This is a genomic window from Hoeflea sp. 108 (assembly GCF_000372965.1).
Classification (GTDB): domain Bacteria; phylum Pseudomonadota; class Alphaproteobacteria; order Rhizobiales; family Rhizobiaceae; genus Aminobacter.
In genome coordinates this window covers 4,793,269-4,903,170 of record NZ_KB890024.1, presented here as the reverse complement: position 1 = coordinate 4,903,170, position 109,902 = coordinate 4,793,269, and the positions used below count along the sequence as shown (strand labels likewise).

116 protein-coding genes (2 of these 116 cut by a window edge) are annotated in these 109,902 nt (G+C 64.4%); 65 read left to right on the top strand and 51 right to left on the bottom strand.

Annotated elements, in window-relative coordinates:
* Window positions 1-526 carry the 3' portion of a GNAT family N-acetyltransferase gene (locus tag B015_RS0124395; protein WP_018430376.1) on the top strand. 50 nt of this gene lie to the left of the window's left edge, so 526 of the gene's 576 nt are visible here — the last part of the coding sequence; its start codon lies beyond the left edge, outside the window; it ends in the stop codon at window positions 524-526.
* 46 nt (window positions 527-572) lie between these two features.
* On the opposite strand, the gene B015_RS31545 is transcribed toward B015_RS0124395, so the two are convergent.
* Entirely contained in the window at window positions 573-1,211 is a 639-nt protein-coding gene (locus B015_RS31545; RefSeq protein ID WP_018430375.1) for a protein-L-isoaspartate(D-aspartate) O-methyltransferase, read from the bottom strand.
* 555 nt (window positions 1,212-1,766) lie between these two features.
* Between B015_RS31545 and B015_RS0124380 the strand changes: the two genes are divergently transcribed.
* Window positions 1,767-3,281, top strand: coding sequence for an aldehyde dehydrogenase family protein (locus B015_RS0124380; protein WP_018430374.1), 1,515 nt, complete (start codon window positions 1,767-1,769; stop codon window positions 3,279-3,281).
* Window positions 3,282-3,348: 67 nt separating this feature from the next.
* Here B015_RS0124380 and B015_RS0124375 read toward each other — a convergent pair whose 3' ends face one another.
* On the bottom strand, window positions 3,349-4,293 hold the full coding sequence (locus B015_RS0124375) for an acyl-ACP thioesterase (RefSeq protein WP_018430373.1): 945 nt from the start codon (window positions 4,291-4,293) through the stop codon (window positions 3,349-3,351).
* A gap of 244 nt (window positions 4,294-4,537) precedes the next feature.
* Between B015_RS0124375 and B015_RS32785 the strand changes: the two genes are divergently transcribed.
* The 6 genes from B015_RS32785 to B015_RS0124345 all read left to right on the top strand — a co-directional run bounded on the left by B015_RS32785 (window position 4,538) and on the right by B015_RS0124345 (window position 9,617).
* On the top strand, window positions 4,538-4,858 hold the full coding sequence (locus tag B015_RS32785) for a hypothetical protein (RefSeq protein ID WP_040457115.1): 321 nt from the start codon (window positions 4,538-4,540) through the stop codon (window positions 4,856-4,858).
* A gap of 148 nt (window positions 4,859-5,006) precedes the next feature.
* Window positions 5,007-5,537 carry a copper chaperone PCu(A)C gene (locus B015_RS0124365; RefSeq protein ID WP_026227673.1) on the top strand — a complete coding sequence of 177 codons (531 nt, stop codon included), beginning with the start codon at window positions 5,007-5,009 and terminating at the stop codon, window positions 5,535-5,537.
* 4 nt (window positions 5,538-5,541) lie between these two features.
* A complete protein-coding gene (locus tag B015_RS0124360) occupies window positions 5,542-7,188 on the top strand; it encodes a CopD family protein (protein WP_018430370.1) in 1,647 nt (548 codons plus the stop codon).
* 75 nt (window positions 7,189-7,263) lie between these two features.
* The gene (locus B015_RS0124355; RefSeq protein ID WP_018430369.1) at window positions 7,264-8,169 is read left to right on the top strand and encodes an NAD-dependent epimerase/dehydratase family protein; all 906 of its coding nucleotides are present in this window, start codon (window positions 7,264-7,266) and stop codon (window positions 8,167-8,169) included.
* Window positions 8,170-8,196: 27 nt separating this feature from the next.
* Window positions 8,197-8,640, top strand: a complete 444-nt coding sequence (locus B015_RS31540; protein WP_018430368.1) for a nuclear transport factor 2 family protein — start codon at window positions 8,197-8,199, stop codon at window positions 8,638-8,640.
* A gap of 110 nt (window positions 8,641-8,750) precedes the next feature.
* Window positions 8,751-9,617: an SDR family NAD(P)-dependent oxidoreductase gene (locus B015_RS0124345; RefSeq protein ID WP_081623573.1), complete on the top strand. Its 867-nt coding sequence runs from the start codon at window positions 8,751-8,753 to the stop codon at window positions 9,615-9,617.
* Between the two features lie 10 nt (window positions 9,618-9,627).
* Here B015_RS0124345 and B015_RS31535 read toward each other — a convergent pair whose 3' ends face one another.
* Window positions 9,628-11,736: a bifunctional diguanylate cyclase/phosphodiesterase gene (locus B015_RS31535; protein ID WP_018430366.1), complete on the bottom strand. Its 2,109-nt coding sequence runs from the start codon at window positions 11,734-11,736 to the stop codon at window positions 9,628-9,630.
* Window positions 11,737-11,993: 257 nt separating this feature from the next.
* Here B015_RS31535 and B015_RS0124330 point away from each other — a divergent pair, with 257 nt between their 5' ends.
* Window positions 11,994-12,548, top strand: coding sequence for a DUF308 domain-containing protein (locus B015_RS0124330; RefSeq protein WP_018430364.1), 555 nt, complete (start codon window positions 11,994-11,996; stop codon window positions 12,546-12,548).
* A 50-nt stretch (window positions 12,549-12,598) separates the two neighbouring features.
* On the opposite strand, the gene B015_RS0124325 is transcribed toward B015_RS0124330, so the two are convergent.
* From B015_RS0124325 to B015_RS0124305, 5 genes are all read right to left on the bottom strand, one after another.
* Window positions 12,599-12,850 carry a GlsB/YeaQ/YmgE family stress response membrane protein gene (locus tag B015_RS0124325; protein ID WP_018430363.1) on the bottom strand — a complete coding sequence of 84 codons (252 nt, stop codon included), beginning with the start codon at window positions 12,848-12,850 and terminating at the stop codon, window positions 12,599-12,601.
* Between the two features lie 102 nt (window positions 12,851-12,952).
* Entirely contained in the window at window positions 12,953-13,987 is a 1,035-nt protein-coding gene (locus tag B015_RS0124320; protein WP_018430362.1) for a histone deacetylase family protein, read from the bottom strand.
* 12 nt (window positions 13,988-13,999) lie between these two features.
* Window positions 14,000-14,491, bottom strand: coding sequence for a GNAT family N-acetyltransferase (locus tag B015_RS31530; RefSeq protein ID WP_018430361.1), 492 nt, complete (start codon window positions 14,489-14,491; stop codon window positions 14,000-14,002).
* Between the two features lie 157 nt (window positions 14,492-14,648).
* Window positions 14,649-15,035, bottom strand: coding sequence for a DUF2794 domain-containing protein (locus B015_RS0124310; RefSeq protein WP_026227671.1), 387 nt, complete (start codon window positions 15,033-15,035; stop codon window positions 14,649-14,651).
* Between the two features lie 379 nt (window positions 15,036-15,414).
* The gene (locus tag B015_RS0124305) at window positions 15,415-16,185 is read right to left on the bottom strand and encodes a DUF1223 domain-containing protein (RefSeq protein WP_018430359.1); all 771 of its coding nucleotides are present in this window, start codon (window positions 16,183-16,185) and stop codon (window positions 15,415-15,417) included.
* 201 nt (window positions 16,186-16,386) lie between these two features.
* On the opposite strand from B015_RS0124305, the gene B015_RS0124300 reads away from it, so the two are divergent.
* Complete coding sequence (locus B015_RS0124300; protein WP_018430358.1) at window positions 16,387-17,085, top strand: ceramidase domain-containing protein; 699 nt, start codon at window positions 16,387-16,389, stop codon at window positions 17,083-17,085.
* 109 nt (window positions 17,086-17,194) lie between these two features.
* Here the strand turns inward: B015_RS0124300 and zapE are convergent, their stop codons facing one another.
* Window positions 17,195-18,391 carry a cell division protein ZapE gene (gene zapE / locus B015_RS0124295; protein WP_018430357.1) on the bottom strand — a complete coding sequence of 399 codons (1,197 nt, stop codon included), beginning with the start codon at window positions 18,389-18,391 and terminating at the stop codon, window positions 17,195-17,197.
* Between the two features lie 29 nt (window positions 18,392-18,420).
* Complete coding sequence (locus tag B015_RS0124290) at window positions 18,421-18,957, bottom strand: AprI/Inh family metalloprotease inhibitor (protein WP_018430356.1); 537 nt, start codon at window positions 18,955-18,957, stop codon at window positions 18,421-18,423.
* A gap of 221 nt (window positions 18,958-19,178) precedes the next feature.
* Between B015_RS0124290 and dapF the strand changes: the two genes are divergently transcribed.
* The 5 genes from dapF to B015_RS33115 all read left to right on the top strand — a co-directional run bounded on the left by dapF (window position 19,179) and on the right by B015_RS33115 (window position 24,162).
* A complete protein-coding gene (dapF, locus tag B015_RS0124285) occupies window positions 19,179-20,063 on the top strand; it encodes a diaminopimelate epimerase (protein ID WP_018430355.1) in 885 nt (294 codons plus the stop codon).
* Entirely contained in the window at window positions 20,063-21,346 is a 1,284-nt protein-coding gene (mtaB, locus tag B015_RS0124280) for a tRNA (N(6)-L-threonylcarbamoyladenosine(37)-C(2))-methylthiotransferase MtaB (RefSeq protein ID WP_018430354.1), read from the top strand. Before dapF ends, mtaB begins: the two co-directional genes overlap by 1 nt.
* A 13-nt stretch (window positions 21,347-21,359) precedes the next feature.
* On the top strand, window positions 21,360-23,138 hold the full coding sequence (ftsY, locus tag B015_RS0124275) for a signal recognition particle-docking protein FtsY (protein ID WP_018430353.1): 1,779 nt from the start codon (window positions 21,360-21,362) through the stop codon (window positions 23,136-23,138).
* Window positions 23,139-23,174: 36 nt separating this feature from the next.
* On the top strand, window positions 23,175-23,828 hold the full coding sequence (locus B015_RS0124270) for a septation protein A (RefSeq protein ID WP_018430352.1): 654 nt from the start codon (window positions 23,175-23,177) through the stop codon (window positions 23,826-23,828).
* 166 nt (window positions 23,829-23,994) lie between these two features.
* Entirely contained in the window at window positions 23,995-24,162 is a 168-nt protein-coding gene (locus B015_RS33115; RefSeq protein ID WP_018430351.1) for a hypothetical protein, read from the top strand.
* Between the two features lie 110 nt (window positions 24,163-24,272).
* On the opposite strand, the gene B015_RS0124260 is transcribed toward B015_RS33115, so the two are convergent.
* The 5 genes from B015_RS0124260 to ccmA all read right to left on the bottom strand — a co-directional run bounded on the left by B015_RS0124260 (window position 24,273) and on the right by ccmA (window position 27,489).
* On the bottom strand, window positions 24,273-25,163 hold the full coding sequence (locus B015_RS0124260) for a bile acid:sodium symporter family protein (RefSeq protein WP_018430350.1): 891 nt from the start codon (window positions 25,161-25,163) through the stop codon (window positions 24,273-24,275).
* A gap of 122 nt (window positions 25,164-25,285) precedes the next feature.
* Complete coding sequence (locus B015_RS0124255) at window positions 25,286-25,864, bottom strand: DsbE family thiol:disulfide interchange protein (RefSeq protein ID WP_018430349.1); 579 nt, start codon at window positions 25,862-25,864, stop codon at window positions 25,286-25,288.
* Complete coding sequence (ccmD, locus tag B015_RS0124250) at window positions 25,861-26,031, bottom strand: heme exporter protein CcmD (RefSeq protein WP_018430348.1); 171 nt, start codon at window positions 26,029-26,031, stop codon at window positions 25,861-25,863. The genes B015_RS0124255 and ccmD overlap by 4 nt, the downstream gene beginning before the upstream one ends.
* 126 nt (window positions 26,032-26,157) lie before the next feature.
* Window positions 26,158-26,823: a heme exporter protein CcmB gene (ccmB, locus tag B015_RS0124245; protein ID WP_026227669.1), complete on the bottom strand. Its 666-nt coding sequence runs from the start codon at window positions 26,821-26,823 to the stop codon at window positions 26,158-26,160.
* A 54-nt stretch (window positions 26,824-26,877) separates the two neighbouring features.
* On the bottom strand, window positions 26,878-27,489 hold the full coding sequence (gene ccmA / locus B015_RS0124240; RefSeq protein WP_018430346.1) for a heme ABC exporter ATP-binding protein CcmA: 612 nt from the start codon (window positions 27,487-27,489) through the stop codon (window positions 26,878-26,880).
* Between the two features lie 283 nt (window positions 27,490-27,772).
* On the opposite strand from ccmA, the gene acnA reads away from it, so the two are divergent.
* Both acnA and B015_RS0124230 read left to right on the top strand, forming a co-directional pair.
* Window positions 27,773-30,463 carry an aconitate hydratase AcnA gene (gene acnA, locus B015_RS0124235; RefSeq protein WP_026227668.1) on the top strand — a complete coding sequence of 897 codons (2,691 nt, stop codon included), beginning with the start codon at window positions 27,773-27,775 and terminating at the stop codon, window positions 30,461-30,463.
* A 156-nt stretch (window positions 30,464-30,619) separates the two neighbouring features.
* On the top strand, window positions 30,620-31,375 hold the full coding sequence (locus tag B015_RS0124230; protein WP_026227667.1) for a sulfite exporter TauE/SafE family protein: 756 nt from the start codon (window positions 30,620-30,622) through the stop codon (window positions 31,373-31,375).
* Window positions 31,376-31,444: 69 nt separating this feature from the next.
* Here B015_RS0124230 and trmD read toward each other — a convergent pair whose 3' ends face one another.
* Both trmD and rimM read right to left on the bottom strand, forming a co-directional pair.
* Window positions 31,445-32,146: a tRNA (guanosine(37)-N1)-methyltransferase TrmD gene (gene trmD / locus B015_RS0124225; protein ID WP_026227666.1), complete on the bottom strand. Its 702-nt coding sequence runs from the start codon at window positions 32,144-32,146 to the stop codon at window positions 31,445-31,447.
* Complete coding sequence (gene rimM / locus B015_RS0124220) at window positions 32,143-32,751, bottom strand: ribosome maturation factor RimM (RefSeq protein ID WP_018430342.1); 609 nt, start codon at window positions 32,749-32,751, stop codon at window positions 32,143-32,145. The genes trmD and rimM overlap by 4 nt, the downstream gene beginning before the upstream one ends.
* A gap of 67 nt (window positions 32,752-32,818) precedes the next feature.
* Between rimM and B015_RS0124215 the strand changes: the two genes are divergently transcribed.
* Both B015_RS0124215 and B015_RS0124210 read left to right on the top strand, forming a co-directional pair.
* Window positions 32,819-33,757 carry a tyrosine recombinase XerC gene (locus B015_RS0124215; RefSeq protein ID WP_018430341.1) on the top strand — a complete coding sequence of 313 codons (939 nt, stop codon included), beginning with the start codon at window positions 32,819-32,821 and terminating at the stop codon, window positions 33,755-33,757.
* Between the two features lie 71 nt (window positions 33,758-33,828).
* Window positions 33,829-34,902, top strand: a complete 1,074-nt coding sequence (locus tag B015_RS0124210; protein WP_018430340.1) for a TraB/GumN family protein — start codon at window positions 33,829-33,831, stop codon at window positions 34,900-34,902.
* Window position 34,903: 1 nt separating this feature from the next.
* Here the strand turns inward: B015_RS0124210 and B015_RS33945 are convergent, their stop codons facing one another.
* The 12 genes from B015_RS33945 to mdh form a co-directional block, all read right to left on the bottom strand.
* A complete protein-coding gene (locus B015_RS33945) occupies window positions 34,904-35,632 on the bottom strand; it encodes a DUF2867 domain-containing protein (RefSeq protein WP_245262268.1) in 729 nt (242 codons plus the stop codon).
* Window positions 35,633-36,000: 368 nt separating this feature from the next.
* Window positions 36,001-37,437: a dihydrolipoyl dehydrogenase gene (gene lpdA / locus B015_RS0124195; protein ID WP_343123005.1), complete on the bottom strand. Its 1,437-nt coding sequence runs from the start codon at window positions 37,435-37,437 to the stop codon at window positions 36,001-36,003.
* Window positions 37,434-38,189 carry an SDR family oxidoreductase gene (locus B015_RS0124190; RefSeq protein WP_018430336.1) on the bottom strand — a complete coding sequence of 252 codons (756 nt, stop codon included), beginning with the start codon at window positions 38,187-38,189 and terminating at the stop codon, window positions 37,434-37,436. The genes lpdA and B015_RS0124190 overlap by 4 nt, the downstream gene beginning before the upstream one ends.
* Window positions 38,186-38,680: a hypothetical protein gene (locus tag B015_RS0124185; RefSeq protein WP_018430335.1), complete on the bottom strand. Its 495-nt coding sequence runs from the start codon at window positions 38,678-38,680 to the stop codon at window positions 38,186-38,188. The genes B015_RS0124190 and B015_RS0124185 overlap by 4 nt, the downstream gene beginning before the upstream one ends.
* A complete protein-coding gene (locus B015_RS0124180; protein ID WP_018430334.1) occupies window positions 38,680-39,324 on the bottom strand; it encodes a LysE family transporter in 645 nt (214 codons plus the stop codon). The genes B015_RS0124185 and B015_RS0124180 overlap by 1 nt, the downstream gene beginning before the upstream one ends.
* A complete protein-coding gene (locus B015_RS31525) occupies window positions 39,321-39,779 on the bottom strand; it encodes a VOC family protein (protein WP_018430333.1) in 459 nt (152 codons plus the stop codon). The genes B015_RS0124180 and B015_RS31525 overlap by 4 nt, the downstream gene beginning before the upstream one ends.
* 115 nt (window positions 39,780-39,894) lie before the next feature.
* On the bottom strand, window positions 39,895-40,299 hold the full coding sequence (locus B015_RS0124170) for an MAPEG family protein (RefSeq protein ID WP_018430332.1): 405 nt from the start codon (window positions 40,297-40,299) through the stop codon (window positions 39,895-39,897).
* 126 nt (window positions 40,300-40,425) lie between these two features.
* Window positions 40,426-41,691: a 2-oxoglutarate dehydrogenase complex dihydrolipoyllysine-residue succinyltransferase gene (gene odhB / locus B015_RS0124165; RefSeq protein ID WP_018430331.1), complete on the bottom strand. Its 1,266-nt coding sequence runs from the start codon at window positions 41,689-41,691 to the stop codon at window positions 40,426-40,428.
* A gap of 23 nt (window positions 41,692-41,714) precedes the next feature.
* Window positions 41,715-44,702, bottom strand: a complete 2,988-nt coding sequence (locus B015_RS0124160; protein WP_018430330.1) for a 2-oxoglutarate dehydrogenase E1 component — start codon at window positions 44,700-44,702, stop codon at window positions 41,715-41,717.
* Window positions 44,703-44,896: 194 nt separating this feature from the next.
* Window positions 44,897-45,799, bottom strand: coding sequence for a succinate--CoA ligase subunit alpha (gene sucD, locus B015_RS0124155; protein ID WP_018430329.1), 903 nt, complete (start codon window positions 45,797-45,799; stop codon window positions 44,897-44,899).
* A 3-nt stretch (window positions 45,800-45,802) separates the two neighbouring features.
* On the bottom strand, window positions 45,803-46,999 hold the full coding sequence (sucC, locus tag B015_RS0124150; RefSeq protein ID WP_018430328.1) for an ADP-forming succinate--CoA ligase subunit beta: 1,197 nt from the start codon (window positions 46,997-46,999) through the stop codon (window positions 45,803-45,805).
* Window positions 47,000-47,009: 10 nt separating this feature from the next.
* Entirely contained in the window at window positions 47,010-47,978 is a 969-nt protein-coding gene (gene mdh / locus B015_RS0124145; protein WP_018430327.1) for a malate dehydrogenase, read from the bottom strand.
* A 994-nt stretch (window positions 47,979-48,972) separates the two neighbouring features.
* Here mdh and rplS point away from each other — a divergent pair.
* The 3 genes from rplS (at window position 48,973) to B015_RS0124120 (ending at window position 51,042) form a co-directional block, all read left to right on the top strand.
* Window positions 48,973-49,509 (top strand): 50S ribosomal protein L19, encoded by a 537-nt coding sequence (rplS, locus tag B015_RS0124130; protein ID WP_018430324.1) that lies wholly within the window; start codon window positions 48,973-48,975, stop codon window positions 49,507-49,509.
* A 68-nt stretch (window positions 49,510-49,577) separates the two neighbouring features.
* The gene (locus tag B015_RS0124125; RefSeq protein WP_026227665.1) at window positions 49,578-50,090 is read left to right on the top strand and encodes a GNAT family N-acetyltransferase; all 513 of its coding nucleotides are present in this window, start codon (window positions 49,578-49,580) and stop codon (window positions 50,088-50,090) included.
* A 196-nt stretch (window positions 50,091-50,286) separates the two neighbouring features.
* Window positions 50,287-51,042 (top strand): basic amino acid ABC transporter substrate-binding protein, encoded by a 756-nt coding sequence (locus tag B015_RS0124120; protein ID WP_085941133.1) that lies wholly within the window; start codon window positions 50,287-50,289, stop codon window positions 51,040-51,042.
* Window positions 51,043-51,087: 45 nt separating this feature from the next.
* On the opposite strand, the gene B015_RS0124115 is transcribed toward B015_RS0124120, so the two are convergent.
* A complete protein-coding gene (locus B015_RS0124115) occupies window positions 51,088-51,477 on the bottom strand; it encodes a nuclear transport factor 2 family protein (RefSeq protein ID WP_026227664.1) in 390 nt (129 codons plus the stop codon).
* Window positions 51,478-51,553: 76 nt separating this feature from the next.
* On the opposite strand from B015_RS0124115, the gene B015_RS0124110 reads away from it, so the two are divergent.
* The 6 genes from B015_RS0124110 to B015_RS0124085 all read left to right on the top strand — a co-directional run bounded on the left by B015_RS0124110 (window position 51,554) and on the right by B015_RS0124085 (window position 54,774).
* Window positions 51,554-51,913 carry a helix-turn-helix domain-containing protein gene (locus B015_RS0124110; RefSeq protein WP_157632822.1) on the top strand — a complete coding sequence of 120 codons (360 nt, stop codon included), beginning with the start codon at window positions 51,554-51,556 and terminating at the stop codon, window positions 51,911-51,913.
* Window positions 51,910-52,719 (top strand): amino acid ABC transporter permease, encoded by an 810-nt coding sequence (locus B015_RS0124105; RefSeq protein WP_018430319.1) that lies wholly within the window; start codon window positions 51,910-51,912, stop codon window positions 52,717-52,719. Before B015_RS0124110 ends, B015_RS0124105 begins: the two co-directional genes overlap by 4 nt.
* Window positions 52,716-53,351: a class I SAM-dependent methyltransferase gene (locus tag B015_RS0124100; RefSeq protein ID WP_018430318.1), complete on the top strand. Its 636-nt coding sequence runs from the start codon at window positions 52,716-52,718 to the stop codon at window positions 53,349-53,351. Before B015_RS0124105 ends, B015_RS0124100 begins: the two co-directional genes overlap by 4 nt.
* Window positions 53,352-53,442: 91 nt before the next feature.
* Window positions 53,443-53,763 (top strand): DUF3817 domain-containing protein, encoded by a 321-nt coding sequence (locus B015_RS0124095; protein ID WP_018430317.1) that lies wholly within the window; start codon window positions 53,443-53,445, stop codon window positions 53,761-53,763.
* A complete protein-coding gene (locus tag B015_RS0124090; RefSeq protein ID WP_018430316.1) occupies window positions 53,760-54,176 on the top strand; it encodes a CopD family protein in 417 nt (138 codons plus the stop codon). The genes B015_RS0124095 and B015_RS0124090 overlap by 4 nt, the downstream gene beginning before the upstream one ends.
* 52 nt (window positions 54,177-54,228) lie before the next feature.
* Window positions 54,229-54,774: an MgtC/SapB family protein gene (locus B015_RS0124085; RefSeq protein WP_040457108.1), complete on the top strand. Its 546-nt coding sequence runs from the start codon at window positions 54,229-54,231 to the stop codon at window positions 54,772-54,774.
* Here B015_RS0124085 and B015_RS0124080 read toward each other — a convergent pair whose 3' ends face one another.
* Entirely contained in the window at window positions 54,775-55,239 is a 465-nt protein-coding gene (locus tag B015_RS0124080; protein WP_051091996.1) for a MarR family transcriptional regulator, read from the bottom strand.
* A gap of 82 nt (window positions 55,240-55,321) precedes the next feature.
* Here B015_RS0124080 and B015_RS0124075 point away from each other — a divergent pair, with 82 nt between their 5' ends.
* From B015_RS0124075 to B015_RS0124060, 3 genes are all read left to right on the top strand, one after another.
* Complete coding sequence (locus B015_RS0124075) at window positions 55,322-56,215, top strand: haloalkane dehalogenase (RefSeq protein ID WP_018430313.1); 894 nt, start codon at window positions 55,322-55,324, stop codon at window positions 56,213-56,215.
* Between the two features lie 287 nt (window positions 56,216-56,502).
* Window positions 56,503-57,912, top strand: coding sequence for a 3-isopropylmalate dehydratase large subunit (gene leuC / locus B015_RS0124065; RefSeq protein ID WP_018430311.1), 1,410 nt, complete (start codon window positions 56,503-56,505; stop codon window positions 57,910-57,912).
* A 167-nt stretch (window positions 57,913-58,079) separates the two neighbouring features.
* The gene (locus B015_RS0124060; protein ID WP_018430310.1) at window positions 58,080-59,300 is read left to right on the top strand and encodes a GGDEF domain-containing protein; all 1,221 of its coding nucleotides are present in this window, start codon (window positions 58,080-58,082) and stop codon (window positions 59,298-59,300) included.
* 13 nt (window positions 59,301-59,313) lie between these two features.
* Here B015_RS0124060 and B015_RS0124055 read toward each other — a convergent pair whose 3' ends face one another.
* Window positions 59,314-59,673: a hypothetical protein gene (locus B015_RS0124055; RefSeq protein WP_026227662.1), complete on the bottom strand. Its 360-nt coding sequence runs from the start codon at window positions 59,671-59,673 to the stop codon at window positions 59,314-59,316.
* Window positions 59,674-60,074: 401 nt separating this feature from the next.
* Here B015_RS0124055 and sdhC point away from each other — a divergent pair, with 401 nt between their 5' ends.
* The 7 genes from sdhC to B015_RS31520 all read left to right on the top strand — a co-directional run bounded on the left by sdhC (window position 60,075) and on the right by B015_RS31520 (window position 65,629).
* A complete protein-coding gene (gene sdhC / locus B015_RS0124050) occupies window positions 60,075-60,485 on the top strand; it encodes a succinate dehydrogenase, cytochrome b556 subunit (RefSeq protein WP_026227661.1) in 411 nt (136 codons plus the stop codon).
* Window position 60,486: 1 nt separating this feature from the next.
* A complete protein-coding gene (gene sdhD / locus B015_RS0124045) occupies window positions 60,487-60,882 on the top strand; it encodes a succinate dehydrogenase, hydrophobic membrane anchor protein (RefSeq protein WP_018430307.1) in 396 nt (131 codons plus the stop codon).
* A 4-nt stretch (window positions 60,883-60,886) separates the two neighbouring features.
* Window positions 60,887-62,716 carry a succinate dehydrogenase flavoprotein subunit gene (gene sdhA / locus B015_RS0124040; RefSeq protein WP_018430306.1) on the top strand — a complete coding sequence of 610 codons (1,830 nt, stop codon included), beginning with the start codon at window positions 60,887-60,889 and terminating at the stop codon, window positions 62,714-62,716.
* Between the two features lie 3 nt (window positions 62,717-62,719).
* Window positions 62,720-63,163, top strand: a complete 444-nt coding sequence (locus tag B015_RS0124035) for a DUF3052 family protein (RefSeq protein WP_018430305.1) — start codon at window positions 62,720-62,722, stop codon at window positions 63,161-63,163.
* A gap of 10 nt (window positions 63,164-63,173) precedes the next feature.
* On the top strand, window positions 63,174-63,953 hold the full coding sequence (locus B015_RS0124030) for a succinate dehydrogenase iron-sulfur subunit (protein WP_018430304.1): 780 nt from the start codon (window positions 63,174-63,176) through the stop codon (window positions 63,951-63,953).
* Between the two features lie 98 nt (window positions 63,954-64,051).
* The gene (locus tag B015_RS0124025; protein ID WP_018430303.1) at window positions 64,052-64,696 is read left to right on the top strand and encodes a DUF480 domain-containing protein; all 645 of its coding nucleotides are present in this window, start codon (window positions 64,052-64,054) and stop codon (window positions 64,694-64,696) included.
* A 237-nt stretch (window positions 64,697-64,933) separates the two neighbouring features.
* Window positions 64,934-65,629, top strand: a complete 696-nt coding sequence (locus tag B015_RS31520; protein ID WP_280657810.1) for a nucleotidyltransferase domain-containing protein — start codon at window positions 64,934-64,936, stop codon at window positions 65,627-65,629.
* A gap of 102 nt (window positions 65,630-65,731) precedes the next feature.
* Here the strand turns inward: B015_RS31520 and B015_RS0124015 are convergent, their stop codons facing one another.
* Window positions 65,732-66,850: a Glu/Leu/Phe/Val dehydrogenase dimerization domain-containing protein gene (locus B015_RS0124015; protein WP_018430301.1), complete on the bottom strand. Its 1,119-nt coding sequence runs from the start codon at window positions 66,848-66,850 to the stop codon at window positions 65,732-65,734.
* 309 nt (window positions 66,851-67,159) lie between these two features.
* Window positions 67,160-67,324 (bottom strand): hypothetical protein, encoded by a 165-nt coding sequence (locus B015_RS33105; protein ID WP_018430300.1) that lies wholly within the window; start codon window positions 67,322-67,324, stop codon window positions 67,160-67,162.
* Between the two features lie 265 nt (window positions 67,325-67,589).
* Between B015_RS33105 and B015_RS0124005 the strand changes: the two genes are divergently transcribed.
* Window positions 67,590-68,489: an AraC family transcriptional regulator gene (locus B015_RS0124005; protein WP_245262261.1), complete on the top strand. Its 900-nt coding sequence runs from the start codon at window positions 67,590-67,592 to the stop codon at window positions 68,487-68,489.
* Window positions 68,490-68,538: 49 nt separating this feature from the next.
* Here B015_RS0124005 and B015_RS0124000 read toward each other — a convergent pair whose 3' ends face one another.
* Complete coding sequence (locus tag B015_RS0124000; protein ID WP_026227660.1) at window positions 68,539-68,964, bottom strand: OsmC family protein; 426 nt, start codon at window positions 68,962-68,964, stop codon at window positions 68,539-68,541.
* A 172-nt stretch (window positions 68,965-69,136) separates the two neighbouring features.
* Between B015_RS0124000 and B015_RS0123995 the strand changes: the two genes are divergently transcribed.
* The 3 genes from B015_RS0123995 (at window position 69,137) to B015_RS0123985 (ending at window position 70,568) form a co-directional block, all read left to right on the top strand.
* A complete protein-coding gene (locus B015_RS0123995; RefSeq protein WP_018430297.1) occupies window positions 69,137-69,382 on the top strand; it encodes a hypothetical protein in 246 nt (81 codons plus the stop codon).
* Window positions 69,379-69,735 (top strand): YciI family protein, encoded by a 357-nt coding sequence (locus B015_RS0123990; protein ID WP_018430296.1) that lies wholly within the window; start codon window positions 69,379-69,381, stop codon window positions 69,733-69,735. Before B015_RS0123995 ends, B015_RS0123990 begins: the two co-directional genes overlap by 4 nt.
* 305 nt (window positions 69,736-70,040) lie before the next feature.
* Window positions 70,041-70,568 (top strand): hypothetical protein, encoded by a 528-nt coding sequence (locus B015_RS0123985; RefSeq protein ID WP_018430295.1) that lies wholly within the window; start codon window positions 70,041-70,043, stop codon window positions 70,566-70,568.
* Between the two features lie 111 nt (window positions 70,569-70,679).
* Here the strand turns inward: B015_RS0123985 and B015_RS0123980 are convergent, their stop codons facing one another.
* Window positions 70,680-71,930 (bottom strand): ubiquinone biosynthesis hydroxylase, encoded by a 1,251-nt coding sequence (locus B015_RS0123980; RefSeq protein WP_018430294.1) that lies wholly within the window; start codon window positions 71,928-71,930, stop codon window positions 70,680-70,682.
* 89 nt (window positions 71,931-72,019) lie between these two features.
* Here B015_RS0123980 and B015_RS0123975 point away from each other — a divergent pair, with 89 nt between their 5' ends.
* The 3 genes from B015_RS0123975 (at window position 72,020) to B015_RS0123965 (ending at window position 74,865) form a co-directional block, all read left to right on the top strand.
* On the top strand, window positions 72,020-72,892 hold the full coding sequence (locus B015_RS0123975) for an acyl-CoA thioesterase II (protein ID WP_018430293.1): 873 nt from the start codon (window positions 72,020-72,022) through the stop codon (window positions 72,890-72,892).
* 222 nt (window positions 72,893-73,114) lie between these two features.
* Window positions 73,115-73,453, top strand: coding sequence for a P-II family nitrogen regulator (locus B015_RS0123970; RefSeq protein WP_018430292.1), 339 nt, complete (start codon window positions 73,115-73,117; stop codon window positions 73,451-73,453).
* A gap of 29 nt (window positions 73,454-73,482) precedes the next feature.
* Window positions 73,483-74,865, top strand: coding sequence for an ammonium transporter (locus B015_RS0123965; protein ID WP_026227659.1), 1,383 nt, complete (start codon window positions 73,483-73,485; stop codon window positions 74,863-74,865).
* Between the two features lie 124 nt (window positions 74,866-74,989).
* Here the strand turns inward: B015_RS0123965 and B015_RS0123960 are convergent, their stop codons facing one another.
* On the bottom strand, window positions 74,990-75,409 hold the full coding sequence (locus tag B015_RS0123960) for a hypothetical protein (RefSeq protein WP_026227658.1): 420 nt from the start codon (window positions 75,407-75,409) through the stop codon (window positions 74,990-74,992).
* 276 nt (window positions 75,410-75,685) lie between these two features.
* Between B015_RS0123960 and B015_RS0123955 the strand changes: the two genes are divergently transcribed.
* From B015_RS0123955 to xth, 3 genes are all read left to right on the top strand, one after another.
* Window positions 75,686-78,325, top strand: coding sequence for a DNA translocase FtsK (locus B015_RS0123955; protein ID WP_018430289.1), 2,640 nt, complete (start codon window positions 75,686-75,688; stop codon window positions 78,323-78,325).
* A 118-nt stretch (window positions 78,326-78,443) separates the two neighbouring features.
* Window positions 78,444-79,103 carry an outer membrane lipoprotein carrier protein LolA gene (locus B015_RS0123950; protein ID WP_018430288.1) on the top strand — a complete coding sequence of 220 codons (660 nt, stop codon included), beginning with the start codon at window positions 78,444-78,446 and terminating at the stop codon, window positions 79,101-79,103.
* 178 nt (window positions 79,104-79,281) lie between these two features.
* Window positions 79,282-80,088: an exodeoxyribonuclease III gene (gene xth, locus B015_RS0123945; RefSeq protein ID WP_018430287.1), complete on the top strand. Its 807-nt coding sequence runs from the start codon at window positions 79,282-79,284 to the stop codon at window positions 80,086-80,088.
* Between the two features lie 127 nt (window positions 80,089-80,215).
* Here xth and B015_RS0123940 read toward each other — a convergent pair whose 3' ends face one another.
* Both B015_RS0123940 and B015_RS0123935 read right to left on the bottom strand, forming a co-directional pair.
* Entirely contained in the window at window positions 80,216-80,671 is a 456-nt protein-coding gene (locus B015_RS0123940; RefSeq protein ID WP_018430286.1) for a Crp/Fnr family transcriptional regulator, read from the bottom strand.
* Window positions 80,672-80,747: 76 nt separating this feature from the next.
* Window positions 80,748-81,431: a response regulator transcription factor gene (locus B015_RS0123935; protein WP_018430285.1), complete on the bottom strand. Its 684-nt coding sequence runs from the start codon at window positions 81,429-81,431 to the stop codon at window positions 80,748-80,750.
* 171 nt (window positions 81,432-81,602) lie between these two features.
* Here B015_RS0123935 and B015_RS0123930 point away from each other — a divergent pair, with 171 nt between their 5' ends.
* Entirely contained in the window at window positions 81,603-82,106 is a 504-nt protein-coding gene (locus B015_RS0123930) for a L,D-transpeptidase (RefSeq protein WP_026227657.1), read from the top strand.
* Between the two features lie 105 nt (window positions 82,107-82,211).
* On the opposite strand, the gene B015_RS0123925 is transcribed toward B015_RS0123930, so the two are convergent.
* Window positions 82,212-82,460 (bottom strand): hypothetical protein, encoded by a 249-nt coding sequence (locus B015_RS0123925; protein ID WP_040457101.1) that lies wholly within the window; start codon window positions 82,458-82,460, stop codon window positions 82,212-82,214.
* Window positions 82,461-82,593: 133 nt separating this feature from the next.
* Between B015_RS0123925 and gcvA the strand changes: the two genes are divergently transcribed.
* Entirely contained in the window at window positions 82,594-83,511 is a 918-nt protein-coding gene (gcvA, locus tag B015_RS0123920) for a transcriptional regulator GcvA (RefSeq protein ID WP_018430282.1), read from the top strand.
* A 121-nt stretch (window positions 83,512-83,632) separates the two neighbouring features.
* On the opposite strand, the gene B015_RS0123915 is transcribed toward gcvA, so the two are convergent.
* The 5 genes from B015_RS0123915 to tsaD all read right to left on the bottom strand — a co-directional run bounded on the left by B015_RS0123915 (window position 83,633) and on the right by tsaD (window position 87,142).
* Complete coding sequence (locus B015_RS0123915) at window positions 83,633-84,232, bottom strand: methyltransferase (protein WP_051091995.1); 600 nt, start codon at window positions 84,230-84,232, stop codon at window positions 83,633-83,635.
* 68 nt (window positions 84,233-84,300) lie between these two features.
* The gene (locus B015_RS0123910) at window positions 84,301-84,735 is read right to left on the bottom strand and encodes an EVE domain-containing protein (RefSeq protein WP_018430280.1); all 435 of its coding nucleotides are present in this window, start codon (window positions 84,733-84,735) and stop codon (window positions 84,301-84,303) included.
* Between the two features lie 21 nt (window positions 84,736-84,756).
* On the bottom strand, window positions 84,757-85,053 hold the full coding sequence (locus B015_RS0123905) for a YciI-like protein (protein ID WP_018430279.1): 297 nt from the start codon (window positions 85,051-85,053) through the stop codon (window positions 84,757-84,759).
* 23 nt (window positions 85,054-85,076) lie between these two features.
* The gene (locus B015_RS0123900) at window positions 85,077-86,060 is read right to left on the bottom strand and encodes an NAD(P)H-dependent glycerol-3-phosphate dehydrogenase (protein ID WP_018430278.1); all 984 of its coding nucleotides are present in this window, start codon (window positions 86,058-86,060) and stop codon (window positions 85,077-85,079) included.
* Window positions 86,057-87,142, bottom strand: coding sequence for a tRNA (adenosine(37)-N6)-threonylcarbamoyltransferase complex transferase subunit TsaD (gene tsaD, locus B015_RS0123895; RefSeq protein ID WP_198292914.1), 1,086 nt, complete (start codon window positions 87,140-87,142; stop codon window positions 86,057-86,059). The genes B015_RS0123900 and tsaD overlap by 4 nt, the downstream gene beginning before the upstream one ends.
* 98 nt (window positions 87,143-87,240) lie before the next feature.
* Between tsaD and hemC the strand changes: the two genes are divergently transcribed.
* From hemC to B015_RS0123865, 6 genes are all read left to right on the top strand, one after another.
* A complete protein-coding gene (gene hemC / locus B015_RS0123890) occupies window positions 87,241-88,170 on the top strand; it encodes a hydroxymethylbilane synthase (RefSeq protein ID WP_026227654.1) in 930 nt (309 codons plus the stop codon).
* The gene (locus tag B015_RS0123885; protein WP_018430275.1) at window positions 88,171-88,887 is read left to right on the top strand and encodes a uroporphyrinogen-III synthase; all 717 of its coding nucleotides are present in this window, start codon (window positions 88,171-88,173) and stop codon (window positions 88,885-88,887) included. It abuts the gene before it with no gap.
* A gap of 110 nt (window positions 88,888-88,997) precedes the next feature.
* Window positions 88,998-90,365, top strand: coding sequence for a hypothetical protein (locus tag B015_RS0123880; protein ID WP_018430274.1), 1,368 nt, complete (start codon window positions 88,998-89,000; stop codon window positions 90,363-90,365).
* A gap of 10 nt (window positions 90,366-90,375) precedes the next feature.
* On the top strand, window positions 90,376-91,959 hold the full coding sequence (locus B015_RS0123875; RefSeq protein ID WP_018430273.1) for a heme biosynthesis protein HemY: 1,584 nt from the start codon (window positions 90,376-90,378) through the stop codon (window positions 91,957-91,959).
* A gap of 44 nt (window positions 91,960-92,003) precedes the next feature.
* Window positions 92,004-92,477: a TerB family tellurite resistance protein gene (locus B015_RS0123870; RefSeq protein ID WP_018430272.1), complete on the top strand. Its 474-nt coding sequence runs from the start codon at window positions 92,004-92,006 to the stop codon at window positions 92,475-92,477.
* 7 nt (window positions 92,478-92,484) lie between these two features.
* Window positions 92,485-93,201, top strand: a complete 717-nt coding sequence (locus B015_RS0123865; protein WP_026227653.1) for a glutamine amidotransferase — start codon at window positions 92,485-92,487, stop codon at window positions 93,199-93,201.
* A 38-nt stretch (window positions 93,202-93,239) separates the two neighbouring features.
* Here B015_RS0123865 and B015_RS31515 read toward each other — a convergent pair whose 3' ends face one another.
* From B015_RS31515 to B015_RS33440, 5 genes are all read right to left on the bottom strand, one after another.
* Window positions 93,240-93,695 (bottom strand): SgcJ/EcaC family oxidoreductase, encoded by a 456-nt coding sequence (locus tag B015_RS31515; RefSeq protein WP_018430270.1) that lies wholly within the window; start codon window positions 93,693-93,695, stop codon window positions 93,240-93,242.
* A gap of 142 nt (window positions 93,696-93,837) precedes the next feature.
* A complete protein-coding gene (locus B015_RS0123855; RefSeq protein WP_018430269.1) occupies window positions 93,838-95,079 on the bottom strand; it encodes an MFS transporter in 1,242 nt (413 codons plus the stop codon).
* Window positions 95,080-95,189: 110 nt separating this feature from the next.
* The gene (locus tag B015_RS0123850) at window positions 95,190-96,455 is read right to left on the bottom strand and encodes an AGE family epimerase/isomerase (protein WP_040457096.1); all 1,266 of its coding nucleotides are present in this window, start codon (window positions 96,453-96,455) and stop codon (window positions 95,190-95,192) included.
* Window positions 96,456-96,582: 127 nt separating this feature from the next.
* Window positions 96,583-97,497, bottom strand: coding sequence for a LysR family transcriptional regulator (locus tag B015_RS0123845; protein WP_018430267.1), 915 nt, complete (start codon window positions 97,495-97,497; stop codon window positions 96,583-96,585).
* Entirely contained in the window at window positions 97,494-97,727 is a 234-nt protein-coding gene (locus tag B015_RS33440; RefSeq protein ID WP_157632821.1) for a hypothetical protein, read from the bottom strand. Before B015_RS33440 ends, B015_RS0123845 begins: the two co-directional genes overlap by 4 nt.
* Here B015_RS33440 and B015_RS0123840 point away from each other — a divergent pair.
* The 8 genes from B015_RS0123840 to B015_RS0123800 all read left to right on the top strand — a co-directional run bounded on the left by B015_RS0123840 (window position 97,711) and on the right by B015_RS0123800 (window position 107,399).
* Entirely contained in the window at window positions 97,711-98,685 is a 975-nt protein-coding gene (locus B015_RS0123840) for an ABC transporter permease (protein ID WP_018430266.1), read from the top strand. The two genes, B015_RS33440 and B015_RS0123840, sit on opposite strands and share 17 nt — an antisense overlap.
* A complete protein-coding gene (locus B015_RS0123835) occupies window positions 98,682-99,587 on the top strand; it encodes an ABC transporter permease (RefSeq protein WP_018430265.1) in 906 nt (301 codons plus the stop codon). Before B015_RS0123840 ends, B015_RS0123835 begins: the two co-directional genes overlap by 4 nt.
* 1 nt (window position 99,588) lies before the next feature.
* Window positions 99,589-100,554, top strand: a complete 966-nt coding sequence (locus B015_RS0123830; RefSeq protein WP_018430264.1) for an ABC transporter ATP-binding protein — start codon at window positions 99,589-99,591, stop codon at window positions 100,552-100,554.
* The gene (locus tag B015_RS0123825) at window positions 100,551-101,582 is read left to right on the top strand and encodes an oligopeptide/dipeptide ABC transporter ATP-binding protein (RefSeq protein WP_018430263.1); all 1,032 of its coding nucleotides are present in this window, start codon (window positions 100,551-100,553) and stop codon (window positions 101,580-101,582) included. Before B015_RS0123830 ends, B015_RS0123825 begins: the two co-directional genes overlap by 4 nt.
* Before the next feature lie 23 nt (window positions 101,583-101,605).
* Window positions 101,606-103,180: an ABC transporter substrate-binding protein gene (locus B015_RS0123820; RefSeq protein ID WP_018430262.1), complete on the top strand. Its 1,575-nt coding sequence runs from the start codon at window positions 101,606-101,608 to the stop codon at window positions 103,178-103,180.
* A gap of 7 nt (window positions 103,181-103,187) precedes the next feature.
* Window positions 103,188-105,125, top strand: coding sequence for a CocE/NonD family hydrolase (locus B015_RS0123815; protein ID WP_018430261.1), 1,938 nt, complete (start codon window positions 103,188-103,190; stop codon window positions 105,123-105,125).
* 484 nt (window positions 105,126-105,609) lie between these two features.
* On the top strand, window positions 105,610-106,314 hold the full coding sequence (locus tag B015_RS0123805; RefSeq protein ID WP_018430259.1) for a GntR family transcriptional regulator: 705 nt from the start codon (window positions 105,610-105,612) through the stop codon (window positions 106,312-106,314).
* Between the two features lie 122 nt (window positions 106,315-106,436).
* On the top strand, window positions 106,437-107,399 hold the full coding sequence (locus B015_RS0123800; RefSeq protein WP_018430258.1) for a dihydrodipicolinate synthase family protein: 963 nt from the start codon (window positions 106,437-106,439) through the stop codon (window positions 107,397-107,399).
* Window positions 107,400-107,617: 218 nt separating this feature from the next.
* Here B015_RS0123800 and B015_RS0123795 read toward each other — a convergent pair whose 3' ends face one another.
* The gene (locus B015_RS0123795; protein ID WP_026227652.1) at window positions 107,618-108,655 is read right to left on the bottom strand and encodes an Ldh family oxidoreductase; all 1,038 of its coding nucleotides are present in this window, start codon (window positions 108,653-108,655) and stop codon (window positions 107,618-107,620) included.
* 151 nt (window positions 108,656-108,806) lie between these two features.
* On the opposite strand from B015_RS0123795, the gene B015_RS0123790 reads away from it, so the two are divergent.
* Window positions 108,807-109,902 carry the 5' portion of an aldehyde dehydrogenase (NADP(+)) gene (locus B015_RS0123790; RefSeq protein ID WP_018430256.1) on the top strand. The gene runs 422 nt beyond the window's last position, so only the first 1,096 of its 1,518 coding nucleotides appear in the window; the start codon lies at window positions 108,807-108,809; its stop codon lies off the right edge, out of view.

Here is a 109,902-nt window from a genome sequence, read left to right as displayed (position 1 = left end):
CGAGATCTATTCGGACGCCGTCGTCAACGGCACCGCCACCTACGAATTGGAGCCGCCGACAAAAGCGGAGATGCACAGCCGCTACGACGCGCTGACTGATGACGGCTACCCCTATCTGGTCGCCGAGCGCGACGGTGCGATCGTCGGCTATGCCTATGCCGGGCCATTCCGGGCGCGGCCGGCCTATCGCTTCATCGTCGAGGATTCGATCTACATCGCGCCCGAGGCCAAAGGTGCGGGCATCGGCAAGGCGCTGATGCAGGCGCTGATCGACGAATGCACTGTCTTGGGCTTCCGGCAGATCGTCGCCGTCATCGGCGACGGCCATGCGGCGAGCGCTTCGGTGAAGCTGCATGAGAGGCTGGGCTTCCATCATACCGGTCGCATGGAAGGCTCGGGCTACAAGCACGGGCGCTGGCTCGACACAGTGTTCATGCAGTTGTCGATGAATGGCGGCGCCACCACGCAGCCGGATCCGAACTCGACGCCGGAGCGCCGCTTTCGCGCCAAGGGCGGCAAGGGCTGAGGCCCGGAGCAGACGGAATACCGCTCGGCACTTTCCTGGAATTGCGCTATGCCGATCCGGAGATCAGCGGCACGAAGCGCACGTCGGCCAGCGCCTCCTCGGGGAAATCGTCGTCGGCCTGCCTGACGATGCGCACCAGCCGCTGATAGCCGAGCGGGCCAAGCGGCATGAGAAGCCGCCCGTCAATCGCCAGTTGCTGTTTCCAGGCCGGCGGCACCGTGCGTGAACCGGCTGCAGAAAGGATCGCATCGAACGGCGCCCCGGCTTCATGGCCACGGGTGCCGTCTCCAAGGATCACCGATACGTTGGCATAGCCGAGCCTCTGCAGGCGCTTTCGTGCCGCATCGGCAAGCACAGGCAGGCGCTCGATGCTGACGACACGCCCGGTGATCTCGGCCAGCACCGCCGCCGCATAGCCGGAGCCGGTGCCGATCTCGAGCACTTTGTGGCCCGGCAGCAGCTTGGCGGCCGAGATCATCAAGGCAACGATGTAGGGCTGGGAGATGGTCTGCCCCTGGGCGATGGGGATTGCCGTATCCTCGTAGGCGTAGTCGCGCAGGTGCTGCGGCACGAAGGCCTCCCGCGGCACGGCCGACATCGCCTCCAGAACGGCAACGTCGCTGATGCCGCGCCGGGCAATCTGGGTTTCGACCATTCTGAGGCGCGCCTGCCGGTAGTCGATCATGGCCTGCCTGCCGATCTCAATTAATCGAGTTCAGGCCTTGAAGTTCCCTTCGCGAGACCTTCCGTAGCGTCCGAAGGATGTTGCGGTGCGACATTCTTGCTGCATTGCACAAAATGCAAGGCACCTATGCAATATCAACACTTTAAAAGCGGGCGCTGCGGAGCTAAATATCAGTCATCGAATTTGTCGGGCCTACCTCCTCCCAGGTTCCGACGAATAGGTCAGTGTCTACCTCCTCCCAGGCGCTGGCCACAAATACGACACCCGCCGGACCTCCTCCCCCGGCGGGTGTTGTTTTTTCAGCCCCTCCCCAAATGCCCAAAAAGACCGACCTGGCCTCCTGCTGCTGGGCCACGGCGATGCAATGCGCCGGACAGCGCGCGTGCTGCAATCAGCACAGTGGCGTTCGGGTGGTCTTACAGGCTATAGGCAGTGCCAAGCGTCTCCCGGCCCAAGCGTCCAGGAGAAACGAAACGATAGCGCTCCGGCCAGCGACGAATGAGAACAACACGCTGACGCCTTGGGGTGGGTGAGGAACGAGGAAAGGAATTCAGCATGAACGTGACCAGCGAAACCGCTGCGCTTCTCGAGCGCCTCGGCGTTGCCAAGGCCGATTTCACCGGTGGCGACCTGATCGTGCGCAGCCCAGTGACGGGCGAACAGATCGGCGCGCTGACGTCGATCTCGACCGACGAAGCCGGCAAGGCCATCGAGCGCGCCGACAAGGCCTTCAAGGCCTGGCGCAACGTGCCGGCGCCGAAGCGCGGCGAACTCGTCCGCCTTCTGGGCGAGGAGCTGCGCGCCGCCAAGACCGATCTCGGCCGCCTGGTGTCGATCGAAGTCGGCAAGATCCCGTCGGAAGGCCTGGGGGAAGTCCAGGAAATGATCGACATCTGCGACTTCGCCGTCGGCCTGTCGCGCCAGCTCTACGGTCTGACCATCGCCACCGAGCGTGCAGGCCATCGCATGATGGAAACCTGGCATCCGCTTGGTGTCGTCGGCGTCATCTCGGCCTTCAACTTCCCCGTGGCCGTGTGGTCGTGGAACGCAGCGCTTGCCTTTGTCTGCGGCAACTCGGTGGTGTGGAAGCCGTCGGAAAAGACGCCGCTGACCGCGCTGGCCTGCGAGGCGATCTTCAAGCGTGCGGCAGCCCGCTTCGGCACCGACGCGCCCGAGGGCCTGTCGCAGGTGCTGATCGGCGACCGCGCGGTCGGCGAAGTTCTGGTCGACAACCCCAAGGTGCCGCTGGTTTCGGCCACCGGCTCGACCCGCATGGGCCGCGACGTCGGCCCGCGCCTGGCCAAGCGTTTTGCCCGCGCCATCCTCGAGCTCGGCGGAAACAATGCCGGCATCGTCTGCCCGTCGGCCAATCTCGACATGGCGCTGCGCGCCATCGCCTTCGGCGCCATGGGCACTGCCGGCCAGCGCTGCACCACCATGCGCCGCCTGTTCGTGCATGACAGCGTCTATGACACGCTCGTTCCGCGCCTGAAGAAGGCCTATGAGAGCGTCTCGGTCGGCAGCCCGCTGGAGAGCTCGGCGCTTGTCGGTCCGCTGATAGACAAGGCCGCCTTCGACGGCATGCAGAAGGCGCTGAAGGAAGCCGGCGAACACGGCGGCAAGATCACCGGCGGCGCCCGCGTCGACCAAGGTCATGACGGCGCCTACTACGTCAAGCCGGCGTTGGTGGAGATGCCCGGCCAGGTCGGTCCGGTTCTCGAAGAGACCTTTGCGCCGATCCTCTACGTCATGAAGTACTCCGATTTCGACGCCGTGCTCGACGCGCATAACGCTGTCGGCGCCGGACTGTCGTCGTCGATCTTCACGCTCGATCTGCAGGAGGCCGAACGCTTCCTGTCGGTCGAGGGTTCCGACTGCGGTATTGCCAACGTCAATATCGGCACCTCGGGCGCCGAAATCGGCGGCGCCTTCGGCGGCGAGAAGGAAACCGGCGGCGGTCGTGAGTCCGGCTCGGACGCCTGGCGTGCTTACATGCGCCGCGCCACCAACACGGTGAACTATTCCAAGGCACTGCCGCTGGCCCAGGGCGTGTCGTTCGACATCGACTAAGCCGCAGCCAAGCCTGCCAAACATCAAGCGCCGTCCGCCAACGCGGGCGGCGCTTTTGTTTGTCGGGTCAGATCGCAAGGTCGGGGACTGTCCAGCCGGCCAGTTCGGCCTGTGCCGACGAGGCGATGGGCAGCAGCCGGCGCGTCTCCAGGTCGAAGCAGATGGCAACCACCTCCATGGTGCCGAAAGCGCGGCCGGAGAACGGATCGAGCATCCAGTTGACGATGTTCATGGTGCGGCCGTCGGCGCGGGCAAGGCCGGAGCGCACCTCCCAGCAGTCACCGCTTTCGGGGAGATCCTGCAGCCGGATCAGGAATTCGAGTGCTGCGGCGCCGAAATGCGGGCCGCTGCGGTCGCTGTGGCGGGCGCAGAGTTCGCGCAGCGGCGTGATGATGTTGCGGACGCTGTCGGCGACGGCCGCGACGAAGGCTTGCGGCTGCATCCTTCCATGGGGATCGCAGGATTGCTGGAACACCGCGCCTTGGCCGAGAAGGCTCAGCCCGAGGTGTTCGGCTCGGGCGCCCGAGGCCGTCGTCATAGCGGGCAACTCACCCACGCTGCGCGCCATGGCCAGCCTCGGTGTTTCCACCAGTTCGGTCGCAATGCGCGCGGCAAAGGCTTCCGGCCATGGCCGTGCGATACCGTCCACAGCGGCGGCATGGCTGAGCCCGACGCGAAAGGTTGCGGCGCAGTCGCCGGTGGCGCTGTCGAACATCATGGCGACGACCTCGGCCGAAGTGTCACCGAGGGCAGTGAAGCCGGCTGAGATATGCATCGACGTTGCGGCGCGGGCCTCACGCAGGAAGCGAATATGCATGCTTTGGACGGCGAGTGTCGTCGCGGATACGGGGGCGAACAGGTGCGGCAGGCCGGCGAGGCCGAACAGCATGGCGATGGCCTCCATGCAGCGCGCCACATAGAAGCGCGTGTTCATATGGCCCATCTCGTCGCATTCCCAGGTGGCGACGCCGCCGCGCCAAACATCGCGCAGCCCTGACATGCCCGCCGTCATGGACTTCCTCCCCGTGCTTCCCGATCAGGCGTAGCGGCAACTGTCTGCCGGTTCATCGTCGCATCGGACGATGTCCAGGCGGAGCGGCTTCGATGCGGCAGATCAAAGAATTTGTCGCAGCGTGGTCTATTTTCGCTGCGGGGCCATCGATGCTATCAGTGGCCTCCGAAGAATAGGGTCGCGACGCTTGGTCGGATTTCGCCGCAGAGGAACAAGGTTCGGGGTCGCGCTCGCCGCGGCGCTGATGCTTGTCCTGCAGACGGCGGCGGCAGCACTCGCGCTTGGCCAGGGCACGCCGCCGCTCGACATCTTCGGCAATCCGCTCTGCATCACCTCCGCCAGCGGCCACACAGCACCCGCCAAGAGCGAGCATCCGAGCCTGCCCGAATGCTGTACGCTCGGCTGCAATATGTTCTCGATGGCCACCGGCTCGCCGCCGGATGGTGCGGGGTTCCGGGTCGAGCGCCCGCTCGAAGCCAGGATCGTTTTCCAGTCGCCCAGGCTCGATCCATCGATTGCGCCGGAGCATGACCCCGGCAATCCGCGCGCCCCGCCTGTGGCCTGACATGGACTGCCGGATAGAGCTTCTGGCGCAATTCACGACGCATCGCTTTTTTCGTGGAATTGCTCTGGCAGCGGCCGGACGACAACCCCCAATTCAGCCTATCCTGCGCCGCATGCATCGGCGCAACATCACGACACAGGAGTCTTCCATGACCCGTTCCGCTCGCGCCTCTTCGCGCCCGCTTTTCCGCAGCTTCGAAGAGCGCTTCGGCATCGCCGTCTTTGCGCTGCTGATGCTGTTCGCCTCGACCCACCAGCTGCTCGCCCATGGCTTCAAGCTTGGCGATCTCGAGATCGGCCATCCGTGGTCGCGCGCTACCCCTGCCGGCGCCAAGGTCGCGGCCGGTTATTTGACGGTCAAGAACAGCGGCAGCCAGCCGGACCGGCTGGTGTCGATCCAGTCGGACATTTCCGAGAAGGCTGAGATCCACGAGATGGCCGTCGACGCCAAGGGCGTGATGAAGATGCGCCAGATCACCGAAGGTGTCGAAATTCCCGCCGGCGGCGAAGTCGCGCTCAAGCCGGGCGCCTATCACATCATGTTCATCGGCCTGAAGGCGCCGGTCAAAGAAGGCGACAAGTTCTCGGGCACGCTGACCTTCGAGAAGGCCGGCACCGTTACGGTCGAGTTCCAGGCCGACAAGCTGGGCGGCCAGAGCCAGGATCATTCGGGTCACTGACATTATGGGCGCGCGCTTTCCTTCCCTGACCGGGGGCGGCTTTGCCGGCGACGGCGCGCGCCTGCTTGGCCTGATTTTCGGCCTTTTCGTAGCGGCCGCCACCCTTTTCGGTGCGACTGGGACAGCGAGCGCCCACGCTTCGCTGTTGCGTTCGACGCCGGTCGAAGGTGCGGTGGTGCAGACGGCACCTGCCGAGATCGTGCTCGGGTTCAGCGAGACAGTGACGCCGCTCGTCGTCAACCTGCAGTCTCCCGATGGCAGCTCGACACGGCTGACGGCAAGGCTTGCCGGCGCAGACCTGGCGATTGCCTGGCCGGCGTCGAAGGCTGAAGGCACCTATCTCCTGTCCTGGCGCGTCGTGTCCGCCGATGGACACCCTGTTGCCGGTGTTTTGTCCTTTTCGCTCGGCAGCCCGAGTGTCACGCCGCCTCTGGCGCTGGAGCTGAACGACAATTCGCTCCGCCTCGCTATCTGGTGCGCCAGGCTGGTGCTTTATCTCGGCCTGTTCTTTGGCGTCGGCGGCGCTTTCGCGCTCGCCTGGCTCGCGCCGGGCAAACATTTCGGTGTCGGGCCCATTGGTGCGTTTCTGGTGCTCGGCCTCGCTGCGGCTCCTGTCTCCTTCGGCCTGCAGGGGCTCGACGCGCTGGGCGCGCCGCTGTCGATGTTCGGCAGCGCCCTGGCTTGGGAAACGGCTGGGGCGACCAGCTACAGCTTCACGGTGGCCATTGCCTTCATGGCGTTGGCCCTGGCGCTGCTGGCGCTTGCGGTGGAGGCCAAGCTGGCGCGCTTGATATCGCTTGCCGGCCTTGTCGGCGTTGGCGTCGCCCTGGCCGCCAGTGGCCATGCCAGTGCTGCCGCACCACAATGGCTGACCCGGCCGATGGTGTTTGTCCATGGTACCAGCATCGCCTTCTGGGCCGGGGCGCTGTTGCCGCTGGCCTTCGCCTGGCGCGAAGGTGGTGAAAGCGCAAAGGCCGCCTTGCGGCGGTTCTCTGTATCAGTTCCCTATGTCGTGGTGGCGCTGCTGGCAGCCGGCCTCGTGCTGTCGGTCATCCAGGTCGAAGCGCCCGCCGCGCTCTGGCGCACCAGCTACGGGCTGCTTCTGTTGGCAAAGCTCGCGCTGGCCGCAGCCTTGCTTGCGCTCGCCGGCATCAATCGCTGGCGCCTGACCAAACCCGTACTGGCCGAACAGGCCGCAGCGCAGCGCTGGCTGGTGCGCAGCATCGTCCTGGAGACGCTGCTGATGGTGGCGATCCTCGGCGTTGTCGCCGGCTTCCGCTTTACGCCGCCGCCACGCGTGCTGGCCATCGAGGCGGCCGAACCGGCCGCGATCCACATTCATACTGCGGAAGCCATGGCCGATCTCGCCATCAGCCCCGGCCATGCAGGCAGCACGAGCGCTTCCATCGTCATCATGACCGGTGACTTCGGTCCGCTCGATGCGCGGAACGTGGAGTTGCGGCTGAGCCAGCCCGGCTCCGCCGAGATCAAGGCGAAGGGCTACAAACCCGGCGACGGCACCTGGCGGATCGACAGGCTCGACCTGCCGGCAGCGGGCACCTGGGCTGTTGCCATCGATGTCGACATTGCGGAAGGGCAAGCGGTGACGCTGGAGGGGGAGGTTGCCATTCGGCCTGGTACCGGCTGGTAGTCGATACGGACGATGTCGCACCTGTAGCGCCGCCTATCGTCCGGGCATCTTTTGCAAATGCCCGGGAGTGCGCGCATGAAAATCCTTATCATTGGCGGAACGGGCATGATCGGCGGCCACACCGCCAACTATCTCAAGGCCCAGGGCAACGAGGTAGTTCTGGCGGCGCGTAAGCCGGCGCCCGAATCGACGCCGATGGCCGCCTATCCGACGATCTATGGCGACTACACCAAGGGTGACTTCTCGGCCGCCGACCTCGCGCCCTTCGACGGTATCCTGTTTGCCGCCGGCAACGACATCCGCCACCTGCCCAAGGGCGTCGACGAGAACGAATTCTGGACCAAGATGCAGATCGAGGGCGTGCCGACCTTCGTCGAGCTGGCGCGCAAGGCCGGCGTGCGCCGCGTCGTCCATATCGGCAGCTATTACCACCAGGTCATGCCCGACCTCGTTCAAACCAATGCCTATGTGCGCGGCCGCAGCCTGGCCGACGAGGGCGTGCGGTCGCTTGCGACCGACGAGTTCAACGTCTCGACGCTCAACCCGCCGTCGATCGTGGGCTACGTGAAGGGCTTGCCGACCAAGCGCTACGAGACACTGATGGCCTATGCGCGCGGCGAGACGCAGATGCCGATCTTTGCGCCGCCTGGCGGCACCAACTACATGTCGGTGCAGTCGCTGGCCGAAGCCATCTGGGGCGCGTTCCAGCGCGCCGAGAGCGGCAAGGCCTATCTGGTCGGCGACGAGAACCTGACCTTCCAGCAGTATTTCCAGTCGCTGTTCGACGCGGTGGGCAATCCGCACCGTGTCGAGGAGCGCAACGAAGAACATCCGCTGCTGCCTGATATGTTCATCGTGCCAGGCCGTGGCAATATCCTCGCCTACGAGCCGGATCCCGAGGAGACCAAGCTGCTCGGCTATCGCCGCAACGACGTGCAGCGGGCGCTGCGTGAGGTCTTCACCCAGGTGTCCGGCCAGTAGGTCGGCGCAGTGTAAGGAGAGGAAAACATGGCAGACGACCAGGCGGCATTGCTGATGTCGGTCGCGCTTCGGAGCGTGTCCGAACGTTACGCCTTTGCAGTGGACAGCGGCGACGGCGACCTGCTCGCCGCGCAGTTCGTGCCTGGAGGCGTGATCGTGTCGCCGCGCGGTACGTTCGAGGGGCTGGAGCAGATCCGCGGCATCCCCGGGATGCTCAAGCAGCGGTATCTCAAGACCTTCCATGCCGTGCTCAACCAGATGCTGAGCCCGGTCGAGGGCGGCGCGGAGGGCGAAACCTACTGCATCGCCCGCCACTACTTCCGCGATCCGGCCGGCCGCTATCTCTGCTACGAGATGACCATCCGCTACCTGGACCGTTTCGCCCGTACCTCCAATGGCTGGCGCCTGGCGCGCCGCGAACTGGTGGTCCTGGGCACCCATACCTGCGAGGCGCAGGAAACGCCGAACTAGCGCGGATTCAGGTGAGGCCGGCCTGCAAATGGCGGCCTTCTGCGTTTCCGGTGCTCACGGACCTGAATCCGGATCGCGCCGGGGAAAAAATACAGACTGCGGAGGACAGCATGTCGGAGGAACTCTCCATTCTCGGGCTAACCGGCAAGGTGGCGCTGATTTCAGGTGGCGGCGCCGGCATCGGCCTCGCCACGGCCGAGCTTTACGCGCGCGCCGGGATGAAGGTCGTGGTTGCCGAGGTCGATCCGGCGCGGGTGGAAACCGCGCGCGTCGCCTTGGGCGACGCCCATCTCGTCGTCGAGGCCGACGTGCGCAAGGCCGCTGACGTGGCTGATGTGATCGAGGCGGTGAAGATCCGTTTCGGCAAGCTCGACGTGCTGGTCAACAATGTCGGCGACTATCTCGGCTTCAAGAAGCCGTTCGAGCAGTCGACCGAAGACGAGTGGAACGCGCTCTACGGCATCAACCTCCTGCATATGTTCCACATGAGCAAGGCGGCGATTCCGCTGATGCGGGCCGGCGGTGCCGGCGGCAGCATCATCAATGTCTCGACCATCGAAGCCTTCCGCGGCATTCCGCTGACTGTCGTCTATTCGGCCTTCAAGGCAGCGATAACAGGCTTTACCCAGAGCCTTGCCGTCGAGCTCGGCCAGCATGGCATCCGTGTCAACGCCATTGCGCCCGAGACCACCAATTCGGCGCAGATCGTGGCGACGCCGCGCGTGCCGGCTGAGAACCGCGACTATCTCAAGCGCTGGTTCCCCATCGGCCGCTTCGGCGAAGGGGCGGATTCTGCCGGTGCGGCCCTGTTCCTGGCGTCGGATACGCTTTCAGGCTGGGTGTCGGGCACGACCATCCATGTCGACGGTGGTGTGCTCGCGGCGGGTGCCTGGTCGCGCCTGCCTGATGAGGCAGGCTGGACCCATCTGCCCATCATCGAGAGCGACGGCTACACGCCACGACCGCACGCCAGATAGCTGATTGGCCTCAGGCCACGCCCTGGCGTCCGAGCTTCAGGCCGGCAGGCTCCACGCTGCGCGGACCCTGCACCGGCCGTGAAGCCTCTGCGGGGCGGATTTCGCTGCGGCCGACGAGGTTTGCTATCTCCGACAGCGGCTGCGGCCGGCCGAAGAGGAAGCCCTGGACCTCGGCGCAGCCTTCGTTGCGCAGGAACTCGAAATTCTCCTGCTTTTCCACGCCCTCGGCCAGCACTGGGATGTTGAGGTCGTTGGCGAGCAGGATGGTGGCGCGGACGATGGCGGCCGACGCCGTGTCGTTGGCCACGTCCTCGACGAAGGAGCGGTCGATCTTGACCCTGCCGAAGGGGAATATTTGCAGCGTCGACAGTGACGAATAGCCGACGCCGTAGTCATCCATGGCGATCGAGACGCCAAGCGACTTCAGCTGACGCACGACATGCAGCGCACGGTCGCGGTCGTCGATGATGCTGGCTTCGGTGATCTCGAGCTCCAGCCGCGACGGGGCGAGGCCGGTGGACAGAAGTGTCTCGTGGACGAGCCGCGGCAGGTCGGATTGCGTCAGCTGGGCCGAGGCGATGTTGACGCAGATCTTGTAGGGCTTGCGCCAGCGGGACACCTCGGCGCAGGCGGTCTTGAGCACCCATTCGCCTATCGGGATGATCAACCCGTTCTCCTCGGCGATTGGAATGAACACTTCCGGCTCGACGATGCCGCGCTCGCGGTGATGCCAGCGCAGCAGCGCCTCATAGGCGCTGATCTCGCCCGACATCACGTCATGCTGGGGCTGGTAATAGAGCTCGAATTCGTCGCGCTCCAGCGCGTGGCGGAGCTCGATGGCAAGCGCGCTGCGCTCGCGCCGGCCTTCGTCCATCGAGCGGTCGTAATAGCAGACCTTGTCGGTTATCGAGCGCTTGGCGCGGTACATGGCAAGGTCGGCAGCGCCGATGAGATCGTCGCTGTCGGCGGCGTGGTCAGGATAGACGCTGACGCCGACGCTGGCGCCGACCGACAGCGTCTTGGCCTTGTTCTGGATCGGATCGAGCACGCTGTCGATCAGCTTGCGCACGAAGCTGTCGATCTCCTCGGTCGAGGTGATGTCCTGCTTGACGGCGACGAACTCGTCGCCACCGACGCGGGCAACCAGCTCACCTGCGCCGGTCAGGCTTTTCAGCCGGCTGGAGACCGTCTGGAGCAGCAGGTCGCCGGCGTTGTGGCCGTGGACGTCGTTGATTTCCTTGAAGCGGTCGAGATCGACGACGATTACGGCGGCCTTGTTACCGCGCGCCTCGCTGCGCTTGAGCATGGCCGGCAGCTTGTCGGAGAGGAAGGCGCGGTTGGGCAGACCGGTCAGCGGATCATGCTGGGCGGCGTGGCGGAAGCTGTCGACCAGTTCGCGCTGCGACCGTGCGTCCATGACGTAGAGCGTCAAGCCGGTGATGACTGCCATGGTGGCGAGTACCAGCACGGCGAGGAATTCGCTGGAGAAGACCTTCGTCGGAACCGGAATGGACGGATCGGGCACGACGGTTGCCGCACCCATGGCGGTGAAGTGCATGGCGCAGATGGCCAGCACCAGTGCCAGCACGGAGAGCGGCTTGTAGTGGCGCACGCTGCGGCGGGAGGCCAGATGCATGGCCAGGGCCCCGAAGGCCAAGGCGAAGAGAATCGACGCCTCGACCAGCGCCATGTCCCATTCGATCCTGCCGGCGATCTCGAAGCCCCGCATGCCGGTGAAATGCATGGCGACGATGCCGGCGCCAATGACGGCGCCGCCGACTTCGGCCGCCAGCCCGCGCGGCCGGGTCGCGGCCAGATGCAATCCGGCGGCGGTGAAGAAGATGGCGATCAGCAGGGACGCGATGGTCAGGGCCGGATTGAAGGCATGGTCGAACGGCAGCCTGTAGCCGAGCATGGCGACGAAATGAGTGGTCCAGATGGCCGCGCCGCAGGCAATGCCCGAGAGTACGATCCAGCCGGGACGAGACTGTGCCGAGATCCTGACTGCGCGCTCGAAGAGCCGCATGGTCATGGCCGCCCCCGCGACACAGACGATCGCTGCTATGACCACGAACGAATAGTCGTGATCGTAAGCAAGACAGGAAATGACCTTAAACATTGCCACGCCCCCACCGCCGGACAATGCTTGCCGGCCAGCCTTGAGGCGAGTGTCTGCTGTAAAAGTGAAAGAAATCCCTAATGTAGAACTGCTTCCGGCAAGTTATCGCAAAGCTGGCCTGTCGGTTTCACCAGGCTGCACCATCCGGCGGAGCTTGCCGCCACCGGCTGCCGATGCGTCTTCGACCTGATCGCAGCGGTTGCGCTGCCTGCGCTTTTCATCGACAAATGCGTGTCGCATGGTCAAGGGAGCTGGGCATGGCCGAGACTAAGAGCAAGCGTTTCGAAGCGACGCTGACGGCGTTGCGTGGGGTCTTGATCGCAGCCGCGGCATTGGTCGCGTTCTTCTATCCGACGCAGGCGGTGCAATTGCTGGTGCTGGTCGGCGGCGGCCTGCTTCTGGTCGACGGCGTGCTCGGACTGGTGACCATCGACCGTTCGGCCGCCCGGACGACCGGCCATTGGGTGGCGCTCATCCGCAATCTCCTGTCGATCCTCGCCGGCGTGATCGTGCTCGCCAGCGGCCTGCTCGTCAGCGTGTTCACGCTGTCGTTCCTGATCGGCATGGTCGGTCTTCTGGCGCTGCTTGTCGGGCTGTTCGAGATGGCTTCGAGCTTTCTCGATGGGGAACGTCAGACGCGGCTGTGGCCGACGCTGGTCGGTGGCGCCGTCTATGCCGTGTTCGGGCTGGCGCTGATGTTCGTGCCGCTGACGAGCGCTGCAACGCTGATGCGCATCGCCATGGTGCTGATGCTCGCCTATGCGCTTCTGCTGTTCTACCGCGCCTGGCGCACGCGGGCAGGCTCTGTTTGAGCCTGCCAGGGTATTGCGGGAGGACGAGCAGCCGGACCGGGCGATCGGGGCTAGCGCCTGATGGCGCGTCCGACTGCGATGAGGATGCATGCGCCGACGAAGCCGGCGGCCAGGTATCCGATCCAGCCTGTGAGCGCGATGCCCACGAGGCCGAGCAGGGCGTTGGCGACAACAGCACCCACGATGCCAAGAATAATGTTCATGAGGAGGCCGGTGTTGCTCTTCATGAACATCTCGGCGAGCCAGCCAGCCAGGCCGCCAATGATGATAGCTGCTATCCAGCCGACTTGTGCGTTATGCATGTAAGTAACTCCAGTAGCGGCGTTCATTCGCCACTAAAGAAATGCTGGCCTCGCGCGGTTGGTTCCATTTCGGTCACAACTTCCATTTGGGGCTGAAAGTGTTCAGCGCAGCCGATGCGCGCCGCCGAAACCGGTCAGGAAGGCGGTCAAATTGTCTCCCAGCGCGTCGCAGAGGTAGCCGCCCTCCTGAACGATGACGGTGGGCAGGCCAAGACGGGCAATGGCTTCGGCAATCCGCGCAAATCCTGGTGTCGATACCTCGAGCCCGCCGAACGGGTCGCCTTCGAAGGCATCCAGGCCCAGAGCCACCACCAGCGCTTCGGGCGCGAAGGCCTCGATGCGGGCGAGGCCATGGCCAAGGGCGTCGATGAACTCGGCGTCTCCCGACTTCCGCGCAAGCGGCAGGTTAAAGTTGTAGCCGAGGCCGGGACCTTGACCGCGCTCGTCGGCATGGCCCCAGAAGAACGGATAGAAGCTGATCGGATCGACATGTACCGAGACGGTCATGACGTCGGGCCGGGCATAGAAGATGCCTTGCGTGCCGTTGCCGTGGTGCAAGTCGACGTCGAGGATGGCGACGCGTGCCGCTGTGGCGCGGAGCCTCTGCGCGGCGATGGCCGAATTGTTGAAGAAGCAGAATCCGCCGGCGACGTCGGTATACGCGTGATGGCCCGGAGGACGGCACAGCGCATAAGCGGCCGGTTCGCCCGACAGAACCGCTTCTGCCGCGGCCGCGGCGCTCCAAGCACTCCAGCAGGCGCTGTCGAATGTCTTGGCCGAGATCGGGCAGGCGGTGTCGGCCATGTGAAAGCCGGCCTGGCCGACCGGGGAGGCGGGGTAGGTGCCGTTGCGGGCGAAGGGGTGGATGTTGGGGATCACCTCCGGAGAGGCTCCGTCCAGGTGCTGCCAGCGCTCGTATATGTGGGCCAGGAAGTGGATGTATTCGGGAGTGTGGACAGCGGCGATGGGTCCCAGGCCGTAATTGCCGGGCCTTGCCACTGCCGAGCCCGCGGCGCGTGCGCCCGACAGCAGGCGTTCGACGCGCTCGGGCTTTTCCGGATTGGGCTTCAGCGCGCCCGCCGACAGGAAATTCCTGGGGTCGTGGCGCTTCTGTTCCTCGGCGTAGAAGGTCTTCATACTCGCTCCCGATCAGTCCTTTGCTGGCTCGCCCAGGGCGACGAAAGCCGGCCCCTGGGCGATGTAAGATCGCTGGTCGTGCGAATGGACAAGGCCGAGGCCGAGATAGAAGCCATGGGCGCGGACATTGTCTTCATCCACCGCCAGTCGCATGTAGACGCCGCCGCGCTCGCGCGACAGCCGGGCGACATGGCGCAGCAGGCTTTCGCCGATGCCCAAGCTGCGGAAGCCCATGTCGACGAACAGATCCTGGACGAAGACGCCCGGGCGGCCGTACCAGGTCGAGAAGATCGGGAAGAACAGGCACATGCCGGCAAAGGCGCCGTCGGCTTCAGCGATAACGGCCTCGAAGGCCCTGGTGTCGCCGAAGCCGAAACGCCTGAGGTCGTCTTCGGTGCAGGACATCTGTCCGGTTTCGCCGAGATGTTCGGCAATGCCCTCTATGCCCGCCATCAGCAGGGGTGCATCGTCGACGGTGGCTGGTCGGATGAGAATGTTGGTCAAGCGTGCTCCAGTCGCCAGCAGCAGAGCCCATGGCCCGCACTGCGAAGATGTCGAGCGCCATTGATAGCATCGGCGCCTGACAGGGCGATGGAAATTGCTGGTCTGGCCGCAGGGATCGGGCCGCCATGGCCCGATGCGCCCCAAAAGGCAGGTTTGTTCAGGCTTCGACCAGCTTGAGACGCTTGTCGAATACGCCGAGAACACGAGCCAGCTCGTGACCGCGCTTGAGGATCAGGCCACCGGCGGCAATCACGCTGAAAGCACCCTGCTTGCGCGCCAGCTTGGGATCCTTGACGATCTGGTAGAGTGGCGTTTCGCTGGTTCGGCGAAAAACGGAGAAGACGGCGCGGTCGCTCATGTGGTCGATTGCGTAGTCACGCCACTCGTTGGCGGCGACCATGCGGCCGTAAAGCCTGAGAATCTGATCCAGTTCCCGTCTTTCGAAAGCCACCGGAAGGTCGAGCCGCTCCCGGCGGGCCTCATGAAGCGGGATCAATACTCCGGATGTCTCTGCATCCTCCGCTCCGGCACCGCGATCGGTCATCAATCGTTCCTTTTGCAGATTCTGACCTAAGGAGAAGGTCGCGCTTTCGGGCCAAAATTGCAACCCCCGGCTAAGAATCGCGGGCCGGAAAGGCCTTTCGACAAGGTTACCGCGACGGTAACGATTGCGAGACAAACTGTTGGAATTGGTGATGATGTGCCACATTCCTGCCGTTTTTTATCCGCGCTGACGCCCCAATGTCCGACGAATTTACACCCGTTGCCTGAGACGGTTCGGTCCGGCACTGGCTCGTAAACCCCAAGCCCCCCGCCCACGGGCCCGAGTCGGATCGAACCAACCTCGGTTCTCCTTTTGGATAGACCAGGTGCGACGATCCCAAGATTCACGGCCGATGCCAGTCCAGCTGGTGTCGGCCTTTTTACATCCGCTGCTGTAAGACGGTGGGACGGCGCACGATCGCCGCGCCGAGAATGGGCCCTGGCAGCCCGTCCTTGCCGACGGCCTGAAGCAGTACGGCACAGCCGCCCTTCTTTTCCACCTCGCTCTTGGGCAGCTCGAAGCGCTGGGCTTTGCCGTGCCACATGCCGGCGGTGTGGAAGTCGGTCACGGCGTTCCAGTAGGTGACGCGGCGGCCCTTGTTCTCGCCGCGCTGCAGGTCGACGGCCATCGGCGGTTGGAAATGCACCACGATCACATGTGCGGGCCCGCCCGCTCCGGCAGCCTCGCCGACATCGATGGTGAAGGTGTCGCTGTTCTGCGTGACCTTGAGGTCGACGCTCATGCCCTGGCCGGTCTGGTTCAGATTGTCGAGGGCCGCGGTCACGTCCTCGCGCTTGGCGCCGCTGACATGGGTGCGGCCGTTGATGACGGCTTGCGGCGTGTAGACCGAGCGCGACCCGAAGGCGCGCATGTAGCCATATTGCCGGTCGGTGTTGTCCTTGCTGCCCAACTGGTCCTGCCAGCCGAGATAGTCCCAATAGGTTACGTGATAGGCGAGCGCCACCATGTCATTCTTGGCGGCGAATTCGGCGAACAATTCGTCGGCCGGCGGGCAGGAATTGCACCCCTGGCTGGTGAAGAGTTCGATCACGCCGCGGGGGCGATCGTTGGGGTCGGCCTTGGCCATGCCGGCAAATCCGGCCACGGCCAGCGCCAGCGCTGCCAGCCGAAAATATCTGCGAGACTCCATGACCAATCCAAATCCTCGGCCGGCGGCACCGGCTTTTTCTTGTCGTTGGCGGAATATGTGGCAGATGCGCCATTCAACGGGAAGTCACGTTGAGGTGAAACTTTTTGCTTTTCGAATATTCCGTAACGTCATGTCTGCGGAACGAAATTTGTTATCGAAACGCTCGACGCGGGCGTAAAGTTGGGGTGGGGGGAACTTGCGATGCTGGAACAGCTCGGCCAACATATCGACCTCTATTGCGAGCGCCTGGGGCCGGGCCTGTGGGCCGAGCCATTGAACGCGCTGAGCAACCTTGCCTTCTTCGCCGCCGGGTTCTGGGGCGTCCGTGAGGCGCGCCGGCTCAAGGCCGGCCTGTTTGCAGAGGTGCTCGGCTGGTGGGTGGTGGCCGTCGGCGTCGGCTCGACGCTGTTCCACACCTTCGCCACCGAAGGTACCAAATGGGCCGACATCCTGCCCATTGCCGGTTTTACGCTCGCTTACACCCTGTTCAACCTGCGCCGCTTCGCCGGCATGAAATGGCCGGCGGCGCTCGCCATTTTTTTCGCCTTCTATCTGGTCGTCGGCACGGCGACCGCCATGGTGCCCGACTGGCTGCGTCAGGCCTCCAACGGCACGACAGGCTATTTGCCTCCATTCCTGGCACTGGTGTTCTTCGGTGGCGTGGTGATCGCCCGCGGCAGCCCGGCCGGCTGGTACAACATCGTTGCAGCCATCATCTTCCTGGGGGCGGTCACCTTCCGGGTCATGGACCCGCTGGTGTGCGACGTGTTGCCTGTTGGCACACACTTCATGTGGCATGTGCTGAACGGGCTGATGCTCGGCGTGCTGATGGCCGCGACCACGCGCTACGCGAAGCCACGTATGAGCCAAGCGCCGGCGATGCAGGTGATGCGGGCCTAGAGCGTTTCCGCTTTTCTTCGAATCGCGAAAACACTCTATCTTTTTTGTTTTGACGCAATTCCGGGCGGAAAACCGCTACGCACTTTTCCTGGAATTACTCCAGGCCGACTCAGGCGCTTGACGCAGCCGCTGCCTGCGGCGCGACCGCGTGACGCTCGGCCCATGCGTCGAGCCACTCGGCGCCCTGCATTTCGATCAGCCGCGACGAGGTGCGGTCGAACTCGAAGGCCTCATGGCCACGCTTGCCGACATAGAGCTTGTCGGGTGTCGCAGCGGCGCTGACCACCAGCCTGATGTGCTGGTCGTAGAGCGTGTCGACCAGAAGGATGAAGCGTTTGGCCTCGTTGCGGTTGGCTTCTGCCATCACCGGCACGTGGTCGACGAAGATCGTCTTGTAGTGCGCTGTTATCGCCAGGTAGTCGCGCGCCGCCAGCGGCTTTTCGCACAGATCGGAGAAGGCAAAGCGGGCGCAGCCGTCGACAGCTGCGGGGACCGCTACCTTGCGGCCCTTGACGGTGACTGTTGCAGGCTCGGCGGGCGCGCCATGGGTGACCTTGGTCCAGGCCTTGTCCATGTCGCGGTCGGCCGTCTCGCCGAGGGGGCTGAGATAAACAGGCACGCGGTCGAGTTTTTCGAGCCGGTAGTCGGTGTCGGCGTCTAGGTTCAGCACATTGGCGTTCTGCTCGATCAGGCCGATGAAGGGCAGGAAGAGCTGGCGGTTGAGGCCATCGCGGTAGAGATCGACAGGGGCGACGTTGGAGGTCGCGACCAGGACCACGCCGCGGGCAAACAGCGCCGCAAACAGGCGCGACAGGATCATCGCATCGGCAATGTCTGTGACCGAGAATTCGTCGAAGCACAGAACCCAGGCGTCTTCGGCGAGTTCGGCCGCGACAGGGGGGATCGGGTCGTCGTCGCGAGAGGTGCCGTTCTTCCGCGCCGCCCGCTGTTTCTGGATGCGGTCGTGCACGTCGGCCATGAAGTCGTTGAAATGGACGCGGCGTTTGTGCTTGACCGGCACGAGCTCGAAAAACATGTCCATCAGCATGGTCTTGCCGCGGCCGACGCCGCCATAGACATAGAGCCCCTTCACCGGGACATGCTGGGGCTTGCGCTTGGCAAAGAGCCAGCCGAGCGCGCTCGACTTGCGCGCCAGCCTTTTGTCGGAAATTTCGTCGATCAGCCGGTCGAGGGCGGCGACAATCGCGAGTTGGGCAGGGTCGCGGCGGACACTGCCCAGTTCGACGAGGTGATCGTAGCGCTGCCTGACGGTCACATGGGTCTGCAGGCCGTCACGCAGGTGCATGGTTCACTCTGACTGCTACGAAGGCCGCGTCAGCGGTTCAGCGAAATCGGCAGGCCGTTCGAGGTCTGCCCGTCGAAGCGACCGGCGCCCGACGAATAGAGCTTGGCCAGCGGCGAGCCGCCTTCATCGTAGAGCGTCAGCTGCTTGCCGGCGACGTTCCACGACTTCACACCGTCGATGGGGGCCGGGCAGCGCAACGGGCCAGCGCGGAAGCCCTGGCCGAACTTGGTCTGCGGTGTCGCCACCTTGCAGCTCTGGCCCGAAACCGAAGCGCTCCACACGCCAGCGACGCTGGATGCGGTGAGGTCGGGCGCGTTGGCGGCAGCGGCACCGCCGTCAGCCGGAAGGGCTGCGACCTGCGTCTGCTGCTGGGGAGCTGCCGGGAACTGCGAGGCGCCGGGGGCAACCGGCGGCGGCAACTGGCCGCTGGTCACGGTGCCTGCCGGTGCAGCCGGCAGCGGGGCCGGCTGGGAATCCATCGACGAAAGGCGCGTACTGGTGCAGCCGGCGGCCGTCATCAACGCCACCAGCGATGCGGCCAGCAGGCCGGTTTTCGAAAAAGCCATTGCAGTCCCTCCGTGGGGCAGTTCTGGGGGCGCCCCCGCGCAATCGATAGCTCGCCTCTAAAGCGGCGAAGTTGGCAGAATTTCAACCGGATATGGTTAAAATAGGGTTTGCGTCGGAACTTGTTGCAAAATTGTCGCAGCGATGTGTTCGGCCGGCAAGACTGGTAATTCGACGATGTTTCCGCCATATAGGCGCCGAACAGCCAAGAGAATTCTGCGCCATGGCCAATGAGGCCCCTTTCGCCAAGATGAACGGGCTCGGCAACGACATCATCGTCGCCGACATGCGTGGTCGTGCGGACCGTGTTACGCCTGCTGCGGCGATTGCGCTGGCGGCCGATCCGGCGACCAAGTTCGACCAGATCATGGCGATCCACGATCCGCGCACGCCGGGTACCGTAAACTACATCGAGATCATCAATTCCGACGGCACCCACGCCCAGGCCTGCGGCAACGGCACGCGCTGCGTCGTGCAGGCGCTGGCTGCCGAGACCGGGCAGAAGGTGTTCACCTTCGAGACGGTCGCCGGCATTCTCAACGCCGAGGAGCATGAGGACGGTTCGATCTCGGTCGACATGGGCATTCCGCGCTTCGGCTGGCAGGACATTCCGCTGGCCGAGGAATTCCGCGACACGCGCGCCATCGAGCTGCAGATCGGGCCGATCGACGAGCCCGTGCTGCATTCGCCCTCGGTCGCTTCGATGGGCAATCCGCACGCCATCTTCTGGGTCGACAAGGACGTCTGGTCCTATGACCTCGACCGGTTCGGCCCCCTGCTCGAAAATCACCCGATTTTCCCTGAGCGCGCCAACATCTCGATCGCCCAGGTGACCTCGCGCGAGACGCTGAACCTGCGCACATGGGAACGTGGCGCCGGCCTGACGCTGGCCTGCGGCTCGGCCACCTGCGCTGCTGCTGTGTCGGCCGCGCGCACCGGACGCACCGGCCGCACTGTGACGGTGACCGTGCCGAGCGGCGGTACGCTCAGGATCGACTGGCGCGCCGACGACCATGTGGTCATGACCGGCCCGGCCGAGTGGGAGTTCTCCGGCAGCTTCGACCCGGCCACCGGCGCCTGGCGCCGCGACCAGCAGGACGTCGCCTGATGGCGGTCGACGTCGTTACCTTCGGCTGCCGCCTCAACACCTATGAGTCAGAGGTGATGAAGCGCGAGGCCAAGGCCGCGGGGCTTGAAGAGCTCAAGGGCGGCGCTGTGATCTTCAACACCTGCGCGGTGACGAGCGAGGCTGTGCGCCAGGCCAAGCAGTCGATCCGCAAGGCGCGGCGCGAAAATCCGGACGCACGCATCATTGTCACCGGCTGCGCGGCGCAGACCGATCCGGCGGCCTTTGCCGACATGGCCGAGGTGGATCTCGTGCTCGGCAACGAAGAGAAGCTCAAGGCGCACAACTACCGGGCGCTGCCTGATTTCGGCGTCAACGACTTCGAGAAGGCGCGGGTCAACGACATTTTCTCCGTGCGCGAGACGGCGGGCCACATGGTCGATGCCATCGAGGGCCGGGCGCGTGCCTTCGTGCAGGTCCAGAACGGCTGCGACCACCGCTGCACCTTCTGCATCATCCCCTATGGGCGCGGCAATTCGCGTTCGGTGCCGATGGGGGCGGTGGTCGAGCAGATCAAGCGCCTTGCCGGCAATGGTTATGCCGAGGTTGTGCTGTCGGGCGTCGACATGACCAGCTACGGCGCCGACCTGCCGGGCGCTCCGCGTCTCGGCAAGCTGGTCAAGACGATCCTGCGCCAGGTGCCCGATGTGCAGCGCCTGCGCCTCTCGTCCATCGATTCGATCGAGGCCGACGAGGACCTGCTTGAGGCCGTCGCAACTGAGATGCGCCTGATGCCGCATCTGCACCTGTCGCTGCAGTCGGGCGACGACATGATCCTCAAGCGCATGAAGCGCCGCCATCTGCGCGATCAGTCGATCCAGTTCTGCGCCGATGTTCGCAGACTGCGCCCCGACATCGTCTTTGGCGCCGACATCATCGCCGGCTTCCCGACCGAAACCGACGAGATGTTCGAGAATTCGATCCGTATCGTCGAGGAGTGCGGGCTGACCCATCTCCACGTCTTCCCGTTCAGTCCGCGCGAGGGCACGCCCGCCGCGCGCATGCCGCAGGTCCGCCGCGACATCGTCAAGCAGCGCGCCGCACGCCTGCGCGCCGCCGGCGACGTTGCATATACGCGTCATCTCGAAAGCCTCAAGGGTTCGCGCCAGAAGGTGCTGGTCGAGCGCGAAGGGCTCGGGCGCACGGAAGGCTTCACCCTCGTTGGGCTCGACCGGGGCACGGCAGGCGAAATTCTGGAAGTCGACATCGCCGGGCATGACGGCGAGCGGCTGACCGCGGCACCGGCCGCCGCGCGCGCGGCCTGACGAAAGCGACCGCATGGCATTCGGGTTCATCAAGAAAGTTTTCTCCTTCGGCAAGAAGGACGCTGTGCAGCAGCCGGCCGAGGACGAGATCCTGCCGCCGCTGAATTTTGAGGCGCTCGATGCGCTGAAGCCGGCGGAGGACGCGCTTGCCGCTGCGGAAACGCCAATGGCCGAGACGCAGGCCGCTCCGGTCGAGGAACCGAAGCCGGAGCTGGTTCCAGTCGTCGCGCCTGAACCGGCGGAGCTGCCGACGCCGGTCGAGCCTGCGCCGCAGCCCGTTCTGCCTGACGAGCCGCAGCCTGAGCCGGACGTGCCCGCCATCGAGCCCGAGAAGCCGTCCGAACAGCCCGTGCCTGCGCCGATACCGGTCGAGCCGGAGCCCGCGCCGGTCGAAGTTCCGGTTCCGCCGGTTGAGCCGTCCGAACCTGACCTGCCCGAGGAAGTTCCGGCGCAACCAGAGCCCCAGGCGCCCGAGCCAACGATGCGTGCTCCCGAGCCGGGGCCGGTCGTTGAAGCGGCCGCGCCGAGCACCGCCGAGGCGTCCCCCTCTGGTCCTTCGGGCCATCTCCCACGCAAGGGGGAGCCGACCGCCACTCCGGTCGCCGACGAAGTGTCGAAACCCGCGGAAACTGTTGCGGCACGCCCTGTCGAGGCGCCCGAGCCGGTCGTTGTAGCGCCTGAGCCTGCTCGGACAGCGGTCGAGGATGAGCAGCCGATTGCCGCGTTGCGCGAAACTGTTGCAAAGCCTGCGCCTGCGGAGCCGGAGCTGGCAGCGCCTGTGTCGGAGCTAAAGCCTGCCGCCGGCAAGGTCACCGTCCAGAAGAAAGTCGAGCAGAAGGCCGAAATCGCCGAAGCGGTCGCCGCGCCTGCGCCGCGCCAAAGCTGGTTCCAGCGCCTGCGCCAGGGGCTGTCGCGCTCGTCCAAGGAATTGTCGGGCAACATCGCCGGCATCTTCACCAAGCGAAAGCTCGATGAAGACACGCTGCAGGACCTGGAGGACGTGCTGATCCGCGCCGATCTCGGCGTCGAGACGGCCCTTCGCGTCACCGATGCGCTGGCGTCGAGCCGCTATGGCAAGGATGTTTCGGACCACGAGGTCCGCTCGATCATGGCAGTCGAGGTCGAGAAGGTGCTGAAGCCGGTGGCGCTGCCGCTGGAGCTCGACCTGTCGCACAAGCCGCATGTCATCCTGGTCGTCGGCGTCAACGGCACCGGCAAGACCACCACCATCGGCAAGCTCGCCGCCAAACTCACCGACGGCGGGCTGTCGGTCATGCTCGCCGCCGGCGACACCTTCCGTGCCGCTGCCATCGAACAGCTGAAGATCTGGGGCGAGCGCACCAAGTCGCCCGTCATCGCCACCAAGCTCGGCGCGGACGCCGCCGGCCTTGCCTATGACGCCTTCGAAAAGGCCAAGGAGGCCGGATCGGACGTGCTGATCATCGACACGGCCGGGCGCCTGCAGAACAAGGCTGAGCTGATGGCCGAGCTCGAGAAGATCGTTCGCGTGCTGGGCAAGCTCGATCCCGATGCGCCACATACGGTGCTGCAGACGGTCGACGCCACCACCGGCCAGAACGCGCTCAACCAGGTCGAGATCTTCCGCAATGTCGCAGGTGTGAACGGCCTGGTGATGACCAAGCTCGACGGCACGGCGCGCGGCGGTATTTTGGTCGCAATCGCCGCCAAACATAAGCTGCCGGTCTATTTCATCGGCGTCGGCGAACAGGTCGACGATCTCGAACCTTTCTCGGCAAGCGATTTCGCCAAGGCGATCGCCGGCGTTGCCTGATCGGGCAAGCCCAGCGACGCGGTAGCAAGGAAGCCAATGAACGCCCCTATTCTCGAACGCGACCCCGCCGACCCGCAACGCAAGAAGCAGGAGGTCAGCCCGATGCTCAAGCTGGTGCTCGAGCTCGGGCCGCTGGTGGTGTTCTTCTTCGCCAATGCGCGCGGCGAGTGGCTGGCGTCGCATTTTCCGACGCTTGCCGAGCTGGGCGGTCCGATTTTCATCGCCACCGGCCTGTTCATGGCAGCGACCGCGATCGCGCTTGCGGCTTCATGGATGCTGACCCGCTCGCTGCCGATCATGCCGATGATCTCGGGCGTGGTGGTATTCGTGTTCGGGGCGCTTACGCTCTATCTGCAGGACGACATTTTCATCAAGATGAAGCCAACCATCGTGAACACGCTGTTCGGCACGATCCTGCTCGGCGGCCTGTTCTTCGGCAAGTCGCTGCTCGGCTACGTCTTCGATTCTGCCTTCAAGCTGGATGCCGAGGGCTGGCGCAAGCTGACTTTCCGCTGGGGGCTGTTTTTCCTCTTCCTCGCCGTGGTCAACGAGGTGGTGTGGCGGTCATTCTCGACCGACACCTGGGTGGCGTTCAAGGTTTGGGGCATCATGCCGATCACGGTGCTGTTCACCTTCAGCCAGATGCCGCTTATCATGCGCCACTCGATCGAGGAACCGGCGCGCAAATAGCGCGCGAGCCAAGCGATCGTTTAACACCTCATTAAGGTGGCATGCGCCCAGTGCATTGCTGCATTGCAGCATCTTATTTTGCGGCGCAGCAGTTCCTATGTCATGTTCGGATCGATCAGGGAGGTCGGTTCAAGCCGCATTGGGCGGCAGACGAAAGGAACGCAAGATGTTGTTCGACAACCTTCTGACCCGCGCGCGCCAGAGCGCCGCCAAGCGCAAGCAGTACAAGCGTCTCGTTGCCGAGATCGACAGCTTCTCGGGCCGCGATCTGGCCGACATGCGCGCCGACCGCAGCGAGATGCTGTATCAGGCCTACAAGCACGTCTACGGCTAAGGCCGAGGCAAGAATGTCCGGCCGGCGTCTGACCGGCCGTTGCGACAAGGCGCAAGGGCACCCTAGGGGATGCCGCAAGCGCCTTTTCTGTTTCAGGCGTGCCGTCCGGCTCAGTGCGCCGGCTTTGTTGCCGTCACGCGTGCATGGGCCCGCTTTAGCCAATAACCGAAGATCGCCGCGGTGATGAAGGCGATCAACCCGTAGATCGCTGCCGGAATCGCCATGGTCGCGTTGTTCAGCAACAGCGGGCTCAGCGCGATGGCAATCGCTAGCGTGCCGTTGTGGATGCCGATCTCCATGCCGATTGCCGTTGCCTGGCGCTTTTCGATGCCGGCGGCGCGCGGGACGAAGTAGCCGACGCCGAGGCTGACCAGGTTGAAGGCAAGTGCCGCTGTGCCGACGATCGGCCCCCAGATGTTCAGCGTCTCCCACTCCTGGATCAGCGCCACGGCAACCACGGCAAACAGGAACAGCATCGAGAAGATCTTGACCGGCCGTGCCATGCGCTCGGCAAAGGCAGGCCAGCGGCTGCGCAGCCACATACCGATCAGCACCGGGCCGAGCACGATGACGAACACCTGCACCACCTTGGCAAACTGCAGCGGGATCGCCTGCTCGCCCGACATGAAGTGCGCCAGCGACCAGTTGACGATCAGCGGCAGGGTGAGGATCGACAGCGCCGAATTGATCGCCGTCAGCGTGATGTTGAGCGCCACGTCGCCATCGGCCAGGTGGCTGTAGAGATTGGCCGAGGTGCCGCCCGGGCTTGCCGCCAGCAACATCATGCCGACCGCCAGTGCCGGTTCGAGGCCGAAGGCATAGACGATGCCCAGGCAGGCGAGCGGCAGGATGACGGTCTGGCAGAGAAGCGCGACGATCACCGCCTTGGGTTTTTGCAGGACGTTGCGAAAATCATCTGATGTCAGCGACAGGCCGAGGCCGAGCATGATGACACCGAGTGCCAGCGGCAGAAAGATGACGAGCGCGGAACTGTCTTGCATTGACGTCTCCCCCGACAGCCGCTTGCCGCGCCATGGCGGCGCGCCTCTCCCCTACGGCTGTATGAGAACGTAGTGCAAATCCTGGCGATTCGCACGTGTCGCAAAAATGCGGATGCTTCCGGCTATTGCTGCGCCGCGAGCGCCTTTTCGATGGCCGGCATCAGGGTCGTGGTGACAGCCTCGGGCGACAGCGGGCCGACATGCTTGAAGGCGACCTTGCCGTCCTTGCCGACGAGGAAGGTTTCCGGCACGCCATAGACGCCCCAGTCGATTGCCGTGCGGCCATCGGGATCGACGCCGATCGCCTTGTAGGGGCTGCCGAGATCGCCGAGGAAACGGCGGGCATTCTCCGGCTTGTCCTTGTAGTTCAGGCCGGCGATGGAAAAGCGCTGGTCCTTGGACAGTTCAAGCAGAACAGGGTGCTCCTCCCGGCAGGGCGCGCACCACGACGCCCAGACATTGACCAGCGTTACCTTGCCGGTGAAGTCGGCGGAGTTCAGCCCGGGCACCTGCATGCCCTCGAGCGGAGGCAGTTCGGTCTTCGGCGCCATCTGACCGATCAACGCCGACGGCACGACCGAGAGGTCGCGGCCGGAGAGCAGCTGCATCAGGAAGACGCCTGCCAGCAGCAGAAAGATCAGCAGCGGCAGCAGCACGAAGATCCTGCGTGGCCGTGCCGGTTTCTGGCTTTCGATGCTCATGCCTTGGCCCCGCTCTTGTCGGACCGGCGGCGGTGGCCGGCGGCCTCCAGCTCGGCCATCTCGCGCTTGCGGGCACGCTGGTCGGCGAGTATCCACAGGACCAGGCCGGCAATCGCCACTGATGAAACCGCATAGGCGGCGGTGACATAGAGGGCGTGGACGCTCATCGGGCTGTCATCCCAGGGCAAATCTTGATCATGTCGATGTTTCCGACCATGCGCCTCGTTTAGCCGGGGCAGGGCGTGGGTGCAATCGGACGCCGCGCCGCAGCAAGCCAATTGAAGCGAACGTGATCAGTCGGTGCCCGAGCGCAGCGCCACCGCCGCCGCGAATGGCCCGATGACGGCAAGGAACATGGTCAGCGCACAGAGGATGAGGAACGGCGGCGTAAACGGGTCGGGATCGTTGACCGCGCCATAGGCTGCCGTAACGCCGAAGATCAGCACCGGGATGACCAGCGGCAGGATCAGCACCGAGATCAGCAGCCCCCCGCGCGGCAAGACGACGGTGACGGCGGCCCCTGTCGCGCCGATGAAGACGATGGCCGGCGTGCCGACAAGCAGGGTAAGTGCGGCAGCACCGATGCCCACCGGCTCCATGTTCATGAACAGGCCGAGCAGGGGCGCGGCGATGACCAGCGGCAATACGCTCGCCGTCCAGTGCGCCAGGCATTTGACGAACACGGTGAGTGCCAGCATGTGGCGGTCGGCATTGAGCACCAGCAGATCAAGCGAGCCATCCTCGCGGTCGGCCTGGAACAGGCGGTCGAGGCCGAGCAGGCTGGCAAGCAGGGCGCCGATCCAAAGGATCGCCGGGCCAATGCGAGCGAGCAGGTTGAGGTCGGGGCCGACGCCGAAGGGGATGGTGACGACGACGGCGAGAAAGAACAGCACACCCGTCAGCGCCCCACCGCCGGCGCGGACGCCCATTCGGAGATCGCGGAGGTAGAGGGCTAGCATGGGGGAGCTCCGGCGATCTGCGCGGAGAGAGGAGTGCGAAGAAGCGCTAAGCCCTCAGACATGCACCCGCCCCATCTCCAGGGTCTTCACGCCCTCCAGCCCGAGCGGCAAATGCGTCGCGGCGACGACGATCCCGCCAGCCGCGCAATGATCCCGCATCAACCCTGCGAAACGCGCGTCCGAGGCCTTGTCCAACCCTGCCGTGGGCTCGTCGAGCAGCCAGACCGGGCGGTGGCTGATGAGCAGCTTGGCGATTGCGGCGCGGCGCTTCTGGCCGGTGGAGAGATAGCCGAAGGGCAGGTGGCCGAGGTCGTCGAGGCCGACATGCTCCAGCGCCTGGCCAATGCCGAGCTGTCCGTTGCCGGCAAAGCTTTGCCAGAACTCCAGGTTCTCGTTCACGGTCAGCGCCGCCTTCATTGCGTTCTGGTGGCCGAGATAATGGCAGGCCGCGGCAACCGTGGAAAAATCCTCGCCGCCGCCCTCCACGGTGATTCGCCCCGAAGCATGCGGCAGGAGCCCGGCGATCACGCGCAGCAAGGTCGACTTGCCCGAACCGTTGGGGCCGGTGACGACAAGCGCCTCGCCATCGGCGAGCGCAAAGCCGATATCGGCAAAAACCGCCTCGCCGCCGCGTTCACCGCTGAGATTTTCGGCGATAAGCCGCATACTTCCCCCGTCGCCGAGACTATTTCGCTGTCGCTTCGCGTCGCAGCAAAATAGGCGAATCTCCGTCTAGAACTATTCTAGGAAATTCTCTATATGCCACTCGACCATGCCAGCGGTCGGCATGGAAACAGAATTTGCGCCGAACCAGCGCACGCGCCGCCTTGAACGGCTCGGGTTGCTTGGGACCGGACAGCGGAAATGGCCGTACCCGCACCTTTGCGCGTGATTGCATGCCCATCGGAGTCCGTTCCCTTTCAGGCTGAACAGACAAGGATGGATGCTCGTGTCCAAATCTCTAGATAGTTTCAATTGCCGTCGCACGCTGACCGCAGGCGGCGCGGATTACGTTTATTACAGCCTCATCGAGGCTGAGAAGAACGGCCTTACCGGCGTTTCGCAGCTGCCCTATTCGATGAAGGTGCTGCTCGAGAACCTGCTGCGCAACGAAGACGGTCGCACCGTCACCAAGGAAGCCATCCAGGCCGTTGCCGGCTGGCTGGTCGACAAGGGCACCGCCGGCGTCGAGATCGCCTACCGCCCGGCCCGCGTGCTGATGCAGGACTTCACCGGCGTTCCGGCCGTGGTCGACCTCGCCGCCATGCGTGACGGCATCAAGACCCTCGGTGGCGACCCCGAGAAGATCAATCCGCTGGTTCCTGTCGACCTCGTCATCGACCACTCGGTCATCGTCGACGAATTCGGCACCCCGCTGGCCTTTGCCCGCAACGTCGAGCTCGAATACGAGCGCAATGAAGAGCGCTACAAGTTCCTGAAGTGGGGCCAGCAGGCGTTCCGCAACTTCCGCGTCGTGCCGCCCGGCACCGGCATCTGCCACCAGGTCAACCTCGAATACCTCGCCCAGACCGTCTGGACGAACACCGAGGATGGCGAAACGACCGCCTATCCCGACACCTGCGTCGGCACCGACTCGCACACCACCATGATCAACGGCCTGGGCGTGCTGGGCTGGGGCGTGGGCGGCATCGAGGCCGAGGCCGCGATGCTCGGCCAGCCCGTCTCCATGCTGCTGCCCGAGGTCATCGGCTTCCGCCTGACCGGCAAGCTCAAGGAAGGCGTCACCGCCACCGATCTGGTGCTGACCGTCACCCAGATGCTGCGCAAGAAGGGCGTCGTCGGCAAGTTCGTCGAGTTCTTCGGCCCCGGCCTCAGCAACATGACGCTGGCCGACCGCGCCACCATCGGCAACATGGCGCCTGAGTATGGAGCGACCTGCGGCTTCTTCCCGGTTGATGCCGAGACCATCCGCTACCTCAACATGTCGGGCCGCGCCGAAAACCGCATCGCACTCGTCGAGGAATATTCCAAGGCGCAGGGCATGTGGCGCGACGCCTCTTCGGCCGATCCTGTCTTCACCGACCTGCTCGAACTCGACATGGCGTCAGTCGTTCCCTCGATGGCCGGCCCGAAGCGTCCCGAAGGCCGCATCCCGCTCGACGGCATTGCCTCGGGTTTCGCGAGCGCACTGGAAGCCGAGTACAAGAAGACCGTCGACACTGCCAAGCGCTACGCCGTCGAGGGCGAAAACTTCGACCTCGGCCATGGCGACGTGGTGATCGCGGCGATCACGTCCTGCACCAACACCTCGAACCCGAGCGTGCTCATCGGTGCAGGCCTGCTCGCCCGCAACGCCAACCGCGTCGGCCTGAAGCAGAAGCCGTGGGTCAAGACCTCGCTGGCGCCCGGCTCGCAGGTCGTTGCCGAGTATCTCGAGAAGGCCGGCCTTCAGAAGGAGCTCGACCAGATCGGCTTCAACCTCGTCGGTTTCGGCTGCACGACCTGCATCGGCAACTCCGGCCCGCTGCCGGCGCCGATCTCCAAGACCATCAACGACAAGGGCCTGATCGGTGCGGCCGTGCTCTCGGGCAACCGCAACTTCGAAGGCCGCGTGTCGCCCGACGTGCAGGCCAACTACCTGGCCTCGCCGCCGCTGGTGGTCGCCTATGCGCTTGCCGGTTCGGTGACCAAGGACCTTACGACCGAGCCGCTGGGCGAGGATCGCGACGGCAACCCGGTCTTCCTGAGGGACATCTGGCCGACCAGCGCCGAGATCGACCAGTTCATCGCCGAAAACGTCACCCGCGAGCTGTTCGCCCGCAAATATGCAGACGTCTTCAAGGGCGACGAGAACTGGCAGAACGTCAAGGCGCCTGAAGGCCAGACCTACGCATGGGACGACAAGTCGACCTATGTGCAGAACCCGCCTTACTTCGTCGGCATGGGTTCGAAGCCGGGCCAGATCGGCAAGATCGAGGGCGCGCGCGTGCTCGGCCTGTTCGGCGACAAGATCACCACCGATCACATCTCGCCGGCCGGTTCGATCAAGGCGGCGTCGCCTGCCGGCAAGTACCTGACCGACAACGGCGTCGGTGTTGCCGACTTCAACCAGTACGGCACGCGTCGTGGCAACCACGAGGTGATGATGCGCGGCACGTTCGCCAACATCCGCATCCGCAACCACATGCTGGGCGAGAACGGTCGCGAGGGTGGCTACACCTTCCACTATCCGTCGAAGGAAGAAATGCCGATCTACGATGCTGCCATGCAGTACCGCAGCGAAGGCGTGCCGCTGGTGATCTTCGCCGGCGTCGAGTACGGCAACGGCTCGTCGCGCGACTGGGCTGCCAAGGGCACCAACCTGTTGGGCGTGCGCGCGGTCATCGCTCAGTCCTTCGAGCGCATCCATCGCTCGAACCTTGTCGGCATGGGCGTGATCCCCTTCACCTTCGAAGAGGGCACGACCTGGAAGACGCTCGGCCTGAAGGGCGACGAGCAGGTGACGATCGACGGCCTCGAGACGATCAAGCCACGCCAGAAGATGGTCGCCAAGATCACCTTCGCCGATGGTTCGACGAAGGATGTGCCGATCCTCTGCCGCATCGATACGCTCGATGAGCTCGACTACTTCAAGAACGGCGGCATCCTGCAGTACGTTCTGCGCGACCTCGCCGCGTAAGCGGCACTCGCGATTCATGTGAAACAGCCGCCGGAGCTTGCGCCCCGGCGGCTTTTTTTGTCCAGGGCAAGCTGACCGCCGTTGCCGGTGCGCGCTTGCCTTGCGGCCCGTGCCTTCCTACAGACGATGAAGCGCAACCACGGGCAGGCGGGCAAGATGTCGCTGATTTCTGTCGCCATTCTCTTTCTTGCCGGCTTGCTGTCCGGCATCGTCAACGCCATCGCCGGTGGCGGCACCTTCCTCACCTTCGGTGCCATGACCATGCTTGGCATCCCGCCGATTTCCGCCAATGCCACCTCGTCGATTGCCCAGTTCCCCGGCTACATCACCTCGACCTGGGCCTATATCGACGACATCAGGCTGATGTGGCGCGGCGCCATCGCTTTCGCCGTCATCTCGGCAGTGGGCGCGCTGGCTGGCGCGCTGATCCTGCTCTCGCTCGACAATGTCGCCTTCGGAGCGTTGGTGCCATGGCTGTTGCTTGCGGCAACCGCCCTCTTCGCCGCCGGGCCCTGGCTGTGCCCGTCGAAGCTCGCCGAGCGTCCCGAAGGCGCGCCGGCATCGCTTGCCGGGCGCATTGTCCAGTTCTTCACCTCGATCTATGGCGGCTTCTTTGGCGCTGGTATGGGCGTGATGATGCTGGCAACCCTGGGCCTCACCGAGGGCGGCGACTACCACCGGCTCAACGCGCTGAAGAACATGCTGTCCATCGTCATCGCTGCGGTCGCCATCGTCATCTTCGCCTCGGGCGGGGTTGTGGCCTGGACGGCAGCGGCGGCCATGGTGCCCGGCGTGGCGCTAGGTGGCTATGCCGGCGTCTGGGTCGCGCGCCGCGTGCCACAGGTTTTCGTCCGCGCTTTCGTTGTCGCGGTCGGGCTGTTCCTGGCTTTTCATTATTTCATGAAGGGCTGAAGCGCCGCCGCCACTTCCTTCTCCCAGTTCACGGAAGAAGGTGCCGGCAGGCAGATTCGGACTGAGCGCCTAGCGCTTCTTCTCCACCCGTCCAGCCCAGAGGTCCGGGCGTCGTGCTTGCGTCAGCTTCTCCGCCTCGGAGCGCCGCCATTTGGCGATCTTGCCGTGATTGCCCGAAGTCAGCACCTCGGGGATCGCATGTCCTTCGAACGCCTGCGGCCTTGTGTAGTGCGGGTGCTCCAGGAGACCGCCTTCGAAGCTTTCTTCCTCACCTGATACTTCGTTGCCCATCACGCCGGGCAGGAGCCGCACAACCGCGTCGAGCAGCACAAGCGCCGCCGGCTCGCCGCCGGAGAGGATGAAATCGCCAATCGAGATTTCTTCAAGCTCGCGCGCGTCGATGACGCGCTGATCGACGCCTTCGAAGCGGCCGCACAGGATCACCGCGCCGGGCCCGGCGGCCAGCTCGCGCACGCGCTCCTGGGTCAGCGGCTTGCCGCGTGGGCTCATCAGGATACGCGGGCGCTGATCGCCGTCCGGCGAGGCATGGTCGATAGCCCTAGCGATGATGTCGGCGCGCATCACCATGCCGGCGCCTCCGCCGGCGGGGCTGTCGTCCACGGTCCGGTGTTTGTCTGTGGCGAAGTCGCGGATCTGAACTGCCTCCAGCGCCCAGTCGCCGCGCTCCATTGCACGGCCGGCCAGCGACACCCCCAACGCCCCCGGAAACATCTCCGGATAGAGCGTGAGCACCGTTGCGCGAAACATCAGCGATTGCCCCCCGCATCCCTTGGGCCGCGCGGGCGAGGGCGGGTATCGAACTCGCCCTCTTCAGGCGGGGGGCCGAGCTCGTCGTCTTCGCTCTCTACCAGCCCGGCCGCGGCTGTGTCGATGCCGACAAAGCCACCCTTGATGTCGACCACGGGAACGGCCGCCTCGGTGAACGGAATCAGCACGCCCTTGCGGCCCTGATATTGGATGTCGAGGATGTCGCCGCCGCCGAAATTCTGCACCGCGATCACCTTGCCGACCTTGGCGCCGGTCTCGTCACGAACTTCGAGGCCCATCAGGTCGGTGTGGTAGAATTCGCCGTCGTCGGCATCGTCTGGCAGCGCCGAACGGTCGATGAACAGCTCGAGATTGGTCAGCGCTTCCGCCGCATTGCGGTCGTTGACGCCCTTGAAGCGCACCACCACCACTTCGCTGGCCGGGCGGATCGAAGCGATCTCCAGGCTGCGGCCGTCCTTGGTGTAAAGCAGCCCGTAATCGGCCAGCGCCAGTGGATCGCCGGTGAAGGTCTTCACCCTGAGTTCGCCCTTGATGCCGTGGGCGGCGCCGATCACGGCCATCTGTACTGGATTTTCGAGCTTGGCCATGGCCGCTTCACCGCTTGCTAACTTGGTCTGGTTCACACTGACTTATTCAATCGGACCCCCGCTGCCAATGCAGGAATTCCTCGTCGTCGCAAAACCCGACCTGCAGGCGGCCCGCCAGCGCTGGCTGAAGGGGCTTGCCGGCGAGCGCCGGTTGTCGGCGTTGACTGTCGATGCCTATGAGCGCGATACGCGCCAGTTTCTGCAATTCCTGACCGGTCACAACAGCGGGCCACCAGGCATATCGGACATCAGCGACCTGCGCCCGGCTGACCTGCGCGGCTTTCTTGCCGCTCGCCGAAGCGACGGCGCCGGCGCGCGCACGCTTGGCCGCGGCCTTGCGGGGGTGCGCTCGCTTTTGCGCTTTCTGGAGCGAGAAGGGCTGGTCAACGCCGCCGGCTCCGCTGCATTGCGCGCGCCAAAACAGCCGAAGTCGTTACCCAAGCCGCTGACGGCGGTCGATGCCAAGCGGGTCGTCTCGGCAGGCGAACAATTGGCCGAGGAGCCGTGGATTGCCGCCCGCAACGCGGCCGTGTTGACGCTGCTCTATGGCTCGGGCCTGCGTATTTCCGAGGCGCTCGGGCTTTCCGGCGCCGAGCTTGTCTCGCCTTCCGACACGGTGCTGCGCATCTCGGGCAAGGGCGGCAAGACCCGGCTGGTGCCTGTCCTGCCGGTGGCGCTTGCGGCCGTCGCCGAATACCGCAAGCTTTGCCCCTATCACCTAAGCGCTGAAGCTGCATTGTTCCGCGGCGCTCGCGGCGGGCAGCTCGATCCTGCCATCATCCAGCGCGAGATGCGCAAGCTGCGCTCGGCGCTCAACCTGCCGGATACGGCGACGCCACACGCGCTGCGCCATTCCTTCGCCACCCATCTGCTCGGCCGTGGCGGCGATCTCAGGACCATCCAGGAACTGCTCGGCCATGCCAGCCTTTCGACCACCCAGGTCTATACCGGCGTCGACACGGCAAGGCTGCTTGAGATCTACGATGCGGCCCACCCGCGCGCCTGACCGAGTTCGAGCCGGACAATTGTCACCGCGGCATTAACCGTTTTGCCGCTTTTGACGGCTACACAGGCACAATGAAACGCTTCGTCGCCATCGCCGACCGTGCCTCGCTGCCTGCGCTGAAGCTGCTCGCAGCTGTCAACGTGCTGTTCTTCATCCTGTTCTTCGCCATTGCCTTTCTGGTATCGGGCAAGGCCCATGCCGAGGCACCTGCCTGCAAGGGCAAGGACATGCTGGCCGAGCTTCAGACGAGCGATCCGGCGCTGCTCGCAAAGATCGAAGCGGAGGCCAGGGCGACCATCAACGGCGAAGGACTTTTGTGGAAGCTGGAGAAGCCGGGCCAGAAGCCGTCCTGGCTCTATGGCACCATGCATGTGACCGATCCGCGCGTGACCGAGCTGGAGCCGGCGGCACAGACAGCCTTCGACGCCGCGCACACGCTGGTCATCGAGACGACCGACGTGCTCGACCAGCAGGCCATGCTCGCCTCGCTGATGAAGCAGCCCGAACTGATGATGTTCACCGACAACACAACGCTGACGTCGCTGATGACGCCTGATGAGGTGGCGACGGTGAACGCGGCGCTTGAGGCACGCGGCATCCCACCCGGTAGCGTCACCAAGATGAAGCCATGGATGCTCTCGGCGATGGTGGCACTGCCCGCCTGCGAACTCAGTCGCAAGGCCGCCGGCGCGCCTGTACTCGACATCCTGCTTGCCCAGAAGGCCAAGGCCGCCGGCAAGGACGTCAAGGGGCTGGAAAGCGCTGCCGACCAACTTTCGGCCATGGCCTCGCTGCCGATCGAGTTCCACATCAAGGGTCTGGTCGAGACGCTCAAGCTCGGCGACCGCATGGACGATGTCATCGAAACGATGGTCGTGCTCTACCAGCGCGGTGACATCGGCATGTTCTGGCCGTTGTTCCGCAACGCTCTGCCGTCGGGCGGCAAGGATGATGAGTCCAGCTATGCCGCCTTCGAGGAAGCAATGGTCACCAGCCGCAACAAGACCATGGTCGAGCGCGCCGGGCCGCTGGTCGGCGCTGGCGATGCCTTCATGGCGGTCGGTGCGCTGCATCTGCCCGGCCCAGACGGCCTGGTCGACCTGTTCCGCAAGGCCGGTTACACGGTTACGGTCGCCGACCGCTGATCTAGCCTTTCGCCACCTGCGCCAGCATCGCCGGCACGATGATGTTGTGGAACGGCATGACGATGGCGAGATAGACGCGCCCGAACAGATTGTGCGGTCTGACCAGCGTCGAGGCGCTGATTTCCTGTCGGCCTTCGCCGAGTTCCTTGATCTCGACCACAATCCGGAAATCGAGATGGCTGTCATCCAGCCCGAGAACCATGCGCGACTGCGATTGGCTCAGCACCGGAAACATTCCTTTGCGCCCGAGCTGCGGCGACAGCTCCGCCTCGCGCGTCTTCAGCCCGAACGGCCAGACCAGCAGGTTGCGCAGTGCCATCAGCGCCCTGATCCAGGCTGGCCGTTTGCCAAATGCACGCCCGGCTGCGGCATCCGCATCTAGAGATTGTCCTGATACCACGATGACAAAACGGTCGGCGAAGCTGGCGCCGGGCAGGACGTCTGTGGAGGTCGGGCTCGGCACGGCAGGCATGTCGTCTATCCCCGATTGCTGGACTGGTTGCAGCCTAATCCTGTTCCTGGGGCTTGGCGGCGTGGCGAAACGCCGCCTGGGCAGGTTCACTTCCAAATTTTCACAGCAATGTGAAACCGAACGCCATTTCGCGCGTTGATTGCGATGTTCACGCAATGATTGCGGAGCGCATCTGAGGGAGATCTCAATGGTGAACAATCCAGACTCGGGCCCCGGCCAGTCCAGTAGGGGCAGCACATGGCTGATCGCCGTCATCATCGTGTTGCTCGCTGCAGTGGCCTACTACGTCTTCGCGCCGCGGCACGCGGCAACGCCCCCGGCCGCCGAGCCCCCAGCCAGCAGCGCACCTGCGCCTAAGCCGGCTGAACCGGCTCCGGCACCGTCGACCTCGGCGCCGGCACCTGCTCCGGCTGTGCCCGCACCAGCACCGGCAACCCCGGCCCCAGCCACGCCGGCTCCGTCTGGCGGCACCACCACGACGCCTGCACCTTCGGGTGGCGCCATGGCTCCGGCTCCCGCCCCGGCAGCACCCGCAAACTGAGCTTACCCTCAAATACAAACGGCCCGCTCATCGAGCGGGCCGTTCCTGTTTCAGGCGCGTGGCGCAATCTTACATATGTCCAGACTTACATGTGAATCGGCTTGAAGAAGGTGGCCAGGGCAGCCTCCTTGACCGCTTCCGACATGGTCGGATGGGCATGGCAGGTGCGGCCGAGGTCTTCGGACGAGCCGCCGAATTCCATCAGCACCGCCGCCTCGTGGATCATCTCGCCGGCACCGAAGCCGACGATGTGCACGCCCAGCACCTTGTCGCTGTCCTTGTCGGCCAGCACCTTCACGAAGCCATCGGTGTGCAGCATGGCCCGCGCCCGGCCGTTGGCGGTGAACGGGAATTTTCCGACCTTGTAGGCGACGCCGGCTTTCTTGAGCTCTTCCTCGGTCTTGCCGACCGAGGCGACCTCGGGGCTGGTATAGACCACGCCCGGGATGACGTCGTAGTTCACGTGGCCGGCCTGGCCGGCGATGATCTCGGCGACCGCGACGCCCTCGTCCTCGGCCTTGTGCGCCAGCATCGGGCCGACAACGACGTCGCCGATGGCATAGATGCCGGCAACATTGGTGCGCAGGTGACCGTCGGTCTTGACCCGGCCGCGCTCGTCCATCTCGACGCCGGCTTCCTTGAGGCCGAGGCCGTCGGTGTAGGGCTTGCGGCCGGTGGCGACCAGCACGACGTCTGCCTCAATGGTTTCCGCCGCGCCGCCCTTCACCGGCTCGAAGGTCACTGTCGCGCCCTTCTTGGCCTTGGCGGCACCAGTCACCTTGGAGCCGAGCTTGAACTCGAAGCCCTGCTTGGCCAGCATGCGCTGGAACTGCTTGGCGACGTCGCCGTCCATGCCGCCCAAGATGGTGTCGAGATACTCAACCACGGTCACCTTGGCGCCGAGGCGGGCCCATACCGAGCCGAGCTCGAGGCCGATGACGCCGCCGCCTACCACCACCAGGTGCCCGGGCACCTTTTCCAGCGACAGCGCGCCGGTCGAGGACACGATCACCTTCTCGTCAAAGGCGACATCGACGCCGGGAATGCCGGCGACGTCGGAACCAGTGGCGATGACGATGTTTTTGGTCTCGAGTTCCTGGGTCTTGCCATCAGCGCCGGTGACGCCGACCTTGCCGGCGCCCAACACCTTGCCTGTGCCCTGGAAGCTGTCGATCTTGTTCTTCTTGAACAGGAACGACACGCCGTTGACGTTGGAGGCGACGGTGGCGTCCTTGTGCGCCATCATCTTGGTCAGGTTCACCTTGGGCGCGCCGATCTCGATGCCGAGCGTGTCGAACGAATGCTGTGCCTCGGCCAGCATCTCCGACGCGTGCAGAAGCGCCTTGGAGGGAATGCAGCCGATGTTCAGGCAGGTGCCGCCGAGGGTCGCGTTCTTCTCGACCACGGCGACCTTCAAGCCGAGCTGCGCTGCCTTGATAGCGCACACATAACCGCCTGGGCCCGATCCGATCACGACGACGTCATATGCCATTTTCTTGTCCTTCTCCTGGGGGGCGGTCAGCGGCCGCCGCTCACGTTCAAAATCGAGCCCGTCGTATATGAGGCTGCATCCGACAAAAGCCAAATGACAGCCTGGGCAACTTCTTCTGCCTTGCCTTCGCGTTTCATCGGAACGAGGCCGCGAATGGCGGCGATCCGGTCCGGCTGTCCGCCCGAGGCATGGATTTCGGTATCGATGATGCCGGGGCGCACCGCATTGACGCGCACGCCCTCGGTGGCGACCTCCTTGGCCAGCCCGATGGTGAAAGTGTCGATGGCACCCTTGGAGGCGGCATAGTCGACATATTCGCCGGGCGAGCCGAGCGAGGCCGCAGCCGATGAGATGTTGACGATCGAGCCGCCCGCGCCGCCATGCTGGCTCGACATGCGCTTCACCGCCTCACGGGCGCACAGGATCGAGCCGACAACGTTGATGCGCATCATGCGCTCGAGCCTTTCGGCGCTCATCTCGTCGACGCGCGCCTTCATGTCGACCACGCCGGCATTGTTGACGAAGGCATCGAGCCTGCCGAAGGTCTTGTCCACCTTGGCGAACATGGCGAGTACGTCGGCTTCGTTGCCGACATCGCCCTTGATGGCGATGGCCTCGCCGCCTGATGCCTCCAGCTCGGCCACCAGGGTCTGCGCTGCAGCCGCGTTGGAGGCATAATTGAGGGCCACGCGATAGCCGGCAGCAACAGCCAGCCTGCAGATGGCAGCACCTATGCCGCGGCTGCCGCCCGTGACCAGCAGGACTTTGCCAGCAGTGCTCATTCCTGGCACCCGGCTATCTCGAACACGTCCCACGGCACTTTCGAGAACCCGTCGGGCCCATAGGCCGCCGACATGCGCAGCGAATGGCCGAGATCCGAGAAGATCAGCCTTTTCGGCGCCGGAGCCCCGATGCGCTCGCGCGGCAACAGTCCGACATTACCCTCGGCGTCGACGCTGTAGATGACGCCCTGCCACACCGTGCAGGCGTCCAGTTCCTCGCCGGTCACGTCGCCTTCGGGGCAACGGTGCATCAGCATGCCGTTCGGCCGCGCCACCCCGTCCGACCACATCACCACGCCATCGAGCACGGTGTCGTTGTCGAGCACCATCTTGAAGCTGTTGGTGACGGTGGCCGATTGCAGCGTCGGCCGAAAATCGATCGATGCCGCCTTGTCACGGTCTTCATAGACGGCGAGCTCGATCGGGCATGCGGCATTGGCCGTCGTCGCCGACAGCATCGCCACAGCCGAGATGAGCGCTGCAATACGCATCAGCCGGCCTGCACGGTGGCGAGCTTCACGCCAAGCCCGATGAAGATCATGCCGGTTGCCTTGTTGAACCAGCGGCCCCAGGAAACGAAACGCTCGCGCACCGAAGCCATGGTGAAGAACATCGACACGCCGACGAACCAGGCAATCAACACCACGGCCATCAGCAGGCCATAGACGCCCTTCACCGCTGCAGGGGTCTCGTGACTGACCATGGCCGTGAACAAGGGCACGAAGAACAGCACCGCCTTGGGGTTCAGCGCGTTGGTCACGAAGCCCATCAGGAAGCAGCGCATTGCCGAAACGGTTTTGACGTCATCACTGCCTTGCGGCATGTCGACGGCAGCGAGTTCCATCGGCCCGGCGCGCAGCGCCTTGATGCCGAGATAGACGAGATAGGCGGCGCCCGCCCATTTCAGCATGGAAAACAACAGCAGCGACTTCGACACGATCAGCCCGATGCCGAGGATGGTGTAGCTGACGTGGAACAGCAGCGATGTGCCAATGCCGAAGCTGGTGATGATTGCCGCGCGCCGGCCATGCACCACGCTCTGGCGCACGACCATGACGAAGTCGGCGCCGGGCACCACCAAAAGCACCGAGAACACGGCCAGCAGGCCGGCAAATTCGAATGCGTATTGGGTCACTGCTTCACCCCGTCCGTATTGGCGGCCAGCAGCGCGTTGCCCAGGGGCGCGTTGAACGCCCAGACATGGCCGAACGGATCCTGGATTTTGGCGTAGCGAGCGCCCCAGAACATGTCGTCGGGCTGCATGATAACCTTGGCGCCGGCAGCGACAGCACGCTCGACTGCGGCATCGACTTCGCCTGCTAGTTTCAGGTTGATGTTGACGGTCATGCCGGCACCGCCCCTGGTCAGCGGCGACAGGACGTCTGCGCCGAATTCGGGAAACTCGTCGTGCAGCATCACTTCGCTGCCGAACATGGCGAGGTTGGCATGCAGCACGCGCATGCCGTCGTCGGCCAGCTGCTCGAAGGTCTCGACCGCGTCGAACGCCCTCTCATAGAAGGCGATCGCGGCCTTGCCGCCCTTGACGCAGAGATGCACCTGGATCGGGGGAATGTCGGGTTCGAAGGCCATATACGGTTCCTGTTGGCGCTAGGAATTTGAGCACAGGGCAAAAGCACGCTCCTGCCCATGTGCACAAGTGCCAGCACCGCTTTGCGCCGCAGCCACGTCGTTCCCCGTCCCGGTCTCAGCTCATCAGCCGGATCAGCATCATCGCCAGCCCGACGATCGAGGCGAGCCAGACGACCGTGCGCAGAACTGGCACGCCCGCGGCGTATAGGACGACGTAGACCACGCGCGCTACGATCCACAGCATCGCACCCGTTGCCGCGATGCCGCCGGTCTTGCCGGTCAGCGCCAGTGCCAGCACCAGGGCGATGAAGGCCGGATAGGTTTCGAGCAGGTTGTGCAGCGCGCGCAGCAGCCTTCCGGCGACAACGCTTTTCGAGACGCGATTTTCGTCGCGGGCACTGAACAGATATTTCGGGCCGAGATCGCCGGTGGCAGAGGCCTGGGCGATCACCTGTGCAAGCAACAGTGCCGTGCTCCAGCCAAGCACCCAGATTTCAGTCGATGCTGCAACAGCTTCCATATGCGTTGTCCCCTCGAAGCGAGGCGATTTGCGCCTCGCCATGATCAGTTACAAGCGAAAGTCGTTTATCGGCCGGTCATTTCGACCGGCCACGAAGAATAATCTTCCCTGTGCAGCAGCCGCAACTCAGAGATCGAGAACCAGGCGCTCCGGATCTTCCAGGCTGTCCTTGACGCGGACCAGGAAGGTCACGGCTTCCTTGCCGTCGACGATACGGTGATCGTAGGACAGCGCGAGATACATCATCGGGCGGATGACGATCTGGCCACCGACCACGACCGGACGATCCTGGATCTTGTGCATGCCGAGGATGCCCGACTGCGGCGCGTTCAGGATCGGGGTCGACATCAGCGAGCCGTAGACGCCGCCGTTCGAGATGGTGAAGGTGCCGCCCTGCATGTCGGCGACCGACAGTTTGCCGTCGCGCGCGGCGAGGCCGAGGCGGCCGATTTCCTTCTCGATCTCGGCGATCGACATCTGGTCGGCATCACGCACGACAGGAACCACCAGGCCCTTTTCGGTGCCGACGGCAACGCCGACATGGGCGAAGTTCTTGTAGATGATGTCGGTGCCGTCGATCTCGGCGTTGACGGCCGGGATTTCCTTCAGCGCGTGCGTCACGGCTTTGGTGAAGAAGCCCATGAAGCCGAGCTTCACGCCGTGCTTCTTCTCGAAGATGTCCTTGTACTTCGAACGCAGCGACATCACCGCGCTCATGTCGACCTCGTTGAAGGTGGTCAGCATGGCGGCCGTCGACTGCGCCTCCTTGAGGCGGCGGGCGATCGTCTGGCGCAGCTTGGTCATGCGCACGCGCTCTTCGCGCGGGGCATCTTCAGTGCTCGACGGGGCGCGTGCAACGACAGGGGCGGCAACCGGAGCTGCGGCAGGCGCCGAAACGCCCTTGGCGATGGCTTCGAGCACGTCGCCCTTGAGCACCTGGCCACGCTTGCCCGAACCGGCGACCTGGTCGACCGACAGGTTGGTCTCGGCGAGCAGCTTGGCTGCGGCCGGTGCCGGCGGCATCTTGCGCTCTTCGATGGGGGGAGCGCCGGCGACCGATGCGGTCTGGGCGATGGCTTCCTTGACGGTCGAGGGAGCATTCGGTGCGGAGGCCTGGGCGACTGCGGCGGGCTTCGGAGCGGCCACAGCACCGTCGGCAGCGCCGATGGTGCCGAGCAGCGCGCCGACGCCGACGGTCTCGCCTTCCTTGACGGCCAGTTCGACCAGAACGCCGGCGGAAGGCGCCGGCACTTCGATGGTGACCTTGTCGGTTTCGAGTTCGACCAAGGGTTCATCGACGACGATCACGTCGCCGGCTTTCTTGAACCACTTGCCGATGGTTGCCTCGGAAACGGATTCGCCGAGGGTAGGGACACGGATTTCGGTAGCCATTTTTTTGCCTGTCCGTTCTTTGTTTATTCGCCGAGGGCGTCGTCGAGGAATGCCTGGAGCTGCGCCAGGTGCTTGGACATCAGGCCCGTCGCCGGGGAGGCGGCGGCCGGACGGCCGGTGTAGCGCACGCGCTGGTGCTTGGCGTCGATATGGGCGAGCACCCATTCCAGATACGGGTCGATGAACGACCACGCGCCCATGTTCTTGGGCTCTTCCTGGCACCACACCATCTCCGCGTTGCGGAAACGGCTGAGTTCGGTGATCAGCGCCTTGGCCGGGAACGGATAGAGCTGCTCGACGCGCAACAGGTAGATGTCGTCGATGCCGCGCTTCTCGCGCTCCTCGTAGAGATCGTAATAGACCTTGCCGGTGCAGAGCACGACGCGGCGGATCTTCGAATCCTTGACCAGCTTGATCGGCTCGTTGCCGAGATACTGGGCGTCGTCCCACAGCAGGCGGTGGAACGAGCTCTCGCCCGAGATCTCCGACAGCGAAGACACGGCGCGCTTGTGGCGCAACAGCGACTTCGGCGTCATCAGGATCAGCGGCTTGCGGAAGTCGCGCTTCAGCTGCCGGCGCAGGATGTGGAAGTAGTTGGCCGGCGTGGTGACGTTGGCCACCTGCATGTTGTCTTCGGCGCAAAGCTGCAGGAAGCGCTCGAGGCGCGCCGAGGAGTGCTCGGGGCCCTGGCCTTCATAGCCATGCGGCAATAGACAAACGAGGCCCGACATGCGCAGCCACTTGCGTTCACCAGACGAGATGAACTGGTCGAACACCACCTGGGCGCCGTTGGCGAAGTCGCCGAACTGGGCTTCCCAGAGCGTCAGCGCCTTGGGCTCGGCGAGCGAATAGCCATATTCGAAGCCGAGCACGGCCTCTTCCGAGAGCATCGAGTTGATGACCTCGTAGCCGGCCTGTGCCGCCGACAGGTTGTTGAGCGGGATGTAGCGGTTTTCGTCGCGCTGATCGTAGAGCACGGTGTGGCGCTGCGAGAACGTGCCACGCTCGGAATCCTGACCCGACAGGCGGATCGGATTGCCGTCCAGCAGGATCGAGCCGAACGCCAGCGATTCCGCCGTTGCCCAGTCGAGGCCTTCGCCCGTCTCGATTGCCTGGCGGCGGTTTTCGAGGAAGCGCGCGATGGTGCGGTGGACTTCGAAGTCCTTCGGCACTTCGGTCAGCTTCTTGCCGATTTCCTTCAAAGTCTTCACCGGTACCGCGGTCTTGCCACGGCGCAGTTCGTCCTGGTTGTCGGCGGCGCGCAGGCCAGACCACTGGCCATCGAGCCAGTCGGCCTTGTTCGGCTTGTAGGCCTGGCCTGCCTCGAACTCGGTCTCGAGGTTGGCGCGCCAGTCGGCACGCATCTGGTCGACGTCGGCCTGGCCCAGCAGGCCTTCGTTGATCAGCTTGTCCGCATAGACCTGCACCACCGTCTTATGGGTGCGGATGTTGCGGTACATGATCGGCTGGGTGAAGCCCGGCTCGTCGCCTTCATTGTGGCCGAAGCGGCGGTAGCAGAACATGTCCACGACGACAGGCTTGTGGAACTTCATGCGGAATTCGGTCGCGACCTTGGCCGCGAAAACGACAGCTTCCGGATCGTCGCCGTTGACGTGGAAGATCGGCGCCTCAATCATCTTGGCCACGTCGGACGGATAGGGCGACGAGCGCGAGAAACGCGGGTTCGTCGTGAAGCCGATCTGGTTGTTGATGATGACGTGCAGCGTGCCGGCGACGCGGTGGCCGCGCAGGCCCGACAGGCCGAGGATTTCGGCGATCACGCCCTGGCCGGCGAACGCAGCATCGCCATGCAGCAAGAGCGGCATGACCTTGGCGCGCTCTTCCTGCGGCACGATCTCGCCACGGGCGCGGCCGAACAGCTGGTCCTGCTTGGCGCGGGCCTTGCCCATCACCACGGGATCGACGATCTCGAGATGCGAGGGGTTGGCTGTCAGCGACAGGTGCACCTTGTTGCCGTCAAACTCGCGGTCCGACGAAGCGCCGAGATGGTACTTCACGTCACCAGAGCCTTCGACGTCGTCAGGCGCATAGGAGCCGCCCTTGAACTCGTGGAACACGGCGCGGTGCGGCTTGGCCATGACGTTGGTCAGGACGTTGAGGCGGCCGCGGTGAGCCATGCCGAGCACGACCTCCTGCAGGCCGAGCGAACCTCCGCGCTTGATGATCTGCTCGAGCGCCGGGATCAGCGACTCGCCGCCGTCAAGGCCGAAGCGCTTGGTGCCCTTGTACTTGACGTCGATGAACTGCTCGAAGCCCTCGGCTTCGATCAGCTTCTGCAGGATCGCCTTCTTGCCTTCGGCGGTGAAGCTGATTTCCTTGTCCGGACCCTCGATGCGAGCCTGGATCCACGCCTTCTCCTCGGGATCGGAGATGTGCATGAACTCGACGCCGAGCGTCGAGCAATAGGTGCGCTTCAGGATCTCGAGCATCTCGCGGATGGTCGCGTATTCGAGCCCGAGCACATGGTCGATGAAGATCGGCCGGTCGTAGTCGGCGGCGGTGAAGCCATAGGCCTCCGGCGACAGCTCGTTATAGTCCTCGAGCGGCTTGGCGATGCCGAGCGGATCGAGATTGGCGTGCAGGTGGCCGCGCATGCGGTAAGCGCGGATCATCATGATGGCGCGCACGGAATCGCGCGTCGCCTGCATCACGTCGATCGGCGAGACCTTGACGCCATCGGCGGCCGCCTTGTCCTTGACCTTCTTCTCGACGACCTTCTCGACCAGGCCCCAGTTGCCGTCGAGCGCCGACACCAGTTCGCCATTGGCCTGCAGCGGCCAGCTCGGCCGCGACCAGGACGCGCCCTTGGCGTTCTTGCGGATGTCGCCGGCGTCGTCCTTCAGCGCGCCGAAGAAGTCGCGCCATTCCTGATCGACCGATTCAGGGTCGTCGAGATAGGCGGCGTGCAGCGCCTCGATGTAGTCGGCGTTGCCGCCATAGAGGAAGGAAGTGAGGGAAAATTGGTCGTTGGCCTGATCTGATCGTGCCATCTGATTTCGGAGCTCTGCTCCGTCTCCTTGTTTTGGTCCTTCGCGCCGTGCCGCCCTGCCGCCGCGTCGCCCCTTGAGGGGGAAGCGCCGACGCCCTCCCCCCGCGCTGTGCAGGGAGAGGGCATTTCAGGTGAGATGTCTGGCGGGCTTGCGCCGCGAAAGACTCCTTCTCAATTCGAGCCGTCAGGCCCTTTTCAGCCCTTGATCGCCTCGACCAGCGTGGTGCCGAGACGTGCCGGCGATGGCGACACGCGGATGCCCGCTGCCTCCATGGCCGCGATCTTGTCCTCGGCGCCGCCCTTGCCGCCCGAGATCACTGCGCCGGCGTGGCCCATGGTGCGGCCTTCCGGTGCGGTGCGTCCGGCGATGAAGCCGGCCATCGGCTTCTTGCGGCCGCGCTTGGCTTCGTCGATGAGGAACTGCGCTGCGTCCTCCTCGGCCGAGCCGCCGATCTCGCCGATCATGATGATCGACTTGGTCTCGTCGTCGGCCAGGAACATCTCGAGCATGTCGATGAATTCCGTGCCCTTGACCGGGTCGCCGCCGATGCCGACGGCGGTCGACTGGCCGAGACCGGCGTTCGTCGTCTGGAACACCGCCTCATAGGTAAGCGTGCCGGAGCGCGAAACAACGCCGACCGAGCCCTTGCGGAAGATGTTGCCCGGCATGATGCCGATCTTGCACTGGTCGGGGGTGACGATGCCAGGGCAGTTCGGGCCGATCAGGCGCGAGGTCGAGCGGTCGAGGCGCGCCTTGACCTTGATCATGTCGGTGACCGGAATGCCCTCGGTGATGCAGACGATCAGCGGGATCTCGGCTTCGATCGCCTCGATAATCGCTTCCGCTGCACCTGCCGGCGGGACATAGACCACGGACGCATTGGCGCCGGTCTTTTCCTTGCCTTCGGCAACCGAAGCGAAGATCGGCAGGGTCTCGCCCTTGGCGCCGGTCCAGTTTTCGCCGCCCTTCTTGGGGTGGATGCCGCCGACCATCTTGGTGCCGTGATAGGCCAGCGCCTGTTCGGTGTGGAACGTTCCGGTCTTGCCGGTCAGGCCCTGCACCAGGATCTTGGTGTTCTTGTCGATGAGAATGGACATGGATCAGTTCCCCTTCACCGCAGCGACGATCTTCTTCGCCGCGTCGTCGAGGTCGTCGGCCGACGTGACGTTCAGCCCGCTCTCGTTGATGATCTTCTTGCCGAGTTCGGCATTGGTGCCTTCGAGGCGCACGACCAGCGGAACCTTGAGGCCCACTTCCTTGACCGCCGCGATCACGCCCTCGGCAATGACATCGCACTTCATGATGCCGCCGAAGATGTTGATCAGGATGCCTTCGACCGCGGGATCCGCGGTGATGATCTTGAACGCCGCCGTCACCTTCTCCTTCGAAGCACCGCCGCCGACGTCGAGGAAGTTGGCAGGCTCGGCGCCGTAGAGCTTGATGATGTCCATCGTCGCCATGGCGAGACCGGCGCCGTTGACCATGCAGCCGATGTTGCCGTCGAGAGCGACATAAGCGAGGTCATACTTCGAGGCCTCGATTTCCTTGGCGTCTTCTTCGGTCGTGTCGCGCAGCTCGACCACGTCGGCGTGGCGGAACAGCGCGTTGTTGTCGAACGAGATCTTGGCGTCGAGAACGCGCAGGCGGCCGTTGGTCATGACGATCAGCGGATTGATCTCGAGCAGGCTCATGTCCTTCTCGACAAAGGCCTTGTAGAGGATCGGGAACAGCTTCTCGCCGTCAGCCGCTGCCTCGCCCGTGAGCTTCAGGGCGCCGTTCAGCGCCTTGAGGTCGGCGGCCGTCACGCCCGCTTCCGGGTCAATGGCGACGGTGATGATCTTCTCGGGCGTGTCATGGGCGACAGCCTCGATGTCCATGCCGCCTTCGGTCGAAACCACGAAAGCAACGCGGCCGACGGTGCGGTCGACCAGGATCGACAAATACAGCTCGCGATCGATGTCAGCGCCGTCTTCGATGTAGAGGCGGTTGACCTGCTTGCCGGCCGGGCCGGTCTGCTTGGTCACCAGCGTGTTGCCGAGCATCTCCTTGGAGAAGGCGACAACTTCCTCGATCGACTTGGCGAGACGCACGCCACCCTTGGCGTCGGGCGACAGTTCCTTGAACTTGCCCTTGCCGCGGCCGCCGGCGTGGATCTGGCTCTTCACGACGTAGAGCGGACCGGGAAGGCTCTTGGCCGCAGCCTCGGCTTCCTCGACCTTGAAGACCGGCACGCCGTCAGCGACGGGCGCACCGAAACCCTTGAGCAACTGCTTGCCCTGATATTCGTGGATGTTCATCGAAAACCCCTTACTTCTTGCCGAGGTTCGGCGCGATCGCCACGCAGGCGTCGCAGAGGCCCTTCACGGCCTCGACCGACTTCTCGAACATCTTCTGCTCGGCCTTGTTGAAATCGATCTCGATGACGCGCTCGACGCCACCGGCGCCGATCACGACAGGAACGCCGACATACATGTCCTTGATGCCGTACTGGCCCGACAGGTGCGCAGCGCAAGGCAGCACGCGCTTCTTGTCCTTGAGATAGGCTTCGGCCATGGCGACCGCCGACGAGGCCGGCGCATAGTAGGCAGAGCCGGTCTTGAGCAGGCCAACGATCTCGCCGCCGCCCTTACGGGTGCGCTCGACGATGGCGTCGAGCTTCTCCTGGCTGGTCCAGCCCATCTTGACGAGGTCGGGCAGCGGGATGCCGGCAACGGTCGAATACCGCACCATCGGCACCATGTCGTCGCCGTGGCCGCCCAGCGTCATCGCCGAGACGTCTTCGACCGAAACCTTGAACTCGTCGGCCAGGAAGTGGCGGAAGCGGGCCGAGTCAAGCACGCCGGCCATGCCGACGACGTGGCTCTTGGGCAGGCCCGAGAATTTCTGCAGCGCCCACACCATGGCGTCGAGCGGGTTGGTGATGCAGATGACGAAGGCGTTCGGGGCATATTTCTTGATGCCGGCGCCGACCTGCTCCATGACCTTCAGGTTGATGCCCAGAAGGTCGTCGCGGCTCATGCCTGGCTTGCGCGGCACGCCAGCGGTGACGATGCAGACGTCAGCGCCCTCGATGCCGGCATAGTCGTTGACGCCGACATAGCGGGCGTCGAAGCCGTCGACCGGCGCGGACTCGGCGATGTCGAGGCCCTTGCCCTGCGGAATGCCTTCGGCAATGTCGAAGAGGACGACGTCGCCGAGCTCCTTGAGACCGATCATGTGGGCGAGCGTGCCGCCGATCATGCCCGAGCCGATGAGGGCTATCTTGTTGCGTGCCATGAAGGAATTTCCCTTTGCCTTTAACGACGCCGTGACGGCGGGTGTGGAACAGGTTTGGGCCAGACAGGCCGCAGGATGCAGCCAGAAAATAGCGGCTCGCAATAGCTCCGTGGCCAAAAAAATTCAACCGATTATTTCCAGCCCAACTAATTCAATCGGTTAGAAACAACGGGATTTACGTAAACGTCAAAGTTTTGTGACGAAAATGCAAACAAAATATGAAGAGGGGCGGCGATGACCGGCATCCAGATCCGCAGACTCCTGCCCGGCGAGGAATTGCTGCGCCGCACCTGATGTCTTCGACGGCCCCGTCGATCAGGCCCGGCTGGGCGCCTGCCTGGCGCAGCCGGGCTACCTGCTCTTCGTCGCCCTCGATGATGGCCGAGATGTGGCGCAGGCCGCGGCCATGATCCACCATCACGCCGACGGGTCGCCGGAACTCTATGTCTGTACAATCGGCGTCTCTGATCGATGCCCTCTTTGCTGCTGGCCGCGCTGAAGCCTGGCTCGGCACCGATCCGGAGCCGGTGGAGATGTTTGTCATGTATGCGTATGACTTGAGAGCTGAGAGGTGAGAGCCCGAAAGACCGGTCTCTCCGCCATCGGAGTTGGCTACAATCTTTGTCCTGCATTCCTGCGATCTCGGGAGGGCAGGGGAATTCGAAGCTGTGCCGGCATACCGTGATCTGGCATTCTATATGTGCAAGCATCTGCCGCCAGGTGACTGCGCACGTCGTGTCGTGGCAGGGCAGTTTGCGCGACACACGCCAAGCGCGTAAAAAAGACGTCGCCAAGGCGTGACAAATGGCGGAAATGGCGCTATGTGCCCGTCCGAACCGGGCGAAAAATCGTCCAGTTCCGTCAACAATGACGGTGTAGTCGCCACTGCCGGAAGGCCCGAAAGGGAGTGAAGGCATAGCCGAGCGGTCATTGGAACTGCAAGGCGAGTGTTGGGCGCTCTGGCTGTCGGAAGAACAAGAAGTGGATTTTTGAGATGGATATCATCCGCCAGCTCGAGGCCGAACAGGCCGCCAAGATCGAAGCCAAGCGCACTCTGCCCGAATTCCAGCCCGGCGACACCGTTCGCGTGCTGGTTCGCGTCACCGAAGGTTCGCGCACCCGCGTCCAGGCCTATGAAGGCGTTGTGATCGCTCGTTCGGGCGCCGGCTTCCAGGAAAACTTCACCGTCCGCAAGATCTCCTATGGCGAAGGCGTGGAGCGCGTGTTCCCGGTCTACTCGCCGATGATCGAGGGCGTCGAGATCGTCCGCCGCGGCAAGGTCCGTCGCGCCAAGCTGTACTACCTGCGCGACCGTCGCGGTAAGTCGGCTCGTATCGTCGAGAACACCGGCGTTCGCGCCCGCAAGCTGAACGACGCCGAGCGCGACGCAGCCAACGCCGAGAAGGCCCGCATCGAGGCCGAGAAGGTCGCAGCCGCCGAGGCGCTGGCCGCCGAGAAGGCCGCTCAGGAAGCCGCCGAGAAGAAGGCTGCTGCCGAGGCCGCCAAGGCTGCCGAAGCCACCGCCGAGTAATCGCTGGCGCTACCAGGTTTCGAAAGGGCGGCTTCGTGCCGCCCTTTTTTGTTTCGGGAGGACGAAAGGTGACCCAAAGAGAATTCGTCGTCCGCAGGCTGGTGGCGGGCGAGGGTGCTGCCCTGAGGCGCCTGCGCATGGCAGCACTCGAAAACGCGCCGCTTGCCTTCAGCTCGAGCCCGGAAGACGAGGCGCACCTGACCGACGCCGATTTCGAGGCGCGGACCAGCCTGCCCGAGCCGGATGCGGTGTATGGCGTTTTTGGTGGCGGCGAGCTGGTAGGCGTCGCGACCTTCATTGGCGAAAAGCGGCGGAAGACACGGCACAAGGGCGCGATGTATGGCGTCTATGTCGATCCTCGGTGGCGCGGCACAGGTGCCGCGCGGGCGCTGGTGCAGCGGGTCATCGATCACGCGACCGAACGCGGCCTTGCGGTACATGCCCATGTGATCGCCGACAACGATCCGGCGTTGCGCCTCTATCTCGGGCTCGGCTTCAAGCCCTTTGGCCGCGAGCCGAAGGCCCTGTTCTGGGACGGGCGGTTCCATGACGAGGTGCTTCTGGTCTTCGGCGCGGACTGAACCCGGCTTTCCGCAGAAGCGACAAAAATCGCAACAAAGACCGGTGCAGGGACCGGTTTGGCGCATCGTCCATGCTTGCAAGCCTATCCGGGACGGCTAAAGTCTCGCGCAACTGACCGGCGCCGCCGGTCCTGTGTTTTTCGGGGATCAGACCATGAATAGCCTCAAATTCGCGCTGGCCGGCGCCTTCGCCCTCATGCTTTCGCCCTTTGTCGCCCAGGCCCAGAGCCTGCCCGACCTCGGCGGCAAGACCGTCACCGTGGTGACCGAGAACGCCTATCCGCCGCTGCAGTTCATCGACCCCAAGACCGGCAAGCAGATCGGCTGGGAATATGACGCGATGGACGAGATCGCCAAGCGCCTGAACTTCAAGATCGAGTACCAGAACACCAGTTGGGACGCGATGATCCAGGCGGTCTCGGACGGCCAGTACCAGATCGGCATGACCGGCATCACCATCAAGGACGAACGCAAGGAAAAGGTCGACTTCTCCGATCCCTATATGCGTTCGCAGCAATTCATGCTGGTGCGCGCTGACGAGAAGCGCTTCACCGACGCCAAGAGCTTCGGTGCCCTCAAGGACGGCCTGATCGCTGCGCAGCCGGGCACCTCGCCCTTCTACACCGCCGTCTACGAAATCCTCGACGGCAACGAGCAGAACCCGCGCATCAAGCTGTTCGAGACCTTCGGCGCTACCGTGCAGGCACTCAAGGCCGGCGACGTCGACCTGGTGCTGACCGACAGCGTCGCGGCGCAAGGCTATGTCGATGCCTCGGAAGGCAAGCTCAAGGTGGTGGGCGAGGCTCTGGGCAGCGAGGACTTCGGCTTCATCTTCAAGAAGGGCTCGGATCTGGTTCAGCCGATCAACGCGGCGATTGCCGCGCTCAAGGCCGATGGCACCTTCGACGCGCTGAACAAGAAGTGGTTCCTCGACTACAAGATGGGCCAGTGATTGCGCTGCCGTCTCCGCTTCGCGGCGGAGACGGCAAACGTCCGGTCAGGCACCGGCTCCGTAGCGGCTGGCACCGGCGTGGTCGACGACATAGAGCCATGTGCCGTCTGCCTGCCTGCGGACGATCTCGGCGGTGAAGCCGGAATAGAGGGGCGTGCCTTCCTCATCGACGATTGCAAAATCGGCGCGCAGCAGCGCCAGGTCGCCATGTTCGACACAGAAGGTGTTTTGCGACCTCATCGTGCCGGGCATGCGCACCAGCCGCTCAAGTTCCTCGGCTATTGCGGCTTTGCCGGCAAAGCCGGCGCCGCCAGGATCGACCAGCAGCCGGGCATCGTCCTCGTAAAGCGCCAGCAGAGCCTCGACAGCGCCGCTGTTGCGGATGGCGGCAAAGGTTTCGTTCATGTCGGCTGGCCGGTAGACTTTCAATGACATTGGCTTTCTCCTTTGCTGCGGACGAAAACATGCCGCTTCAGAACTATCCAAACGGGTATCCCGAATGAATGCAGACATGACCGCGACCAGCGAGCGCGAGGCGCCGATGCCACGGCGGCCAGAGGTGTGCCCGGTCGAGGACTGGCTGTCCTTTCTCGGTCATCGCTGGAACGCGCTGGTTTTGTGGCAGCTGTCGGTCGGCCCGAAGCGGCACGGCGACCTGATGGCACAGCTTCCCGGCATCACCGCCAAGGTGCTGTCGGAGCGGCTGGACGGCCTGTTGGGGCGCGGGCTTGTCGAGCGCGGAGCAGTCGCTGCCTTCCCGCGCGGCGTCGTCTACTCGCTGACGGCGGGCGGACGCCGGGTGGTTGCCCTGCTCGACCAGTTCGAGACGCTGCCGCATTCCTTTGCCGGCCCGCGGCAGGGCGCAGCATGAGCCAGTATCCGGTCAAGAAGGACGATTTTCCTTGGTGGCTGGTGGCTGCCGTGGTCATCGGTGTGGCTTCGGCGGTGACGATCGCGATCAGCGACGTCTACACCCAGATTCTCGGAACATTGGTCAAAGGGCTTTGGGTGACGCTTTTCGTCACCATAGTCGCCTTTGCCATGGCCTCCGCGCTGGGTCTGTTCATCGCCTTGCTCGGACTGTCGAACTCGAAAGTGCTGCGCCAGGTCTCGCGCTTCTATGTCGAGATTATCAGAGGGCTGCCGATCCTGGTGCTGCTGTTCTGGATCGCCTTCGTCGGCGCACCGGCATTCGTCGTGGCGTGGAACTGCGTGACCCTGCCGTTGCAGTCGGCGGGGTTGATCGAGCCGATGCAGGTGCGCGACTTCTCGCTTTTGTGGCGAGCGATCATCGCGCTGACGATCGCCTATTCGTCCTTCATCGCCGAAATCTTCCGCGCAGGCATCCAGGCTGTCGACGTCGGCCAGATCGAGGCAGCGAAGGCGCTGGGGCTGTCGCGCTACCAGCGCTTCCGTCTGATTGTCTGGCCGCAAGCGTTCAGAACCATCTTGCCGCCCTATGGCAACGACTTCATCGCCATGGTGAAGGATTCTTCGCTGGTCTCGGTGCTGGGCGTCGCCGATATCACGCAGATGGCCAAGGTCTATGCCTCGGGCTCGTTCCGTTTCTTCGAAACCTATTCCATCGTAGCCTATGTCTATCTGCTGCTGACCGTCGGGCTGTCGCTCAGCCTGAGGGCGCTGGAGCGGCGGATGCGGAGGGATTTCAAGCCATGACCGACGAGGCCGACAAGACCGCGCTCGACATGGTCTATGCGGCAGAGACGGAAACGCAGCTGGCCGCTGCCTATGCGGCCTGGGCCAATGGTTACGACACGGAGACGGCGGCTCTCGGCTACTGCCTGCCTTTCGTGATTTCGGCATGGGTGGCGCGGCATGTGCCCAAGGGTGAGGGGCCGTTGCTCGACGCCGGTTGTGGCACGGGGCTGTCGGGGCCGTATCTTGGGTCACTCGGCTATGGCGAGATCGAAGGGCTCGATCTTTCCGAGGCGATGCTCGAGCTGGCGCGGGCGCGCGGCGGCTACGGAGCGCTGACCAGGGCGGCACTTGGCGGGCCGCTGCCATGGGCTGACGGGCATTTCGCCGCCGTCTTCTCGGCCGGCGTGTTCACCGCAGGCCATGCACCGGCGTCCAGCCTGGACGAGCTGACGCGGATCACCAGGCCGGGCGGCTTCGTCATCTTCACAGTGCGCGATGTCGTGCTGGACACAGGCGGTTTCCGTGAAAAATTCGCCGGGCTCGAGGCTGCGGGCAAATGGCTGCCGGTCGAGGAAAGCCAGCCGTTCCGGGCTTTTGCCGTGGCCGAACCGGATGTGATGGTGCAGGCATTCGTCTTCAGGGTCGCCTGACTTCAACGATGTCTGAAATGTCGCGCGTCATTCGGCCCCTGCGACCGGATGGCGGATTGCTGGCGCAGGCTTGCCGGTCAACTCTCCGGCCATGTCACAAATCAGCCGCCTGTTCGCCGATCCCCTGTCCCGCCTGCGTCTTGCCGGCCTTGTCGAGGGCACTACGCTTGTGTTCCTGGTGCTGGTCGCGGTGCCGCTGAAGCATCTCGCCGGCTATCCGCAAGTGGTCAGCGCCGCCGGGCCGGTGCACGGCGTCGCCTTCGTGTTCTACGTCGTGGCTCTCGTCGACAATTTTTCCGGCGGTGGTTGGACGGTGCGGGAGATGCTGCGCACCGGGCTTGCCTGTTTCGTGCCCTTCGGCACCTTCCTCAACGAGCGCTATCTCGCCGCCCGGGCGGCCGCCGGCCAATGAGCTACCTCATCATCAAGGCGCTGCATGTCGTGGCGATGGTTGCGTGGATGTCAGGCATGATTTTCGTGCCGCTGACCCTTTCGCGCATGCAGGCGGCCGGCAATATCGACGGCAAGCAGGTGGCGCGCCTGCAGAGCGGCTTCAGCCGGGTGGCGACGCCGGCCATGCTGGCGGTCTGGGCGCTGGGGCTCTACCTCGCCTACAGCGCCGGCCTGCTTGGCGATGCCTGGCTGCACGCCAAGATGGCGCTGGTCATGGCGATGTCGGCATTGCACGGCGTGCTGGCCGGGCAGCTTCGCCAGCTGGCGGGCGCGCGGCTGGCCAAGCCGGCAAAGCTGGTCCTCAAGCTGCATTGGCTTGTCGGAGCGCTGCTTGTGGCCATCGTCGGACTGGCTATCGTCAAGCCGTTCTGATGGAACCTGCGTTGCGATGACGCGTTGGGGGCTGAACCAAACGGAGCCGCCATTGGAACAGCTCGTCGAAGAATTCGGCCATCCGACCTACACTTCATTTCCTGTCATCGTGGCACGCATGCTGCTGGCTGCCGCATTCGGCGCGGCCGTCGGCTTCGAGCGCGAATGGCGCAACCGGCCGGCCGGTTTGAGGACGCATATTCTCGTCTGCGTGGCCGCGGCCACCTTCGCACTGCTGACGATCGAGATCGTGCATGCGCCGATGTTCGGGCCCGAGGTGTTGAAGGACGGTGCGAAGGTCGACCCGATCCGCGTGGTCGAGGCAGTCACCGCAGGCGTCGCTTTCCTTGCCGCAGGTGTGGTGTTCTTCAGCCGTGGCGAGGTGCAGGGGCTGACGACGGGAGCCGGTATGTGGCTGGCCGGTGCCATCGGTCTCGCCGCCGGGCTCGGCCTCTGGCAGATCGCTGCCTTCGTCACCTTGCTTGCGCTATGCGTGCTTGGCCTGCTGCACAGCTTGGAGGTCAAGTTCGGCCTCAGCGAGGACAAGCGCGACGAGAAGCCCGGCGTGCGCAATCCGGCCAAGGGCAAGGCTGGCTAGTCAGCCGTCACTTTCGCCGCCTGACCGGGCCGGCGCATCGTCGCGAACCTTTTCGAACAGCTGCCGCAGCGACCGGCGCAGCCTTTCCATTTCCTCCGGGCTGGTCAGTTCGGCCCAGCGGTCGTCGACCTTGCGCCCGGTGGCGGACGCGATCGGGCGCACCGCCTTACCGCGTTCGGTGAGGAAGACCAGCCGGCCGCGGCGATCGTTGGGGTCGGGCCGCCGCTCGACATAACCAAGCTTCTCCAGCTCCTCGACGGCCTGGGTCATGGTCTGCTTGCGCACATGGGCGAGCTTGGTGAGTTCGCTGACCTGGATGCCCTCTGGCGGGGTGAAGGTGAAGACGTTGGCGTGCGGCGGGCGAATATCGCCAAAGCCTGCGGCATCGAGGGCCGTGTCGACGGCCTGGGTCCAATGCTGGTGGACGAGGCGCAGCAACAGGCCGAGCGGCGGATTTTCCGGGATCGTTTCTTTCAAGATGGACAGGTGCCTGACTAATTGATATTAGACAGGTACCTTACTATTTAGCGGTCAGAAAGGAAAGCGGATGCCTGAGATCAATGTCCTCGACTCGACAATCTCTTATGTGGATGTGGGAAGCGGTGTTCCGTTCGTGTTCCTGCACGGCAACCCGACCTCGTCGCATCTTTGGCGCAACGTGCTTCCCGGTATCGGAGAAGGCGTGCGCCGTCTTGCGCCCGACCTGATCGGCATGGGCAGCTCCGGCAAGCCTGACATTGCCTACAAATTCGACGATCACGCCCGCTATCTCGACGCTTGGTTCGAGGCGATGGGGCTGGAGGAGGTCGTGCTTGTCGGCCACGACTGGGGCGGGGCGCTGGCTTTCGACTGGGCGGCACGCCATCCCGGGCGGGCCCTGGGGATTGCGGCGATGGAAACCATCGTGCGGCCGATGACGTGGGCCGACTTTTCCGACAGCGCCAGGCCGCGTTACGAAACGCTGCGCGGCGCAGGCACCGGCGAGACCAAGGTGCTGGATGAGAATTTCTTCATCGAGTTCGCCCTGCGCGCCACCGTGCTCAACGACCTGAGCGACGAGGATCTCGACGTCTATCGCAGACCCTATCCGACGCGCGAAAGCCGGCGGCCGCTGCTCGAATGGCCGCGCGCCATGCCGATCAACGGCGAACCGGCCGACGTGATTGCCCGCATCGAGGCCTATGACCGTTGGCTGGCCGTGAGCGGCGACGTGCCCAAGCTGCTTCTGACCTTCGAAGGCTCGCCCGAGACGCTGATGATCGGGGACGAGATGATCCGCTGGTGCGCCGACAACATCGCCAGCCTGGAGATCGGCAATTGCGGCCCGGCCCGGCACGCAGCGCCCGAGGACCAGCCGGAGGCGATTGCCGCCGCCATTGCCGGCTGGGCCGACCGGCACGGGCTTCGCAACCGCAAGGCTGGGCTGGCCCACACTGCATAGTGGCTCGTGCCGGAATCCTGCTGGCCGGCTCCGCCGCTTGGGCCAGCAGGAGCTTGTGATTGCCGGGACGTCAAAAGATTGATATTGAGCCGCTTATGGAAGAACTGTTTGGAGATCCGGCCTACAAGGGTTTCGTGCTGCAGGACCACAAGCGCCTGCCGTCGCGTTTCTTTGCCCGGATTTCAGGCGCGCTGACCAGCCGACTTATCTAGTCGCCTGCGCCGAGCCGACGGGCCCTTGGCGCGCCCTATTGCCTTCCCCAGTTTCATATCGACGGATCCAAAGCCATGAGCGCACCGCGTACCCTCTACGACAAGATTTTTGACGACCACATCGTCGACCGCCAGGACGACGGCACTTGCCTGCTCTACATCGACCGCCATCTCGTCCACGAGGTGACCAGCCCGCAGGCCTTCGAAGGTCTGCGCATGGCCAACCGCAAGGTCCGTCACCCCGAAAAGACGCTCGCAGTCGTCGACCACAACGTGCCGACTTCGCCGGATCGCAAGAACGGCATCAAGAACGAGGAAAGCCGCATCCAGGTCGAGGCGCTGGCCAAGAATGCCGCCGACTTCGGCGTGGAGTATTACTCCGAGAACGACAAGCGTCAGGGTATCGTTCACATCGTCGGCCCCGAGCAGGGTTTTACCCTTCCGGGCATGACCATCGTCTGCGGTGACAGCCATACCTCGACGCATGGTGCTTTCGGTGCCTTGGCGCACGGCATCGGCACGTCCGAGGTCGAGCACGTGCTGGCCACCCAGACGCTGATCCAGAAGAAGGCCAAGAACATGCTGGTGCGTGTTGACGGCCAGCTGCCTGATGGCGTCACCGCCAAGGACATCGTGCTTGCCATCATCGGTGAGATCGGCACTGCCGGGGGCACCGGCTACGTCATCGAATACGCCGGCGAAGCGATCCGCGCTCTGTCGATGGAAGGCCGCATGACGATCTGCAACATGTCGATCGAAGGCGGTGCCCGAGCCGGCCTGATTGCACCCGACGAAAAGACCTACGCCTACGTCCAGGACAAGCCGCGCGCGCCGAAGGGCAAGGCGTGGGACATGGCGCTGGAGTACTGGAAGACCCTGCACACCGACGAAGGCGCGCATTTCGACAAGGTCGTGGTGCTCGACGCAGCCTCGCTGCCGCCCATCGTCACCTGGGGCTCGTCGCCCGAGGATGTCGTTGCCGTCACCGGCGTGGTGCCGGATGCAGAGGTGATCGAGGACGAGAACAAGCGCAACTCCAAGAAGCGCGCGCTCGACTATATGGGCCTGTCGGCCGGCACCAAGATCACCGACATTGCCATCGACCGCGTCTTCATCGGCTCGTGCACCAATGGCCGCATCGAGGATCTGCGCGCTGTGGCCAAGGTGGTCGAGGGCAAGAAGGTGGCCTCGACCGTCAACGCCATGATCGTGCCGGGCTCTGGCCTGGTGAAGGAGCAGGCGGAAGCCGAAGGCCTCGACAAGATCTTCGTCGAGGCCGGGTTCGACTGGCGCGAACCGGGCTGCTCGATGTGCCTCGCCATGAATGATGATCGCCTCAAGCCGCATGAGCGCTGCGCCTCGACCTCGAACCGCAACTTCGAGGGCCGTCAGGGCTTCAAGGGCCGTACCCATCTGGTGTCTCCGGCAATGGCCGCTGCCGCTGCGATCGCGGGCCACTTCGTCGACATCCGCGACTGGAACTGAGCACAACGGAAACAAATTAGCGTATCGATCAAAAGGCGGTGGGCGCGAGCCTGCCGCCTTTTCAATTTGTTGAGGATGACTTGAAGGTTACGTGCGCAGCCAGGTCACGTTAACGTCTTTTTCTCGCTGATATGGTTTGGTTCGTCCCCAGGAGACGACTTCAGACGATGAGCGGTGCAGAGTTCATTCTCGCGATCAACGTGTTCGTTGCCGGCCTGCTGGCCGCGTCGTTCATGGCGATCTCGATCTATGACGCCAGGCGCGTTTCCGCGCGCTGGTTTGCGCTGTGCTATTTCACCGGCCTGATCTACATCGCCACCGAATTCGCGATCCCGTGGTTCGAAAACACCCGGCCGATCGCCACCGCCAATTTCGTTGCTTTCCTTGCGACGCTCATCATCATGAATGTCGGGCTGGCGCGCCGCTACGAGATGGCGGCGCCATGGCGCTCGATGCTGCTGTTCCTGGCGCTGGCGACGGTTGCCGTCTACGCGACCCAGGCACTGCCGCGCGATTCGCTGCTTCGGATGATGACTTACCAGACGCCCTACGCTATCGCGCAGGCGGTGGGGGCGGCGATCGTGCTGCGCTCGCGCGGCAAGTTGAGCCAGTTCGACTACGGCCTCGCCGCCGTGCTTCTGGCGAGCGCGCTGCAGTTCTTCTCCAAGCCCTATCTGGCGCTGGCTGTCGGCGGGCCGGGTTCGGATCCGCATCTTTATCTGCAGAGCACCTATGCGATGATCTCGCAGGCGTTGGGCACGATCTTCGCGTTGTCCATCGCGCTGACGCTGCTGGTGATCCTGGTGCGTGACATCGTTGCCGAGGCGACGCACAAGTCGGAGACGGATGCGCTGTCAGGGCTGCTCAACCGCGGCGGCTTCCAGCGGCGCGCCGGCATCGCGCTGCGCGAGGCTGAGCGCCATGGCCTGCCGGTGACACTCGTCATCTCCGACCTCGATCACTTCAAGTCGATCAACGACACCTATGGCCACGCCTCTGGTGACCGGGTCATCGAGGCCTTCGCCCGCTTCATCCACGAATCCAAGGTGGGGCACCACATTGCGGGTCGCATCGGCGGCGAGGAATTCGCCATCATTCTGCCGGGCACGCATCTGGCGGCGGCACGGCTGTTCGCCGAAGGTGCTCGCAGCGCCTTTTCGGCGCTGGCGATTGACGGGCTGCCGTCGAACCGGCGCTTTACCGCGAGTTTCGGCGTCGCCCAACTGATAGCCGGCGAAGTGATCGACCAGCTGATGCGCCGGGCGGACGCCGCACTCTACGAAGCCAAGAAAGACGGGCGCGATTGCGTGCGCGTGGCGCCGGGCAGTTTTGCCGAGGTGCAGGTTGAGACCAACGTCGTACCATTCGGCGGCAAGCCGCCGGCCTGAGCCCGATCAGGCGTCAGTAGCAGCGCAGGAAGGGCTGGGGGATCTCGCCCTCGGAGAAGCCATACATGTAACTGCGGCCCTTGAGCAGCATCGGCGGGCTGTAGCAATGGCGTCCGGCCTGGTCGCCCTGCTGGTCGAGATAGATCACCTTGGGGCCGGTGGCGCCGGTGTAGGCGGCGAGCTTGCGGGCCGAATGGCCCTGGCCGACGACGATGCGCTTGTAGCCGGCAGCACCTTCGACCACGAGATTTCCGAAAGAATCGGCATAGACACGATCCTGCGACCAGCCGCCCGACAGAGCCGGCGAAGATATGGCCAGTGCTGCCGCAAACGCCAGCGGCGTGGTCGCCAGAAATGCCAATACAGGACGCATCGTGCTCTCCATGCTGGCCGGCTAAACGAAACCGGATGCTGCGGTGCAGCTTAATCCTTTCTTAACCGTTGTTAAGGGTCGGGTGCAAAAGATTAATAGGCATGGTTAATTTTCTCCTTAGGGCGGGCTGCGACTCGGCTGGCGGGTGGGCGGGGCCGACGCGAAAGTTGCCGTAATCCCAACGAGATGGAGCGAATGGATGCGCAACGGCTACCCACGCGGGTGGTGCTCGCGTCTCTTCAATCGATTGAAGCCGCGATGTGACTAAATAGGTGCGCCAGAACGGTTTTCCGACTTTGACGCGGTGCAAAAAGCGCATTAGAAAGCCCGCAGTTCGACGTCGCAAAACTGTGCGACGACGCCGTATTCAAGCCACGCTCGGACGCAGACCCGGGGGAGCCATGAGCAAATCACAAGCAACCCAATCGCGAGCGCGGCCGCTTTCGCCGCATCTCGGAATCTATCGGCCGACTGTCACCATGACGACGTCGATCGTTCACCGCATTACCGGTTGCGCGCTGTATTTCGGCACGCTGCTGGTTGCCTGGTGGCTGATCGCTGCGGCGACGTCCAGGGAATACTTCGATTTCGTCAGTTGGGTGTTCGGCAGCTGGATCGGCCAGCTCGTGCTGTTCGGCTACACCTGGGCGCTGATGCAGCACCTGCTTGGCGGCGTCAGGCACCTGATCTGGGACACCGGCGTCGGCCTCGAGAAGCACACGGCTTCGAAGATCGCCTGGGCGACGGTGTTCGGTTCTGTCGTGCTGACGCTGCTCGTCTGGATCGTCGGCTACATGCTGCGGGGAGCATAAGATGAGCGGCTCGAGCAACGATATGCGCACGCCATTGGGCAAGGTGCGCGGCCTGGGTTCCGCCCGCGAAGGCACCATGCATTTCTGGCGCCAGCGCCTGACCGCGGTCGCCAACATTCCGCTGATGCTGTTCTTCGTCGGCCTGCTGATTGCCCTCAATGGCGCCGATTACGATGCCGTGCGCGCTTCGCTGGCCAACCCGTTCGTGGCGCTGGTGATGGCGCTGATGCTGATCTCGGGCCTCTACCACATGCGGCTCGGCATGCAGATCGTCATCGAGGATTACGTGCATGGCGAGGGCGGCAAGCTCGTCCTCCTCATGCTGAACACCTTCTTTACCATTGTAGTCGGCGCGGCCTCGTTGTTCGCCCTGCTCAAGATTGCATTCGGAGGCTGATACGGTGGCCAGCAAGTCCAGCGGAGCATCCGCCTACACATTCGTCGACCACAAGTTCGACGTCGTCGTTGTCGGCGCCGGTGGCGCCGGCCTGCGGGCCACGCTCGGCATGGCCGAGCAGGGTCTGAAGACGGCCTGTATCACCAAGGTTTTCCCGACCCGTTCGCACACGGTCGCGGCACAGGGCGGCATCGCCGCCTCGCTGCAGAACATGGGTCCCGATTCCTGGCAGTGGCACCTCTACGACACCGTCAAGGGCTCGGACTGGCTCGGCGACGTCGACGCCATGGAATATCTGGCGCGCGAAGCGCCTGCTGCGGTCTACGAGCTTGAGCACTACGGCGTGCCGTTCTCGCGCACCGAAGACGGCAAGATCTACCAGCGGCCGTTCGGCGGCCACATGATGAACTATGGCGACGGTCCGCCCGTGCAGCGCACCTGCGCTGCCGCCGACCGCACCGGCCACGCCATCCTGCACACGCTCTATGGCCAGTCGCTGAAGAACAATGCTCAGTTCTTCATCGAGTATTTCGCCCTCGACCTGATCATGGAGCCGGATGGCACCTGCACCGGCGTCGTGGCCTGGAATCTCGATGACGGCACCATCCATCGCTTTTCGGCCAAGATGGTCGTGCTGGCCACCGGCGGCTACGGTCGCGCCTACTTCTCGGCAACGTCGGCGCACACCTGCACCGGTGACGGCGGTGGCATGGCCGCACGCGCCGGCCTGCCGCTGCAGGACATGGAGTTCGTGCAGTTCCACCCGACCGGCATCTACGGCTCGGGCTGCCTGATCACCGAGGGTGCCCGCGGTGAAGGCGGCTATCTGGTCAATTCCGAAGGCGAGCGCTTCATGGAGCGCTATGCACCATCGGCCAAGGACCTTGCGTCGCGCGACGTGGTTTCGCGCTGCATGACGCTGGAAATCCGCGATGGCCGCGGCGTCGGCAAGAACAAGGACCACATCTTCCTGCATCTGGACCACCTCGATCCGGCGGTCCTGCATGAAAGGCTTCCTGGCATCTCGGAATCGGCCAAGATCTTCGCCGGCGTCGACGTGACCCGCGAACCGATCCCGGTGCTGCCGACGGTCCACTACAACATGGGCGGCATCCCGACCAATTTCTGGGGCGAGGTGCTCAATCCGACCAAGGACAATCCGGACCGCGTGTCGCCCGGCCTGATGGCCGTCGGCGAGGCCGGCTGTGCCTCGGTGCACGGAGCCAATCGTCTTGGCTCGAACTCGCTGATCGATCTCGTGGTGTTCGGCCGTGCTGCCGCCATCCGCGCGGGCGAGGTCATCGACCGCGATGCGCCGATTCCTTCGCCGAACGAGGCTTGCGTCGAAAAAATCATGGCGCGCTTCGACCGCCTGCGGAACGCCAATGGCTCGACGCCGACGGCGGTGCTGCGCGAGAAGATGCAGAAGGCCATGCAGGAAGACGCTGCCGTGTTCCGCACGCAGGAATCGCTCGAGCAGGGCTGCAAGCGCATCTCCGAGATCTGGGGCGAGCTCAAGGATGTCAAGGTCTTCGATCGTTCGCTGATCTGGAACTCGGACCTGGTGGAGACGCTGGAACTCGAGAACCTGATGGCCAACGCCATCGCCACCGTCTATGGCGCCGAAGCCCGCAAGGAAAGCCGCGGTGCGCATGCCCGCGAGGACTTCTCCTCGCGTGACGACGCCAACTGGCGTGTGCACACGCTGGCCAATGTCGCGGAGGACGGCAAGGTGACGCTCACCTACCGTCCCGTGCACACCGAGCCGCTGCTCAAGGAAGAAGACGGGGGCATCAGCCTCGCCAAGATCGCGCCGAAGGCGCGCGTGTACTGAGCCATGGCGCTGCCGGCGGCAGGATATTCACCAACGCCGCTTGCGGCCAAGCTCGGCCTCAAGGACGGGCAGAGCGTGGTGTTTGTCGACCTGCCGGACGAACTCGGCGAACTGGCTTCGTCGCGCGACTTTGCGGCGAAGAAGCTGACGGGCTGGTCAGGTCTTGCTGAAGCCGGAGGCGGGCATGACGTGGTCCATGCCTTCACCAGGCGGCGTGCCGACCTCGACGACAGCGCCGAGACATTCAAGAAGATGATCGCGCCCGACGGCGCGGTCTGGATCTCCTGGCCCAAAAAGGCAGCGAAGATCGCGACCGACGTGACGGAAGACGTCATCCGCGAGGTGGTGCTGCCCAAGGGGCTTGTGGACGTAAAAGTCTGTGCCGTGGACGCCGTGTGGAGCGGGCTCAAGCTCGTCATCCGCAAGGAATTGCGCGCCAAGATGTGAGGAACCGATCGTGGTCGAACTGACACTCCCCAAGAACTCGCAGGTGAAGCCGGGCAAGACCTGGCCCAAGCCGGAGGGCGCGACCAATCTGCGCGAATACCGGATCTATCGCTGGAACCCCGACGATGGCGAGAACCCGAGTATCGACACTTATTTCGTCGATGTCGACGATTGCGGCCCGATGGTTCTGGATGCGCTGCTCTACATCAAGAACAAGATCGACCCGACGCTGACGCTGCGCCGCTCGTGCCGAGAAGGCATCTGCGGCTCCTGCGCGATGAACATCGACGGTTCGAACACGCTGGCCTGCACCAAGGGCTGCGACGACATTTCCGGCGCGGTGAAGATCTATCCGCTGCCGCACATGCCCGTCGTCAAGGACCTGGTGCCCGACCTCACCAATTTCTACGCCCAGCACCGCTCGATCGAGCCGTGGCTGAAGACGGTTTCGCCCGAGCCGGCTAAGGAATGGCTGCAGAGCCATGAGGATCGCCAGAAACTCGACGGCCTCTACGAGTGCATCCTCTGCGCCTGCTGCTCGACCTCGTGCCCGAGCTACTGGTGGAACGGCGACCGCTATCTCGGCCCGGCCGTGCTGCTGCAGGCCTATCGCTGGCTGATCGACTCCAGAGACGAAGCCAAGGGCGAGCGCCTCGACAATCTCGAGGATCCGTTCCGGCTCTATCGTTGCCACACGATCATGAACTGCGCCCAGACCTGCCCGAAGGGTCTGAACCCGGCCAAGGCGATCGCCGAAATCAAGAAGATGATGGTCGAGCGGCGCGTTTAGTTCGGCGATCGATTGTCGGCTGCGCGCCTGTGGTGTCGCGGCAGCCGAGATCAAGCAGATGATGGTTGAACGCCTGAAGTGAGGCTATAGCGGCTGATATGACGGACACGGACCTTCCCAATCTCACTGCGGTCGAAGCACGCGTGCTCGGCTGCCTGATCGAGAAGAAGGAACTGACGCCCGACGTCTACCCGATGACTTCGAATGCGCTGGTGTCTGCCGCCAACCAGAAGACGTCGCGCGAGCCGGTCATGGCCCTGGAAATGGTCGACATCACCAGGGCGCTCGCTTCGTTGCAGGCGAAGGGACTGGCGAAGCAGCAGTTTGCCTCGCGGGTCGAGCGCTACGAACATCAGATGGCCCAGAAGTTCTCGCTGACACGCAACCAGAGTGCTGTGGTCGGCATGCTTCTGCTGCGCGGACCGCAGACCGTCTACGAGTTGCTCGCCCGCACCGAGCGCATGGCGAACTTCGCCGATGCCGACGCTGTGCGCGGCGAACTCGACATGCTGATCGGCCGCCGGCCGGCGCTGGTCAAGGAGATCGGCCGCGCCCCCGGCCAGCGCGAGGATCGCTTTGCACATCTGTTGTCAGGCGATGTCGACGTTGCCGCCGTCGCCACTGTTGCCAGCCGAGCACCGAGCACGGCCTCACCCGCCGTGTCGGAGCTTGAGGAACGCGTTCGCCTTCTGGAAGGAGAAGTGGCGGCGCTGAAGGCGCGGCTCGACGCTGTCGGCGGATAAGCGCTCGGCGAACGACAGCCGGGTCCGCGCCGCTGACCGGTTGGTCGACCTTGTTCCTTCGTATCTGCTATAGCGCTCCGTGGTGGTTGGCACGCGAGGGGTGGCAGATTTGATCGATCGGCATTTTCCAGCATCGATGGATCCGGCAATTGTGGCCGAGATCGACAGCCGCCTGGCGGATGTCGCACGTCGTCACCATGTGTCGATTCCCCTGGCAGTCGAGAGCGGCAGCCGGGCTTGGGGGGGCCATCGCCCGATAGCGACTATGATTGCCGATTTGTGTTTGTCAGGGCGGCCAGCGAGACTTTCACGCTGTTCCCCGAGCGCGATGTCATCGAAATGCCGTTGACTTCGATCCTTGACGTCAACGGCTGGGAGCTTTCCAAGGCCCTGAAGCTGTTGCTCAAGGGCAATGTGGTTGTGGTCGAGTGGCTGACGTCCCCCTTGACCTACCAATGCGACACAACGTTTCGCGAGGCGTTCGCCAAGCTTGCGGACCAGGTCGCCGACCGTGCGTTGACAGGGCGACACTATTACCACCTGGCGGCCAATCACCTCGAACGTTTCCTGGCAACACCGGAGCGGGTGCCGCTCAAGAAGCTTTTCTATGCCTTGCGCCCCTTGATGGCCCTGAAATGGCTGGACGAGAATCCGAACTCGGCAATCGCACCGATGAACTTCCCAACCCTCTGCGCAGGCGTGACTCTTGAACCTGCCGTCGTTGGGGCCATTGATGAATTGATGGCACGCAAGGCCGAAACCCGCGAACTTGGCGAAGGGGAAATACCAGCGCCTATACGGGCTTTCCTGGCTGCGGAGTATCCGCGTGCGCAGATATGGCGAGATGGGGCTGAGGCGCGCCGTCCGGGCAGCGAACGACTTCTCGATGATTTTTGGCGGGAATGGAGCCACAGGCTTGCCCCATCGAACTGATCTGCCGCGCATAGTGGCCTGATACTGGCGAGGCTATGCTGCCCCTTGATCCGCCCGCCGGCACCTTCTCCCCGCGGGCGGGGAGAAGGAAGCTGAGCTGTCTTACGTCCGTGCAGCCTCGACGATCTCGCGGGCCATGGCTTCGGCGACAGCGTCGGTGGTGCGGCCTTCGCGTTCGGCGCGCTGGAAAATCCTGGTCAGCGTGTCGGCGATTTGTTCGACGCGCGGCATGACTGCCTCGACATGATAGCCGCCTTCGGTCATTTCGGCTGCGACATTGATGACGCCGCCGGCGTTGATGACATAGTCGGGGGCATAGAGGATGCCGCGCTCGACCAGGCGTTTGCCGTCTTCCGCCGTCGCCAGCTGGTTGTTGGCGGCACCGGCGACGATCCGGGCCTTGAGCAGCGGGATGGTCTCAGCCGAAAGCATGCCGCCGAGTGCGCAGGGCGCAAAGATGTCGACATCGGCGGCAACGATCGCGTTGCCCTCGACAACCGTCGCGCCGAACTTTTCGGCGGCGCGGGCGGTGCGCGTGGCATCTAGGTCGCAGACGGTCAGCACGGCACCTTCGGCATGAAGCTTCTCACACAGCGACCAGCCGACCGAACCGAGGCCCTGGACGGCGACGCGGATGCCTTTGAGTTCGTCGCTGCCGGTGCGGTGGCGTAGTGCCGCCTTGAGGCCGAGGAAGGCGCCTTTGGCCGTAAACGGTGAGGGGTTGCCGCTGCCGCCCTTGGTGGTGCCGCTGACATTGGGTGCACGCTCGGCGAGGAAATCGGCGTCGGCGAGCGTCATGCCCACGTCTTCGGCCGTGACATACTGGCCCTCGAGTGCCACCAGCATCTCGGCATAGGCCTCGAGCATGGCAGGCGTCTTGTCGGTCTTCGGATCGGCGATGATGACCGCCTTGCCGCCGCCGAGCGGCAGGCCGGCGATGGCCGACTTGAAGGTCATGCCGCGCGACAGGCGCAGCGCGTCCGTGACGCCAGCCTCGAAGCTGACATGCGGCCAGATGCGAGTGCCGCCGAGCGCCGGTCCGAGCACTGTCGTGTGGATGGACACGATGGCGGTCAGGCCGCGCACGGCGTCGCGGCCGAGCCAGACCTGCTCGTGGGCGTCGAAGCCGGGGATACGGGCGGCGTCTGCGGTGATGTCGGTGATTTCGAGGGTGGTGGCGCCGGAAAGCTTGGCCTGGCGCGGTTCGGTGACGTTCAGCATGAGGGTTCCTCCCGGTGGGCTAGTCCCCTCCAAAGCTAAACATTTCGAGCGATCTTTGGTTTCGAAGACGGGCAGCGACGCGACCGTGCATTGCGCCCAGGTGCCTCGTCGCGCAACAAACGAAAAATCCGGCTTGCGAAGAAAAAGTAGGCCGGGCGCGGGTCTGCCCCCCTGCGCCCGGCCCGCTGGACTGCCAGCGGCCATGCCACTGCCCTGGCATGGGGTGCTGTAGCCAGACCTCCTCCTGCGCCGCACCAGGGGTGCCGCGGCAGGGCCGCCTCGATGGGCGACAGGACTGTCGGTCCGCCGCTACCGGTCCGAGGTGTCCTTTGGTTCTTCAGGTTCGCGCCGCGGCCTTGGTTCGGCCTGCTTGGGAACCTTGGTGCCGAGTGCCATGGGGGCGAGGAAGGCACGCGGGTTGAAGCCCGCCGCAGCCAGCGCTGCGAGCGTCTTGAGAAATTGAAGGTGGTGCATGTCCGATTTCCTCGTACCGCCAGGACTGGACCCGCTTCGATTTGCGAGGGGAAATTAGACGGCGGGCGATGCCGTTTCTTGGACTGGGCGGCCCCTTTTTCGGGTTTCGGCGGTACGGGCTTGACCTATTCTTCGGCGCGAAATAGAAAGACGTCCTGCCCGCCTTGGTTGTATCTTGTTGAATAGGCCAATGACCGATTCCGACGGGCAGAACGTCTCCTTCCATATGCTTTCCGATGACCTCCCGGCGCAGGAGCGGCTTGCCGTGCTGCGCGAGGTCTATGGGCGCACGATCCTCAGGGCCGAGCTGGCGCCGGTAAACGATGCGCCCGTTCACATGGACATGCGGGTGCGGCTGCTGCCGGGCGTCGGCATCGCCACCGGCACCGCCTCGCCGATAAGCGTCGGTATCGGCAAGGAGATGATCGACAATGACGACGTCATTCTGCTGGCGGCGATTTCCGGCGGCAGCCATATGCAGATTGGCAGCTTCGAGGAAAGCATCCGTCCCGGCTGCGCGATGTTCGTGCCGGGCGGACGGGTGGGCGCGAACGTCACGCGTCCCGGCTTCACATACGTAAACCTACGATTCGAGCGGAAGGCGCTGCAGCCGCTGCTCGGCGACGTGTCGAAGATGATGATGCGGCCCATCCCGATCGACCAGGGCCCGATGCAACTTCTGATCAGCTACGCAACGGCGCTGCAGAAGCTGGATGTCGCGCTGCCGGGCAATATGGCGCGGATGGCAGCGAGCCACCTTCTCGACCTGACGGCGCTGACGCTGGGGGCTGCACGCGATGCCGAGCAGGTGGCGCTGGGGCGTGGCTTGCGTGCGGCGCGGCTGGCTGCGATCAAGGCCGACATAACGGCACGCAGCGACCTGCGCGGACTGTCGGCCGAGGCGATCGCCGCCGAACACAAGCTTTCGCCACGCTATGTGCGCAAGCTGTTCGAGAGCGAGGGGCTTTCATTCACTGAGTTCGCGCTCGGCCAGAAGCTGCGGCGAGCGCACCGCATGCTGGCCGATCCACGATGGGCACAGCGCAGCATCACCGACATCGCCTATGAGGCCGGGTTCAACGACCTGTCCTATTTCAACCGGGTGTTCCGCCGGCGCTTCGATGCGACGCCCTCGGAGGTGCGGGCGGACGGCTTGGCCGCCTGAACGATGGATGCGGGCGCCGGATCGCTCCGACACCCGCACAGGATTGGCATCAGGCGAGCTTTGCGTCGAGCGACACCTTGATGGCGCCGAGCGCCTTGGAGACCGGGCAGTTCTCCTTGGCCTTGGAGGCGAGTTCCTGGAACTTGGCGTTGTCGATGCCCGGCACCGTGCCGACAAGGGTCAGCGCGCTTTCGGTGATGCCTGTGCCGGGGATGAGCGTCACCACCGCCTTGGCGTCGAGCTTGGCGGCGGGCGTGCCGTTCTCGGCGAGGAAGTGCGACAGCTGCATAGCAAAGCAGCCGGCATGGGCGGCGGCGATCAGCTCCTCGGGGTTGGTGCCCGACTTGCCGGTCTCGTCCTCGAAACGGGCCTTGAACGAATATGGCTGGCCCTTGAGCGCACCGCTCTGGGTGTCGAGGGTTCCCGAGCCTTCCTTCAGATTGCCTTTCCAGACGGCATTGGCACTGTGGTTCATGACGTTCTCCATGATTTCTGACGGGGCCAGGTGCGGCAACCGGGTGAGACTATAGCGCCGGCTGCCGCGCCCGCCAGCTTCAAGGCTGAAGGAAAGGCGCGTCCGCAGAAAAAAACTGTCTCGCCAAAATGTCTGGATATCGCCCGTCGCATCGTCCTTGGGGAGCCGCAGCATGTCGTTGCGGCTGCCGGAGGATGAGATGCAGATGCTGCCGCATGGCAATCTGGGAAAAGGAATAGTCGGGGCGCATGCTCCCGACGGATGTCATGTGCGGTCATCGGGCGTTGGCCGGATGCTCCTGGCGTTCGGCATCATCCTTGTGCTGGCTTTGCTTCTGGACGCGACGACATTGCGGCCAGTCGCCCGGTCCGCACCGCAGGTGATAGGCTTTCCAACACTGCAAGGGAGCGTGGGATGAAATATCTTTGCTTGGTTTATCATGAGGAACAGCAGCTTGGTGCGCTGTCGCGGGACGCTGCGGCGAAGCTCGACGCGGATTCGCTCGCCTATGACCGGATGCTGGAAAGAAGTGGCAAGCTGATCGCGGCAGAAGCGCTGCAATCGGTTAAGACGGCAAAGACCGTCAAACGCCGCAACGGCAAGAAGCTGGTGACCGACGGCCCGTTCGCCGAGACCAAGGAACAGCTGATCGGTTTCGTGATGATAGAGGCAGCCGACCAGGAGGAAGCCCTGGAGATCGCCTCGAACATTCCCCTTGCCGCCATGGGCCAGATCGAGGTGCGGGCGATCTACGATATTCCGGGATCGTAGGGGCACTTCGACAAGCTCAAGATGTGGGCTCTCGACGGCGCCGGTGTTCGGCGCGCCGCCTACCTTGGTATCGGGAGATCGGACAAGTATCGAAGGCGGAAACGGTCCTCTGGATCGGTCCCGGTTTCACTGGCGTTCCGACGTGGATCTCCAACGCGCGCCTCTCGGGCTGCTCGCTCACGAGAGGGAGTTATGAATATTTCTGAAATCTAAAAGAATAATAGCGTCAATTTTTTGCGGCAACGTTGGCGCGTTGAAGTCATTGACGATCTTGCCTATGCTTACCCGGCATCAAGGGGCTTGATATGCATATCCTGATTATTCTGCTCGGCTTGCTGGGCGGTGCGGCGTTCTGGTGGTACAGGATCCGTTACTTGAGTGAGGCTGCAAGCGAAGTTGCCGATGCGGTTGGTCGGGTGCGCGGCTCGGTTCGGCGTAAGCAGCTGCGGAAGCAGGCAGAACTCTCACCCCTGGCGACCATTGATGATCCGGTTGTCGCGGCGGCCACGCTAATCATTGCCATCGTCACGGAAGGCATGGCGATTGCGCCGGACCGCGAAAACGTCATCAGGTCCGCGATCTCGGAAATTGCCAATGTCGGGAAGGCCGATGAGGCGGTCATCTATGGAAAGTGGGCGGCGTCTCAGATCGACGATGCGAACGTCGTTATTGACAAGCTCGGGCCATTTCTCCGGGATTGCCTCAACGAAAGCGAACGGCACCACGTCCTGGATATGATCCGCGACGTTGCCGCCGCTGGAGGCTCGCTCCCGCCCTTGCTCGATCGTCGTGTGCAGCGCCTTCGCCAGAAGTTCGGTTTTCAGGTCAACTAGGACTTGCCTTAGAGTTTTTCCGCTTTTCCACGAGTTGCGGAATCCCTCTATATCTATTGCTATTGCGCAAATCCGGACGGAAAACCGCTGCCCACTCTTCCCGGAATTGTCCTAGATCGCCTCCCCCCTGAGCAGGCGGGGAGTCTCGCCGGTCATACCGGAGGCCTGGCGGATGAAATATTCCTTCAGGCGAGGCACGCGGTCGACGAGGCCGAGGCCAATATCTCTGATGGCGCGGACCGGGGCGATGTCGTTGGAGAACAGGCGGTTGAGCACATCAGTCGTCACGCCCATGCGCACGGTGTCGAAGCGGCGCCAGGTCTCGTAGCGCTCCAGCACGTCCATGGCGCCGATGTCCTGTCCCAAGCGGTCGGCCTCGACGATGGTCTCGGCAAGGGCGGCTGCGTCCTTGAAGCCGAGATTGAGGCCCTGTCCGGCGATGGGGTGGATGCCGTGGGCGGCGTCGCCAGCGAGCGCGAAGCGCGGTGCGACGAAGGCCCGCGCCAGCGTCAGGCCGAGTGGCCAGGCGCGCGGCTTGTCCTCGACGCGGATCTCGCCGAGCTTGAGGCCGAAGCGCTGCTCCAGCTCGATCTCGAAGACGAAGGGGTCGCCCTTGACCAGCTTGTCGGCGTCCTCTGTGCGTTCGTTCCAGACGATGGAAGAGCGGTTGACGCCGTCGCGCGGCTTGAGCGGCAGGGTGGCGAAGGGACCGGCGGGCAGGAAATGCTCCTCGGCGCGGCCCTCGTGCGGACGCTCGTGGGCAACAGTGCAGACGATGCCCGACTGGCCATACTCCCAGCGCACCGTCTTGATGCCGGCCATGTCGCGCAGCTTGGAATTGACGCCGTCGGCGGCGACGAGCAGGCGAACGTCGATGCTGATGCCGTCGGCGAGATGCACCTTGGTGGCGGTCGTGCCGGTTTCGAAGGACTGGACGGCGACGCCCTCGATGATGTCGATGCCAAGCTCGGCGGCGCGGCGGCGCAGGGCGCCGTTGAGCACCTTGTTCTCGACCATGTGGGCGAAGGGCTCGCCGGGCGCGATCTCGCCGTCGAAGGTAAGGAACACCGGTCGTACCGGGTCGGCAGCCTTCGAATCGGTGATGATCATGTCCATGATCGCCTGCGCCTCGGGCTCGATCTCGGCCCAGCAGCCGAGTTGGTCGAGCATGCGGCAGGCGGCGGCGGCGATGGCCGAAGCTCGGCCGTCCTTGCGCCAGACCTCGGCGGGGGCGGCGTCGACGACGGCGATGTGCAGGCTCGGGCGCGACTGCTTCATCGACACGGCAGTGGCCAGCCCGACATAGCCGGCACCGGCAACCAAAACGTCGAGTTGCGTCGGTTTGCTCTGGTCCGTGGCCATGGCCGCTCTCCTCTTATCCGGCTGCCGCCTTGACTCGGCGGGGGCTTCCTGCTGGAAACCGAACGTCTTCCGACCCGAAAGGGGAAAACATGCCTGCCGCCATACAAGAGCTTCTCAGCATTCTCAATCTCGAGCAGCTGGAACACAACCTGTATCGTGGTCGCAGCCCGAAGGTTGCATGGCAGCGCGTCTTTGGCGGCCAGACCATCGCCCAGTCGCTGGTGGCGGCCCAGCGTACCGTCGAGGAAGACCGGCATGTGCACTCGCTGCACGGCTATTTCATGCGTCCGGGCGACATCAACGTGCCGATCGTCTACGAGGTCGATCGCATCCGCGACGGCTCGAGCTTCACCACCCGCCGGGTCGTTGCGATCCAGCACGGCAAGGCGATCTTCTCGCTCGAAGCCTCGTTCCAGCTCGACGAACCCGGCCTCGAATACCAGATGCCGATGCCACTCGATGTGCCGGCACCCGAGACGCTGAAGTCGCAGCGCGAGCTGCTCGAGGAAGCGCCTCACGTGCCCGACATGATCCGCATGTTCTGGGCCAAGGAGCGGCCGCTGGAGCTGCGCCCTGTTTATGCCGAGCACTATTCGAGCCGCGACAAGCTGCCGCCGCTACAGAAGGTGTGGATCCGGCTGACCGGGCCGGTGCCGAACGACCGGCCGACGCGCGCGGCCGTGCTTGCCTATCTTTCCGACATGACGCTGCTCGACACCGCGACCTTCGCGCATGGCCGCGGCATCTTCGATCCCGACATCCAGGCCGCCAGCCTCGATCACGCCATGTGGTTCCATCGCGAGCATTCCCTCGATGGCTGGCTGCTCTACACCCAGGACAGTCCGTCGACGTCGGGCGCCCGTGGCTTCACCCGTGGCGCGCTCTACGCCCAGGACGGCACACTGATCGCTTCGGTGGCGCAGGAAGGTCTGATCCGCCTGCGCACAAAGCCTGCAAAATAGGCATTTTAGTCTTTTTGCTCATTCTATGAGCAGGTGAATTGCTGCACGTGCGAAGACCTGCGCGCGCCTTCGCTTTATTCCTCTTTAAATACATATAGTTAGCCAGTGTCGGCCCAAACTGGCACGGAGCTTGAATCACCTTTTGCACTCACCGGTGGCTTTCGGGTCCGTCGGCGACGTCTGCAATCGCGGGGGACCCGCACCAGCAAGGGGTGAAACCTGATGAAAATCGTGATGGCTATCATCAAGCCGTTCAAGCTCGACGAGGTGCGTGAAGCGCTCACCAATGTCGGCATCCAGGGCCTGACGGTCACCGAAGTCAAAGGCTACGGGCGCCAGAAGGGGCATACCGAGATCTATCGCGGTGCCGAATATGCCGTGAGCTTCCTTCCCAAGATCAAGATCGAAGTCGCCGTTTCGACCGACCTCGTCGAAAAGGCCGTCGAGGCGATCACCGCCGCCGCCAAGACCGGCCAGATCGGCGACGGCAAGATCTTCGTCTTCGGCATCGACCAGGCCGTGCGCATCCGCACCGGCGAAACCGACACCGACGCGCTGTGAGCGGCCAACCAATTCTCATGGAGACCTCAATGCAAATTCCAACCTCATTGAAGACGGCGGCGCGGGCGGCCCTTGTCGGCACGCTCGCCCTGACCGCCCTGGGAACGGTCGTTGCCTTCGCCCAGGAAGCCGCACCCGCGGCCGCCGATGCCGCTGCCGCCGCGCCGGCAGCGGCCGACGTGATGGAGAAGGGCGACGTCGCCTGGATGATGACGTCTTCGCTTCTGGTGTTGTTCATGGCGCTGCCGGGCCTGGCTTTGTTCTATGGCGGTCTGGTGCGCGCCAAGAACATGCTGTCGGTCCTGATGCAGTGCACGATGATCGTGGCGCTGGTGATCGTGATCTGGACGCTCTACGGCTACTCGATGGCGTTCGGCGACGCGCCCAGCCCTTACTGGGGCGGTTTCGGCAAGGCGTTCCTGGCCGGCGTGACGCCTGAAAGCATGGCGGCGACCTTCACCAAAGGCATCGTCATTCCCGAATTCGTCTTCATCTGCTTCCAGATGACGTTCGCCTGCATCACGCCGGCGCTGATCGTCGGCGCTTTCGCCGAACGCATCAAGTTCTCGGCCGTGCTGCTGTTCGTGGCGCTTTGGGTGACCTTCGTCTACTTCCCGATCGCCCACATGGTCTGGGATTCGGACGGCCTGATCTATGGCTGGGGCGCGCTTGATTTCGCTGGCGGCACCGTCGTTCACATCAATGCAGGCATCGCCGCTCTTGTCGGCGCCCTTCTGGTCGGCAAGCGCACCGGCTATGGCAAGGACAACATGGCCCCACACTCGATGACGCTGACCATGGTCGGCGCCTCGATCCTGTGGGTCGGCTGGTTCGGCTTCAACGCCGGCTCCAACCTCGAGGCCAATGGCGGCGCAGCACTTGCCATGATCAACACCTTCACCGCGACCGCCGGTGCCATCATCGCCTGGGTGCTGATCGAAACCTTCGCCCGCGGCAAGGCCTCGATGTTGGGTGCGGCCTCGGGCATGGTCGCCGGCCTTGTTGCCGTCACCCCGGCCGCCGGCTTCGTCGGCCCGGTCGGCGCCATCGTGCTCGGCGCTATCGCTTCGGCCATCTGCTACTTCTTCGTCGCCGTGGTGAAGATCAAGCTTGGCTATGACGACTCGCTCGACGTGTTCGGCATCCACGGCGTTGGCGGCATCGTCGGCGCCATCGGCACCGGCGTCTTCAACGCCAAGGCGCTGGGAGGCGTCGGCTACGGCACGCTGTCGATGGGCGAACAGGTGTGGACGCAGTTCCTCGCCGTCTGTGTGACCGTCATCTGGTGCGGCATCGGTTCGCTGGTGCTCTACAAGCTGGTCGACCTTCTCGTCGGCCTGCGTCCGACTGTCGAAGCCGAACGTCAGGGCCTCGACCTCACCTCGCACGGCGAAGTGGCCTACCATTCGTAACGGCTCCGGCGGTTTGAACGAACCGCCGCATCCTCCCTATCCCGTCGTGCCCGCCACAAGCGGTCACGCCTTTTGGGGCCCGGAACGATCCGGGCCTCCTTTTTTGTCCAGGGATATCAGGCGCTCAGCTGAACAGCGCCTTCACGCGAGGCCACCAGCCGATGGCGGCGCGCACCTGCCGGGCGGCACTGCCACCCCTGACGGCATCGCCGAAATGGCAGTAGCAGACGATATTGTGCAGCTGCCGGTCGGACAGGTCGAAGAACCGCCTGGCTTCGCCATAGCTGTCGTCGGTGAGTCCGGCGGCACGGAAGGCAGGATCCTCGAACGCCACTGTTATGGGCGACCCCTGGGCGCGCATGGTCAGCCGCGCCTCGGGCGGGGCGTATTCGGTGCCGGAAAGCGTGCCCAGACGGCGTTCCGGCTGCCTCTCCAGAAGGTCCGCCCAGCGCTCGAGGCGCTCCTTGCGCGTCATCGGCAGGTAGGGAGTGGCAGTTTGGATTTCAGCTAAGGCCTGCAGTTGCTCGATGCTTTGATGCTTCATCGTCGCCTCCTGGCACGGATTGTTGCTGATCTCTGGGAGATATGGCGCACCCCGGCGGCGGCAAGGCTTGACATTGGCGGCCCATGCAAAAACCCGGAGAGACCTCGCAGCCAAAGGCCGGTCGGCTCGGCCCATTTCAGCGGGCCGTGATGCGCATCGTCATGAACGATGGCTTAACCTTAATGCGGCCTTAACCTTCCCCTCGATAGTCTGGATTCCGAATCTGCCCGCGATGCGTCCGCGCGTGGGTCATGGCATCTATGGACGGGGACAAGCATGCGTTCTGGGGTTTCCTCACCGCTCGCGCTGACCGAAACGGGGCACGGCATCCAGGCATTCGCACGACGCCAGGCCGGCCGCGCCGCGGGGCTTGGCCTGTTCGCCTTCGTTGCCTTCGGCCTGGCCGCGCTTGGCACATGGAACGTGGCCGATCCGAGCTTCAGCCATGCCACCGACAATCCCGTCACCAACGCCATGGGCTATTCCGGCGCGGTGTTCGCCGACCTCGCCATGCAGTTCTTCGGGCTGGCAGCGGTGGCGGCACTCGTTCCGGCCGTCATCTGGGGTGTGCTTTTCGCCACTGCCCGCGGTGTCGACCGCATGCCGAAGCGTGGCCTTGCCTGGTTCGGCTCGGCGCTGCTGGCTGCGGCCATCGCCGGCTGCGTCGGCGCGCCGCCCACCTGGCCGCTGCCGACCGGTCTCGGCGGCGTGTTCGGCGACATGGTGCTGAACATCCCTGGCCTGTTCATCGGCGGCTACCCCACCGGACTGGTGGCGACCGTCATCGGCGTGCTGCTGATTGCGCCCGCGCTGTGGCTGTTTGCCTATGGTGCTGGTCTGCTCAACCGCGAGAACGGCTTTGCCGCCGTACACGCCAAGCCCAAGCCCGACATGCGGGAGCAGGATTTCGCCAGCTTCGACGATGAGGATGACGACGACAGCGAAGGCGTGCTGGCGCTCGGCGCCATCACCCATTGGTGGCTGTCCGCCAAGGCCTGGATGCGTCGCCGTGCCGCCAGGCGGCGCGAGGAGGATGGCTTCGACATGCCGCCGGTCAAGCGCGAAAGCGCCTGGCGGCAGGCTGCCGAGCGCGTCGAGAAGGCCGAGCGCGCCGAAGCGCGGGTCACGCCCGCCGGCCGCGCCCGCGTCGAGCCCGAATTCTTTGCCCAGATGGTGCAGGAACGCGGCGCCTCGATCGACCCCGACGATCAGGATGTGTTCGGCGACGACGACGATTTCGACATGCCGCAGGGTGGCGCGCAGGTGCAGAATTTCCGCACGCCTGCCTCGGCGGGACCGGCTTCGGCGCGCGTGGCAGCACCCGCGCCGCGGCCCGCTCCCGGCGCCCGCGTGCAGCGCGAGGCACAGACGTCGCTGATCGGCTCCGACACGTTCGAGATGCCGTCGCTGCACTTCCTGGCCGAGCCCAAGAACGTGGCGCGCGATCCGAGCCTGTCCAAGGATGCGCTGGAGCAGAATGCGCGTCTGCTCGAGGGCGTGCTGGAGGATTTCGGCGTAAAGGGCGAGATCATCCATGTCCGCCCGGGACCCGTGGTCACGCTCTATGAGCTGGAGCCGGCCCCTGGCATCAAGTCGTCGCGCGTCATCGGCCTTGCCGACGACATTGCCCGTTCGATGAGCGCGATCGCGGCCCGCGTCGCCGTCGTTCCCGGCCGCAACGCCATCGGCATCGAACTGCCCAACGCCAAGCGCGAGACGGTTTACCTGCGCGAGATCATGGCCAGCCGCGATTTCGAGACGACCAAGGCAAAGCTGGCGCTTGCGCTCGGCAAGACCATCAATGGCGAGGCTGTCATCGTCGACATCGCCAAAATGCCGCACGTGCTGGTGGCCGGCACCACCGGTTCGGGCAAGTCGGTGGCGATCAACACCATGATCCTGTCCTTGCTCTACCGCATGACGCCACAGGAATGCCGCCTCATCATGATCGACCCGAAGATGCTGGAACTGTCGGTCTATGACGGCATCCCGCATCTTTTGACGCCCGTCGTCACCGACCCGAAGAAGGCGGTGGTGGCGCTGAAGTGGACGGTGCGGGAGATGGAAGACCGCTACCGCAAGATGTCCAAGGTCGGCGTCCGCAACATCGACGGCTTCAATGCGCGAGTGGCCGCGGCCGACAAGAAGGGCGAGAAGATCTCGCGCACGGTGCAGACCGGCTTCGACCGCCAGACCGGCGAGGCGATCTACGAGACCGAGGATCTCAACCTCGAGCCGATGCCCTACATCGTCGTCATCATCGACGAGATGGCCGATCTGATGATGGTTGCCGGCAAGGACATCGAAGGCGCTGTCCAGCGCCTTGCCCAGATGGCCCGCGCGGCCGGCATCCACGTCATCATGGCGACGCAGCGTCCGTCGGTCGACGTCATCACCGGCACGATCAAGGCCAACTTCCCGACCCGCATCTCCTTCCAGGTCACGTCGAAGATCGACAGCCGCACCATCCTTGGCGAGCAGGGCGCCGAACAGCTGCTCGGCATGGGCGACATGCTCTATATGGCGGGCGGCGGTCGCATCCAGCGCGTCCACGGCCCGTTCGTCGCCGACGACGAGGTCGAGAAGGTGGTTGCCCATCTCAAGCTGCAGGGCGTCCCGGAATATCTCGACGCCATCACCGAGGACGACGGCGAAGGCGACGACGACCAGCCCTCGGGCAAGGGTGGTGGCGGTGGCGGCAATTTCGAGGATTCGGACGATCCCTACGATCAGGCGGTGGCGGTCGTGCTGCGCGACGGCAAGGCGTCGACCAGCTACATCCAGCGCCGGCTCGGCATCGGCTATAACCGTGCCGCCTCGATCATCGAGCGGATGGAGAAGGAAGGCATCGTGGGCGCGGCCAATCACGCCGGCAAGCGCGAGATCCTTGTTCCGACCGAAGACGACAAGATGTAGAATCCTCGGAACCGGCGATCACGTTTTCGCGTTCGGTGGGCGCTTGATGAACCATGTCAAACTTCAGCCCTACTAAGTGCCGATAGAACCGTCCAACTGGAATGAGAGAGTTACCGGCATGAACGATGACATTCGCACCCCGACCCGCCGGCGCCTGCTTGGCCTGGCGGCTGCGATCGCGCTGACCGCAACCCCGCTGATCGCGCTTCAGGCCCCGGCCCAGGCACAGGCAACCGACGCTGCGCAGCGCATCGCCGACCATTTCTCCAGCGTGCGCTCGATGTCTGGCGAGTTCGTCCAGTTCGGCCCGCGCGGCGAGCAGACCGGCGGCAAGTTCTTCCTCGAACGCCCCGGCAAGATCCGCTTCAACTACGAGGCGCCGTCGAACTTCAAGGTGATCTCGGACGGCCAGTCCGTCGTCATCCTGAACTCGAAGATGCGCACCTCCGACCTCTATCCGCTGTCGAAGACGCCGCTGAAGCTTCTGCTCGACGACCGCATCGATCTCAGCGGCAACAAGGTGAAGAGCGTCACCGAGGAGGACGACCTGACGACCATCAAGCTTTCCGACAAGCAGGTGTTCGGCAATTCGACCATCACCATGATGTTCGATCCCAAGTCCTACGACCTGCGCCAGTGGACGATCACCGATACTCAAGGCAAGGACACCACCGTCATGGTGTTCAACGTCAAGGTGGGCGGCTCCTTCCCGGCCGACACGTTCAAGATCGACTACAAGCTCAACCGCGAGCTCAACGCCCGCAAGAGCAACGACTGAGAAGCCGGCTCCGTCCAGCCGGTCATCTGATGCGGCTGGGTGCGTTGTCGGGCTCTTGCCTCGAACCTGCGCGCCTTAGTTGTGGACAGCGGCGCCGATGGTGCCGCTTTTGCCATCGCGACTTGTCACGGCCATCTGGCGCTGTCAGGTTCCGCGCCGAAGTCAGCCGGAACCTGCCATGCCCTTCTCCATCGCCACCTGGAATATCAACTCCGTGCGCCTGCGCATGCCGCTGGTCGAGCGCCTGCTGCTTGAGCGAGCACCCGATGTCCTGTGCCTGCAGGAGACCAAATGTCCCGACGACCAGTTTCCGTCGGCGGGATTCCGCAAGCTTGGCTACGAGCACATCGCCTTCCACGGCCAGAAGGGCTATCACGGCGTGGCGACGGTGGCGCGGCGGCCGCTGGAGATCGTGGAGAAGCGCCGCTTCTGCGAGATCGACGACAGCCGCCACCTGTCGGTGCGGTTCGACGCCGGCGGCAAGAAGGTGACGTTGCATAATTTCTACGTGCCTGCCGGCGGCGACGAGCCCGACACTGAAATCAATCCGAAGTTCCGCCACAAACTCGACTTCGTCGCCGAGATGAACGCCATCCGCGCAGCGCATGACGATGGCTCGGCCTCGGTGCTGGTCGGCGACCTCAACATCGCGCCGCTGGAACATGACGTGTGGTCGCACAAGCAGTTGCTCAACGTCGTCAGCCACACGCCTGTGGAGACCGAAAACTTCGAAGCGATGCGCAAGGCCGGCGAGTGGGTCGACCTGATGCGCCTCAACGTGCCGGACGATGAGAAGATTTACACGTGGTGGAGCTATCGCGCCAAGGACTGGGAAATCTCCAACCGCGGCCGCCGCCTCGACCATGTCTGGTCTTCGCCCAACCTCGCGCCAAGCCTCGCCGGCATCGAAATCCTGCGCGAGGCGCGCGGCTGGGAACGGCCGTCGGATCATGTGCCCGTGATCGCGCGGTTCGACCTGGACTGACGGATTCAGGTGAGGCTACTCCGACTGGCTGACTATCCCGTGCGCACAGCCATTGCGATGGCAAGACAGCGAGCAATCTCCGCGTCACGCCAAGACATTCCAGACCTGAACGCGGTGCGGCCGGGCGCTACTTGCCGAACCTGGGCGCCATGCTCTCGATGCGCGCGATCATGTCCTGGAGGTCTTCGAGGATATGCTGGTGCAGGCTGGCGGCGACCTCGGGGTATTCCTCGAGGATGCGGTGGAACATCTTGCGGTTCAGGCGGATGATTTCCGAATCGACCTCGGCGGCGGCACTGGTAAGGCGGCGGGTGTCGGCGATGAGGGCCAGTTCACCAAGCATGGCGCCGGCGCCGGCCGAGCCCATGTCGGCGCGCACGCCTTCGATCTCGCGGTAGAGCGCGATGCGTCCCGAGATGACGACATAGGCCGAATCGGCCTCGTCGTCCTCGCGATAGAGCTTGCGTTCGGCGGGGAGATGGATGTTCTCCGCGCCGAAGGCCAGCAAACGCAGCTGTTCTTGGGTGAAGCCCTCGAACAGCCTCACGCCGGACAGGATGCGGATGTCATCATCCAGCGCCATTATGTCCCCGACTTCTCAGACCGGCTCCCCTCCCAATCGTTTGCCGGCGGCCCCGCTGCGCCGGTAAAAAAGCCGATCAGGGAACCAGCTTGTATCCGCCGCTTTCTGTCACAAGAATTTCCGCATTGGAAGGATCGCGCTCGATCTTCTGGCGAAGCCTGTAGACATGTGTTTCGAGCGTATGGGTGGTGACGCCCGAATTGTAGCCCCAGACCTCTTCGAGAAGGACGTCGCGGGTGACCACTTTCTGGTCGGCGCGGTAGAGATATTTGATGATCGAGGCCTCTTTCTCGGTCAACCGGACCTTGCCGCCGCGCGCGTCGATGAGCAGCTTCTGGCTCGGCTTGAACGTATAGGGGCCGACGGAGAAGGTGGCGTCTTCGCTCTGCTCGTGCTGGCGCAGCTGGGCGCGGATGCGGGCGAGCAGGACGGCGAAGCGGAACGGCTTGGTGACATAGTCGTTGGCACCCGCCTCGAGGCCGAGGATCGTGTCCGAATCAGTGTCGTGGCCGGTGAGCATGATGATGGGGGCCTTGTAGCCGCCCTTGCGCAGGATCTTTACCGCCTCGCGCCCATCCATGTCGGGCAGGCCGACATCCATGATGAGCAGATCGATCAGGCCGCCGCGCGCCGTGGCGACGCCCTTGGCGGCGCTCGCCTCCTCAAGGACTTCGAACTCCTCGTAGAGCGCCAGCTGCTCGACCAGCGTGCTGCGCAGATCGTCGTCATCGTCGACGATGAGGATGGTGCGTGAGGTCATGGATCAATCCGTGTTTAAAATCAGTATTCTGTTGACCGTAGACTATGGATGCGGAAGCTGATCGCCACAACCGTCGACGGGGTGATTTGTTCCGCCTGCGATCATACAAGAAAATTCGAAGGCGCAATTGGGGCGGGCGAGATTTTGCGACAAGGCATTTCCACGATAATTGTGCGGGCCAAGCCCGGTTGTGCGACCAAGGGGCTCTTGCAGGCGGGCAACCAGGTGTTTCCCTGCGCGCTCGGGCGCGGCGGCATCACCTCAAACAAGCGCGAAGGCGATGGCGGCACGCCGCTGGGGACGATGCGTTTGCTTTCGGGTTACTTCCGCAACGACCATTTTCGTGGACGCGGCACGCGATTGGCGATGAGCCCGATCGATGCGGACCTCGGCTGGTGCGAGGTGCCCGATGACCGCAACTACAACAGGCCGGTGAAGATACCCTATGGCGCCAGCCATGAGCGGATGAAGCGCGATGACCGCCTTTACGACGCCTGCATCGTGCTCGACTGGAACATCAGGCCACGCCGGCGCGGGCGCGGCAGCGCCATTTTCTTTCATCTGGCGCGGCCCGGCTTCACGCCGACACAAGGCTGCGTGGCGGTGACCGACAAGGTCATGGCGCGGCTGTTGCCGCTCCTGTCCAGCCGGACAGTGCTGAAGGTGGTTCGCTAGAGCAGACCCGGAGTGCCAAAAAAAGCGGCCCGAAGATCCCAGGGGATCGTCGGGCCTTAGGTACTGCTTCCAATGTAGCAGTGGGAGATGCGGAGTAAGGTCGGCTCAGCGGCGCGTGGGGCGGCGCGGCTGCTGCCAGCCAATGTCGAGCAGGCCAAGATGGCCGAGTTCGGCGTCGACCGCCTTGGCAATGTCTTTCCGGGCAATGCCGGTGTCGCGGAGGTAGTGCTCGGACAGCTCGGCCGCATCCTGCGCGGGCACGTTGAGGGCTGCCTTCATTTGGCGAAACCAATCGAAAACCTGATGCAGTCGTGCCGGCTGGGCATAGGTGGCTTTCAGGATATCGGTCGTCATGGTCATTTCCGTTCGTCCGGATATCAAATCCGGTTTGACATTGTTTCAACTGGTCCCATGATGGAGCGCGGAAAGACAAAAGAGAAACGAGTAGTTCTTTCTCGATCATCAAGTTTGGTTTGAAGATCCTGCGATGCGTTCGATGCCTGGGACACGTGCGCTGAGGACACTTGAGGCTGCCGGCCGGCACCTCAATTTCACGCGCGCCGCCGACGAGCTGGGGCTGACGCCGGCGGCCGTCAGCCATCAGATCAAGGAAATAGAGGACCAGCTCGGCGTGGTGCTGTTCACCCGCACAAGCCGTAGCATCAGGCTGACGGAGGCGGGTGCTGCACTCTGCGACGCAGCGGCAGATGCCATTGACGTGCTCAATCGGGCCGTGTCGAGGGCGCGAAAGCTGACGCGCGGCACGGCGTTGCTGAAGGTGACGCTCGATGCGCAGTTCGCTTCGAAATGGCTGATGCGGCGCATCGACGGCTTCCGCAAGCTGCATCCCGATATCGAACTGCGCTTCGACATCAGCTACGACGTGCGCGACTTCGACCTCGACGACGTCGATGTCGGCATTCGCTTCGGCACGGGCAAATATCCGGGGCTGGGTGCCGACCGGCTGTTCGACAACATGATCATTCCGGTGTGCAGCCCCAGGCTGCTGCGCTCGGGGCCGCCGCTGCGTGTGCCGCGCGACCTGTTCCACCACACGCTGGTGCATATCGAATGGTCACAGCAGGGCGTGACCTGGCCGAACTGGCGCATGTGGATGGCGGCGGCCGGTGTCGACGACTTCGACGACAGCCGCTCGGTCGTGTTCACCACCTCGTCGGATGCGGTGCAGGCGGCGATCGACGGCAGTGCTGTGGCGCTGGCCGATTTTGCCATGGTCGCCAACGACCTGTCGGAGGGGCGGCTGGTGCGGCCCTTCGACCTCGGCATCCGGGTGTCGCGTGAGTTCGCCTATTTCCTGGTCTATCCCAAGGCAACGGCAGACGATCCGCGCATCGCGGCGTTCAGGGCCTGGATCCTGGACGAGGCGGAGAAGACGCAGGCTTGAAGAAGCAGATTCTTGGGCTCTCGCGTTCCTTCGCCCCCCACAAGGGGGAGATCAGCAGCTTCGTCCTTGCCGCTCATCCTTCCAAGTTTCGCTTCACCGGCCCGAGATGACGGAGGCAGCGTCAGGCGAAGCGCCAGACGGTGGTGCGCTTGACTTCGGCGTCTTCGAGGGCGCGGGTGACCGGCACCTCGTAGGTCGCGAGCTTCTGCAGCCGGTCCTTGGGAAGGTAGGCGCGGCCGGGGTCGCCGACGAGGACCTCGGCGCCGCGGGCCCGCAGCGCTTCGAACCATGGCACGAGGCGGTCGGCGAACGGTTTTTCGTAGAAGACGTCACCGGCGAGCACGACGTCCCAGCCGTCGTCATGGCCGACGAGGTCGGAGCCTTCGAAACCGACCACAACGTTGTTGGCCTTGGCGTTGAGGCGGATGGCCGCTTCGCAGAACGGATCTATGTCGGCGCCGATGACGGAGGCCGCACCCGCCTTCATCGCCGATATGGCAACAAGGCCTGAGCCCGAGGCGAAGTCGAGGACGCGTTTGCCGGCCGTCGTTTCAGGGTGATCGAGCACATAACGCGCCAACCCCTGGCCGCCGGCCCAGGCGAAGGCCCAGAAGGGCGGCGGCAAGCCGATTTCGGACAGCTCTTCCTCGGTGCGGTGCCAGAGGTCATGCGCCTCGTCGGCGAGGCGCAGCGAAATCTCGGGCACATGAGGCGGCTGCATCAGCGCCGTGTTGGCAAAGATGAAGCTTTCCGCGCTTTCGGGCGTCAGACGGGCAGAGAGAGCAGCGGTCACGGTGCCTTGGCGAGCCCGGCCATGCGGCAGACTTCCCGCCATTCGTCAGGCGTGACCGGCTGGACGGACAGGCGCATCGAGGTGACCAGCGCCATCTTTTCCAGGGCCGGGTTGGCCTTGACGTCGGCTAAGGTGACCGGCTTCGGGATTTCGCTGTGGTAGCGGATGTCGACGCATTCCCAGCGCGGGTCTTCTGTTGTGGTGTCGTGATGGGCGAGCGCGCAGACCTCGGCGATGCCAACGACCTCCAGGCCTTCATTGGAATGGTAGAAAAAGCCGAGGTCGCCGATCTGCATGGCGCGCATGTTGTTGCGGGCGAGGTAGTTGCGCACGCCGTCCCACTGGGTGCCGTCTTTACCCTTGGCCTTCAGCATCTCGAAGGAGAATTTGAACGGCTCGGATTTGAACAGCCAGTATTTCTTCTCGCTCATATCGTCCCCTCGATGTGCCGATCAGGCGCTGGCCGGGTTGTTGAACACCCAGTTCCATGGGCGGATGTCGACACTGTCGAACAGGCCGGCCTTGGCGTAAGGATCGGTGTCGGCGATCGCCTTGGCCGCCGCTGCGTCAGCCGCCTCGATGACCACCAGGCTGCCGTCCGGCTTGCCGTCAGCGTCGAGGAAGGGGCCAGCGAACTTCAGCGTGCCCTTGGCGTTGAGGTCGTTGAGAAAGGCGACATGATCAGGGCGCGCGTCGAGGCGGACCTGGAGATGACCAGGCTTGTCCTTGCAGATCAGTGCGAAAAGCATCGTTGTCCCTCTATGGCTGAATTTCAGTCGGCTTCGGCACGCAGCGGGCGGGTCATCAGCCCGGCGACGGCCTCGTTGATGGTGATGGCATTGTCGAGCAGGGCAGCGACGGCCTCGATGATCGGCGCGTCAAGGCCTCGCTCGCGGGCGATGCGGGCGGCGATGTAGGCGGTAGCGACGCCCTCGGCGAGCGGACGGCCGGAAAGCTCCTCGCCTTTGCCGAGCGCCACGCCATAGGCGAAGTTGCGCGACTGCACCGACGAGCAGGTCAGCATCAGGTCGCCGAGGCCGGACAGGCCCATCAGCGTTTCGGGCCGGGCGCCGAAGGCAGCACCGATGCGGCGCAGTTCGACGAATCCACGGGTGACGAGCGCTGCCTGCGCCGAGGCGCCGAGGCCGGCACCTGTCACGGCGCCCGCGGCAATGGCAAAGACGTTCTTCAATGCGCCACCGATCTCGACGCCGATGAGGTCGTCGGAAGAATAGCACCGCAGGTTGGCGGCGGAAAAGCGCAGGGCGAGCGCCGAGGCGCGGGCCTCGTCCTCAGCTGCGACGACGACTGCCGTGGGCAGGCCGCGCGAGACGTCGGTGGCGAAGCTCGGGCCGGAAAGGGCGGCTACCGGGTTCTGCGGCAGGGTCTCGGCGGCAATGTCTGACAGAAGTCGGCCCGTGTCCCGTTCGATGCCCTTGGCGCACAACACAAGCGGGACATGAACGGCGACATGCGGCTTGGCCTCCGACAGCACGCTGCGCAGGGCCTGTGCCGGGGTGACGACCAGAACACAGTCGGCACCGGCGAGGGCGGTTCCCAGGTCGGTGGTGGCGACTATGCCTGTTTCGAAGCTGATGTTGGGCAGGTAGCGCGGGTTCTGGCCCTTGGCTATGGCCGCAACGCTGTCGGCATCGCGGGCCCATAGCGAGACGGCATGGCCGGCGCGCAGCATGGCGAGTGCCAGGGCCGTACCCCAGGCGCCGCCGCCAAGAACCGTGACCTTGTATGTGCTCATGCCTTGGCTCCTCGTCTGCCGGAGCCGACGACAGGGGCCGACACGCTGTCCAGCGGCCAGCGCGAGCGCGGCACGAAATCGAATGCGTCTTGCTCGACAAGATCGGCGCGCAGCCGCTCGATGCCAGCCCAGGCGATCATTGCGGCGTTGTCGGTGCACAGCGCCATGGGCGGTGCGATGAAGGCAAAGCCGTTCTTGGCGCAGAGTGTTTCAAGCCGGGTACGGATCTGCTTGTTGGCGGCGACGCCACCGGCAACCACGAGTGCCGGGGCAGCAACGCCGGGGAATTCGTCACGGAAGCGGGCCAACGCGCGCTTGACGCGGTCGCCGAGCGTGTCGGTTACGGCGGCCTGGAAGGAGGCACAGATGTCGGCGACGTCCTGGTCGCTGAGCGGCGCGACAGATGTCGCTGCCTGGCGCACAGCCGTCTTCAGCCCCGAGAAGGAGAAATCGGGCTGGGCCGAGCCCTTCATCGGGCGCGGAAAGACAAAGCGGCTGGCGTCGCCCGAGGCTGCCGCCATCTCGACATTGGGGCCGCCGGGATAGGGCAGGGCCAGCATCTTGGCGGTCTTGTCGAAAGCCTCGCCGAGCGCATCGTCGATGGTGGTGGCCCAGCGCTGGTAGTCGCCGACGCCGCGCACCAGCACGATCTGGGTGTGGCCGCCGGAAACGAGAAGCAAAAGATAGGGAAATTCGAGCCCGTCGGTCAGCCGCGCCGTCAGCGCATGGCCTTCGAGATGGTTGATGGCGATCAGCGGCTTGCCGGCTGCGGCAGCCACGGCCTTGGCGGTCATCAGACCGACGATCAGGCCGCCGACGAGGCCGGGGCCGGCAGTGGCGGCGACAGCGTCGATGTCAGCAAGCGAAACGCCGGAATCCTCGAGTGCTGCCTCGACGATGCCGTCGAGCGCCTCGACATGGGCGCGGGCCGCGATCTCGGGCACGACGCCGCCGAATGCCGCGTGTTCCTCGATCTGGCTGAGCACCGTGCTCGACAGGATCACCGGCGCCTTGCCCGGTTCGAGCGCAACGACGCTGGCCGCGGTTTCGTCGCAGCTTGTCTCGATGCCAAGAACACGGATCAATTGGTCGCTACCCTGCATGATTGCCCGGTGGTAATTTCCTAGATAGGAGGTACGGAACCGCCCCGCCAGCGCGGGGTTATCACGGACCGGGCGTCATGCAAACCAGAGCCTTGAAAATCGGAACCCGCGGCAGTCCGCTTGCCCTTGCGCAGGCGCAGGAGACGCGTGCGCGGCTGATGGCGGCGCATGGCTTGCCGGAAGAGGCGTTCGAGATCGTGGCGATTTCGACCAGCGGCGACCGCATCCAGGACCGCCCGCTGTCGCTGGCCGGCGGGAAGGGGCTGTTCACCAAGGAACTGGAAGAGGCGATCTATGCCGGTGAGGTCGATTTTGCCGTGCATTCGTCCAAGGACATGCCGACGCAGCTGCCCGACGGGCTCGAGCTTTCGGCTTTCCTGCCGCGCGAGGATGTGCGCGATGCCTTCATCGGCCGCGCAGCAAAGAAGATCATGGACCTGCCCGATGGTGCTGTCGTCGGCTCGTCGTCGCTGAGGCGCCAGGCACTGATCCGCCGCATGCGGCCGGACCTTGAGGTGGTGATGTTCCGCGGCAACGTGCAGACCCGGCTGAGGAAGCTGGACGAGGGCGTTGCCGAGGGTACGATCCTTGCCCATGCCGGCCTGCGCCGGCTCGGGCTGGCCGACATCATCACCGACCTGATGCCGGTGGACCAGTTTCCGCCGGCGCCGGGGCAGGGCGCGATCTGCATCGAAAGCCGCATTGGCGACGCACGCGTGCGCGACATGCTCGATGCGATCGACCACAAGCCGACAGGGCAGGCGCTGGCCTGCGAGCGGGCGTTCCTCGCCGCACTCGACGGTTCCTGCCGCACGCCGATTGCCGGCTACGCCGAGATCGAGGGCGACAGGCTGTCCTTCTCCGGGCTGATCCTGACGCCCGACGGCACGCAATGGCATGAAGCGAAAGCCGAAGGGCGCGCTGCCGACGGTGCTGAGATCGGCCGCAAAGCCGGCGAAGAGGTCAGGGCACGCGCCGGAGAGCAGTTCTTCGAGGGGTGGAGCTAGATGGCACGCCGCGTACTGGTGACGAGGCCGGATCCCGGCGCCACCCGTACCGCGCGGCGCCTCGAAACGCTCGGCTTCGAGCCGGTGCTTCTGCCGCTTTCCGAAACGCGTCCCGTGCCTGTGGCGCGTGATATCGTTCCGATCAATGCAACTGCGGTTGCCGTTACCAGTTCCAACGCGCTGCGCCATGCGCCCAGCGGCCTGGTCGAGCGTCTCAGCCACCTGACCTGCCATGCGGTGGGCGCCAAGACCGCTGACAGCGCCCGCCAGGCCGGCTTCACCTCGGTCAGGGAAGGCCCAGGTGATGCGGCAGCGCTTGCCGACCAGGTGGCACGCCAGCTCGGCAAGGCGACGCTGGCCTATCTCTGCGGCCGGGTGCGGATGCCGGAATTCGAACGTCGCCTCGAAGTGGGTGGCGTGCGGGTGATATCGATCGAAACCTATGACACCGTGGCGCTGACGCCCGACCCGGGGCTTGTCCGCCACAGGCTGGGCGGGCAGCCGGTCGATGCAGTGCTCGTCTATTCGGCGCGGGCAGCGGCAGCCTATGGCGAATTGCTTGCGGCCCATGTCGAGGCCGACATGCTGATGCGCCGGGCGCGCTGCCTGTGCCTGTCGGGGCGGATCGCTGCGGCCATGGGCGAGGGGCTCAACATCGAAGTGGCGCTCGATCCCAACGAAGACGCGCTGCTGGCACTTCTCGGCGATCCCGATTGACTGTGCCTTATGCTGGCCTTTTTTCGAAGGCCGGTGGATGTTACTGATTTTTATCTTCGACCCCGCAATGGTCGCGGGACTGTGCCAACGAAAATCGCGGAGCCCCAAGCATGGTCAAGACGCCGAAGACGCGCCATTCGAAATCGCACCGCGAGCCGGTGACAATCGAGCTCGAGCCGGGCGCCGTCTCGCGCGTCGAAGAGGCCAATGCTTCTGCTGACAGCGGCGCAGAAAACGTTGCCGCCACTGTTGGCGACGAGGCCGTGACCGAAGCCCCGACTGAGGCCGCTGCATCTGAGGCGAAAGCCGAGGCCGCCCCTGTCTACGACTACAGTTTCGAAAACACTAAGCCGGCGAATGAGCCGAAAGCCGAGGCCAAGGCTTCCGCCCCATCGAGCGCTGCCGGCAACGGTTCCAGGGCATCGAGCTCCGCGCCGAAAAACGCGCCGGCGCGCCAGCCGACATCGGGCCTGCTGCCCGGCCTGGCCGGAGGTCTTGCCGCATTGGTGATTGCCGGCGGGCTGCAATATGCCGGTATTCTGGGCGCGCCGTCGTCGGGCGCCGACGACAACGGGCAAACGCAGGCCGAAATCGCATCGCTGAGATCGCAGATCGCCGACCTCGCCGCGGCGCGCAATGGCGGCGACGACGCGGGGCGGATGGAGGGCCTGTCGAGCGAGATCGCCCAGATGAAATCGGAGGTCGAGGCACTCAAGTCCGCCGGCAGCAAGGCTGGAGCACCCGAAGCGCTTGCCGGTCTCGACCAGCGCATCAAGGATGTCGAGGCGGCGGTGACGTCGCTTGGGCAGGGTGGTGGCGCCGCAGGCGAGATCGCGGCGCTGAACGACAAGGTCGGCGCGCTCGATACGGCATTGAAAGCCGCCGGCGAGACGGCAACCGCCGATGACGGCAAGATCGCCTCGCTGGAGCAATCGGTGTCGCAGCTGACGTCAAAAGTCGATGCGCAGGCGTCGCAGCCGAAGATCGCGCTGGCGATCGCGGCTTCGGCGCTCAAGTCGGCTGTCGACAGGGGCGGCGCGTTCAAGGCGGAACTTGAGACCTTTGCGGCGATTTCGCCCGAGGCGCCGGAGCTTGCGACGCTGCGCGCCCATGCCGAAAAGGGCGTTGCGACGCGTGCCGACATCGTCGCCGAGACGGACGCTGCGGCCAATGCGATGATCGCGGCGGCCAAGCCCGTCAACCCCGATGCCGGCATCGTCGAGCGACTGGTGTCGAGCGCCGAATCGTTGGTCAAGGTTCGGCCGATCGGCGCCGTGGAAGGGCCAGGCGTGCCGGAAACGGTGGCACGCATGGAGTTCGCCGTGAGCCAGGGCGATCTCGCCAAGGCGCTCGCCGAATACGAGACCTTGCCGGAGCCGGCCAAGGCAGGGGGCGCTGAATTCGCCGCCAAGCTCCAGGCGCGGCTGGAGGTGGAGGCGCTTGTCGACCAGCTCGTCGCCGGCGCGATGAAGGCGTGAGGCGCACCAGATGATCCGCATCCTGTTCTATCTTGCCGTCGTCTTCCTGCTCGGGCTGGGCTTTGCCTGGCTCGCCGACCGTCCAGGCGAAATGGTGGTGACCTTCAGCGGCTATCAGTACCAGGTCAGCCTGATGGTGGCGGCGGTGACCGTAACTGCGATCGTGGCTGCGGTGATGCTGCTGTGGTGGCTGACCAAGTCGATCTGGAACAGCCCCTATGCGATCGCCCGGCATTTTCGCGCCCGCCGGCGTGACCGCGGCTACCAGGCGCTGTCGACCGGCATGATCGCCGCCGGCGCCGGTGACGCGGCACTTGCCCGCAAGAAGAACAAGGAAGCAGCCAAGCTGATCCGCTCCGACCAGGAGCCGCTGATCCATCTGCTCGAGGCGCAGGCGTCGCTGCTTGAAGGCGACCATGACGCGGCACGGCAGAAATTCGAGGCTATGCTCGACGACCCCGAGATGCGTCTGCTCGGCCTGCGCGGCCTTTATCTCGAGGCAGAGCGGCTGGGCGACCGTGCCGCAGCCCGCCATTATGCCGGACGCGCGGCAGGCCACGCACCGCAGCTGGCCTGGGCAGCGGATGCGACGCTCGAGGAAAAGGCCGAACGCGGCGATTGGGACGGCGCGCTGGCGCTGATCGAGGCGCAGAAGTCGTCGCGGCAGGTCGAGCGCCACATCGCCAACAACAAGCGCGCGGTGCTGTTGACCGCCAAGGCTATGTCGCTGGGCGACAGCGATGCCAATGCGACGCGCACGGCGGCACTGGAAGCCAACAGGCTGCGGCCCGAATTCGGACCGGCGGCGATGGTGGCGGCCAAGGCGCTGTACCGCCAGAACGACGTGCGCAAGGGCTCGAAGGTGCTTGAGGCCGCGTGGAAGGCCGAACCTCTGCCCGAGATCGCTGATCTTTATGTTCACGGTCGGGCGGGAGATGCGGTGCTCGACCGGTTGGCTCGGGCCAAAAAATTGCAGTCGCTGCGGCAGAACCATCCGGAATCGTCGCTCGCCGTGGCGCGCGCGGCGCTGGAAGCGCAGGACTACAAGCTGGCGCGTTCCGAGGCTGAAGCCGCCGCACGGATGCAGCCGCGTGAAGGCGCCTATCTATTGCTCGCCGACATCGAGGAGGCGGAGACCGGCAACCAGGGCAAGGTGCGGCAGTGGCTTGGCAAGGCGGTGCGTGCGCCGCGCGATCCGGCCTGGGTTGCCGATGGCGTCGTGTCCGAACGCTGGGCGCCGTTCTCGCCTGTGACCGGACGCCTCGACGCTTTCGAGTGGAAGGCGCCGGAAGAGCGGCTTGGCCACCTGATCGAGCAGGACGAGGAGCCGGCCGAGCGGGTGTCGATCCCCAGCATCCCGGCAGCCCAGCCGGCGGGCGACGACATTGTCGAGGTGGAGCCCGAAACGGAGAGCACACCGACGCCGCCGCAAGTGGCCAAGGCCGACGCCGCCGATGACGGTGCGGCGGACCTCAAGGCTGAGAAGGCAGGCGAGGGCGACGCAGAAGATCTCTCCGAGCCTATCCGCCTGCCCGACGATCCCGGCGTCGACCCCGATGAGGCGCGCGACAAGGGCCGCTTCCGGTTGTTTTGACGGCCGTCGCTGCCTAAATCCACGGCAACAAACAGGATTTGCCGATGTTCGAACGCATGATCTCCTTCCTCAAGGACCTGCCATCCGCAGGCGCCAGACACACCCGAGAAGACGATGTGCGTGTTGCCGCGGCGGCACTGCTCTACCATGTCATGGATGCCGACGGCGAGCGCCAGGACATCGAGTGGGAGCGGCTGAAGCAGTTGCTGGCGCAGGCCTACGGTCTTTCGGGGGCCGAACTCGAGCGCCTGGTGAAGGCCGGCGAGCAGGCCGACAACGAGGCTATCGACCTCTATGCCTTCACCAGCGTGCTGAAGCGCAATCTCGACGAACAGGCGCGCAAGGACTTCATCGGCATGATGTGGGAACTGGTCTATGCCGACGGCGACGTGCGCGAGATGGAGGACAACACCATCTGGCGGGTAGCGGAACTGATCGGCGTCGAAAGCCGCGACCGCATCGAGGCCAAGCGCAGGGTGGCGGGCAAGGCGGCTCATCCGGCCGCCAGCGACGACTAGGCCCGTCATGCCGGGGACAGCGCGGCCCAGGATACTGGTGGTTCTGCACCAGGAGCATTCGAGCGCAGGCCGCGTCGGCCATGTGCTGATCGAAAACGGCTTCGACCTCGATATCCGCCGGCCTCCGCTGGGTGATCCGCTTCCCGAAACACTCGATCGACATGCTGGTGCTGTTGTCTTCGGCGGGCCGATGAGCGCCAACGACCATGACGAGTTCGTGCGCCGCGAGACCGAATGGCTGGCAGTGCCGCTCAGGGAGAACCGGCCGTTTCTCGGCATTTGTCTCGGCGCGCAGATGCTGGTCAACCATCTCGGCGGCAAGGTCGAGGGTCATGGCGATGGGCTGGTGGAGATCGGCTGGTATCCGATCAAGGCGACCGAAGAGGGTCGCAAGCTGATGCATTGGCCCGAGATGGTCTACCAGTTCCATCGCGAGGGCTTTTCATTGCCGGGCGATGCCGTGCTGCTGGCGTCCTCGGACAGCTATCCAAACCAGGCGTTTCGTTATGGCGACAACGCCTGGGGCATCCAGTTCCACGCCGAGTTGACGCGGGTGATGATGCAGCGCTGGGTGGTGCGCGGCGCGGAGCGCTTCGTGCTGCCGGGGGCTCAGCCGGGCCGCGACCATCTTGGCGGACGGCTGATCTGGGACATGCATCTCAAGCGTTGGCTGGACGAATTCCTGCAGGTCGTTTTCAGCCGGCCGGCCAAGGCGCGCCGCTGATTCTTTTCCCTGCCGCACGCGTACGCGCTCTCCGCGAGTTACTTCTTGCCGTCGCGCGTTTCGATTTCCGTCTGTTGCGTGTCGATGGCTGATGTCTGGACCTTGGTGTTCTGGCCGGCGCCGATCATCCAGCGTCCGTTCTCCTTGACCAGCACATAAAGCGGCGCTCCTTCGAGGTCGCCTTCGATCGGCGTGCCGTCCTTGTGCACCGGGCGCTGGCGCACGTTCACGGCCGCCACGTTGGGGCTGAGCATGGTGATGTTGGCGATATCGTAGCGGGCATACTGGTCGCCGAGATCAGGGGTGAGCACCTTGCGGGTAAAGGCGGCGATCTCGTCCTTGCTGGAGAAGCGCCGGCCGAAGGCGGTGACCCAGACCGCATCGGACCGGAACAGCGCCAGGAAATCGTCGGCGGAGCGTTCGTTCTGGGCGCGCTCGACCAGCGCAATCAGCTTGCTGATCTCAGCGAGATCGGTGTCGTCGATCCTTATCATGTCATCCCCCAACAGGCGATTGACGCGCTTCCGGGCGCAACAATCGTGCGGGGCGAAGGCAGTGCAGGCCCCGCTTCTGTAGGTGAATGTATGAATGCCGGCGCCAATTGCAACGCCGGCTTACTGTCGGATGCCGGAAAACTCAGACGCGGCCGTCGAGCCGCCTGACCTTGCGCAGTTGCGGGAAGGCCCAGCACCAGATGCCGGCGACCGCGACAGCGCCGACGCCGCCGATAACCACCGCGGGCACCGTGCCGATCAGGGCGGCCATGGTGCCGGCGCGGAACTCGCCGAGCTCGTTGGAAGCGCCGACGAAGACACCGTTGACGGCATTGACGCGGCCACGGACACGGTCGGGCGTCCACAGCTGGATCAGCGTTTCCCTGATGTAGACGCTGACCATGTCGGTGGCGCCGAGCAGCGCAAGGGCCGTGATGGACACCCAAGGGATGGTCGAAATGCCGAAGACGGCGGTGCAGATGCCAAACAGGGCGACGAAGAACAGCATGACCATGCCGGCATGGTCGCGGATCGGATGGCCGGCCAGCCAGACGGCAACGACAATGGCGCCGACGGCCGGCGCGGCGCGCAGCAGGCCAAGGCCCCAGGGGCCGAGATCAAGGATGTCGCGGGCATAGACCGGCAGCAGGGCGACCGCGCCCGACAGAAGCACGGCGAACAGGTCGAGCGAGATGGCGCCGAGCACGATCTTTTCGCCCCAGATGTAGCGGAAGCCGGCAAACAGCGTTTCGACAGTCGGTTTGGCGCTTTCGCTGCGCTGAGCGGGCTTGGGGATCGAGAAGATCAGGATGGTCGAGGCCAGCATGACCACGGTCGCGGTGCCATAGGCAGCCTCGGCCGAGATGCCGTAGAGCAGGCCGCCGGCAACCGGGCCGACGATGGTGGCGGTCTGCCAGGCCGACGAATTCCAGGCGACTGCGTTGGCAAAGACCTCTGCTGGCACGAGATTGGCCACCAGCGATGCCGATGCAGGGCCGAAGAAGGCGCGGGCGATGCCGAACATGGCAAGCACCAGGAATATAGGAGCAGGGCTGGCGAGACCGTGCAGCGCGAGCATGAGCAGGGCCGCAGCGCAGCCTGCCTCGACAAGTGCGGCGAGGCCCATGACCAGGCGGCGGCCGAAACGGTCGGCGACAACGCCGGTGACAAGCACCAGCAGTAGCGCCGGAGCAAACTGGATGACGCCGACCATGCCGAGGTCGAACGGATTGCGCGTCAGATCGTAGATCTGCCAGCCAACGCCGACGGAGACAATCTGGGTCGAGAAGGTGGCAAGGAAGCGCGCGATCCAGAAGCGCGAGAAGGCGCTGTGGCGGAAGGCGGCGAAGCGCTCCTGCGGCGCTTGGGCAGGTTGGGAGGTCATCGATCCGGAAGCTGTTGCGACGCCGGCGATCGACCGGCGTCGGTGCCATAGCGCAGATTCAGGCACAGCGCGCGCCCAAATCGCCTTGGATCAATCAATTCCGTGCAGCGTCAGAGCCTGATGCCCGTCTTGACGAGCCCGCGGGTGATGGAGCCCGTGGTCGGCAGAAGCGGGATCAGGCAGGCTTGCAAAGCGTGGTAGATATCAGGCTTGCCATAGAACGGGCCGGCATTGGGCTTGAGGTCGTTGTCGAGCTGGGCGTGCCAGCCGCCGTTGCGGCGGTCGATGAAGCGGGTGGCGCAGAAGTTCCAGACACGGCGGTACCACTCCTCATATTCGGGAGCGCCGTCGATGGCGTTGAGCACGCTCGCCGCCCCTATGGCCTCGCAGCATGGCCACCAGTAGCGGTCGCGGATGCGGGCTGAGCCATCCCATTCGAGCGTGTAGTAGAAGCCTCCCCTGGCCGCGTCCCAGCCGTCCGATGTCGCCTGGGCGAACAGGTTCTTCGCCGCGTCGGGCAGCCAGCCGAGCTTGCGCCCACCAAGCTCCCAGAGCTGCAGCAGTAGCCGCGCCCACTCCAGCGAATGGCCCGGCGTGGTGCCGAAGGGACGGAACATCGGGTCACCGGAATAGTCGCGGTCGAGTTGCCAGTCCGAGGTGAAATGCTCGGGCAGGCGCCAGCCGGCGGTGGCCGCATGCTTTGATATGATGAGGTCGGCGATGCGCTCGGCCATGGCGAGGTAGTTGGCGTCGCCAGTGGCTTCGAAAGCGGCCATCAGCGCCTCGGTCAGGTGCATGTTGGAGTTCTGGCCGCGATATGTGTCGTAGGACTTCCAGTCGGCGGTGAATTCCTCCGCCACAGCGCCATGCGCCTGTTCCCAGAATTTCTCTGACAACACGGTCGAGATGTCGGTCAGCAGACGGTCGGCATCCGGGTGCCCGGCGACCTTGGCGCTGGAGGCGGCAAGCAGCACGAAGGCATGGCCATAGGCCTGCTTGGTGTCGTTGGACGGTCCTTCGTAGCCGACGCCCCAGAAATAGCCGCCATTGGCCTGGTCGCGATGACCGTTCCAGAGAAAGTCCATGCCGTGGTCGACAAGCGCATCAGCGCCGGGGCGGCCCATCAGATGGGCGATGGCGAAGCAATGGACCATGCGTGTCGTGACATGGATCTGGCGGCCGGCATGCTTGCCGGGCACGGCGCCTGCCGCAAAGGGACGGCCATGGTCGTCAAGCTCGTAGAACCCGCCGAGCGGATTGAGGCTTGCGCGCTCGAAGAAGGAAAACAGGGCTTCCGCCTGTTGCAGCAGCCACAGGCGGTGGGTCTGCAGCGTCGTCCACTTCGCCGCGCCGGGCTGAAATTGCAGTGAAGCCATGATCGTGTCCTTGCCTGATCCCCGGGCGCGCTTCATCGCAACGCGCCATATGCGACGTAAGCCGTTCCCGGCCCTCCGCTCAACTGGAAAACGCTGGGCGTGCGGATTTGGGTTTCGGTGGGCGCGCTTAACCTATCGCCTTGGTCATCACGCCGTCGCCGACCAACCGTTCTTTGAGCATCTCGATGAAGCCAAGCACGGGCCGGGACAACTGGGTGTCGCGCAGGGTGGCGATGCCGTAGTCGTTCCACAGCGGCGGCGAGAAGGGGCGCATGACGACGCGGTCGGATTTGAGCAGGTTGCCGATCAGCGCCGGGATGATCGAAACACCGATGCCTTCGGCGACCATCGCCACGCTCGATTCGACCGAATGTGTCTCGACACGGCAGCGCACCGTCCCCTGGGCGCGGCGCAGCCTTTCCTCGATGTCCTCGCGGCTTGACCGCAAGCGACCGAGCAGCACGAGGTCGGTTCGCGACAGATCGTCGGCACTGACGGCATCCTGCTCGGAGAGCGGGTGGCCAACGGGCAGGGCACAGAGCTGGCCGCTCGAAACCAGCGGCATGGTCTGCAGCCCGCGATCCTCCGTCGGCAGCCGGACGAAACCGAAGTCGACAGTGCGGCCCATGACAGCGCGCTCGATGGCGTCATAGGGTCCTGCCACGAGTTCTATGCTCACCTCGGTCTGCATGGCGAGGAAATCGCGGACCAACGCGGGCAGCAAGGTGGTCGTCAGCGAATGAGGAAAGCCCATCTTGATCAGCGTCTTGCCCGACCAGCCGGCGCTGAGTTCGTCGGTGCGGCGCTTAAGGCGGGCGAGCACGTCGGACAATTCGCCGACTTCCTGCAGCAGGGCGGCGGCCTCGGGCTTGGGGATCAGTCGGCCTTTTTCGCGGCGGAACAGCTCCAGCCCGATCTCCTCTTCGAGGCTGGTGAGCTGGCGGCTGATCGCCGATTGCGACAGGCTGAGCACGCCCGACGCGCCGATGGTCGAGCCGGTCTGCATGACCGCCCGGAAGACTTCGAGCTGACGCAGGTTCATCCGCCCGCCTCTGAAGCGGGCAGGCCGATCACCGCGCCAAACGCTGCTTTCGCATCGGGCAATGCACAAAACTCATAAGATTGCGCCTCTGTCGACGTCACTGCTAACTCGATCCTCAAATGGCAGCCGGCCGAACCGGCGCAGCGAGGAGAACACTCTTTTGCCACCCAAGCCAAGCCCTTGCGGGCGAGCCAGGCCGGACGGCCGCGCACGATGACCGTCTTCATCATCCGTCGGGTCGTACAAAGCCTGCTCGTGCTGTTGGCGACCTCGGTTCTTGTCTTCATCGGCATCTACGCCATCGGCAACCCGATTGACATCATGATCCCCGCCGATGCCAGCGCCGCCGAGCGCGACGCGGCGATCCAGGCGCTTGGCCTCGACCGACCGCTGATCGTGCAATACTGGTCCTTCCTGGTCGATGCGCTGCATGGCGATCTCGGCCGCTCCTTCGTCTTCAACCAGCCGGCTGTCGGCCTGATCTTTCAGCGCCTGCCCGCCACGCTGGAGTTGGCCTTCGTGGCTCTCGCCATTGCGCTCATCCTTGGCATCCCGCTTGGCCTGATCGCCGGCCTCAGGCCGAAGTCGGTCACCGACGAAACCATCATGACCGGCTCGATCCTTGGCTTCAGCCTGCCCAACTTCTGGCAGGGCATGATGCTGATCATGATCTTCTCGGTCTGGCTCGGTTGGCTGCCGTCGTCTGGACGCGGCGAGACCGGCGAAATCTTCGGCATCACCACGAGCCTCGCCAGCCTCGACGGCCTCAAGCACCTGATCCTGCCGGCAACGAACCTTGCGCTGTTCAAGCTTTCACTCGTGATCCGCCTGACGCGCACCGGCGTGCGCGAGACGATGCCGCTCGATTTCATCAAATTCGCCCGCGCCAAGGGCCTGTCTGAGCGCCGCATCATCTTTGTCCATGTGATGAAGAACATCATGATCCCTATCGTGACGGTGGTCGGCATGGAGTTTGGCTCGGTCATCGCCTTTGCGGTGGTGACGGAAACCATCTTTGCGTGGCCGGGCATCGGCAAGCTGCTGATCGATTCCATTACCGTTCTCGACCGGCCCGTGGTCGTGGCCTACCTGCTGGTGGTCGTGACGATGTTCATCCTCATCAATCTTGTCGTCGACATCGTCTATTCGATCCTCGATCCCCGGATACGTCTGGGAGACGGCCAATGATCACATCCGCTCTCAAGCTCAACGACAGCCAGGCATTCTGGGCGCGCTCGCTGCGCGGCATTCTGGAGAGTCCCAAGGCCACGGTCGGCCTGGTGGCCTGCCTGTTCCTTATTCTTGCGGCTGTCTTCGGCCCCTATCTGGTGCCGCAGAACCCCTACGATCTGACGGCAATCGACTTTTTCGACGCGCGGCTGCCGCCGATGTCGCAAAGCATGAACGGCACGCTCTACCTGCTCGGCACCGACGGCCAAGGCCGCGACATGCTGTCGGCCATGGTCTACGGTCTCAGGACGTCGATGGGCGTCGGCCTGTTCGCAGGCGTCGTAGCTCTTGCCGTCGGCACCGCGCTCGGCCTCGCCGCGGCCTACTTTGGCGGGCGCATCGACACGCTCATCATGCGACTGGTCGACTTGATGCTGGGCTTTCCCACCATCCTCGTCGCGCTGATGCTTTTGGCGTTGCTTGGGCAAGGCGTATGGAAAGTCGTGCTGGCGCTGGTCATCGTGCAGTGGGCGCAGTTTGCCCGTGCCGTGCGCGCCGCTGCCCTGGTCGAACGCGGCAAGGAATATGTCGAAGCGGCAGCCTCGCTCGGCCTTTCCAGGCCTCGCATCCTGTTCGGCCACATGCTGCCCAACTGCCTGCCGCCGATCATCGTCATCGGTACGCTGCAGATCGCCAACGCCATCTCGGCGGAGGCAACGCTGTCTTTCCTCGGCATCGGCCTGCCGATCACCGAGCCGTCGCTCGGCTTGCTGATCGCCAATGGCTACCAGACGCTGCTGTCGGGCCAGTACTGGATTTCGGTCTATCCGGGCCTTCTGCTGCTCTCGCTCGTCTTCAGCATCAACATCGTCGGCGACCGGCTGCGCGAAGTGCTCAACCCTCGTCTGTCGGAGCGCTGAGATGACGCTCAAGGTCGAAAACCTCTCCACCCATTTCTTCACCCGCGACGGTGTCGCCAAGGCGGTCGACGGCGTGTCCTTCGAGATCGGTCGCGGCGAGATTCTGGGACTCGTCGGCGAGTCTGGCTCGGGCAAGTCGATCACCGGCTTCTCCATCCTCGGGCTGGTCGACCCGCCGGGACGCGTGACTGGCGGCAAGATCCTGTTCCAGGGCCAGGACCTCGTCGGACGCTCGCCCCAGGAGATGCGCGCCATCAGGGGCAAGAAGATTGCCATGATCTTCCAGGACCCGATGATGACGCTCAACCCGGTGCTGTCGATCGAGACCCAGATGGTCGAGGCCGTGCGGGCCCACGACAAGGTGTCGAAGGCCGATGCCCGGGCGCGCGCCGTCGAAGCACTTGGCCTCGTCGGCATACCTTCGCCGGACGAGCGGCTGGCGGCGTACCCGCACCAGTTTTCGGGCGGCATGCGCCAGCGTGTGGCCATTGCGATTGCGCTGCTGCACCGACCTGAGTTGATCATCGCGGACGAGCCCACCACCGCACTTGATGTCACCATCCAGTCGCAGATCCTGGCGGTCATCCAGCGGCTCAGCGGCGAATTCGGCATGTCGCTGATCTGGATCAGCCACGATCTTGGCGTGGTCGCCGGCCTCGCCCAGAAGGTCGCGGTCATGTATGCGGGCCGCATCGTCGAGACAGGCACGGTCGACGATGTGCTCGACCGCCCTGTTCATCCCTATACGATCGGCCTGATGCGCTCGGTCCCCGCCAATCTCGATCGCGGCGAGGCCTTGACGCCGATCCCCGGCATGGCGCCCTCGCCCCTCAGGCGGCCGTCCGGCTGCCCGTTCAGGCTGCGCTGTTTTGCAGCCACCGCCGCCTGCGAGGCGGAACCGGAGGCTTCGGCCTTCGACGGTCATCTCTATCGCTGCTTCAACCCACAATTCGAGAGGGCAGCATGACCCCGCTGATCGAAGGCATCGGCGTGTCCAGGCGCTTCTCGCGCGGCCTGGACTATGCCGAAAAGCTGGCCCGCATGTTCGGCGCCAAGCTGGAAGAGCGTGTCGTTCATGCCGTCGACGATGTCTCGCTGGCCATCAATCCGGGCGAGGTCGTCGGCCTTGTTGGCGAATCCGGCTGCGGCAAGTCCACGCTCGGGCGCATCATGGCGGGCATCCTGCCCCAGTCCACTGGTACGATGCGCTGGGAGGGTAAGGACATCTCGGCGCTGCCCCGGCAGGAGGCCAAGGCTGTCCGGCTGACCTCGCAGATGATCTTCCAGGATCCGATGTCGTCGCTCAACCCGCGCAAGACGATCCTCGACATCATCGGCGAGGCGCCTGTGGCCCATTGCATGGTGCCGAAGCGCCAGGCGCCTGACATGGTGGCTGCGTTGATGGAGCGTGTCGGCCTCGACCCGTCCTATCTCAAGCGCTACCCACACCAGTTCTCTGGCGGCCAGCGCCAGCGTATCGGCATCGCCCGGGCGCTGGCGGTCAAGCCACGCTTCCTGATCTGCGACGAATCGGTGTCGGCGCTGGACGTGTCTATCCAGGCGCAGATCCTGAACCTGTTCATGGAGCTGAAGCAGGAGTTGGGGCTGACCTACCTTTTCATCAGCCACGATCTCGGCGTGGTGAAACACATCTCCGACCGCGTCGCGATCATGTATCTCGGCCGCATTGTCGAGAGCGCACCGGCCGATGCGTTCTTTGCCGCGCCGAACCACCCCTACACGATGGCGCTGCTGTCGGAGGTGCCGACCATCAAACAGCGGCGACGCCAGTTCAATCCGGTCAAGGGCGAGATTCCGTCACCGTTGCACCCGCCGAGCGGCTGCCATTTCCACCCGCGTTGCCCGCATGCCTTCGACCGCTGCCGCCGGGAGCGGCCGTTGCTGCGCGAGATCGCGCCGGGGCACATCAGCGCCTGCCATCTCAATGAAACGCCGGTGAGCGTGATCGCCCGCCCGGCCGAGATCACGACCTAACCAACACAAAGGGGAGCCTAAAAATGAACCTGATCCGATCCACAGTCGCCGGCCTGCTTCTGGCCACCAGCCTGTCGACCGCGGCCCTTGCCGCCGACCTCGTCGTCGGCATCTCTACCGAGCCGTCGTCGGTCGATCCGCAGTTTTCGCGCACCGGCAACAACCAGAACCTGGCGCAACAGGTGTTCGGCCGCCTGGCCGAGCCGGATGCCAATCTGCAGGTCAAGCCGAACCTTGCCGAGAGCTGGAAGAACGTCGACCCGCTGACCTGGGAGGTGAAACTGCGGTCCGGCGTGAAGTTCCATGACGGCTCGCCGCTGACCGCCGAGGACGTGGTTTACTCGCTTGAGCGCATCTCCAAGATCGAGAATAGCCCGGCGCCGTTCACCGCCAATGTCGGGCCGATCGCCAAGATGGAGATCGTCGATCCGCAGACCATTCGTTTCACCACCAAGAAGCCGACGCCGCAATTCATGGAACTGGCCGGCATGGTCTACATCGTCTCGAAGAAGGCGACCGAGGGCAAAACCAGCCAGGACTTCATCGGCGGCGCCGCTGCCATCGGAACCGGTCCTTACAAGTTCGTCGAATGGGTGCCCGGCGACCGCCTCGTGCTCCAGCGCAATGACGATTTCTGGGGCGACAAGCCGGAATTCGAAAAGGTGACTTTCCGCGCCATTTCCAACGATGCTGCTCGGGTCGCTGCCCTTCGCTCCGGCGCGGTCGACCTGATCGACGCCGTGCCACCGGCCGATGTCGCGACGCTCAAGGGCATCGAGAACATCGCACTGCATTCGACCCCGTCGGCGCGTATCGTCTATCTGGCGCTGGACTCGGCGCGCGACGAAAGCCCCTTCGTTACCGACAAGGACGGCAAGAACCTGGTGCCGAACCCGCTCAGGGACACGCGTGTTCGCCAGGCAATGTCCAAGATGGTCGACCGCCAGCTTTTGATTGACCGCATCCTGTCCGGTGCAGGCGTGCCGGCGGGGCAACTCGTGCCCGAGGGCATCGGTGGCCATTCCGACAAGCTCGAGCCAGGTGCTATCGACCTTGAGGGGGCCAAGAAGCTGCTCGCCGAGGCCGGCCATGCCGATGGCTTCGGTATCACCATCCACTCGTCCAACGACCGCTTCGCCGGTGACGCCGACGTGGCGCAGGCGCTGGGCCAGCTTTTCGCGCGCGGCGGCCTCAAGGTGAACGGCGTCGTTACCCAGCCCTACAGCGTCTATGCAGGTGCCGCCGGCAAGCAGGAATTCAGCGCCTTCATCTTCTCCTTCGGCACCACCACGCCGTCCTCGGCATCGGGCATGAACAACGTTCTGATGACCTACGACAAGGAGGCCGGCACCGGCTCGTTCAACCGCGCCCGCTACTCGAACCCGGCCTATGACGAGAAGATGCGTGCAGCATTGTCGGAATTCGATGTCGACAAGCGCAATGCCCTGCTCGCCGAAGCCGCGGAGATTGCCTTCGGCGACGCTGCGATCCTGCCGCTCTATTGGCCTGTGGTGACATGGGCGAGCCGCGCCGACATCGACTACACCGCCAACAAGGCAGAGGACACGCTGGCCGCCTATGCGCGGACGGCAAAGTAAGCACGACATGGAAGCGACTGCCGAAGCGATGGATGTTTTCGTATTGCCGGCGCCAGAGCCGGTTGCCGGGGGCGTCGTGGTTCACCGCGACGTCATGGTGACGATGCGTGACGGGATCCGTCTGGCCACAGACATCTATCGCCCGGCTCAAAATGGAGTACCGGCGGGGCAAGCCCTGCCGGTTCTCCTAGAGCGCACGGCCTACGGCAAAAGCGAGCGCTCGCGCTCGGAAATCGAAGTCGGCATGGAACGGCCGATGACGCGTGCCGAGGTGGCGACACATTTCGTTCGCCACGGCTACGTCGTCGCCTATCAGGATTGTCGTGGCCGCAATGGTTCGGAAGGCGAGTTCGTCAAATATCTCGCCGAGGGACCCGACGGCTACGACACCATCGCCTGGCTGGTCGAGCAGCCCTGGTCGAATGGCCGGGTCGGCACCATGGGCCTTTCCTACGCGGCGCATACGCAGATGGCGCTTGCCTGCCTCAATCCGCCAGGCCTCGCCGCGATGGTGCTGGACTCCGGCGGCTTCTCCAACGCCTTCACCTGTGGCATCCGCCAGGGCGGGGCGTTCGAGCTGAAGCAGGCGACCTGGGCCTACAATCACGCGCGCGAGGCAGGGGCTGCAAAGGACAATCCTGATCTGCTTAGGGCGCTTGAGGCAGAGGACGTCAGGGAGTGGTTCAAAGCCATGCCCTGGTCGGAGGGGCGTTCGCCGGTGCGCTGGGTTCCCGAATATGAGGGCTATCTGCTCGAGCAATGGCGCCGGGGCACATTCGACGATTACTGGAAGCAGCCAGGGATCTATGCCCTGGACAGCTACGACACCTTCCCCAATGTGGCCGTGGCGCTGGTGTCGAGTTGGTACGACGCCTATGTGCGGACGACCTTCGAGAACTACGAGGGCCTGTCGCGAGATCCGAACCGACCGCTGTCGGTGGTGATGGGCCCCAACCTGCACGGCAACCGCAATGCCACCTTTGCCGGGGATGTCGATTTCGGCAGCGCTGCGCCGCTTGGCGGCAATGTCGCCGAAAGCTGGCTGGAGTTCCGCCGCCGCTGGTTCGACCGCTGGCTGAAGAACGTCGACAATGCAGTCGAAGCCGATCCGCGCGTCCGCCTGTTCCTGATGGGCGGCGGTTCGGGACGGCGCACCGCCGAAGGCCGCATCGACCATGGTGGTCGCTGGATCGCCGCGCCCGATTGGCCATTGCCGGCAGGCAGCAGGCTCGCGCTGAACCTGCATCCAAATGGCAGCTTGTCGGAGACGCTTCCCAGCGTGGACGCTGCCCCCTTCGTCTACGACTTCGATCCGAAGAACCCGGTGCCTACGATCGGTGGGGCGCTGACCAGCGGCCAGCCGGTGTTTGAGGGCGGCGGTTTCGACCAGCGCGAAAGCAGCCGGTTCTTTGGCTGCGGCGATACAAACATGCCGCTCGCAGCAAGGCTCGACGTGCTGTCATTCGAGACCGAGCCGCTTGGCGAGGACATGGCGGTGGTGGGACCCGTCGAGATCGAGCTTTTCGCCGCGACCGATGGCCTCGACACCGACTTCACCGCCAAGCTGGTCGATGTCTACCCGCCGAGCGAAGAGTTTCCGACCGGATTTGCGATGATCGTCACGGACGGCATCTTCCGCTGTCGCTATCGCAACGGCTTCGCAGCACCGCAGCCTTGCGTGCCTGACGAGATGATGAAGATCACCATCGAGCCTTTCGCGACCGCCAATCTGTTCAAGAAGGGTCACAGGCTGCGGCTCGATATCTCGTCGTCAAACTTCCCGAAATACGACGTCAATCCGAACACAGGTGCGCCCGAAGGGCGTGGCCGCACAAGTCGCGTCGCCCGCAACACGGTGTTCTGCGATGCAGCCAGGCCGTCGCGCCTCAACCTTCAGGTTGTGGCCGCAGACAGGTTCGAGCCGTTGTCACCGCTGAAGCCGTAGAGGGCTTCCTTAGGGCTCGTCAGGCGTCGTAAGCATGCCTTGCGACGCGAGTTGCTGTCGTATGAGGTCGCGAACCGCATCCTGGCGGTTGGCGTCGGGCAAATATTGTCGCCTATAGTTGTCGATGGCGAATGCGACCGCGTCCGAGAATCTCAAATGCACTGCCACGCTGCCGCCGCTGGGCGGTCGCCCGCGCTTCGTCTTGTTCCCCGCCATTTTTCAACTCTTTCCCTTAAAGAATATAAAATTCTTATAGGGAAAATTATGGATTTCAAGCAGAGACACATGCCTGGTTCTGGATTCAGTGCAGCTATGGCGAGGGGCAGGACCCTTGCCAGGGCCGCATCTGGCGAACTCGCCAACGGGGGAGCGAGTTAGCTGGTTTTCCGCTGGAGATTTCTGCGATCCGGTCACACAGGCTCGGGAAAAGGTTGATCATGAAGGGAACGAGAAGTATTTCTCTTGTCGACAAAAGGATTGCCAGATGACCGAAGCCGATACGAACACCATCCCTGAACGCAAGCGCGGCTCTGGCGTGAAGATGGTCTATGACCTTCTGCGCGACGAGATTCTCGATCTCGTCCTGCTGCCGGGCAGCCCGATCGACGAGGTGCAGCTTGCCGAGCGTTTCAAGATGTCGCGCACGCCGATCCGCGAGGCGCTGGTGCGGCTGGCGGGCGAGGGCCTGATAGATACGCTGCCCAACCGCTCGACCATGGTGTCGAATATCGACTTCCTCAACATGCACACCTATTTCGACGCGCTGGTGCTAATGTACCGCGTGACCACAAGGCTGGCGGCCCAATATCACCGCCCCGAGGACCTCAAGGTGATCCGCGCCCACCAGGCCGAATTCGCCGCCGCCGTGCAGGCGCAGGACGCACTCGCCATGATCGCCACCAACGCGGCCCTGCACCAGGCGATCTCGGAGGCCGGGCGCAATCCTTATTTCACCAGCCTGTTCAACCGGCTGCTCGACGAGGGGCGGCGCATCCTTAGGCTCTACTACCAGTCCTACGAAGACCGGCTGCCGCAGCGTTTCGTCGACGAACACGAGGACATGATCGCGGTGATTGCGGCTCGCGACGTCGACGCCGCTGACCAGCTGGCCAAGGCGCATGCCGAGCAGATCGTGCACCAGATCCAGAAGCTCTTTACCCGCAATGACAGGCTTGAAGTGGCGTTGTAAGTTTCTGTCGATTTCTTGTCGACAAATAAAATGCAAAGCGTATAATCGACGGCGAGGGCACGGAAACGGCGTCGTTTTGACGTGGCGGTCGTGCCGATATGACAGGCCCAGAGGAGTTTGAGATGAAGGCGAAGATTTTCACTGGCGTAATCCCCGCACTGATGACCCCCTGCAAGGAGGATCGCACCCCCGATTTCGACGCGCTCGTCCGCAAGGGCAAGGAGCTGATCGCGCAGGGCATGTCTGCCGTTGTTTATTGCGGCTCCATGGGTGATTGGCCGCTGCTCACCGACGAGCAGCGCATGGAAGGCGTCGAGCGCCTAGTGAAGGCCGGCGTGCCTGTCATCGTCGGCACCGGCGGCATCAACAGCGCCTCGGCCGTGGCTCATGCCGCGCACGCCCAGAAAGTTGGCGCGCATGGCCTGATGGTCATCCCCCGCGTTTTGTCGCGTGGCCCGTCGCTCACCGCCCAGAAGGCGCATTTCAAGGCGATCCTGTCGGCGGCTCCCGATCTGCCCGCGGTCATCTACAACAGCCCGTACTACGGCTTTGCCACTCGTGCCGACCTGTTCTTCGCGCTCCGTGCCGAGCACAAGAACCTCGTCGGTTTCAAGGAATTCGGCGGCAACGCCGACATGCGCTATGCGGCCGAGAACATCACCAGCCGCGATGACGGCGTTTCGCTGATGATCGGCGTCGACACGGCTGTCTTCCACGGCTTCGTCAATTGTGGCGCAACCGGCGCCATTACCGGCATCGGCAACGTGCTGCCGAAGGAAGTGATCCACCTCTGCAACCTGTCGCAGGCTGCGGCTGCCGGCGACGTCGATGCCCGCCAGCGCGCGCTGGAGCTGGAGCAGGCGTTGGCCGTGCTGTCGTCCTTCGACGAAGGCCCCGACCTCGTCCTCTACTTCAAGCACATGATGGTGATGAAGGGCGACAAGGAGTACACGCTCCACTTCAACGAGACCGACGCCCTGACTGACAGCCAGCGCGGCTATTGCGAGGCACAGTTCAAACTGTTCAACGCCTGGTACGGCGCATGGAGCAAGCTTCCCGGCGCGGTCGAGAAGTACAAGGGTTGATCTGGTCCCGAGGCGAATGAAAAAGAAAGGCCCTCCCGAGTGATCGGGAGGGCCTTTTTTGTTTGGGTTGAGGGTCGGTCTTTTTTGAGCTCGTGTGTGACTGGTAGCGCCCCGCTCCGCGTTGCTTTTGCGAGGCACCTCCCCGCAGTCGATCGGGGGGAGGTGTTTGCGCAGCAAGCCGGGGTCGGAGGCGATTTTCCGGAAGGTGGTCGGGCCCGTTACGAGACCGCGTCGAGCCCCTGCGCCAGCAGGCGGTCGAGCAGCTCCATCTCGGCTGCGTTGAGCACGATGCCTTCCGCCTCCGATTTGGTGCGGGCGACGTAGCGGCGCTGGGAGGGCAGGCGGGCGCCCTGGCCGGCGATGGCTTCGAACAGCGTCTCGGCGCGGGCGAAGGGATCGCCGGGACGGCCGGCGGCGAAGGCCTTGGGCGAGAAGGCGAGGATAAGCTCGCCATGCGGCGGGGCCAGCGTCGTGGTGCCCAGATATTCCAGCACTTCCGGGCTGGTCAGATCGCCGATCATGATGCCGGCGAGCAGCTCGATCATCGTGCCGATGGCCGAGCCCTTGTGGCCGCCGAAGGGCAGCATGGCGCCGGCAAGTGCCGCCGTCGGATCTGTGGTCGGCTTGCCGTCTGCGTCGATGGCCCAGCCCTCAGGCAGTGGCTTGCCGGCACGGCGATGCAGTTCGATCTCGCCGCGCGCGGCGACCGAGGTGGCGAAATCGAAGACGTAGGGCGACTTGTCCGGGCGCGGCCAGCCAAAGGCGAAGGGGTTGGTGCCGAGCAGCGGCTTGTTGCCGCCTGCGGGCGCCACCGAGGCGTAGCTCGGGCACATTACCAGGCCGGCCAGACCCTGATCGGTGATCGCCTCGACCTCCGGCCAGAGGGCGGAAAAATGGGTGCAGTCGTTGATGACAAGCGCCGCAAGGCCAAAGGAGCGGGCGCGTTCGACCAACGCCGGCAAGCCGAGCTCGAAGGCCGGATTGGCGAAACCGCTCCTGGCATTGACCCTGACGATGGCCGAGCCTTCCTGCGGCAGCAATTCCGGCTCGGCGTCGGGCTTTACCTTGCCGGCCTTGACCGTGCGTAGCGTGCCTTCGATGCGGTAGATGCCGTGCGATTTGCAGGCGTCGCGCTCGCCGGCAACGATCACCCGGGCCAGCGCGCCTGACTGGACGGCATTCAGCCCTGCCTTGCGGAAGATCGCCTCGACGCGCTCGTGCAGCGCGCTGATGGGCAGGGCAGTGGTCTCACTCATCTCGTCTCTCTCATGCATGGCTGGGCCTGACAGGCGGGCACGGCGGTTGAAGTTTTGCATACATAGAGTATACAAATACTCGACAAGTGCAATTCGACTGCGCGTCGATCGTCACCAAAGGACGCGCCGGTCATCCAGAAAGGAACGTCGCATGGCTTTCACTCCCAAGGGAAAACACCTCGTTGCGGGCGAATGGCTCGACGGAGCCGGCACCTTCGCCAGCGCGCCTGCGCATGGCCCCGTGCACCAGTTTGCCGCGGGCACCGTCGATCTGGTTAACCGCGCGTGCGAAGCAGCCGAGGATGCCTTCTGGAGCTACGCCAATTCGTCGCGACAGGAACGCGCCGCCTTCCTGCGCGCAATTGCCGACGAGATTGAGGCACGCGCCGCCGAGATCACCGAGATCGGCAGCCAGGAAACCGGCCTGCCGGAGGCCCGCCTGCAGGGCGAGCGTGGCCGCACGACCGGTCAGCTTCGCCTGTTCGCCGACCATATCGAGAAGGGTGACTATCTCGACCGTCGCCTGGATGCCGCATTGCCCGACCGCCAGCCGCTGCCGCGCCCGGAGATAAGGCTGATCCAGCGCCCGGTGGGTCCTGTCGCAGTGTTCGGCGCCTCGAACTTCCCGCTCGCGTTTTCGACTGCCGGCGGCGACACGGCGGCGGCACTCGCAGCCGGCTGCCCGGTCGTGGTCAAGGGCCACTCGGCCCATCCCGGCACCGGTGAGATCGTCGCCCAGGCGATTGCCGCGGCGATTGCCAGCACGGGCGTTCATCCGGGCGTGTTCTCGCTGATCCAAGGCGGCAGCCGCGACGTCGGCCATGCGCTGGTCAAGCATCCGCTGATCAAGGCCGTGGGCTTCACCGGCTCGCTCGCCGGCGGCCGTGCCCTGTTTGATCTCTGCGCGCAGCGTCCGGAGCCGATCCCGTTCTTCGGCGAGCTCGGTTCGGTCAACCCGATGATGATGCTGCCGGAAGCGATGAAGGCGCGTGGCGAAGCCCTGGGGCAGGGCTGGGCCGGGTCGCTGACCATGGGGGCTGGCCAGTTCTGCACCAATCCCGGCATCGCCGTGGTGATCGACGGCGCCGATGCCGACCGCTTCGTGGCTGCCGCCACCGAAGCGCTTGCCAAGGTCGGGCCGCAGACCATGCTGACCGACGGCATCGCCAAGGCCTATCATGAGGGTGCAGCACGCTTTGCCACGCGCAACACGGTCAAGCCGCTGCTGACGACCGAATCGTCGGGTC

Excerpts from the sequence above, each read along its gene's own strand:
- B015_RS31545 (WP_018430375.1), bottom strand. The coding sequence starts at position 1,211 with ATGATCGACTACCGGCAGGCGCGCCTCAGAATGGTCGAAACCCAGATT.
- B015_RS0124380 (WP_018430374.1), top strand. The coding sequence starts at position 1,767 with ATGAACGTGACCAGCGAAACCGCTGCGCTTCTCGAGCGCCTCGGCGTT.
- B015_RS0124375 (WP_018430373.1), bottom strand. The coding sequence starts at position 4,293 with ATGACGGCGGGCATGTCAGGGCTGCGCGATGTTTGGCGCGGCGGCGTC.
- B015_RS32785 (WP_040457115.1), top strand. The coding sequence starts at position 4,538 with ATGCTTGTCCTGCAGACGGCGGCGGCAGCACTCGCGCTTGGCCAGGGC.
- B015_RS0124365 (WP_026227673.1), top strand. The coding sequence starts at position 5,007 with ATGACCCGTTCCGCTCGCGCCTCTTCGCGCCCGCTTTTCCGCAGCTTC.
- B015_RS0124360 (WP_018430370.1), top strand. The coding sequence starts at position 5,542 with ATGGGCGCGCGCTTTCCTTCCCTGACCGGGGGCGGCTTTGCCGGCGAC.
- B015_RS0124355 (WP_018430369.1), top strand. The coding sequence starts at position 7,264 with ATGAAAATCCTTATCATTGGCGGAACGGGCATGATCGGCGGCCACACC.
- B015_RS31540 (WP_018430368.1), top strand. The coding sequence starts at position 8,197 with ATGGCAGACGACCAGGCGGCATTGCTGATGTCGGTCGCGCTTCGGAGC.
- B015_RS0124345 (WP_081623573.1), top strand. The coding sequence starts at position 8,751 with ATGTCGGAGGAACTCTCCATTCTCGGGCTAACCGGCAAGGTGGCGCTG.
- B015_RS31535 (WP_018430366.1), bottom strand. The coding sequence starts at position 11,736 with ATGTTTAAGGTCATTTCCTGTCTTGCTTACGATCACGACTATTCGTTC.
- B015_RS0124330 (WP_018430364.1), top strand. The coding sequence starts at position 11,994 with ATGGCCGAGACTAAGAGCAAGCGTTTCGAAGCGACGCTGACGGCGTTG.
- B015_RS0124325 (WP_018430363.1), bottom strand. The coding sequence starts at position 12,850 with ATGCATAACGCACAAGTCGGCTGGATAGCAGCTATCATCATTGGCGGC.
- B015_RS0124320 (WP_018430362.1), bottom strand. The coding sequence starts at position 13,987 with ATGAAGACCTTCTACGCCGAGGAACAGAAGCGCCACGACCCCAGGAAT.
- B015_RS0124310 (WP_026227671.1), bottom strand. The coding sequence starts at position 15,035 with ATGACCGATCGCGGTGCCGGAGCGGAGGATGCAGAGACATCCGGAGTA.
- B015_RS0124305 (WP_018430359.1), bottom strand. The coding sequence starts at position 16,185 with ATGGAGTCTCGCAGATATTTTCGGCTGGCAGCGCTGGCGCTGGCCGTG.
- B015_RS0124300 (WP_018430358.1), top strand. The coding sequence starts at position 16,387 with ATGCTGGAACAGCTCGGCCAACATATCGACCTCTATTGCGAGCGCCTG.
- zapE (WP_018430357.1), bottom strand. The coding sequence starts at position 18,391 with ATGCACCTGCGTGACGGCCTGCAGACCCATGTGACCGTCAGGCAGCGC.
- B015_RS0124290 (WP_018430356.1), bottom strand. The coding sequence starts at position 18,957 with ATGGCTTTTTCGAAAACCGGCCTGCTGGCCGCATCGCTGGTGGCGTTG.
- dapF (WP_018430355.1), top strand. The coding sequence starts at position 19,179 with ATGGCCAATGAGGCCCCTTTCGCCAAGATGAACGGGCTCGGCAACGAC.
- mtaB (WP_018430354.1), top strand. The coding sequence starts at position 20,063 with ATGGCGGTCGACGTCGTTACCTTCGGCTGCCGCCTCAACACCTATGAG.
- ftsY (WP_018430353.1), top strand. The coding sequence starts at position 21,360 with ATGGCATTCGGGTTCATCAAGAAAGTTTTCTCCTTCGGCAAGAAGGAC.
- B015_RS0124270 (WP_018430352.1), top strand. The coding sequence starts at position 23,175 with ATGAACGCCCCTATTCTCGAACGCGACCCCGCCGACCCGCAACGCAAG.
- B015_RS33115 (WP_018430351.1), top strand. The coding sequence starts at position 23,995 with ATGTTGTTCGACAACCTTCTGACCCGCGCGCGCCAGAGCGCCGCCAAG.
- B015_RS0124260 (WP_018430350.1), bottom strand. The coding sequence starts at position 25,163 with ATGCAAGACAGTTCCGCGCTCGTCATCTTTCTGCCGCTGGCACTCGGT.
- B015_RS0124255 (WP_018430349.1), bottom strand. The coding sequence starts at position 25,864 with ATGAGCATCGAAAGCCAGAAACCGGCACGGCCACGCAGGATCTTCGTG.
- ccmD (WP_018430348.1), bottom strand. The coding sequence starts at position 26,031 with ATGAGCGTCCACGCCCTCTATGTCACCGCCGCCTATGCGGTTTCATCA.
- ccmB (WP_026227669.1), bottom strand. The coding sequence starts at position 26,823 with ATGCTAGCCCTCTACCTCCGCGATCTCCGAATGGGCGTCCGCGCCGGC.
- ccmA (WP_018430346.1), bottom strand. The coding sequence starts at position 27,489 with ATGCGGCTTATCGCCGAAAATCTCAGCGGTGAACGCGGCGGCGAGGCG.
- B015_RS0124230 (WP_026227667.1), top strand. The coding sequence starts at position 30,620 with ATGTCGCTGATTTCTGTCGCCATTCTCTTTCTTGCCGGCTTGCTGTCC.
- rimM (WP_018430342.1), bottom strand. The coding sequence starts at position 32,751 with ATGGCCAAGCTCGAAAATCCAGTACAGATGGCCGTGATCGGCGCCGCC.
- B015_RS0124215 (WP_018430341.1), top strand. The coding sequence starts at position 32,819 with ATGCAGGAATTCCTCGTCGTCGCAAAACCCGACCTGCAGGCGGCCCGC.
- B015_RS0124210 (WP_018430340.1), top strand. The coding sequence starts at position 33,829 with ATGAAACGCTTCGTCGCCATCGCCGACCGTGCCTCGCTGCCTGCGCTG.
- B015_RS33945 (WP_245262268.1), bottom strand. The coding sequence starts at position 35,632 with ATGATGACGGCGATCAGCCATGTGCTGCCCCTACTGGACTGGCCGGGG.
- B015_RS0124190 (WP_018430336.1), bottom strand. The coding sequence starts at position 38,189 with ATGAGCACTGCTGGCAAAGTCCTGCTGGTCACGGGCGGCAGCCGCGGC.
- B015_RS0124185 (WP_018430335.1), bottom strand. The coding sequence starts at position 38,680 with ATGCGTATTGCAGCGCTCATCTCGGCTGTGGCGATGCTGTCGGCGACG.
- B015_RS31525 (WP_018430333.1), bottom strand. The coding sequence starts at position 39,779 with ATGGCCTTCGAACCCGACATTCCCCCGATCCAGGTGCATCTCTGCGTC.
- B015_RS0124170 (WP_018430332.1), bottom strand. The coding sequence starts at position 40,299 with ATGGAAGCTGTTGCAGCATCGACTGAAATCTGGGTGCTTGGCTGGAGC.
- odhB (WP_018430331.1), bottom strand. The coding sequence starts at position 41,691 with ATGGCTACCGAAATCCGTGTCCCTACCCTCGGCGAATCCGTTTCCGAG.
- B015_RS0124160 (WP_018430330.1), bottom strand. The coding sequence starts at position 44,702 with ATGGCACGATCAGATCAGGCCAACGACCAATTTTCCCTCACTTCCTTC.
- sucD (WP_018430329.1), bottom strand. The coding sequence starts at position 45,799 with ATGTCCATTCTCATCGACAAGAACACCAAGATCCTGGTGCAGGGCCTG.
- sucC (WP_018430328.1), bottom strand. The coding sequence starts at position 46,999 with ATGAACATCCACGAATATCAGGGCAAGCAGTTGCTCAAGGGTTTCGGT.
- mdh (WP_018430327.1), bottom strand. The coding sequence starts at position 47,978 with ATGGCACGCAACAAGATAGCCCTCATCGGCTCGGGCATGATCGGCGGC.
- rplS (WP_018430324.1), top strand. The coding sequence starts at position 48,973 with ATGGATATCATCCGCCAGCTCGAGGCCGAACAGGCCGCCAAGATCGAA.
- B015_RS0124120 (WP_085941133.1), top strand. The coding sequence starts at position 50,287 with ATGCTTTCGCCCTTTGTCGCCCAGGCCCAGAGCCTGCCCGACCTCGGC.
- B015_RS0124115 (WP_026227664.1), bottom strand. The coding sequence starts at position 51,477 with ATGTCATTGAAAGTCTACCGGCCAGCCGACATGAACGAAACCTTTGCC.
- B015_RS0124110 (WP_157632822.1), top strand. The coding sequence starts at position 51,554 with ATGACCGCGACCAGCGAGCGCGAGGCGCCGATGCCACGGCGGCCAGAG.
- B015_RS0124105 (WP_018430319.1), top strand. The coding sequence starts at position 51,910 with ATGAGCCAGTATCCGGTCAAGAAGGACGATTTTCCTTGGTGGCTGGTG.
- B015_RS0124100 (WP_018430318.1), top strand. The coding sequence starts at position 52,716 with ATGACCGACGAGGCCGACAAGACCGCGCTCGACATGGTCTATGCGGCA.
- B015_RS0124095 (WP_018430317.1), top strand. The coding sequence starts at position 53,443 with ATGTCACAAATCAGCCGCCTGTTCGCCGATCCCCTGTCCCGCCTGCGT.
- B015_RS0124090 (WP_018430316.1), top strand. The coding sequence starts at position 53,760 with ATGAGCTACCTCATCATCAAGGCGCTGCATGTCGTGGCGATGGTTGCG.
- B015_RS0124075 (WP_018430313.1), top strand. The coding sequence starts at position 55,322 with ATGCCTGAGATCAATGTCCTCGACTCGACAATCTCTTATGTGGATGTG.
- leuC (WP_018430311.1), top strand. The coding sequence starts at position 56,503 with ATGAGCGCACCGCGTACCCTCTACGACAAGATTTTTGACGACCACATC.
- B015_RS0124060 (WP_018430310.1), top strand. The coding sequence starts at position 58,080 with ATGAGCGGTGCAGAGTTCATTCTCGCGATCAACGTGTTCGTTGCCGGC.
- B015_RS0124055 (WP_026227662.1), bottom strand. The coding sequence starts at position 59,673 with ATGCGTCCTGTATTGGCATTTCTGGCGACCACGCCGCTGGCGTTTGCG.
- sdhC (WP_026227661.1), top strand. The coding sequence starts at position 60,075 with ATGAGCAAATCACAAGCAACCCAATCGCGAGCGCGGCCGCTTTCGCCG.
- sdhD (WP_018430307.1), top strand. The coding sequence starts at position 60,487 with ATGAGCGGCTCGAGCAACGATATGCGCACGCCATTGGGCAAGGTGCGC.
- B015_RS0124035 (WP_018430305.1), top strand. The coding sequence starts at position 62,720 with ATGGCGCTGCCGGCGGCAGGATATTCACCAACGCCGCTTGCGGCCAAG.
- B015_RS0124025 (WP_018430303.1), top strand. The coding sequence starts at position 64,052 with ATGACGGACACGGACCTTCCCAATCTCACTGCGGTCGAAGCACGCGTG.
- B015_RS0124015 (WP_018430301.1), bottom strand. The coding sequence starts at position 66,850 with ATGCTGAACGTCACCGAACCGCGCCAGGCCAAGCTTTCCGGCGCCACC.
- B015_RS33105 (WP_018430300.1), bottom strand. The coding sequence starts at position 67,324 with ATGCACCACCTTCAATTTCTCAAGACGCTCGCAGCGCTGGCTGCGGCG.
- B015_RS0124000 (WP_026227660.1), bottom strand. The coding sequence starts at position 68,964 with ATGAACCACAGTGCCAATGCCGTCTGGAAAGGCAATCTGAAGGAAGGC.
- B015_RS0123995 (WP_018430297.1), top strand. The coding sequence starts at position 69,137 with ATGTCGTTGCGGCTGCCGGAGGATGAGATGCAGATGCTGCCGCATGGC.
- B015_RS0123990 (WP_018430296.1), top strand. The coding sequence starts at position 69,379 with ATGAAATATCTTTGCTTGGTTTATCATGAGGAACAGCAGCTTGGTGCG.
- B015_RS0123985 (WP_018430295.1), top strand. The coding sequence starts at position 70,041 with ATGCATATCCTGATTATTCTGCTCGGCTTGCTGGGCGGTGCGGCGTTC.
- B015_RS0123980 (WP_018430294.1), bottom strand. The coding sequence starts at position 71,930 with ATGGCCACGGACCAGAGCAAACCGACGCAACTCGACGTTTTGGTTGCC.
- B015_RS0123975 (WP_018430293.1), top strand. The coding sequence starts at position 72,020 with ATGCCTGCCGCCATACAAGAGCTTCTCAGCATTCTCAATCTCGAGCAG.
- B015_RS0123970 (WP_018430292.1), top strand. The coding sequence starts at position 73,115 with ATGAAAATCGTGATGGCTATCATCAAGCCGTTCAAGCTCGACGAGGTG.
- B015_RS0123965 (WP_026227659.1), top strand. The coding sequence starts at position 73,483 with ATGCAAATTCCAACCTCATTGAAGACGGCGGCGCGGGCGGCCCTTGTC.
- B015_RS0123960 (WP_026227658.1), bottom strand. The coding sequence starts at position 75,409 with ATGAAGCATCAAAGCATCGAGCAACTGCAGGCCTTAGCTGAAATCCAA.
- B015_RS0123955 (WP_018430289.1), top strand. The coding sequence starts at position 75,686 with ATGCGTTCTGGGGTTTCCTCACCGCTCGCGCTGACCGAAACGGGGCAC.
- B015_RS0123950 (WP_018430288.1), top strand. The coding sequence starts at position 78,444 with ATGAACGATGACATTCGCACCCCGACCCGCCGGCGCCTGCTTGGCCTG.
- xth (WP_018430287.1), top strand. The coding sequence starts at position 79,282 with ATGCCCTTCTCCATCGCCACCTGGAATATCAACTCCGTGCGCCTGCGC.
- B015_RS0123940 (WP_018430286.1), bottom strand. The coding sequence starts at position 80,671 with ATGGCGCTGGATGATGACATCCGCATCCTGTCCGGCGTGAGGCTGTTC.
- B015_RS0123935 (WP_018430285.1), bottom strand. The coding sequence starts at position 81,431 with ATGACCTCACGCACCATCCTCATCGTCGACGATGACGACGATCTGCGC.
- B015_RS0123925 (WP_040457101.1), bottom strand. The coding sequence starts at position 82,460 with ATGACGACCGATATCCTGAAAGCCACCTATGCCCAGCCGGCACGACTG.
- gcvA (WP_018430282.1), top strand. The coding sequence starts at position 82,594 with ATGCGTTCGATGCCTGGGACACGTGCGCTGAGGACACTTGAGGCTGCC.
- B015_RS0123915 (WP_051091995.1), bottom strand. The coding sequence starts at position 84,232 with ATGCAGCCGCCTCATGTGCCCGAGATTTCGCTGCGCCTCGCCGACGAG.
- B015_RS0123910 (WP_018430280.1), bottom strand. The coding sequence starts at position 84,735 with ATGAGCGAGAAGAAATACTGGCTGTTCAAATCCGAGCCGTTCAAATTC.
- B015_RS0123905 (WP_018430279.1), bottom strand. The coding sequence starts at position 85,053 with ATGCTTTTCGCACTGATCTGCAAGGACAAGCCTGGTCATCTCCAGGTC.
- B015_RS0123900 (WP_018430278.1), bottom strand. The coding sequence starts at position 86,060 with ATGAGCACATACAAGGTCACGGTTCTTGGCGGCGGCGCCTGGGGTACG.
- hemC (WP_026227654.1), top strand. The coding sequence starts at position 87,241 with ATGCAAACCAGAGCCTTGAAAATCGGAACCCGCGGCAGTCCGCTTGCC.
- B015_RS0123885 (WP_018430275.1), top strand. The coding sequence starts at position 88,171 with ATGGCACGCCGCGTACTGGTGACGAGGCCGGATCCCGGCGCCACCCGT.
- B015_RS0123880 (WP_018430274.1), top strand. The coding sequence starts at position 88,998 with ATGGTCAAGACGCCGAAGACGCGCCATTCGAAATCGCACCGCGAGCCG.
- B015_RS0123875 (WP_018430273.1), top strand. The coding sequence starts at position 90,376 with ATGATCCGCATCCTGTTCTATCTTGCCGTCGTCTTCCTGCTCGGGCTG.
- B015_RS0123870 (WP_018430272.1), top strand. The coding sequence starts at position 92,004 with ATGTTCGAACGCATGATCTCCTTCCTCAAGGACCTGCCATCCGCAGGC.
- B015_RS0123865 (WP_026227653.1), top strand. The coding sequence starts at position 92,485 with ATGCCGGGGACAGCGCGGCCCAGGATACTGGTGGTTCTGCACCAGGAG.
- B015_RS31515 (WP_018430270.1), bottom strand. The coding sequence starts at position 93,695 with ATGATAAGGATCGACGACACCGATCTCGCTGAGATCAGCAAGCTGATT.
- B015_RS0123855 (WP_018430269.1), bottom strand. The coding sequence starts at position 95,079 with ATGACCTCCCAACCTGCCCAAGCGCCGCAGGAGCGCTTCGCCGCCTTC.
- B015_RS0123850 (WP_040457096.1), bottom strand. The coding sequence starts at position 96,455 with ATGGCTTCACTGCAATTTCAGCCCGGCGCGGCGAAGTGGACGACGCTG.
- B015_RS0123845 (WP_018430267.1), bottom strand. The coding sequence starts at position 97,497 with ATGAACCTGCGTCAGCTCGAAGTCTTCCGGGCGGTCATGCAGACCGGC.
- B015_RS0123840 (WP_018430266.1), top strand. The coding sequence starts at position 97,711 with ATGACCGTCTTCATCATCCGTCGGGTCGTACAAAGCCTGCTCGTGCTG.
- B015_RS33440 (WP_157632821.1), bottom strand. The coding sequence starts at position 97,727 with ATGATGAAGACGGTCATCGTGCGCGGCCGTCCGGCCTGGCTCGCCCGC.
- B015_RS0123835 (WP_018430265.1), top strand. The coding sequence starts at position 98,682 with ATGATCACATCCGCTCTCAAGCTCAACGACAGCCAGGCATTCTGGGCG.
- B015_RS0123830 (WP_018430264.1), top strand. The coding sequence starts at position 99,589 with ATGACGCTCAAGGTCGAAAACCTCTCCACCCATTTCTTCACCCGCGAC.
- B015_RS0123825 (WP_018430263.1), top strand. The coding sequence starts at position 100,551 with ATGACCCCGCTGATCGAAGGCATCGGCGTGTCCAGGCGCTTCTCGCGC.
- B015_RS0123820 (WP_018430262.1), top strand. The coding sequence starts at position 101,606 with ATGAACCTGATCCGATCCACAGTCGCCGGCCTGCTTCTGGCCACCAGC.
- B015_RS0123815 (WP_018430261.1), top strand. The coding sequence starts at position 103,188 with ATGGAAGCGACTGCCGAAGCGATGGATGTTTTCGTATTGCCGGCGCCA.
- B015_RS0123805 (WP_018430259.1), top strand. The coding sequence starts at position 105,610 with ATGACCGAAGCCGATACGAACACCATCCCTGAACGCAAGCGCGGCTCT.
- B015_RS0123800 (WP_018430258.1), top strand. The coding sequence starts at position 106,437 with ATGAAGGCGAAGATTTTCACTGGCGTAATCCCCGCACTGATGACCCCC.
- B015_RS0123795 (WP_026227652.1), bottom strand. The coding sequence starts at position 108,655 with ATGAGTGAGACCACTGCCCTGCCCATCAGCGCGCTGCACGAGCGCGTC.